Raw genomic sequence first — 114667 nt, 5'->3', positions numbered from 1 at the left:
TGTTGCGCCCCGTCTGATGTCGGGCGGGGCCCTGCTCCTTCTCCAGCACCGTCACCCGCGTGCCCGGCGCGGCGCGCGTGATCGCATAGGCCGTCGCCAGGCCGACGATCCCGCCGCCGATCACCAGCACATCGCAGTCGTAAGCGACCCGCACCTGTTCCACCTCCCGGCTTCAAGAGTGCACTGCGCCACTGACAACGCCTTCAAACCCAGGAAGTGGGCCGCGCCCCCGAAGGGGCGCGGGGAACTGCGCGCTCAGCCACCCACGGCCCGCAGTTGGCCACCGCCTTCCCGGCGGAGCGCCTACGCCGGGGTCATCAGCAGCGGCCGTGCCCGCTCCCTCAGCTCCACCACACGTGGTTCGTCGCCGTAGGGCTCCAGACGGTGCAGAAGGTCCTTCACGTACTCCGTCGTGCGCGCGGAGGAAATCCGCCCGGCGACCTCCACCGCCCGTACGCCCTGCTCGCATGCCGCGTCGAGATTGCCCGACTCGAGCTCGGCGACCGCCGACACCACCAGTCGCAGACCGTGGGAGCGTACGAACTCCTCCGTCGGCTTCGACAGTGCCTGCTCGGTGAAGCGGCGCACCTGGCGCGGCGCCTTCAGGTCGCGGTAGCACTCGGCCGCGTCGGCCGCGAAACGGTCGTACGAGTAGAAGCCGAGCCAGCTCGGGTCGTGGTCGCCGTCCCGGGCCCGCTCCAGCCAGCCCTCGGCGGCCTTCAGGGCTCCGCCGGCCGCCTGGGCGTCACCCGCGCGCGCGTGGGCGCGTGCCTCGACGAGACGGAAGAAGCTCATGGTGCGGGCGGTGGCGAGCCCCCGGTTGCGCTCCAGGGCGGCCTGGGCGAGGTCGACACCCTCGTCGCCGAAGCCGCGGTAGGTCGCCTGGAGGGACATGGAGGCCAGTACATAGCCGCCCAGAGGGACGTCGGCGGCGGCTCGGGCCAGGCGCAGGGCCTGGATGTAGTAGCGCTGGGCGGCCTCCTGCTGGCCCGTGTCGAAGGCCATCCAGCCCGCCAGGCGGGTCAGCTCGGCACTCGCCCCGAAGAGGGCTCTGCCCACTTCGTCGGAGTAGGCGCCGAGCAACAGCGGGGCCGCCTCGACCCGCAGACATTCCGGCACCATCGACGAACGCCAGTCGCCACCCCCGTACTTGGAGTCCCAGCGCCTGGCGTCCTCTGCTGCCTCGCGGAGCTTCTGCACGTCGCTGTGGCCGACTTTCAGTGGTGCCCCGGAGCCCTCGGAAGGGTTCACGTCCCGCGCCACCGAACTGTCGGCCGGGGTTATCAGCCACCGTGAGGCGGGAGTCGCGTAAGCGCTCACTGCGAAGGATCCCGCCAGGGACTGCCAGATGCCGCCGCCGCCGGCCCGGCGGCCGGCGAGGTCCAGGCGGTACAGCTCGGTGGCGGACCGCACCGCCTGCCCGACGTCACGGGGGAAGGCGAGGCCCACTTCGGGCGCGGGATCCGCGTCCGCCAGGCCGATCTCGTGGAGCGGCACCGGGCGGCCGAGCTTCTGACCGATGGCGGCCGCGATGAGATGCGGCGCCGCACCCTGCGGCACCATTCCCTTCGACACCCAGCGCGCCACCGACGTCTTGTCGTAGCGAAGAGTCAACCCGCGTTGAGCGCCAAGATCGTTGACGCGCCGCGCGAGTCCTGCATTGCTGATTCCCGCGAGGGCGAGAACGGCGCCGAGTTTTTCGTTCGGCCCGCGTTGCTCCCTGGACATGCGCCACCCCTCGACACAGACGGCTGCCGCGCTGGCATAACCATGCGGCATTCGTAAACCCAGCGTAGTTCGCCGCATCCCAAGCGTTAAGGGGCGTTGTTCCGGATGGCGGGATTGTGGTCCGTACGGAAGTACGGACGGTTGCATCGTGCTCCCGTTGTGTGGCTGTGCGCCCGTCCGTGCGCTCTTCTCCGGCCATCGGGGGAGCGCTTCCATGGATCGTGCGTGGGTCGGCCCGCTGTACTGGATCCAGTGGGCTGGGGGACACCGCCGCCTACATCCCCGCGGGCGGCGGACCGGTCCGGGAGGCGAACTCCGCCTCCCGGACTGTGCGTTGCCGGAGCGGCGCGCAGGGCCTGTACGGAGCGTGTGCACGCCTGTCCGCCCGCAGCCGATTTGGCCGAAAATCGACGGTGGCCTTTGCGGGCAAATAGCGCTCCCACCACGTCACTTGAGGGCGCATGAGGTGCTTTCGGGGAGCGTACCGGGGGCGCATTCGCGTCGCCGATCCACCCCCGCCCACTCGTCGTTCCCAGTGAATCCTTCGTGATCACCTTGCCTCGGGCGGGTGTTCGCATCTGCTTCGGATCGGCTTTGCAGTGGCCTCCCAACGGCGCGAACGTATTCGCGGGGGCGCATTCCAGGGGGCGCAAGCCGCCCCAGAGGCCCTCCCGTACGCGGTCTTCGTGGCAGCATGGAGCCGAGTTCGTACGGTGCACTGGTTGTCCACAGCCTGTGGAGGCGTCGATGCGGTGGTTGGTGGGGTGGAGCAGTACCGCCGCCCGAGCGCCCGAGATCGGCTTGGCGGGCGCCACCGGAAGCGACGGCGAGACCGTGCACCCGGTGGGCTCCCAACTCCTGTGGGGCGACCCCGATCCGCTCTGGGCGGTCGGCGACTGGCGCCCCGACGAGGTCCGCGTCATCAAGGCCGACGCGCAGAACCGGATCGCCGTCCTCGGCACCTGCGGGGCGAGCGACGAGGAACTCAAGGTCGGCCTCTTCGCCGCGCGCGGCGGGGCACTGCGCCACCTCACCGCCTGGTCCGGCAGCTACACCGCCGTCGTCCAGGTCGGCCGCCGCACCACCGTCGCGGGCGACCTCGCGGGCGCGCGGCCCGTCTTCCACACCCCCTGGGCGGGCGGTACGGCCTACGCGACCGCGGCCCTGCCGCTGGCCGACCTCATCGAGGCCAACCTCGACTTCGGGCACCTGGCGGCCCTGCTCGCCGCCCCCGACGTACCGGCCGCGGTCCACGACTCGACCCCGTACGAAGGCGTACGACGCATTCCGCCGGGGCACGCGCTGATCCTGCGCGCGGGTGCCCGCGAGGTCGCCGGCTACGAGCCCGTCGCCTCCCTCGCCGTCGCCGCGCCCACCGCGGATCCCGACCGCGCGGTGGACGGCGTCCGGGACGCCTTGGTGGAGGCCGTACGCGCGCGCCTCGCCGCTCCCCGGCACGTACCCGGGACCGACATCGACCCCGGGCCCGTACCCGGGATGGGGCCCGCGGAGCGGCGCGCGGCGCGTGGGATGCCCGTACCGGGAATCGGGGCCGACCTCTCCGGAGGGCCCGCCTCCGGGACGCTGGCCCTGCTCGCGGCGGGGCTGCCGGGGGCGCCCGGCACGGTCCTCGGGCACGGCACGGGCGCCGGTGAGCGGCTCCTCGCCGTCACCTTCAACGACCTCGCCGTGCGCGGACGGGAGGCCGAGGTGGAGCGGGCCGGGACGCTCGCCGCGAACCCCCGGCTGCACCACGTGGTCGTCGCCGGGGGCGAGGAGACGCTTCCGTACGCCGAGCTGGAGGGGCCGCTGACGGACGAGCCGGGCCCCTCGCTGGTGACGGCGGCGCGGCACCGTGCGCGGCTGTCCTCCGGCAGCGCGGACCACTTCACGGGATACGGGGCCCGGCAGGTCCTGGACGCGCACCCCGCGCGGCTGGCCGACCTGCTGATGGACCGCAAGAGACGCCATCTGGTCCGGCCCGTCGCCGCGTTGGCGAAGGCGGACGGGTCCGTCATGGTTCCCGCGCGCGTGTACGGCGCCGCGCGCAAGCTCGCCCGTACGCCGTACCGGACCGGCGTCGACGTTCTCGCCGACCGGCTGCTGCACCGGCGCTTCGACGAACCGGGAGGCGCGGTGGGTGCGTCACTCGCTGCGCTCACCTGGGCCAGGCCTGGTCCCGCGGCGCGTTGGCTGACCGGTGAGGCGCTGGCTGAAGTATCGGTTCGCCTCCAAGGAGTCGCAGGTCGGACGGGGGTGGTCGGTCCCGGGCAGCGGCCCGGTGACTTCCGCGCCCGGGCGGCGCTCGCGCGCCACGCCGCCGATCTTCGCGTCCTGGAACAGGCCGCCGGGATCCGCTTCCAGCGGCTGCACGCGCCGTTCCTGGACAACCAGGTCGTCCGCGCGTGCCGTGAGTTGCCGGAGGCGCTGCGGGTCCAGCCCGGGGCGCGCGCCGCGATCCTCCGGACCGTCCTGGAGGGCGCCGGGGTGGCCGACCTGCCGCCCGGCTGGGGCGCGCCCTCGCACGCGTCCTCGGCGGCGGCCGCGCGGACGGGGTTGCGGGTGGCCGCGGATTCCCTGATCGCCTTGTTCGACACTCCTCTGCTGGCGCAGGCGGGGCTCGTCGAGGCACGCGTCGTCCGCAAGGCCCTGCGGGCGGCCGCGGCGGGGGAGCCGCTGCCGCTGGACGGGCTGGCGGATCTGGTCTCCCTGGAACTGTGGCTGCGCCGCCTGCTGGCCCGCCGCGGCACCTGCTGGACGGGCACGCCCGCCCGCCAACGGGCCGTACCCGCGGGGATCGTGCCGCAGGGGCGGGCGTTGGGGGCGGGGGCCGGGGGGCGGGGCTAGCCGCCGGATCGTCCCTGGGTCGTCTCCGGGCCGTCGTTGGGTCGGGGCCGTGCCGGTACGTCGAGCCCGTCGCCGCCGGATCAGGCCTTGCCCTACAAGGAGCCACTTCCAGACCCGAACGTAAGCGACGGGCTTACGACGCACCGGCACGGCCCCTTCCGCACGCGGACGCCTGCGGGCCGGCTCCCCGCCCACCCGTTTCGTTTGGCTGCGGGACCGGTGGGGGTTGTTCGCGCAGTTCCCCGCGCCCCTAGGCGGGGCTTCGCCCCGCATCTTTTAGCCCGTCCGGCGTTTGAGGACGAGGCCGTTCAGGCCGATAGGGGGTCTGGGGCGCAGCCCCGGCCCCCCAGGGGCGCGGGGAACTGCGCGATCGGCCCCCACCGGCCCGCAGCCGACGAACCCACCCGGGGGTCTGGGGGCGGAGCCCCCAGTGGGGTCGAAGGGGCGGAGCCCCTGGGGATGGGACGGGTAGGGGCGGCGGGGGCGGAGAACATGGGTGTCGGCCGGAGCGGAGGCCCGCCGGGGAAAGCCTCGGCTCTGCGCACCGGGCGAGGTGAGAATAGGCGGGTGCGGTACAGAATCCTGGGGGTCGCCCAGGCGGAGGATGATCAGGGGGCCCCGGTCACGCTGGGCGGCCCCCGGGTACGCGCCCTGCTCACGGCGCTCGCCCAACGAACGGACCGCACCACGACCCCCCAGACCCTGATCGACGAGGTATGGGCGGACGACCCCCCACTGGACGCCCCGGCGGCGTTGCAGGCCCTGGTCGGCCGCCTGCGCCGAGCGATCGGCAAGGACGCGGTCGCCTCGGAGGCGGGCGGCTACCGGTTGCGGGCCACCAAGGACGACGTGGACCTGTTCGTCTTCGAGCGGCAGGTACGGGACGGCAAGGCCGCCCTCGACCGCGGCGACCCGTCCACCGCCGCTCACACCCTGCGCGCCGCCCTCGCCCTGTGGCACGGCCCGGCCCTCGCGGACCTCCCCCACCGAGACGCCGCCACCCGCTGGGACGCGCTCCGCCTGCAGGCGACGCACACCCGCATCGACGCGGACCTGCGACTGGGCCGCGCCCCCGACGTCGTACCGGAGTTGAAGGAGCTGACAACCGCCCACCCGTACGACGAGACCCTGCACGCCCTGCTCATCCGCGCCCTGCGCGACGCGGGCCGGGGAGCGGACGCGCTGGCCGCGTACGAAGGGGTGCGCCGCGCCCTCCAGGAGGGTCTGGGTGCGGATCCCGGCCGGGAACTGCAGAGGCTGCACGCGGTGTTGCTCACCCCGGCGGAAGCGGGCGGGCCCGGGCCCATACCCGTGGACGCCGACCTTCGCGTACGGCGGGAAGGGGACGCGGCGGAGGCGGCCACGGGGCGAGGGCGTCGCGTCGACGCCGGCTCCTTCGAAGAGCGACCGACTCCGCACCCGACCGAGGACGGACGCCTCCCCGGCCCCGACCCCCGCTTCGACCCCGAACGCACCGGCAACCTCCGCCCCCGCCTGAACTCCTTCGTCGGCCGGGAACCCGAACTCGACGCGATCCGTTCGGATGTGCAGAGGGCACGCCTGGTCACGCTGACCGGACCGGGCGGTTCGGGAAAGACCCGCCTCGCCGAGGAAGCCGCCGCCGGGCTCCCGCAGGCCTGGCTGGTCGAGCTGGCCCCGCTCGACCGGCCCGAGGCGGTCCCGGGCGCGGTGGTCAGCGCCCTCGGTCTGCGCGAGACCGTGTTGATGACCCACGAGATGGCGATGGTCGGCCAGGACGACCCGCTCGGCCTGCTCGTCGAGTACTGCGCCCCGCGCAGCCAGCTCCTGATCTTTGACAACTGCGAGCACGTCATCGGCGCGGCCGCCGAACTCGCCGAGACCCTGCTCACCCGCTGCCCAGAGCTCACCATCCTCGCCACCAGCCGTGAACCACTCGGCGTCCCCGGCGAGTTGGTGCGCCCGGTCGAGCCCCTGCCGCCCGACCCCGCGCGCCGACTGTTCATGGAGCGCGCGGCGGCCGTACGTCCCGACCCCGACGCCGCGCTCCACGACTCCGAGGCGGTGGACGAGATCTGCCGGCGGCTCGACGGCCTGCCCCTGGCCATCGAGTTGGCCGCCGCGCGCCTGCGGCTGCTGTCACCCCGCCAGATCGCCGACCGGCTCGACGACCGCTTCCGGCTGCTCACCTCCGGGAGCCGCACGGCGCTGCCCCGCCAGCAGACCCTGCGCGCGGTCGTCGACTGGTCCTGGGACCTGCTCGACGAACGGGAGCGGGCCGTGCTGTGCGAGGCGTCCGTCTTCGCGGGCGGCTGGGACCTCACGGCCGCCGAAGCCGTCTGCACCGGTTCCCTCACTGGTTCCCTCACTGGTTCCCGCACCGGTTCCGTCGCTGGTTCCCTCACCGGTCCGGTCGCCGGTGGCGTGGCCGATCTTGTCGGGGCGCTCGTCGACAAGTCACTGATCGTCGCGACCCCGTCCGCCCCGTCCGCCCCGTACGACGAGGACGGTGGCGGCGGCATGCGGTACCGCATGCTGGAGACGATCCACGAGTACGCCACCGAGCGCGCCGCCGAAGTCCCCGAGCTGCGCGCCGCGGCCGAGCGGCGCCACCGCGCGTGGGCGCGTGACCTCGTCGAGGAGGCCGAGCCACTGCTGCGCTCCGCCGCGCAGCTGCCCTGGATCCACCGCCTGGAGACCGAGCTCGACAACATCCGGGCGGCGCTGCACCGCGCGATCGTCGCCGGTGCGGAGGAGGACGCCGGCGCGATCGTCCTCGCCATGGGCTGGTTCTGGTGGCTGCGCAACTTCCGCAGCGAGGGCGGGGAATGGACGGAGCGCCTGCTGCGGCTGGGCGCGGCGCTCGACGCGAGGCGCGTCGTGTCCGAGGCGAACCGGGCGCACGGCGGGGAGGGCGGCGACGGTGGCGACGGCGGTGATGGCGGGGACGGGTGCGAGGGCCGCGGCGGTGGCGACCTCCTCGCCGACCTGGACCGGTTCGACCCCCTGGCCGCCTTCCTCGACGCCCCGGACCACGAGGAGTCCCATCCGCTGCACGGCATGCGGATGCGGGTGCGCATGCTGCACCTGTTCATGCTGGTGGAGACCGATCCGCTGGACGCAGGGGCGTATCCGTGGATTTCGGAGTACATCCTGCGGGTGCGGGACTTCTTCGAAAAGGGCGGTCCGGCCGCGGCGACCATGCCGGGCATCGTCTGGCCGATGACCGCCTTCTTCCTGAGCGGTTGGCACGACGTGCGTCCGTCGATGGACGCGGCGCTCGCCAACTGCCGTGTGTACGGCGGCGAGTGGGAGATCGGCGTCACCTTGATGTTCCGTACGCACATGGTCGTCGACGCCCCGGGCGGCATGCCGGGCGTGGACGACGACCTCGCGGAGCTACGGGTGCTCAGCCGGCGGGTGGGCGACCGCTGGGTGCGCGCCCAGGTGTGCAGCGCCGCGGGGGAGGCGGCCATGGCGCGCGGTTTCTACGACGAGGCCAAGGGCGAGTACGAGGAGGCACTGCGGCTGGCCTTCGAGGTCGGCGCGTACGCCGAGACGCCCTTCCTCATGGCGCGGCTGGCCGAGCTCGCCTACCGAGCGGGCGAGCGCTCGCGGGCGCTGACCGCCCTGGACGAGGCGAACGCCGCGGCCGAGCGGTACAGCGTCACGGACTCCGGCGCCTTCGTCCGTCTGCTGCGCGCCCAGCTGGCCCTGGACGACGGCGAGGTCGCCTTCGCGCGTGAACAGTGGGAGCAGGCGTGCGAGATGACCGCCCGCGCCACCCCGCCGCCGCAGTTCATGGCGGCGCTGAACTGGGTCGAGGCGCTCGTGACGGCCGCCGAGTCCGGCCCGGAGCCCGGCCTGCGCAAGATGGTCGACGCGTTGGCCGGAGCGGTGACGGGGCGGTGCGCCGATGTGGTGACGGCGAGCCTCGTCGAGAGTGCGGCGGGTCTGCTGTCCGAGCTCGGCGACCATCCCCGAGCGGCCCGTCTGCTCGCCGCCGGTACTTCCTGGCGCGGCGGTCACCCCCGTCCCACCCAGGAGCGCACCGGCGCAGAGCGCACGGAGACCGCCGCGCGTGCCGCTCTCGGTCCCGTCCGCCATGAGTCCGAGCGGACGACGGGGGCGGCCTTCAGCCAGACCGACGCCCTGCGGGAGCTCGCGGAGGCGCTTAAGGAGTACGAGTAAGGAGTACGAGTAGGGAGTACGGGGCCGCGTGAGGGAGTAGTTCACCTCACTGGCACTGGAACTTGGACTCCGCCCAGTCCGCCAGGGCCACCGCGTCGAATCTCGTGTGCGGTTCGACGGCCAGCCGAATCGTGGTGCGGCCGGTGAGGTTCACATGCACGGGGATCGCGGGTTCGCCGCCCTTGACCAGTGGCGACTGCCACAGGCGCGCTCCGTCGGCGTACACGGAGAAGCTCACCTGGCCGAGGCCCAGCGTCAGGTCGTCCACGCCGACCAGTGCGTCGTACGCCGAGCAGCTGCGGTTGAGGTCGATGGTGACCGAGGACTCGCCGTGCACGGTCACGCCGTGGGTGTACCGCTGACCCGCGATCGAGACTCCCCACCGCTGCCACACCCAACTGCTCCCGCCGAGCCGCATCTCGGGCTTGGTGTGGTCACCGGTGACGTCGTACTTCAACTCGTTCCACTGGTAGACGACCGGTGCGGGAGGCGGCGGCGGGGTGGGCGTCGGCGTGGGGGCCGGCGCGGGGGTGGGTGTGGGCTTCGGCTTCGCCCGCGTCGGGGTGGGTGTGGGTGACGGCTTGAGGGTGGGCTTCGGGGTGGGCCGGGGAGCCGGGGTCGGGCTGGACTTCCGTGCGGAGGCCACCACCGGGGCCCCTGGCGCGGGCTTCTTCGACGGAGCCGGAGTCGGGGTCGGCGTGGGCTGTGGCTGTGGCGCTTCGACCACCGGCGAGGTGGCCGACGGTTTGGCCTCGGGCTTCTCCTTGGCCGGGCTGCCGTTGCCGACGAGCGCCAGTGCCAGCGCCGCCGCGGCCACCGCGACGACTCCCGCCGCGATACCGGCCTTGACCGGCGCGCCGAGCCCCTCCGAGGCCGCCGCGCCGCCCCCGGCGCCCGCCCCGCCCGAGCCGCCGCCCGCCGCTCCAGCCGCGCCCGCCGCCCCGCCCGAGCCGCCGCCCGCCGCTCCAGCCGCGCCCGCCGCCCCGCCCGAGCCGCCGCCCGCCGCTCCAGCCGCGCCCGCCGCCCCGCCCGAGACCGCCGCCCCGCCCGAGCCGCCGCCCGCCGCCGCTGCGCCCGCCGCCCCGGCCGCGCCCGCTCCGGCGCCACCGGCGATGAGCGCGACGGCCTTCGCGTACCCGGCGGCACCGAACCAACCGATGACCGCGACCGGCACGACCGCGGGGATCCCGCTGGCGACTTCCTTGATCTGGCCCGCGGCCAGCCGGCACTTGGCGCACTCCTCCAGGTGCTTGCGCAGTCCGCGCTCGGCCCGGGTGCGCAGGCCGCCGCGGGCGTAGGCGCCGAGCCGGTCGGCGTAGCGCGCGCACTCCTCGTCCATGATGAGCGTGGCGCTGACGTGTGCCTGGAGGTAGGCCTGCTTGAGGCCCTCGCGGGCGCGGCTGGCCAGGACGCGGGTGCCGTTGGCGTCGAGCCCGAAGAGCGTGGCGACCTCGCTCGGGGACTCGTCCTCGACCTCCGTGTGCCACAGCACGGCCTGCCAGCGCTCCGGCAGCGACCGGAACGCCTGCATGGCCATCGACTGCTCGGCCTCGTGCATCGCCCGTACGTCGGCACCCAGGTCCAACGTTTCGTCGTCGGACACCTCGGAGGTGCGGGAGGACCGCGCGGCGAACACCGCGAAGTCGTCGACCAGTTGTTCCCGTTTCGCGGACTTCGTCCAGCTCGCGGCGACGCGGCGGACCGTGGTGAGCAGATACGCGCGTACGGCGTGCTCGGGGCCGTGGCCGCGGCGGACCGCCTGGAGCATGCGGGCGAACACCTCGGCGGTGAGGTCGTCCGCGGTGTGCGCGTCCCGGCAGCAGGTGCGGGCATAGCGACGGACGGCTTCGGCGTGACGGCGGTACAACTCCTCGTACGCCGTGTCGTCGCCCGCCCGCATCCGCCCGATCAGATCGGCGTCGGAGGGCGGCAGCTCGATCGGGGGTGGCAGGACGGCGTCACGCCGGTCGAACCGGTCGCGTTGCGCCGGAACGCTGGCGTCCCTCGGGGCACCCGAGGTACCTGGAGCACCCGGTGGACCCGAGGGTTCCGGGGTGATGCCCGACGGACCGCCCTGGCTCGGTACCTGCCGCGAGGGCGACCCGCCGGCCTCCGCGCCACCGTCACCGAGTGACTCGTCCCGCCCGTCAACGCTCATCGCGGAAAGCCCCCGCCTGCACACTCGGACCCGAATACCGGGACAGAGTGCCACACGCTTCAGGGACGGGACCCCACCGCACGGACCAACCACTCGTCCGTGGGGACTTGCCACACGACAGCACTAGTGGTCACCCGTTTGGGGAATAGTCAATAAACGCTCCCCACAAGGCAGTTGCGCCACGGCCGGAATGAGCGGACTCCGAACAACGTCATCTCGGACTCCGTCACCCCGGCCGCCGTCACACCGGCCGCGAGCGCAGCCCCTCCAGCAGGATGTCCAGCAGCCGGGCCGAGGCCGCGGCCTGCTGGACGGCATCCGGCAGCGAGGGCGCCGCCGTGGCTATGACCAGCAGTACGTCCGCCACGGTCACGTCCGCCCGCAGCTCGCCCGCCGCGCGCGCCCGATCCACCAGCCGACCCACCACGTCGAGCAGCGCGGCCGCACCGGCGTCGTCGGCCACCGAGGCCATGGCCTCCTCCTCGGGCGCCGACCGCTGCTCGACGAGCCGGAGCTCGGGGGCGAGCTGGGACCGCTGCTGCGGCACCCGCGCCTCGTCCGCCGAGGGCCCCTCCTCCGCGACGCCGACCCGCAGCACCTGCGGCGGCAGCAGCCGCCCGGCACCCGAGGCCACCGACGTGCGCAGGAAGCGCGAGAGCGCCGACCACGGCTCGTCCTCCTGACCGAGCGCCGCGCGCGCCTGGTCGGTCAGCCGGGAGGTCTCCTCCTCGGCTATCCGACGGACCAGGACGTCCTTGCTCGGGAAGCGCCGGTACACCGTGCCGACGCCGACCCGGGCGCGCCGCGCGACGTCCTCCATCGGCGCGCCGTACCCCAGCTCGCCGAAGACCTCGCGCGCCGCGCGCAGTACGTGCTCCAGATTGCGCTGTGCGTCCACCCGTAGCGGCGTCGTCCGCGATCCGTCCACCGGACCGCGGCCATTGCCGCCCGTTGCCGCGCCGACCGTGCCACCGGACGTGATGGCAGACGCGGAAGACCAATGAGCATCCTGAATGTGCATAAGCGTTCCCCCGGTAATGACGTCTCCCCCCGGAGACTCTCCCCGCCATTGGAAGCCGGAGCGAGCGGAACAAGCTTGATTCACGAACCCGTCGTGCGGACTCGTCGAGCGCATCCCCCTACACCCCGTCGACACACGAACATAGTTGAGTGGGGGTCAATTCAGAAGGGGCAGGTTCCGCACGGAGCGCCCCCCGATCGGAGTACGGGTCGGGTACCTCCCGATTACGCCCCCTCCGATCCCCCTGGGTACCCCCTCTGACCTGCGCACTCTTCCCGTACTCCGGCAAACAGGGCAACCCCTCGGGCCCCCGGCCGTCGGTCACACAAATTGTCGAGCCTGTGGACAAACTCAAGAGCGGGGTGCGTCATGGGATGGTGAAGGAACCTGTGCGCATTCTCATCGTCGGCGGCGGCTACGTCGGGATGTACACCGCCCTGCGCCTCCAACGAAAGTTGAAGCCGGAACTGGATCGGGGCGAGGTCGAGATCACCGTCGTCTCCCCCGACCCCTATATGACTTATCAGCCGTTCCTTCCCGAAGCCGCCGCGGGCCTGATCTCGCCGCGCCACGTGGTGGTCCCGCTGCGCAGGGTCCTCGACCGGTGCCGGATCGTGGTCGGCGAGGCCCACAGCATCGACCACGCCAAGCGCACCGCGACGCTCAGCACGCTCGCCACCGCCGAGGAGGGCGCGGGCACGGAACAGATGACGTACGACGAGCTCGTCCTCGCCCCCGGCTCGGTCTCACGCGCCCTCCCGATCCCCGGACTCGCCGACTACGCCATCGGCTTCAAGACCATCGAAGAGGCCATCGGGCTGCGCAACCACGTCATCGAGCAGATGGACATCGCCTCCTCCACCCGCGACCCCGCGATCCGCGACGCCGCCCTGACCTTCGTCTTCGTAGGAGGCGGTTACGCGGGTGTGGAGGCGCTCGGCGAACTCGAGGACATGGCCCGCTACGCCGCCCGCTACTACCACAACGTCAACGCCGACGACATGAAGTGGATCCTCGTCGAGGCCTCCAACCGCATCCTCCCCGAGGTCGGCGAGGAGATGGGCAAGTACACGGTCACCCAGCTGCGCCGCCGCAACATCGACGTACGCCTCGAAACCCGCCTCGACTCCTGCGCGGACCGGATCGCCGTCCTCAGCGACGGCGCCCGCTTCCCCACGCGCACGGTCGTGTGGACCGCCGGCGTGAAACCGCACCCGATCCTGGCCGCCACCGACCTCCCTCTCAACGGGCGCGGCCGCCTCAAGTGCACTGCGGAACTGACCGTGGACGGCGCCCCGCACGCGTGGGCGGCGGGAGACGCCGCCGCCGTCCCCGACGTCACCGCAGGGGAGCCCGGCAAGGAGACCGCGCCCAACGCCCAGCACGCGGTACGCCAGGCCAAGGTCCTCGGCGACAACATCGCCCACTCCCTGCGCGAGGAGCCCCTGGAGACGTACTCCCACAAGTACGTCGGCTCGGTCGCGTCCCTCGGGCTGCACAAGGGTGTCGCACACGTCTACGGGCGCAAGCTGAAGGGCTATCCTGCCTGGTTCATGCACCGCGTCTACCACCTGAGCAGGGTCCCGACCTTCAACCGCAAGGCCCGCGTACTCGCAGAATGGACCTTGGCGGGGCTCTTCAAAAGGGAGATCGTGTCTCTCGGATCGCTCGAACATCCTCGAGCGGAGTTCGAACTCGCGGCCGGTGGAAAGCATCCTATCGACCCGAAGCTCGACCCGAAGGGGTCGTCCTGACCGGACCCAGGAACTCCACCGATCAGGCAGGCGTCTGACGGATGGCGGACCGGTCGGCCAGACTGGTCCCGACCTTGGGCGGGCCGACGGTTCGCTCATCCGCACCCACAGGCTTCTTCCCCAGCGCCGCATTTCCCGGGTTCCGATCAGGGAGGCAGCGCTCCAGTGGCTCCGGCCGCGGGCCGGACCCCCGGCCGGATTCCGGAGCCGACCGGAGACGACAATCACGAGGCAAGGATTCGGTGAACTTCACCCGCTGGAGCGCCCGGCTCCCCGGAACGCAGCGCCGCACCGCGGCGCGGACCGAACACACGGCCTCCCCGGACCGTCGAGGCGAGGGCTCCGTGCCTGCGGCCCGCGGCGAGCAGCTGACCGACGACGCGCCGCCCGTCCCCGCAGTCGACGACCTGCCCGTGCGCGAGGTCCTCGACCGCGTCCCGGCCCTCGTCGCCCTCGTGCACGGCCACGACCACCGCGTGGCCTACGTCAACGACGCCTATGTGGCGGCCTTCGGCGCCCGACCCGTCGGCGAACCCGCACGCGAGGCGCTGCCCGAGCTCGCGGAGATCGGCCTGCTCCCGCTCCTCGACCAGGTGCTGCGCAGCGCCAAGCCGCGCACGGTCAAGTCCCGCAAAGCGCCCGGCGGCCGCTCGTACACCTTCACCTGCACGCCCGTCGACGCCACCCCGGACGGCCAGGACGGCGGCGTACTCGTCTTCGCCACCGACGTCACCGACCACGCCGAGGCCGCCGAGCGACTGCGCGCCAGCGAGCGCCGCCAGCGCGAGACCGCCGTCACCCTCCAGCGCTCCCTGCTCCCCCAGGAGCTGGAAGAACCCGACGACCTGCGCGTCGCCGCCACCTACCAGCCCGGCGGCACCGAGGCCGCGGTCGGCGGCGACTGGTACGACGTGATCACCCTCGGCGGCGGCCGCACCGCGCTCGTCATCGGCGACGTGATGGGCCGCGGAGTGCGGGCCGCGGCCGTCATGGGGCAACTGCGCACCGCCGTACGCGCGTACGCCCGCCTCGACCTGCCCCCGCACGAGGTCCTGCAACTCCTCGACGGACTCGCCACGGAGATCGACGCCAACCAGATCGCCACCTGCGCGTACGCCGTCCACGACCCCAACGAGGGGCGGCTCGTGTACGCCTCTGCGGGCCACCTCCCGATCCTCGTCCGCGACGAGAACGGCACCGTGATCCGCGCCGACGAACCCACCGGACCACCGCTCGGCACCGGCGGCTGGATGCACTCCTCGGGCTCGGTCCCGCTGGGCCCCGGCTCCACGGCCGTCCTCTACACCGACGGCCTGGTCGAGCGCCGCAACGAGGACCTCGACGAGGGGATCGCGTCCCTGGAGCGCGCCCTCGCGGGGGCGACGGGCACGCCCCAGGTCGTCTGCGACCGCCTTGTCCGCTCCGCGGGCGTCACCGCCGACCACGACGACGACGTGGCCGTCCTCGTCCTCCAGCACCCCGCCCGTACGGGCCCCGACGGAGAGCTCTTCCGCAACGCGGCCCTGGAGCTGCTGGGCGGGGTGGAAGCGGCTCCCCGCGCGCGTGCCTTCGCCTCCGGCGTGCTGACGAGCTGGCGTTTCCCGTCCGACCTCCATGATCTCGGCGTCCTCGCCACCAGCGAGCTGGTCGCCAACTCCCTCCAGCACGGCACCCCGCCGATGCGCCTTCGGCTGCGCCGTACCGACCGCCGCCTCATCATCGAGGTCACCGACGGCGACGACCATCTGCCGCGTCGGCGTCGCGCCGAGCCCGCCGACGAGGCCGGCCGTGGTATCGCGATCGTCGCGACGATCGCTTCCGGTTGGGGGTCGCGGCGTACGCCCGGCGGAGGAAAGGCGGTCTGGTGCGAGTTCGCCCTACCCCGCGCCGCCGGCTGACCCCCTGCCCCCGGGTGTGTGTTCTCTGAGAAACAGGAGACGGCTGCCGCCACGGTGAAACGTGGTGACAGCCGTCGTACGCACGTCGTACGAGCCTCCGTCAGGCGCTCGCCCGCACCGGCTCCGCGGGTGCCGCCCCGCCCTGAGCCACCACCCGGCTCGTCGCCAGCCACGGCTGGTTCTGTACGGGGCTGAGCTGCCGCCCGAGCCGCAGCGCCAGGAACGTGATGCCGAGCGAGAAGAGCAGAAACGTCACGACGTACGGACCGTGCAGCGAGGCCCCCATCGGACCGCCCACCGCCGGACCGACCGCCAGCGCGAGCTGCTTCACCAGGGCGAAGGCGGAGTTGTACTGGCCGGCCAGTCCCGTCGGCGCGAGATCCGCGACCAGCGGCGCGACCGTCGGCGACAGCATCGCCTCGCCGAGTCCGAACAGCGCGTACGTCGAGACGAACGCCGCCGTCGCCATCGTCTGGCTGCCGTGTCCCAGCCCCGCGTATCCGGCGGCCAGCCACGCCACGGCCCAGATGAGGCCCACCGCCGCGATCACCCGCGACCGCTTCCGGCGCTCGACGAACTTCAGCACCGCGAACTGCGCCACCACGATCATCGCCGTGTTCGCCGCCATCGCCGTACCGAGCGCGGAGGTCGAGATCCCCGCCGCCTCGACGCCGTACGCGGACAGCCCCGACTCGAACTGCCCGTAGCAGGCGAAGAACAGCACGAAGCCCAGCACGGACAGCTGCACCATGGCCCGGTTGCCCAGCAGTTGCTTCCAGCTGCCGCCCTCGGCCTGCGGCGCGTCCCCCTCGATCCGCGGCGCGTGCGGCACCCGTACGGTCGCCATGATCACGACCAGCACCAGGAACATCGCCGCCTCGATCGCGAACAGCAGCGTGAACGAACTCGCGCGGGTCGTGTCGACGATGTGGCCGCCGATCAGGCCACCCACGCCGAGCCCGAGGTTCTGCAGGAAGAACTGAGTCGCGAAGGCGCGCGACCGGGTGTCCGCCGTCGAGCAGTCCACGATCATCGTCGCCAGCGCCGGCTGCATGACCGCTTGTCCCGCACCGAGCGCCGCCGCCGACAGCAGTACGGCCGTGGCGTTGCTCGCGAGCCCCAGGCTCAGTGCCCCGATGGCGGCGGTGACCAGGGCGGTGAGCAGGACCGGCAGCGGGCCGCGCAGGACGATGGCCCGTCCGGCGAACGGCAGCACCACGAGAGCGGCCACGGCGAAGACGGCGAGTACGAGGCCCGCCGTCATGGAGCCGAGTCCCCGTACCTGCGCCACATAGACGTAGAGAAAGGGGACGGTAAAGCCGAGCCCGAACGCTCCGAGTGCGTTGCCCACGTGGATCCGGCGCATCGCTGCGCCCATCGCCCTGGTCACTTTCACCTGCCTTGGTCGTGATGCCTCGGCGCGCATGGATGCAGGCCTGAAGACTTCGAAGCTAAAGTTAGATGTTGAACTGTACAGCTTCAAGGACTTCAATGCCAAGCGAGCCCATGCGATACTTCGGACATGGGCGACACCCCCGGCCTCACTGCGCCGACAACCGAGCCGACACTCGACGAACAGATCGCCGCCTACCAGCGCGAGTTCCGGGACCTCGACCCCCAGGTCGAGAAGATCGTGGCGGCCCTCGGCCGCCTCAACCGCCGGATGAACGTCGCCTACGGCCGCCAGACCGCCACCCTCGGCATCAGCAACGCCGAGTGGGAGGTGCTCAAGGCCCTCGTCCTGGCCGGCGAGCCGTACCGGATGGGCCCCAGTGAGCTCGCCAAGCGGCTGGGCCTGACCCCGGCCGCGATGACCCACCGGATCGACCGGATGGTCGCGGAGGGTCTGGTCACCCGGGAGCGCGACGAGTCGAACCGTGTCCGCGTGATCGTGGAGCTCACGGACGAGGGGCGCGAGAAGTGGCTGGAGGCCATGCGTCTCGCCACGGTCTTCGAGGAGGACCTCCTCCAGGACCTGTCCGCCGACGAGCGCGGTGTACTCGGCGAGGTTCTGACGCGCCTCCTACGACGCGTGGAGCACGCCCAGCCGGACGCGGGCGGCCGGCTCAGCGACCTCGATTAAAAGATCTTGACAGAGACGGTTGACACCGCCTTGACGGATCCGTAAGGTTCTTCGAGTTGCCACGGGGCCGTAACGGTTCTGCGGTAGCACCTCCGCCGCAGAAGCGGCACCCCAACCATCAGCACGATCTCCCAAACGGGTGAATTCGGCGTGCCCGAATTCAATTCGATTGGGGCACGGCGGTCCGATTAGGAACTGCCGAGAGGATCCGCTAAAGTTTGGGACGTCGGAACGGCCCAAGGGCCTGGAAGACAAGCCCCGCTGACTGGGAATCAGGCCCGAAAGGATCTGATAGAGTCGGAACCGCCGGAAAGGGAAACGCGAAAGCGGAAACCTGGAAAGCACCGAGGAAATCGGATCGGGAAACGGTCTGATAGAGTCGGAACGCAAGAACAAAGCAAGACAGCAGGACCGAAGGGAAGCGCCCGGAGGAAAGCCCGAGAGGGTGAGTACAAAGGAAGCGTCCGTTCCTTGAGAACTCAACAGCGTGCCAAAAATCAACGCCAGATATGTTGATACCCCGTCTCCGGCCGATCGGCTGGGGCGAGGTTCCTTTGAAAAAGTCCTGCCGGGCACTGCCTGGCAGGCGCACAGCGAGGACGCTGTGAACCGGGGGGATTATTCCTCTCCTTGGTTCCGCTCTCGTGGTGTCGTCCCGATTACGGGAAAACATTCACGGAGAGTTTGATCCTGGCTCAGGACGAACGCTGGCGGCGTGCTTAACACATGCAAGTCGAACGATGAAGCCCTTCGGGGTGGATTAGTGGCGAACGGGTGAGTAACACGTGGGCAATCTGCCCTTCACTCTGGGACAAGCCCTGGAAACGGGGTCTAATACCGGATAACACCTGCCCGGGCATCTGGGTGGGTTAAAAGCTCCGGCGGTGAAGGATGAGCCCGCGGCCTATCAGCTTGTTGGTGAGGTAGTGGCTCACCAAGGCGACGACGGGTAGCCGGCCTGAGAGGGCGACCGGCCACACTGGGACTGAGACACGGCCCAGACTCCTACGGGAGGCAGCAGTGGGGAATATTGCACAATGGGCGAAAGCCTGATGCAGCGACGCCGCGTGAGGGATGACGGCCTTCGGGTTGTAAACCTCTTTCAGCAGGGAAGAAGCGAAAGTGACGGTACCTGCAGAAGAAGCGCCGGCTAACTACGTGCCAGCAGCCGCGGTAATACGTAGGGCGCAAGCGTTGTCCGGAATTATTGGGCGTAAAGAGCTCGTAGGCGGCTTGTCACGTCGGGTGTGAAAGCCCGGGGCTTAACCCCGGGTCTGCATTCGATACGGGCTAGCTAGAGTGTGGTAGGGGAGATCGGAATTCCTGGTGTAGCGGTGAAATGCGCAGATATCAGGAGGAACACCGGTGGCGAAGGCGGATCTCTGGGCCATTACTGACGCTGAGGAGCGAAAGCGTGGGGAGCGAACAGGATTAGATACCCTGGTAGTCCACGCCGTAAACGGTGGGAACTAGGTGTTGGCGACATTCCACGTCGTCGGTGCCGCAGCTAACGCATTAAGTTCCCCGCCTGGGGAGTACGGCCGCAAGGCTAAAACTCAAAGGAATTGACGGGGGCCCGCACAAGCAGCGGAGCATGTGGCTTAATTCGACGCAACGCGAAGAACCTTACCAAGGCTTGACATACACCGGAAACGGCCAGAGATGGTCGCCCCCTTGTGGTCGGTGTACAGGTGGTGCATGGCTGTCGTCAGCTCGTGTCGTGAGATGTTGGGTTAAGTCCCGCAACGAGCGCAACCCTTGTTCTGTGTTGCCAGCATGCCCTTCGGGGTGATGGGGACTCACAGGAGACTGCCGGGGTCAACTCGGAGGAAGGTGGGGACGACGTCAAGTCATCATGCCCCTTATGTCTTGGGCTGCACACGTGCTACAATGGCAGGTACAATGAGCTGCGAAGCCGTGAGGCGGAGCGAATCTCAAAAAGCCTGTCTCAGTTCGGATTGGGGTCTGCAACTCGACCCCATGAAGTCGGAGTTGCTAGTAATCGCAGATCAGCATTGCTGCGGTGAATACGTTCCCGGGCCTTGTACACACCGCCCGTCACGTCACGAAAGTCGGTAACACCCGAAGCCGGTGGCCCAACCCCTTGTGGGAGGGAGCTGTCGAAGGTGGGACTGGCGATTGGGACGAAGTCGTAACAAGGTAGCCGTACCGGAAGGTGCGGCTGGATCACCTCCTTTCTAAGGAGCATCTAGGCTGCCGGGCTTGCCCGGTGGTCCAGGGCCATTACGTCGGCACACGTTCGACGGTGGTTGCTCATGGGTGGAACGTTGATTATTCGGCATCTTCAGTCATCTCAGGCTGTGAGTACTGCTCTTCGGGGCGTGGAAAGCTGATCATGAGTGGCGGGGGTGCCGGGCACGCTGTTGGGTGTCTGAAGGTACGGCCGAATCGGCTGCCTTCAGTGCCGGCCCCAGTGCACTCCGGTTGTAACCGGGGGTGATGGGTGGTTGGTCGTTGTTTGAGAACTGCACAGTGGACGCGAGCATCTGTGGCCAAGTTTTTAAGGGCGCACGGTGGATGCCTTGGCACCAGGAACCGATGAAGGACGTGGGAGGCCACGATAGTCCCCGGGGAGTCGTCAACCAGGCTTTGATCCGGGGGTTTCCGAATGGGGAAACCCGGCAGTCGTCATGGGCTGTCACCCATACCTGAACACATAGGGTATGTGGAGGGAACGCGGGGAAGTGAAACATCTCAGTACCCGCAGGAAGAGAAAACAACCGTGATTCCGGGAGTAGTGGCGAGCGAAACTGGATGAGGCCAAACCATATGCGTGTGAGACCCGGCAGGGGTTGCGTATGTGGGGTTGTGGGATTTCTCTTTCACGGTCTGCCGGCCGTGAGACGAGTCAGAAACCGTTGATGTAGGCGAAGGACATGCGAAAGGTCCGGCGTAGAGGGTAAGACCCCCGTAGTCGAAACGTCAACGGCTCGTTTGAGAAACACCCAAGTAGCACGGGGCCCGAGAAATCCCGTGTGAATCTGGCGGGACCACCCGCTAAGCCTAAATATTCCCTGGTGACCGATAGCGGATAGTACCGTGAGGGAATGGTGAAAAGTACCGCGGGAGCGGAGTGAAATAGTACCTGAAACCGTGTGCCTACAAGCCGTGGGAGCGTCGGGCAAGCACTTGTGCTTGCCTCGTGACTGCGTGCCTTTTGAAGAATGAGCCTGCGAGTTTGCGGTGTGTTGCGAGGTTAACCCGTGTGGGGAAGCCGTAGCGAAAGCGAGTCCGAATAGGGCGATTTAGTAGCGCGCTCAAGACCCGAAGCGGAGTGATCTAGCCATGGGCAGGTTGAAGCGGCTGTAAGAGGTCGTGGAGGACCGAACCCACCAGGGTTGAAAACCTGGGGGATGACCTGTGGTTAGGGGTGAAAGGCCAATCAAACTCCGTGATAGCTGGTTCTCCCCGAAATGCATTTAGGTGCAGCGTCGTGTGTTTCTTGCCGGAGGTAGAGCACTGGATAGGCGATGGGCCCTACCGGGTTACTGACCTTAGCCAAACTCCGAATGCCGGTAAGTGAGAGCGCGGCAGTGAGACTGTGGGGGATAAGCTCCATGGTCGAGAGGGAAACAGCCCAGAGCATCGACTAAGGCCCCTAAGCGTACGCTAAGTGGGAAAGGATGTGGAGTCGCAGAGACAACCAGGAGGTTGGCTTAGAAGCAGCCACCCTTGAAAGAGTGCGTAATAGCTCACTGGTCTAGTGATTCCGCGCCGACAATGTAGCGGGGCTCAAGCGTACCGCCGAAGTCGTGTCATTGCAGCAATAGGGCCAACGCCCGCTGTGATGGGTAGGGGAGCGTCGTGTGCCGGGTGAAGCCGCGCCGGAAGGCAGTGGTGGACGGTTCACGAGTGAGAATGCAGGCATGAGTAGCGATACACACGTGAGAAACGTGTGCGCCGATTGACTAAGGGTTCCTGGGTCAAGCTGATCTGCCCAGGGTAAGTCGGGACCTAAGGCGAGGCCGACAGGCGTAGTCGATGGATAACCGGTTGATATTCCGGTACCCGCTGTGAAGCGTCAAACATTGAACCAGGCGATGCTAAGTCCGTGAAGCCGCCCCGGAGCCTTCGGGCAAAGGGGAGTGGTGGAGCCGACGGACCAGACCTGCAGTAGGTGAGTGATGGGGTGACGCAGGAAGGTAGTCCATCCCGGGCGGTGGTTGTCCCGGGGTAAGGGTGTAGGCCGTGTGATAGGTAAATCCGTCACACATTAAGGCTGAGACCTGATGCCGAGCCGATTGTGGTGAAGTGGATGATCCTATGCTGTCGAGAAAAGCCTCTAGCGAGTTTCATGGCGGCCCGTACCCTAAACCGACTCAGGTGGTCAGGTAGAGAATACCGAGGCGTTCGGGTGAACTATGGTTAAGGAACTCGGCAAAATGCCCCCGTAACTTCGGGAGAAGGGGGGCCATCACCGGTGATCGGATTTACTCCGTGAGCTGGGGGTGGCCGCAGAGACCAGCGAGAAGCGACTGTTTACTAAAAACACAGGTCCGTGCGAAGCCGTAAGGCGATGTATACGGACTGACGCCTGCCCGGTGCTGGAACGTTAAGGGGACCGGTTAGTCACTCTTCGGGGTGGCGAAGCTGAGAACTTAAGCGCCAGTAAACGGCGGTGGTAACTATAACCATCCTAAGGTAGCGAAATTCCTTGTCGGGTAAGTTCCGACCTGCACGAATGGCGTAACGACTTCTCGACTGTCTCAACCATAGGCCCGGTGAAATTGCACTACGAGTAAAGATGCTCGTTTCGCGCAGCAGGACGGAAAGACCCCGGGACCTTTACTACAGTTTGATATTGGTGTTCGGTTCGGCTTGTGTAGGATAGGTGGGAGACTTTGAACTCTGAGCGCCAGCTCAGGGGGAGTCGTCGTTGAAATACCACTCTGGTCGTGCTGGATGTCTAACCTGGGTCCGTGATCCGGATCAGGGACAGTGTCTGATGGGTAGTTTAACTGGGGCGGTTGCCTCCTAAAGAGTAACGGAGGCGCCCAAAGGTTCCCTCAGCCTGGTTGGTAATCAGGTGTTGAGTGTAAGTGCACAAGGGAGCTTGACTGTGAGACCGACGGGTCGAGCAGGGACGAAAGTCGGGACTAGTGATCCGGCGGTGGCTTGTGGAAGCGCCGTCGCTCAACGGATAAAAGGTACCCCGGGGATAACAGGCTGATCTTCCCCAAGAGTCCATATCGACGGGATGGTTTGGCACCTCGATGTCGGCTCGTCGCATCCTGGGGCTGGAGTCGGTCCCAAGGGTTGGGCTGTTCGCCCATTAAAGCGGTACGCGAGCTGGGTTTAGAACGTCGTGAGACAGTTCGGTCCCTATCCGCTGCGCGCGTAGGAATATTGAGAAGGGCTGTCCCTAGTACGAGAGGACCGGGACGGACGAACCTCTGGTGTGCCAGTTGTCCTGCCAAGGGCATGGCTGGTTGGCTACGTTCGGGAGGGATAACCGCTGAAAGCATCTAAGCGGGAAGCCTGCTTCGAGATGAGTATTCCCACCCCCTTTGAGGGGTTAAGGCTCCCAGTAGACGACTGGGTTGATAGGCCGGATCTGGAAGGCGGGTAACCGCTGGAGGTGACCGGTACTAATAGGCCGAGGGCTTGTCCTCAGTTGCTCGCGTCCACTGTGTTGGTTCTGAAACCACGAACAACCCCGTTGTCGGGCCACGGCAATGGTGCGGTAGTTACAGTTTCATAGTGTTTCGGTGGTCATAGCGTGAGGGAAACGCCCGGTTACATTCCGAACCCGGAAGCTAAGCCTCACAGCGCCGATGGTACTGCAGGGGGGACCCTGTGGGAGAGTAGGACGCCGCCGAACAAATTTTGAGAAGAGCCCCAACTTCGGGTAGGTACCCGAAGTTGGGGCTTTTTTGCGTTCACCTTGGTGCCCTGGCTGCGGAAGCGGCGCGGGGTATGCGGGGCTGAACAGCAGCCCCGCATACCCTCACGCGGTTCCTTCAGGCGACTCGGTTACTTCAGGCGGGACGACGCGACGATCGAGACGATGTGCGCGGGGACCAGCAGCCAGACGATCGCCGTCACGGCCACGGTCGCGATCTTCGTCGCCGTCAGGTCGCCGAGCGCCAGGTCGACGATCGCCGTCACGAGCAGCAGGATGGTGCACTCGATGCCGTTGACCAGGCGGTGCAGGCCGACGGCCGAGGTGAGGCGGCGGACCCGGGCGAGGCCGCTGGAGCGCGGGACGACGGACTGGTCGGTGGCCTTCTGCATGCCGCTGTCGGAGCGGGCCACCTGGACGAGGTCCGAGGACGACTTCAGGAGCAGCACGCCGATCGCGGCCGCCAGGCCAGCCACCAGGTAGAGGTTCAGGCCGAGTTCGGCGGCGCGGACGCCCATGCCGACCATGACCGCGGCGTCGGCGAGGTAGGCGCCGAGGCGGTCCAGGTAGACGCCGAGCGGGCTGAACTGGCGGCGCCAGCGGGCCACTTCGCCGTCCACGCAGTCCAGGAGCAGATACAACTGCATGAAGAGGACGGACAGTACGGCGCCGCCCAGGCCGGGAACGACCAGGGCGACTCCGGAGAGTACGCCCGCGAAGACCATGACCGTCGTGATCTGGTTCGGTGAGACGCGGGTGCCCAGCATCAGCCGGGTCACCCGCAGGGAGAGCGATCGCATGTAAAGGCGGCCGGCCCAGTGTTCCGCCCTGCTCTCCAGCTTGCCCGCGGGGTGGATGACCTCGCGGAGTTCCTCTAGTTGGACCTTGGTCATGCGGCTTTCTCCCCTGGGATCAATGTGAGTACAGGGAAGAGCATGACGGGGTCCCGGACAGCGGGGATCGGCAGGGTGGAATTCAGATGAGCGATGTCGAACGCGAAGACTACGGTGGGTTCCATGAACCATGTGATTCGTTCCATAAGGGCCGACGAGTGGCCCGCGGCCAAGGAGTTGCGGCTTGCCGCCCTGCGGGACCCCGTGGCGCATCTCGCGTTCCTGGAGACCTACGAGCAGGCGGTGGCCCGGCCCGACTCGTTCTGGCAGGAGCGGGCGGCGGGGGCCGCCGAGGGGGACGGGGCGCGGCAGTTCGTCGCGGTCGGGCCGGACGGGGTGTGGGCGGGTTCCGTGGTCATGCTGGTCGAGAAGGCCGGGCGGCGGGACTTCTTCGAGGCCGTGATCGACCAGGACCAGGGGCATTTGGTGGGTGTCTTCGTGCGGGCCGAGCACCGGGGGAGCGGTGTGACGGACGCGCTCGTCGACAGCGCTCTCGCCTGGGCCTGGGAGCGCGGGCTCGAGCGGGTACGGCTGTTCGTGCACGAGAAGAACGGGCGCGCCGAGGCCTTCTACCGCAGGGCGGGGTTCGTGCCGACCGGGGGTTCCGTGGCATCCGAGGGGAACGAGGGGACCCGGGATCTGGAGTTTGTGATCGCCAGGCCGTAGGTGTCGTCAGACCGGGAGTTCGTGCTGGGGCCAGCGGGCCCTGGCCTGTTCCTGGGAGCGGAGGAGGGCCAGGGTGGGCAGGCCCTGGTCGGCTCCGGTGGCGAGCAGCTCCGGGAGCTGGGGGAGCGGGGCCACCGCGGCGACGTCGTCCAGGACGAGCGTAAGTGGTGGGTCGAGGCGACCGGAGGATGACCGTTCGGCCATGCGCCGGCCGCGCTCGACCACGCTTGAGGCGAGGGCCGTCAGGAGCGGCATCGCGCCGGGGTTCGCCTTGGGGTCCTCGATGGGTTCACCGACCACATAGAGCGTGCCCCCTTCGTTGACGAAGGAATCCAGCGCGAGGGCGTCACTTCGGTTCGGGGTGCAGGATTCGCGGACGTTGACCGTGAAGAGGGCGGACAGGGCGCGGGCCGTCAACTCCTGTGCTATGTCGCGGCGTTCCGGGTGTGAGGTGAGGGCGGCCTCGAGTTCGCCCGCCGCGCCGGAGGCGGCCTTGGGGTTCGTGCGGAGGGTTCGTACGGCGTCCTGTACCTGGGTGCCCTGGGCCCAGCGGTGGACGTGGCGGAAGGCCTTGTCCTCCACCGCGGCGGCGTGCAGATAGCTGCGCAGGAGCGTTTCGGCGACGTCTGCCATGGCCTGGTCGACCTTGGCGGTGGGGCGTACGGGGCCGAGGAGGGCGATGGCTCTTTGCGCGGCCGTCGTCTTGTCCTCGCAGCCGGTGGAGGGGGACCAGTGGAGGCGGGCCGGGGTGTCGCAGAGGTGGGAGGGGTCGTAGAGGAGCACGGGGCCGAGTTTGGCTCTGGCGTCCTTGGTTTCCGACCAGATGGCGGGGTTGGAGGTGATCACCAGGGCGGGGCCGTCCGCGTCTCGTACGGCTTGGGTCGCGGTGGTGTGGCGGGATTCCGGTGGGGCGAGGATGAGCGCGCCTGCGGCGCGATTTCTCTCCCACCCACCGACCCGTTTGCCGTCCACTGCCAAGGGAGCCGTCGAAAACGCCGGCTGCGGCGCCTCCTTGGGCAGCTCGGCCGGCTGCGGCTCGGGTCGCGGCAGCGGGACCTCGTGATGCGGCGGGACCTGTTCGGCGGCGGGAGTCGGAGCCGGTTCGGGCACCTGTGCCGGCGCCGGCGTCGGTCTCGCGTACGCCCCCGCCTTCCGTCTCGCCCGGACCGCACGCCACCGTGCCCATGTCCCCATCACGAAGATGGTCATCACGACCAGCACCATCAGCTGGCCGATGAACAGGCCCCAGAAGAGCCCGTACCCCGAGAGCTGGTCCGCGGGGGTGTCCGGCCAGGCGCCCGTCACGTCGTGCGGGTGCCCGATCAGGTACCGCAGGGCCAGCGGCGTACGGGCGAAGGTGACCGCGTTCGGCCAGGCGCCGTGGGCGAACCAGCCGGCGAGTCCGGTGGCCGACCAGATCAGGAAGGTCATGCCGAGCAGGAAGGCGAGCACCCCGACCAGCAGGCCGTCCGGGATGCCGCCCTCGCTCTCCGCCTTGCGGCGGTCCCGCCCGTCCCGGCTCATCTCACGCCACCGTGGACTCGGACGAACCGTCGAGATCGGCGAGGTGCTGCTCCACGAAGGCCGCGGCGCGTTCCTCGGCCTCGAGTTCGGCGGCGCGCAGCGCGTCGTCGGCGAGGTGGTCGGCGGAGGACTCGGTCATGGCGCGGTCGGTGAAGACGAGGGGGCGTTCGGTCTCGGTGATGAGGTGTTTGACCACCTGGACGTTTCCGTTGACGTCCCAGACGGCGATACCGGGCGTCAGGGTCGGGATGATCTCGACGGCCCACCTGGGCAGGCCGATCACCCGGCCCGTCGCCCGTGCCTCGTCGGCCTTCTGGGCGTAGATCGTCCGGGTGGACGCCATCTTCAGGATCGCGGCGGCCTCCTTGGCCGCGGCGCCGTCCACCACGTCGGACAGATGGTGGACCACCGCCACGAAGGACAGACCCAGGCGTCGGCCGAACTTCAGCAGGCGCTGGAAGAGTTGGGCCACGAAGGGGCTGTTGATGATGTGCCACGCCTCCTCCACCAGGAAGATGCGCTTCTTGCGGTCGGGGCGGATCCAGGTGTGTTCCAGCCACACGCCGACGATCGCCATCAGGATCGGCATGGCGATGGAGTTGCGGTCGATGTGGGACAGGTCGAAGACGATGAGCGGGGCGTCGAGGTCGATGCCTACCGTCGTGGGGCCGTCGAACATGCCCCTGAGGTCACCGTCGACCAGGCGGTCGAGGACCAGGGCGACGTCCAGGCCCCACGCCCGTACGTCGTCTATGGCGACGTTCATCGCCTCGGCCGACTCCGGCTCGGGGTGGCGTAGCTGTTCGACGATGTCCATCAGTACGGGCTGGCGCTCGACGATCGTCTCGTTGACATAGGCGTGTGCGACCTTGAGGGCGAAGCCGGAGCGCTCGTCGAGGCCGTGGCCCATCGCGACCTCGATGATCGTGCGCAGCAGGGCCAGCTGGCCCGTCGTCGTGATCGCCGGGTCGAGCGGGTTGAGGCGGATGCCCATGTCCAGGGCCGCTGTCGGGTCCAGGCGGATGGGAGTTATTCCCAGCTCTTCCGCGATGAGGTTCCACTCGCCGACGCCGTCCTCGCCCTGTGCGTCGAGCACGACGACCTGGCGGTCGCGGAAGCGCAGCTGGCGCAGGACGTAGGTCTTCTCGAGCGCCGACTTGCCGTTGCCGGACTCGCCGAGCACCAGCCAGTGGGGCGCGGGGAGCTGCTGGCCGTACAGCTGGAAGGGGTCGTAGATGTAGCCCTTCCCGGAGTAGACCTCGCGTCCGATGATGACGCCCGAGTCGCCGAGGCCGGGTGCGGCGGTCGGCAGGTAGACCGCCTGGGCCTGGCCCGTGGAGGTGCGCACGGGCAGGCGGGTCGTCTCGACCTTGCCGAAGAGGAAGCCCGTGAAGGCGTCTGTCGCGGCGGACAGCGGATCCCGCATCAGAACATCAGCTCCTACCTGCGGATTCCGGTGGCGAACGGCAGTGTGTTGACGAAGGCCCGGTGATGCTCGCGGTCGCACCACTCCAGCTTCAGATACGACTTTCCGGCGGAGGCGCGGATGGTGCGCTTGTCGCGGGCGAGGGCCTCCGGGGAGCGGGAGCTGACGGTGATGTAGCCGACGAGGTTGACGCCGGCGGCACCGCTCGCGAGGTCCTCACCGCGCTGGTCCAGGCGGTTGTGGGAGGCGACGTCGCGGGGGTCGACCGTGCGGTTCATCTTCAGCTGGCGGCTGGCCTCGGCGTCGTCGTTCGTCTTCTCCGTCAGCATGCGCTCGATGGCGACCTCGGTGGGTTCGAGGTCCATCGTGACGGCGACGGTGCGGATGACGTCCGGGGTGTGGACCAGGAGCGGGGCCAGGAAGTTCACGCCGACCGGGGTCATCGGCCATTCCTTCACCCAGGCCGTGGCGTGGCACCAGGGGGCGCGGGTGGAGGACTCGCGGGTCTTCGCCTGGAGGTAGGTGGGCTCCATGGCGTCGAGCTCGGCGGGCCAGGCATTACGTTTCGTCATCGCCTGGATGTGGTCGATCGGGTGGTCGGGGTCGTACATGGAGTGCACGAGGGAGGCCAGTCGCCCCTGACCGAGCGGCTGGCGTACGCGGATGTCGGCTTCCTGGAGGCGCGAGCAGATGTCGGTCAGCTCGCGTGCCATGACGACGGCGAGCCCGGCGTCGCGGTCCAGCTTCTTGCCGCCCTGGGGACGGGCGGCGCGCGCCATGGCCTGGGCCTCGGCGGCGAGTTCACGGTTGTAGTGCATGCACGCGACGAGGTAGGCGCGGTGCTGCTCGCTGCTGGTGGACACCATGGACTGGAGCTGGTCGTAGGACTGTTGGAGCCAGGCCGGTGCCTTCTCGTCCCCGCGCTGGGCGACGTCCTTGGCGTGGGCGTCCGGGTCGGCGGGGAGGGTGCGGGCGAGCATCTGGAGGCGGGTGACGAAGCCGTCGCCGTTCGCCACGTGCTTGAGCAGCGTGCCGAAGCGGTCGACGAGGGCCTCCTGGTCCTCGCTGTCGCGCAGGCCGACGCCCGGGCCCTCGATCTCGATCGCGGCGGTGACGGTGCGGCGGTCGGCGTGCAGGAGTACGGCGATCTCGTCGGGGCCGAAGGGGGCCGCGAGCCAGGAGATCCGGCCGATGCCGGGCGGCGGCCCGATCTCGACCTCCTTGCCGTCCAGACGCGTACCGGCCTCCTGGACGCTGCTGCGGTACGCCGTGCCGCTGCGCAGGTTGCGCTTGTAACTGCGGTTGATCTCGAACCACTTGTAGAACGTGCGGCGCTTGTACGGGATGTACACCGCGGCGATGGCCACCAGCGGGAAGCCCATCAGCAGCACGATCCGCAGGGACAGGACGGGGACGAGCAAGCCGCACATCATGCCGAGGAACGCGCCCGCGATGATGAGCGCGATCTCGCCGGACTCGCGGTTCCGGCCGACGATCGCGTTCGGCCGGGCGCGGCCGATCAGATATGTACGGCGGGGCGTGACCGGATGGGACACGTGGGATTCGGTCGTCAACGCCCTTCACCTCCCGTGCGGTTGGAGCTGCTGCTGTTGCGGGTGTTGCCGCCGGTACGCGGTGGTGGTGCGGCGGAGGGGACAGATCCGCCGCCTCCGTTCGGCGTACGGGTGCTGTGGGCGGACACGCCTCCGGAGACGGGGTTCGCGGGGCGCGGCTGGCTGTTGCCGCCGCCTGCGCCGCCTCCGCCGTTGTTGTCGGCGCGGGTGCTGTGGGTCTTGATGCCCTGGGCGACCAGGGTGGCGGGGGAGCTGATCACGGCCGCGGCCTTGCCTTCGGCGCCCTGCATGATGCGGTTGTTGCGGCCGTTGGCGATCTCGTCGCCGAAGCCGGGCACGAAGCGGTAGATCATCGCGCTGGCGAAGATGGCGAGCAGGATGATCGCGAGGCCGGAGACGACGGCGGAGAAGGAGTCCGGGCCGCCGTTGGTCGACAGTGCGCCGGCGAGGCCCAGCACGATCACGATGACCGGTTTGACCAGGATGACGGCGATCATGATGCCGGCCCAGCGGCGGACGTGGCCCCACAGGTTCTTGTCGACGAGCCCGGCGTAGACGACGGTGCCGAGCAGGGCGCCGACGTACAGCAGGGCGGCGCGGATGACGAGCTCCAGCCACAGGACGCCCGCGGCCAGGATCGACACCAGGGAGACGACGATCAGCATGATCGGGCCGCCGCCGATGTTCTCGCCCTTGGCGAGGGCGCCGGAGAAGGTGCCGAAGAAGGTGTCGGTCTGGTTGCCGGTGGTCTTGGCGAGGACGTCGGTGACGCCGTCGCTGGCCGAGACGACGGTGTAGAGGATCAGCGGGGTGAACGCCGACGCCAGCACCGTGAGCCAGAGGAAGCCGATCGCCTCGGAGATCGCGGTGCCGAGGGGGACGCCTCGCACCGCCCGCTTCGCCACGGCCAGCAGCCACAGGAGGAGGGTGAGGATGGTGGACGCGGCGAAGACCACGGCGTACTGCTGGAGGAACTTCTGGTTCGTGAAGTCGACGTTCGCCGTGTCCTTGACCGCCGCGGAGAGCTTGTCGATGGTCCAGGACGCGGCCTCGGCGCAGCCCTTGGCCAGTGAGGAGAGGGGGTCGAGCGTGGAGGTGGTACCGGGGTCGGTGGTGGCGCCGCCGGTGCTGCCCTTTTCGCAGTACTTCTTGGCCTCGCCGACGATGAGCCTGCACGAGTCGGTCGAGGCGCTCGCGCTGCCACTGGGGCTGGGACTGGGGCTCGAGTTCGGCGTCGGGCTCGGTGGAGCCGCGTAGGCGTGGGATGCCAGCAGAACGACCGCGGTCTGTACGGCCGCGACGGCGCTGGTGAGCCTGAGTACACGGCGCGGGCTACCGGGCATAAGTGAACCCTCCGTACTCCTCGATGACCTTGCTGATCTCGTCGGAGGTGGCGGCCTTGTCGTCACCGGGGACCGGGGCGGGGCCGTCCTTCTGCGAGTCGGTGACGATCTTCCAGTCCCCGCCGGACCACTGGAGCTCGAAGGTCCACGTCTTCCAGGTCGAGGTGACGGGGTCGGTCGAGTTCTGCGCGGACATTCCGATGAGTCCCAGGTACCAGACCGACACCTTGGCGTCGGTGGCGCTGTACTGCTCGACCTTGCTGCCGACGGGGATCGTGCGGGAGACGAAGGTGCTGCCCCGGGGCGCGTTGCCGGCCGCGTCGAGTCCCAGCTTGTTGAGGAAGCCCGTCGAGTAGGCGTCGTCCAGCGGGCCCTGGAGGCGGCCGGCCGCGGCGGAGGTGTAGAGGGTGTCGACCAGATGGTGCCGACCGGCCTTCTGGAACATGGTCGTCGACCCCAGCGCCACCGCGTAGTTGGCCGCCGCGCTCTGTGCGCCCTGCTCGCTGTGCGCGAACCCCGTGGGGATGCCCCCGGTGTTCGTGTCCACCGGGCGTTGGCCCGAGGGGGCCGTGGGGGAGGTCTTGGTGGCGTCGCCGCCTGCGTTGCCGGTTCCGGAGGAGGAAGAGGAATCGTCTCCTCCACGGTTCGCGAAGGCGATGGCCGCGATGAGGAGGACGACGACGCCGACCACCGTCACCAGGCTCCGCGAGGAGGAGCGGCCGCGGCGGGCGCCGCCGTAGACGTCTCCGGGGCGGTCGGGGAGGCGGGTCCGGGTCTGGCCAGTCCCCCCGTATCCCCCGTCGTCGCCGCGGGAGCCGTCCCCGTATCCGGGTTCGTCACCGAGACTCATGTCGCGTACGCCCCCTCAACCTCTTCCTGAACCGCGTAGTACGACGGTAGTCGTGCTGGTTCCCGCGCGGACGCGGTGTGGTGACTCGACATCAGGGAAACGCAACCTCAGCCGGTGGGCACGACGGACGGGTGGGTCGGACAGGGAGGGAGGAGATGAGGTGAGGAGCCGGGTGCCCGGCCGAAGCTAGACGGCCATGCCGTACACGATGGTGAAGAGCGTGCCGAGGGAGCCGATGATGAAGACTCCGGTGAGGCCCGCGATGATCAGACCCTTGCCCTGTTCGGCGCTGAACGTGTCGCGGAGCGCCGTTGCTCCGATACGTTGCTTCGCCGCTCCCCAGATCGCGATCCCGAGGCAGAGCAGGATGGCGACGGCCATCACGACCTGGATCATCGTCTTGGCCTCGTTGCCCAGGCTGCCGAAGGGACCCCAGTCCGGGGCGATTCCGCCGATGATTGTGGTGATGTCGCCCTTGTCGGCTGCGAAAAGCATGTAAGTCACCGCCCCTAGTGGGTAGTTCTGCACCCCCTGCCACTGTGCGCAGAGGTCGGGCCCATTCTCGCCGACAATGCCGCTGTCGTATGTCGACTTGGCGTCATTGATTGGCGGTTTTCGTACGAATCCCTTGTCACCGGCGTACGCGGGCCCCTTTCGGGAGGCGTGCGACGGTATGCAAAGAGTCGTATGGTCACTCTGTGTATCACGGCTGGTCACGCCGGGCAATGAAGTCGAACCGGAACCTGTGGTGTGGTTCCGTCGTTAACCCCTTCTACGACGAGTGCGGGGTGGTCGCCCCGCCGCTCCTCGCACCATCCCTGCGCGCCCGCCGCGTTTCTGACGGGTTGTCGAGCCGATGTTCTTCGGGTCGCGCGTCCGCCCGATGTGGACGCACGGCCGCTGCCCCGAAGGCTATCCCCGTCGCCGTGGCGCACGGAAACGGGCCGCGGCTGGTTGCCGCGGCCCGTTCCCCGCACTGCCGGAGGATCCCCACGTCCTCCCCGGCAGTTCCCCCCGCTTTCCCGTGCTTTCGGGGGTTTTCCGTATCTCCGGCGGGTCAGCCGGTGAAGGCCGAGACTCCCTCCGGGGTGCCCCAGCCGGTCGGGCCGTCGTAGCCCGACTTCGCGGTGCACAGATAGCTGGAGCCGCAGCTGCCGTTGCTGCCGGAGGTCACGTCGTTGAGGGCCGAGGTACCGGCCGACGCGTAGGGGAAGGACGCCGGGTAGGAGCTGCTGGAGGGGGTGCCGCCGAGGGCGTACACACCGGCGATGATCGGCGAGGACGCGCTCGTGCCGCCGAAGGTGTACCAGCCGGCCGTGACCCCGTAGGAGTCGTAGACCGAGACGCCGGTGGCCGGGTCGGCGACGGCCGAGACGTCGGCGATGGTCCGCTTCGAGCAGCCCGAGTCCGTCTGCCAGGTCGGCTTCGCGTCGTACGAGGAGCAGCCGGAGCCGGTGCCCTCGGTACTGCTGGTCTCCCAGACGCTCTCGGTCCAGCCGCGGCTGTTGGAGCTGGTGGACAGGGCGGTGCCGCCCACGGAGGTCACGTACTTGGAGGCGGCCGGGTACTCGGCGCCGTAGCCGGAGTCACCCGCGGAGACGGTGATGGCGACGCCGGGGTGGTTGAAGTACGAGGTGTCGTAGGTGGTGTCGGAGGAGGACTCCGAGCCGCCGTAGCTGTTGGAGACGTACTTCGCGCCCAGGGTGACGGCCTCGTTCACCGCCTTGCCGAGGTTGGCCATGGTGGCGGAGGTGGCCTCGACGAGCAGGATGTTGCAGTTCGGGCAGATGGCGCTGGCCATGTCGACGTCGAGGGAGATCTCCTCGGACCAGCCGGCGTCACTGGAGGGCAGGGAGGTCGTCGAGCCGGTCTGGCTGACCTTCTTGAAGCAGCCGTTGGCCGTGGTGCAGGCCGACAGGCCGTAGTACGAGCGGTACTTGGCGAGGTCCGCCTCGGCGTTCGGGTCGTTGTACGCGTCGACGATCGCGATCGTCTCGCCCGAGCCGTTGGAGGCGGCGGCGGAGGTCAGGCCGTAGGCGCTCTGGAGGTTGCTCGGCCCGTACCCGGACGGGGTGGCGGCGTCGGCGGCCTTCGGGGTGACGGCGTCCGCGTGGGCGTTGGCCTTCTGGAAGGCGGTCGTGCCGCCGGTGACCCGCAGCGCCTTGCAGGCCATCTGGCCCTTCGCGGGGGTGGAACAGGCCGGGCTCCACGTCACCTTGGAGGAGGTGGAGGTGGCAGCTGAGGTGGCCTTGGCGGCCGGGGCGGCGCTCGCGGGGCCCGCGGCGCCGAAGCCGGCGAGGACGAGAGCCGCGGTGCCGACGGCTGCTGCTCCGATACGGCGCCACCCGCCGCGTACGGCGGGTCTGGCGGGCTCTTGGGGATTCGAGGTACGCAACGGACAGCCTCCTGAGAGTGTTTGACAGGGGCAGTGCGGGTGCGCCGCCGGTGCGGTGTCCCCGGCGGAGGGCCGAGCGGCCCGCCGATGACCATCCTCTTGTTGAGTACGTGACAACAAGAGGCGTCTGGAATCCTGACTTCCGTATTACTGAGCGAGGCCGCCGCGTTACTCCTCGATGGCCGCTCGATGGACTGCGGCTGAGCGCCACTTGACTCAACTCACAGGAAGGTCAAGGGATTTACCAAAGTTTCCGATCGGGTGGACGTGATGGCGAACGGGCCGCGGCAGGCTGCCGCGGCCCGTCTCGGGCGCCGCCGGTGGATCCCCACTTAATCCGTCGCCCGGCGGCTCCGTGCCGTGCGGAGGGTGATGCGATCAGCCGGTGAAGGCCGAGACTCCCTCCGGGGTGCCCCAGCCGGTCGGGCCGTCGTAGCCCGACTTGGCGGTGCAGAAGTAGCTCGTGGAGCAGGAGCCGTTGCTGCCGGACGTCACGTCGTTGAGCGCGGACGTGCCGGCCGAGCCGTACGGGAACTTCGCCGGGTACGAGCCGCTGGACGGGGTGCCGGCCAGGGCGTACACGGCCGCGATGATCGGCGAGGAGGCGCTGGTGCCGCCGTAGGTGACCCAGCCGGTGCCGTCGCCGTAGGTGTCGTAGACCGAGACGCCGGTGGCCGGGTCGGCGACGGCCGAGACGTCCGCGATCATGCGCTTCGAGCAGGAGGTGTCGGCCTGCCAGGTCGGCTTCGCGTCATAGGCGGAGCAGCCCGAGCCGGTGCCCTCGGTGCTGCTGGTGTTCCACACCTTCTCGGTCCAGCCGCGGCTGTTGGAGCTCGAGGAGAGGGCGGTGCCGCCGACGGAGGTCACGTACTTGGAGGCGGCCGGGTACTCCGCGCCGTAGCCCTCGTCGCCCGCGCTGACCGTGATGGCGACGCCCGGGTGGTTGAAGTACGAGCTGTCGTAGGAGGTGTCGGAGGAGGACTCCGAGCCGCCGTAGCTGTTGGAGACGTACTTCGCGCCGAGCTTGACCGCCTCGTTCACCGCGGTGCCGAGGTTGGCCATGGAGGAGGACTTCGCCTCGACCAGCGTGATGTTGCAGTTGGGGCAGACGGCGCTGGCCATGTCGAGGTCGAGCGAGATCTCACCGGCCCAGCCGCTGTCGGCGGAGGGCAGGGAGGTCGTGGAGCCCGTCTGACTGACCTTCTTGAAACAGCCGTTGGCGACGGTGCAGGCCGACAGGCCGTAGTACGAGCGGTACGCGGCGAGGTCGGAGGCCGCGTTCGGGTCGTCGTAGGCGTCGACGATCGCGATGGTCTCGCCCGAGCCGTTGGAGGCGGCGGCGTCGGTCAGGCCGTACGCGTCCTGGAGGTCGCTGGGGCCGTAGCCGGTGGGGGAGTCGGCGGCGGCCTTGGGGGTGACGGTGTTCGCGTGGGCGTTGGCCTGCATGAAGGCGGTCGTGCCGCCGGTCACGCGCAGCGCGTTGCAGGCCATCTCCCCCTTCTTCTTGGGCTCGGCGCAGGAACGGGTCCAAGTGACCTTCGTGGAAGCGGCCTTGGCGGCGGTGCTCTTGCTCACGACGGTCTTCGTCGCGGTCGTGCCGGCCGCCGCGCTCGCGTCGACGGCGGTGCCGAAACCGGCCACCAGGAGGGCGGCGGTGGCGACGGCCGCGGAGCCCATGCGGCGCCAGTTGGTGCGTGCGGCCGATCTGTTGCCGGGTGTGGGGGACGTGGGGGGTATGGGGGGTGTAGTACGCAACGTACAGCTCCTGAGAGAGGTTGACAGGGGCGGTGCGGGTGCTGTTGCCGTCGGTGCGATGTCCCCGGCGGCCGGGCCGTGTGACCCGCGTAGACACTCGCTTGTTGAGTACGCGACAAACAAGAGAGATCTGGAATTCTGACTTCCGCCTTACCGAACCCGGGTGATCGGGTTACCCCTCAATGGCCCCTCGATGGCTGGAAGTTGACGTCGGCTTGACTCGCTTCGCGGCTCGGCTGTGCATCGGGCGAGGCGCAGGTGGTGACGGCGGAAGCCGCCGCCCGTGGGGCCGCGGATCGCACGAACGCGGCGTACACGGGGGCGGCACCGGCCGAGAGACGACGGGGTCGCCGACTGTCTTGAGGGATCGCGTCAGCCCACGGCCGCGGCCAGGACCGAGGCCGTGGCGGCGACGAGGGGGCTGTCGGCGGCGGCGTCCTGCGCGGGTTTGGTGCTGAGGACGGCGAGGGCCACGGGGGCACCGTCCGGGGTCCAGGCGATGCCCACGTCGTTGCTGGTGCCGTAGTCGCCGGTGCCGGTCTTGTCGGCGATCGTCCAGTCCTCGGGCAGGCCCGCGTGGAAACGGTCGCCGCTGGTGGTGTTGCCGAGCAGCCACGTCGTCAGGCGGTCACGGTCGCGGTAGTGGAGCGCGTCGCCGAGGACGAGCCGGGCGTAGGTGCCGGCGATGGCACCCGGGGTGGTCGTGTCCTCCACCCGCCAGGGCTCCGCCGTGTTCAGCTCCGGTTCCCAGCGGTCCAGGCGGGTCTTCGGGTCCCCCAGCGAGCGACAGAAACGCGTGATCGCCGTGGGGCCGCCCAGTTCGCGGAGCAGCAGATTGGCCGCCGTGTTGTCGCTGTGGCGGATCGCCGCGTCGCACAGTTCCCCGACGGTCATGCCGCCCGCCAGGTGCTCCGGCTCACCCGTCTTCGGTGAGTACCCGGCCAGGTCCGCCGCCGTGTAGTGGATGCGCCGGGCGAGTGTCTCCCCGTGCTGGTCCAGATCCCGCAGCACGGCCGCCGCCGCGAGCGTCTTGAACACCGAGCAGCCGGGGAAGCGTTCCGCCGCGCGGTGGCGCACGGTGGCCTCTGTCCTCAGGTTGTACGCGAACGCGCCGATCCTCGCGCCGTGCCGCGCCTCCAGCTCGCGCAGCCGGGCGCGGGTGTCCCGCTGTCGGGGATCCTCCGCGTACGCCGGTCCCGCGCCGAGCGCGAGGGTGGCGGCGGTGGTGGTGGCCGCGGTGAGCAGGGTGCGGCGTGTTGTCGTGGTCCCTAAAATCTCTCGTCCTCCAGTCCTTCCACGAAGTGGTCGAACTCGCCCGCCTGTACACCCAGAACGAAGGCGTCCCACTTCTTCCGAGTGGTAGTGACGATGTTGGTGGGGTCGCTGGTTTCGCGGATGTGGACCAGGTCTTCGGCGTCGAAGGCGAGTTCGATCCAGGGGCCGGGGCCGGTCGCGTCGTCCGGGGCGGCGCGGACCCAGTCGAGGTCCGGGGGGACGTCAGCCACGGGGGACTTCCTTCCTTTTCACAGGTCGTGGATCAGCTTGTGGATGAAGTCTCGCGAGTCCTCGGGGGCGAGGGACACCGATTCCATCCGGTCGAGGAGGGCGCGGTACATCCGCAACTGGGCTTCGGCGTCGAGGAACACCGGCCCGTGGGACTGGTCGAGGCGCACGGTGTCGAGCGGGGGGACCGGTCCGCCGGCGTAGAAGACCGACTGGCCGGAACCAGGGAAGGATCCGGTGGCGAACGGGAGCACCCTGAGGGTGATGTGGTCCCGCTCGCTCATGTCCAGAAGGTGCCGCAACTGGGACGTGGCCACGGTGAGGCCGCCGAACCGCATGCGCAGGGCCGCCTCGTGGATGACCGCCACCAGAGCGGTCGGGGCGTCTGTGAAGAGGACGGTCTGGCGCTTGACGCGGAACGACACCCGGTGCTCGATCTCCGGTGGTGAGAGCTCGGGCACGACGTGCCGCAACAGCTCACGGGCGTGATCGGTGGTCTGGAACAGGCCCGGGATGTGCATCGTGACCGCGGTACGCAGCCGCCCGGCGTGGTGCTCCACCTCGGCGAGGTCCAGCAGAGCGGCGGGCAGGATCTCGCGGTACTCCTCCCACCAGCCGCGCGAGCGCTCGGTGGTCATGGCGCTGAGCGCGTCGACGAGGGCCTGGTCCGAGCAGCCGTAGTGGCCGGCGAGCGCGCGCACCCGTTCGGCGCTCACGCCCACGCGCCCGGCCTCCATGTTGCTGACCTGGGTCTGCTTGATGCCCAGGAGCTGACCGGCCCCGGTGGCCGTCAGGCCCGCGCGCTCCCGGAGTTTGCGCAGCTCCGCGCCGAAGCGGAGTTGGCGACCCGTCGGGTTGCTCCTCACGGACTCCTCCGTCTCCTGGCTGTCGCCGGTCGCCCGCACGAGTGGTAGTGAACTCGATCCCTGCCGGCCGGTGAACATGTTTACCGTTCGCCGTGTTCGTCCACAGGCTGTGGGCAGTTTGCGGCGTCGAGTGTGCGTGCGAGGGCCGGGGATGGGCCGTACGGTGGACCTGCCGTCGTGACTCCGTTGGCTCCCACCGGTGACTCATAGGAGATTCTCAGTGTGGTTCCAGGATTTTTCTTAATTCCGTGGGCCAGAGTGTGAACCGATGAAGCGCACCACTCGTCCCCCTGGCAACCGGCGGAACGCTTTGTTCGTCGTGGTCGTGATGCTGGCCGTCACGTCCGCGTCCGTGGCGTCCGCCGATGACGGCCCCGGGCCGTTCGGCGTGACCGTGCAGGCCGACGTGAACAAGGCGAGCGCCCGTGTGGGCGCCTTGTTCGACGCGGGTGACGGCCTGAGCGGACACTTCTGCACAGCCTCGGTCGTGCACAGCGAGGGGCGGGACCTTCTGGTGACCGCCGCACACTGTCTTGACGGGGGCGGAAAGTTGCGGTTCGTCCCGGGATATCGGGACGGCAAGGCGCCGTACGGGATCTGGGACGTCAAGAAGACCTATGTCGGTGACGTCTGGACCGGCGGTCAGGACGAGGACAGTGACGTCGCCTTCGCCGAGGTCGCCAAGCGGGGCGCGAAGGGCATCGAGGACGTCGTCGGCGGGAACGCCTTCGCCACGGGGCGGGAGACCGGGGCCACCGCCGTCACGGTCACCGGCTACCCCAGCACCCTCGACGCGCCGATCATCTGTACGAACAAACCGACCGTCCACAGCCGAACCCAACAGCGCATCGAGTGCCCCGCCTTCGCCGGCGGCACCAGCGGCAGCCCCTGGGTGAACGGCGACGGGCAGGTCGTCGGGGTCATCGGCGGCCACGAGGCGGGCGGGGACACCGACGACGTCTCGTTCAGCGTCGTCCTCGGGAAAGAGGCCGCGAAGTTGTACAAGGCGGCGCGCAAGGCGGGTTAGGGGCGCGCGGGGCGGGTGCGAAGTGTGCGGGGCGGGTTCGGGGCGTACGGGGCGGGTTCGGGGCGTGCGGGAGGGGTTCGGGGCGCACTTCGCGCCCCCGTTTCTTGTCGTGTGTGATCGTTTCCTCGCACAGGGGTCGCCTCTAGACTGACGTCCGGCGGACTCCCGGGCGGCGAGGGGCGGTTGACGGTGCGTAAGACGTGGGTCGTGGTGACCGCCGTCGCCGGGGTGGGGCTCGCCTTCATGTCGGCGCTGGTCGTCGGCGTCTACATGGTGGCCGGGAACCTGGCCAACGGAGTCGGCGGCGGATCGGTCGGGCTCGCCAAGGGTGCCGTGCCGGCCGCGTACCAGACGCTCGTACAGAAGTGGGGCAATCTGTGCGGCGCGATCAATCCGGCGCTGCTCGCCGCACAGCTGTATCAGGAGAGTGGATTCAACCCGAACGCCAAGAGTCCGGCGGCGGCGGAGGGTATAGCGCAATTCATCCCCGGCACCTGGGCCACGCACGGAATCGACGGCAATGGGGACGGCAGGCGCGACGTATGGGACCCGAATGACGCGATTCCGTCGGCCGCCTCCTACGACTGCAAGCTCGCTTCCTATGTGAAGGACGCGCCGGGGAACACCACCGAGAACATGCTCGCCGCTTACAACGCGGGGGCCTACGCGGTCATCAAGTACGGAGGCGTGCCGCCGTACAAGGAGACCCAGAATTATGTGAAGACGATCACAACTCTGGCGAAGAGCTTCGCGCGGCCGGTGAGCCGGGTGGATCCCTCGCAACAGGCCGCCGCGGCGATCTACTACGCGCAGAAGAAGCTCGGCACGCCCTACCTGTGGGGCGGCAACGGAACCGCTGACCAGGGCGGACGCTTCGACTGTTCGGGTCTGACCAAGGCGGCGTACGAAAGCGTCGGAGTCACCCTGCCGCGCGTCGCCAACGACCAGTACAACGCCGGACCGCACCCCGCGCGCGCGGAACTGCTTCCAGGCGATCTGGTGTTCTTCTCCGACGACCTCACCAACTCGCGGACCATTCGGCACGTCGGTATCTATGTGGGTGGCGGGTACATGATCGACGCACCGCGAACGGGTGCCGTCATCCGCTTCGACCCCATAGACACCCCCGACTACTTCGGCGCCACGCGCGTGACCGAAGATGGCGCGAAAGCGTTGCCGACGACGGTTTGATCCCACCCCTGAGCTGCGACGATGTATCTCTCTTCGATAACGTCTGCGTGATCATTCGGTGGAGGGTGGAACGTACTGAAGGGGAATGTGCGTTCCTGTTGACGTAGAGCCGATCTACAACCACGGGGGTGGATCGGGCGCCGCACGAAAGGCTGCGCCCGCGGAAAGACGACGAAGGGGCCGCAGCACCATGGCTGGACTCGCCGAATCCGGTTCGAACCCCGACGTGGACCTGCTGTACGACATCAACGGCCTCGCCAAGGACGCGCCGCACTGGTTCGACCGCGGCATGGAGTTCGTCGGAGAGTACGGGCTGCTGCTCGCCATGGTCCTGCTGGTGCTGTGGTGCTGGTGGACCGTGCGGCGGCGCGGCGACGAGAACGCCGCCCCGTCGGTGGCCGCGCTCGTCTGGGCGCCCCTCGCGGCCGGCGTCGCGGTGCTGGTGAACGTGCCGATACGGGGCTTCGTGGAGCGGCCCCGCCCCTTCGTGGACCACCAGGGGCTCGACGTCCTGGTCAGTGGCAAGACCGACTTCTCCTTCGTCAGCGACCACGCGACGCTCACCATGGCGATCGGCGTCGGGCTGTTCGTCGCGAACCGGAGGTTCGGGCTCGTCGGGATAGGGGTCGCGCTGCTCGAAGGCTTCTGCCGGGTCTACATGGGCGTGCACTATCCGACGGACGTCATCGGCGGCTTCGCCCTCGGCACCGCCGTCGCCCTGCTGCTGTCCCCGCTCGCCATGGCCCTGCTGACCCCGGTGACGAAGGCCGTGGAGCGCTCGCCGCGCGCCGGATGGCTGATCCGGGCGCGGAGCGTGGGGCGTGCGGGGCAGGAGGCGCTGATTCCCGGGGCGCGGGCGGAGCGCCCCGAGGAGCCGGACCTCGCCGCGTAGGCGCTCCGCCGGGTGGCGGTTGCCTACGGGGCGCTCAGAGGGACTGGGGGAAGGTGAAGAAGCGGTTCGGGTCGTACTGCTTCTTCAGGGCCGCCAGGCGGGTCGCCGCGTCGCCGTAGTACGCCTTGCGCCAGTTGGTGAGGGTCGCGTCCGTGTAGTTCTGGTAGGCGGCACCGGAGGCGTAGGGGGCCATCGCGGAGTGGGCGGAGGTCAGCCAGGACTGGACCGTGGTGCCGGAGGCGCCGGCGCCCCAGGAGGCGATGTACTGGGCGAGCATGCGGGAACGCCGGTGCACGAACGCCGTCGCGGTCGGCGAGACCCGGTTGACCGCACCGCCCAGTGCGGTGAGCGCGATGCTGCCCGCGCCGCCGCGGACCGAGGAGATCTGGTGCAGCAGCGTCTGGATGCCGGCCGCGGAGATCGAGTGGTCGAAGAAGTCCGAGCGGGCCGCGTACGTCTCACGGCCGAGGGCGCCCTGCGAGGAGCGGCCCGGCGTCGAACCCGGCAGATGGCACTGGGCCTCGGTGGGGAACGAGGAGCAGCCCGCGTACGCCTCCATCGACTCCTTGTAGGAGTGCTTCTTGAGCGAGACGCTGCGCGCGGGGCCGCCGACTTTGGTGGCCAGGCGGTCCACGGCGTTCTGGAGTTCGCCGTAGGTGCCCAGGGAGAAGGCGGCGACGGCGACGGTGGGCGTGCCGCTGCCGTTCTCCAGGTGGAGCGAGGACCAGATCTCGTCCGGCTGGCTGGGGCCCCACTCCTGCCAGGCCTTCACCACGGCGGCGGCCTTCGCCCAGGGCCACGTCATGTACGCCGACACGGCCTGCGGGGCGGCGTGGGTCTTGAAGCGCAGCTCGGTGACGACACCGAAGTTGCCGTTGCCGGCGCCGCGCAGGGCCCAGAAGAGGTCCTTGTTCTCGCTCGCGTTCGCCACGACCTGTTTGCCGTCCGCGGTGATCAGCGTCGCCTGGGTGAGGCTGTCGCAGGTCAGGCCGTACGCCCGTGACACCACGCCGTGGCCGCCGCCGAGGGTCAGACCGGAGACGCCGACGGTCGGGCAGGAACCGGCCGGGATCGTGACGCCCTTCGCGGCGAGCGCGCGGTAGACGTCGATCAGCTTGGATCCGGCGCCGACCACCGCCTCGTTCGCGGACGCCCGGATGGTGTTGAGCTTCGACACGTCCAGGATCAGCCGGCCGTTTCCGGAGGACCAGCCCGCGTAGGAGTGGCCGCCGTTGCGGATCGACAGCGGGATGTTGTGGGCGCGGGCGTAGGCCATGGTCGTACGGATGTCGTCCGCGTGGGCGACGTACGCGACGGCGGTGGGCTTCAGGGAGTCGAAGCGGGTGTTGTACAGCTGGTGGGCCGTCGACCAGCTGCGGTCGCCGGGGCGGACCAGCGAGCCGTCGAGGTCCTTGGCGAGGGCCGTCCAGTTGGCGGCGGCGTGAGCGGCCAGGCCGCTGCCCGTGCCCGTGCTGGCGGTGGCCGTGTGGATGGACGCGTCGGCCGTGTCCGTGGCCGCCGCCTTGCCCCCGCTGCCCTTGCCGTTGCACGCGGCCGTGGCCGCTGCCGCGAGTGCGGCCGCGCCGCCACCTATGAACGTACGCCGTTGCATGTGCGCCTCCCGTTGTTTCCCGTGCGTGGGACGAGACGTGTGCCGGGTTCTGGGGGTTCCGCGGCGGCCGGGCGCGGGACGGAACCGGGACATGTCCGTGATCCCGCGCGGATCTCGCCCCCATCTTGAACCTGGTCTGGGCCTTTTTGGCCGCACATGGGCGAGAGGTTGGTCACGCCGCTTTTGGGGCGCTATGTGAGCGGTGTGTTCACCAAGTGGCCCGCGGCGTCGGTGCGGGCCAGGCTGCGGGCGCGGCGGGCCGGGCCTCGCCAGCCGCAGGTGCAATGCGCCAGACAGAAGCGACCCTGCTCGATCGTCGTCGTTCGGTGTTCCTGGACGGGACGGGTCTCCTCCGGTTGCGCCACACCGACAACGTTACCCAAGGCAAGTAAAGGAATCGACGCCGCGTGACGGCCGTCCCTACCCGTCGTTAACCGGAACGACAGGAGGCCCGGGACGGACCGGCTGGGGGTCGGCGGACGATGGTGGCGCAGCAGCAGAGTCGGATGGGCACGGGTGTCGTCGCGGTCGCGATGGCGGGGCTCATGGTCTGCGTCGGCGGATGTTCCGTCGGCAGGGCCGGTGCCGAGGACGCGCGCGAGGGCATCACCTCCGTCGAGGTACTGCACCGGGCCGCCGCCACACTGGAGCGCGCAGGTAGCGCAAAGACCCGTACGTCGATGGAGATGGCCACCGGCGGGACCCGGGTCACCATCCGCGGCCAGGGTGTCTACGACTTCAAGAAGCAGCTGGGGCAGTTGAAGGTGCTGCTGCCGCAGGATCCCGCGGGCGCCGTCGAGCACCGGCCGATCACCGAACTCCTCGCCCCGGGCGCCCTGTTCATGAAGAACCGCGGCGCCGGTGTCCCCGCCGACAAATGGGTGCGCGTCGACACGGCCACCCTCTCCGACGGGAACCTCGTGACCGGCGGCGCCACCGACCCGTTCGCCGCGGCGGAGCTGTTGCGGGGGGCGCGGACGGCGACGTACATGGGGAGGACGGAGGTGGCCGGGACGCCGGTGCGGCACTATCGCGGGACCGCCGACCTGGACATCGCCGCGCGGAGCGCCTCGCGGGGGAACCGGAGGGCACTCGCGGCGGCGGCGAAAGGGTTCGCCACCGCCGAAGTCCCGTTCGACGCCTACCTCGACGACCAGGGGCGCGTCCGCAAGCTCCGGAACCGGTTCAGCTTCATCAACGGGCGGCAGAAGGGCACTGTCGCGGTCGCCTCGACGACCTTGCTGTACGACTTCGGGGTCCCGGCCCGCGTACGGCTTCCGGAACCCGAGGACATCTTCGCGGGGAAGATCGCGGAGCCGTAGACGTCCGTCCGCCGGCGTGGCTGCCGGTGCATGGATGAGGAGGAGTTGAGGGCTGGAAATGGCCCTTCCGTGCCATGCGCGGTGTGTAGGCCGCTCCCTACCCTAGGAAGTCGGTGACGGCAGGAAGAGGTGATGCACGTGGCTCCGGTCGGCGGTACGGCAGTTCAGGACCACGTGGCCCTCGCCGAGATCGAGCTGTGCGGCGACCTGATCATCGCGGCCTCGGCCGCCCATGAGGAGCGGCTCAGCCTGGAGAGCATCGACGAGGTGCTGAAGGTGGCCGAAGAGCGCACCCGGGGGAGCGGCACGGGGGAGTAGGCCCGCTTCACGTGCGCACTTCGGTATCCCCGTGCGCTCGTGTCATGTGCGCAGCAGGCGGCCGATCGCCTTCGTGGCCTCCTCGACCTTCGCGTCGATCTCCTCGCCGCCCTTGAGGGCCGCGTCGGCGACGCAGTGGCGCAGGTGTTCCTCGAGGAGCTGGAGCGCGAAGGACTGGAGGGCCTTCGTGGAGGCGGAGACCTGGGTGAGTATGTCGATGCAGTAGACGTCCTCGTCGACCATCCGCTGCAGACCGCGGATCTGGCCCTCGATGCGGCGCAGGCGCTTGAGGTGTTCGGCCTTCTGCTTGTGGTAGCCGTGGATGCCGCGGTCGTGGTCGGTCACGACGCCTCCGGTCTCGACGGCTCCGGTCTCTGCTCCCTCGCTCACGACGTCCTCGCTCCCGGCTCCGTCGCTCCCGACTTCCTCGGTGTCTGTGGGGGCCTGGATGTTCGAAATGTCCCGGACCTCCTGAACCGATTTGGTCTCGCCGGAGGGCGCCGTCGCGCCGGCCTCGGTGGTCGTCATCGCGTCCTCCTGATGGTCCGGTATATATACCCCTGGTGGGTATATGGTAACGAACTTTGCTGGGTATAGGGCCCTTGCCGGATGCCGGGACCGGACCCTGTGCTGATCACTGTGCCTGATGGGCGACACTGGGGGACGGCCGGTTAGCCGTGGCCGGATGATGCGCCTAGCATCAGCCTGACCGAACAAAAGGACTCCGAGGACCCCAAGTGCGCTTTCGTCTGACCCCCAGGGAGACGAGCTTCTACGACATGTTCTCCGCCTCCGCGGACAACATCGTCACGGGCTCGAAACTCCTGATGGAACTGCTCGGGGCGGACGCCTCCGCCCGGGCCGAGATCGCAGAGCGCATGCGGGCCGCCGAACACGCCGGTGATGACGCCACTCACGCGATCTTCCACCAGCTGAACTCCTCCTTCATCACGCCGTTCGACCGCGAGGACATCTACAACCTGGCCTCGTCCCTCGACGACATCATGGACTTCATGGAGGAGGCCGTCGACCTGGTCGTGCTGTATCAGGTCGAGGAGCTCCCCAAGGGTGTGGAACAGCAGATCGAGGTACTGGCCCGGGCCGCCGAGCTGACGGCCGAGGCCATGCCGAACCTGCGGACGATGGACAACCTCACCGAGTACTGGATCGAGGTCAACCGGCTGGAGAACCAGGCCGACCAGATTCACCGCAAGCTGCTCGCCCACCTCTTCAACGGCAAGTACGACGCCATCGAAGTCCTGAAGCTCAAGCAGATCGTGGATGTGCTGGAGGAAGCGGCCGACGCGTTCGAACATGTGGCGAACACGGTGGAGACCATCGCCGTCAAGGAGTCCTGAACTTCGTGGACACCTTTGCGCTGGTCGTGACCATTCTGGTCGCGCTCGGATTCACGTACACGAACGGCTTCCACGACTCGGCGAACGCCATCGCCACGTCGGTGTCCACGCGGGCGCTGACCCCGCGGGCCGCGCTCGCCATGGCCGCGGTGATGAACCTCGCCGGTGCGTTCCTCGGGAGCGGGGTGGCGAACACGGTCAGCAAGGGGCTGATCGCGACGCCCGAGGGGTCGAAGGGGATGGGGATCCTCTTCGCCGCGCTCGTCGGGGCGATCGTCTGGAACCTGGTCACCTGGTACTTCGGGCTTCCGTCGTCCTCCTCGCACGCGTTGTTCGGGGGACTGGTGGGGGCCGCGCTCGCGGGCGGTACGAAGGTGTTGTGGTCCGGGGTCGTGGACAAGGTCATCATCCCGATGTTCCTGTCGCCGGTCGTCGGTCTGATCGTCGGTTATCTGGTCATGTGCGCGATCATGTGGCTGTTCCGGCGGGCCAATCCGCACAAGGCCAAGCGGGGGTTCCGTATCGCGCAGACGGTGTCCGCGGCCGGGATGGCGCTCGGGCACGGTCTTCAGGACGCCCAGAAGACGATGGGTGTTGTGGTGATGGCGCTCGTCATCGGCGACGTCCAGAAGTCGGACGACCCGATTCCGGTGTGGGTGAAGATCGTCTGTGCGGTGATGCTGTCGCTGGGGACGTATGCCGGTGGGTGGCGCATCATGCGGACGCTCGGGCGCAAGATCATTGAGTTGGATCCGCCGCAGGGGTTCGCCGCGGAGACGACGGGGGCGTCGATCATGTTCGCCACGGCGTTTCTTTTCAAGGCGCCGATCTCGACCACGCATGTCATCACTTCGGCGATCATGGGTGTCGGGGCGACGAAGCGGGTGAACGCGGTTCGCTGGGGTGTCGCCAAGAACATCGTCCTGGGGTGGTTCATCACGATGCCGGCCGCGGGGTTGGTGGCTGCCGCCAGCTTCTGGGTCGTGAACCTGGCGTTCCTGTAGGACGCCGGGCGCAGCACCAACGCTTCTCGCCCCCGCCGCCCCTACCCGTCCCATCCCCAGGGGCTCCGCCCCTTCCACCCCGCCAGGGGCTCCGCCCCCGGACCCCCGATCGCCCAAAGGGCTCGTCCTCAGACGCCGGACGGGCTGAGTGATGCGGGCCGGGGTGGGTGGGGAATCGGTCTCCGGGCTCGCCCTCAGGCGCCGGACGGGCTGAAAGATGCGGGTCGGGGTGGGTGGGCGCATCGGCCTCCGGGCTCGTCCTCAGACGCCGGACAGGCTGAGTGATGCGGGTTGGGGTGGGTGGGTACATCGGCCCCCGGGCTCGTCCTCAAGCGCCGGACGGGCTGAGTGATGCGGGTCGGGGTGGGTGGGTACATCGGCCTCCGACCTCGCCCTCAAGCGCCGGACGGGCTGAAAGGTGCGGGCCCGGGGCGGGGCTTTCAGGGGCGCGGGGAACTGCGCGATCAGCCCCCACCGGCCGGCAGCCGAAGGGCTCCGGGTGGGTGGGGGATTCGGGGCGAAGCCCCGTCTCTGGGGGCGCGGGGAACTGCGCGCCAAGCCCCCACCGGGCCTGCAGCCAAACAAATCGGGTGGGTGGGGGATGTGGGGCCCCCGCTTCTGGGGGCAACTCCCGTCGGCCCGTAGCCGGAAGACTCCCTCCCCGACCCCGACCGACCCCTCGCCCTTGGTCCTCGTCCTCGTCGAAGACGAGCGGGCCCGCCCCCGGGAGCCAGGGGCGGGCCCTTCTCGTCCTCGCGGTGGCACCGCCATGCAGCACCGCGAGGGGTATGGGTGGAAACGGCTCAGCCGAAGCGGCCGGAGATGTAGTCCTCCGTGGCCTGCACCGACGGGTTGGAGAAGATGCGCTCCGTGTCGTCGATCTCGATGAGCCGTCCCGGCTGGCCCACCGCGGCCAGGTTGAAGAACGCGGTGCGGTCGGAGACACGCGCGGCCTGCTGCATGTTGTGCGTCACGATGACGATCGTGAAGCGCTCCTTCAGCTCGCCGATCAGGTCCTCGATGGCGAGGGTCGAGATCGGGTCCAGCGCCGAGCAGGGCTCGTCCATGAGGAGGACCTGCGGCTCCACCGCGATCGCCCGCGCGATGCACAGACGCTGCTGCTGACCACCGGACAGACCCGAGCCGGGCTTGTTGAGGCGGTCCTTGACCTCGTTCCAGAGGTTCGCGCCCTTGAGGGACTTCTCGACGACGTCGTTCAGCTCGGACTTCTTGTACGAGCCGTTCAGACGCAGACCCGCCGCCACGTTGTCGAAGATCGACATGGTGGGGAAGGGGTTGGGACGCTGGAAGACCATGCCGATCGTGCGCCGCACGGCGACGGGGTCGATGCCGTGGCCGTAGAGGTCCTCGTCGTCGAGGAGGACCTTGCCCTCGACCCGGCCGCCGGGGGTGACCTCGTGCATACGGTTGAGCGTGCGCAGGAACGTCGACTTGCCGCAGCCGGAGGGGCCGATGAACGCCGTCACCGAGCGCGGCTCGACCGTCATCGAGATGTCTTCGATCGCCTTGTGGGAGCCGTAGTAGGCGGTGAGACCGCTTACGTCGATTCGCTTGGCCATGTCAATCACTGCTTCTTTCGAGGGGGATGCTGCTGGTCGCTGATATGGCCGCGTCAGCGACCTGTCTTCGGTGCCTTCCAACGGGCGATGCCGCGAGCCACCATGTTGAGAATCATCACGAAGGCGATCAGGGCGAGCGCAGCCGCCCAGGCACGGTCGTACGCCGCGTTCGAACCGGCGCTGTTCGCGTACTGCTGGTAGATGTACAGCGGCAGCGAGGCCTGCGCTCCGGAGAACGGGTTGGTGTTGATGAAGTTGGTGCCCCACACCAGCAGCAGCACCGGGGCGGTCTCGCCCGTGATGCGTGCGACGGCGAGCATGACACCGGTCGTGATGCCACCGATCGAGGTCGGCAGGACCACCTTGAGGATCGTGCGCCACTTGGGCACGCCGAGCGCCAGGGAGGCCTCGCGCAGCTCGTTCGGTACGAGCTTGAGCATCTCCTCGGTGGAGCGGACCACGACGGGCATCATCAGGATGGCCAGGGCCAGCGAACCGGCGAAGCCGAAGGGCTCCAGGTCCAGGATGAGCATCAGGCTCAGGATGAACAGACCGGCGACGATCGAGGGGATGCCCGTCATCACGTCGACGAAGAACGTGATGGCCGTGGAGAGCTTGCCGCGCCCGTACTCCACCAGGTAGACCGCGGTGAGTACACCGATCGGCGCCGCGATCAGGGTGGCGAGACCGACCTGCTCCAGCGTGCCGATGATGGCGTGGTAGATGCCACCGCCGGGCTCGGAGTCCGCGACCACGCCCATCGAGTGGGTCAGGAAGTAGACATCGAAGACCTTCACACCGCGCTTGACGGTGGTCCAGATCAGCGAGGCCAGCGGGACGACCGCGATGAGGAAGCAGACCCAGACGAGGCTGGTCGCGACGCGGTCCTTGGCCTGTCGGCGGCCCTCGACGCGCGCGGCGATGCCGTACGTACCGAGGACGAAGAGGATTCCGGCGATCAGACCCCACTGGACCTTGCTGTCGAGACCGCCGACCAGGCCGATGACCACGGCGAGCACGATGGCGCCGGCGGCGATCGCCCACGGGGACCACTTCGGCAGGGTCGCGCCGCGCAGGGTGCTGGGGCGCTTGCCCATGGCGGGTGCTGAGTGGCTCATGCGTTGGCCCCCGAGTACTCCGCGCGACGGGCGATGATGACCCGGGCCGCGCCGTTGACCAGCAGGGTGATGACGAAGAGGACCAGACCGGACGCGATCAGCGCGTCACGGCCGTCCGCGGTCGCCTCGCCGAACTTGCTGGCGATGTTCTGTGCGAAGGTGCCGCCGCCCGGGTCGAGCAGGCTGGCGTTGATGTCGAAGGTCGGCGAGAGGACCGTGGCGACGGCCATTGTCTCACCGAGCGCGCGGCCGAGACCCAGCATCGACGCGGAGATGACGCCGGAGCGGCCGAAGGGCAGCACCGACATGCGGATGACCTCCCAGCGCGTGGCGCCGAGGGCCAGCGCGGCCTCCTCGTGCATCTGCGGGACCTGGCGGAAGACCTCGCGGCTCACGTTGGTGATGATCGGCAGGATCATGATCGCGAGCAGGATGCTGACGGTGAGCATCGAGCGGGGCGCGCCGCCCTGCCACTCGAAGATGCCGGTCCAGCCGAAGTACTTGTCCAGCCAGCCGAAGAGGCCGTTCATGTGCGGCACCAGGACGAGCGCGCCCCACAGGCCGTAGACGATGGACGGCACGGCGGCGAGCAGGTCGATCACGTAGGCGACCGGGCCGCTGAGCCTGCGCGGTGCGTAGTGCGTGATGAACAGCGCGATGGCGACCGCGACGGGAACCGCCAGGGCCATGGCGATGATCGAGGAGACCACCGTGCCGAAGGCCAGGACGGCGATGCCGAAGACCGGCGGGATGGTGTTGGTGTTCCACTCGAAGGTGGTGAGGAAGTTGCCGTGGTCCTTGCTGATCGCGAGCGAGGCGCGATAGGTGAGGAAGACCGCGATGGCGGCCATGATCACCAGCAGGAAGATGCCCGACCCACGGGAGAGACCGAGGAAGATCCGGTCACCGGGTCGGGTGGTGCCGCGGCTCGCACGCTTCTGCAGGGCCACGGAAGGCTGGGGGGTGGGGGGAGGAGCTGCGTCTGTGTTCTGTGTCGATATGTCCATCGGGATCTCCGGTCTGCAGAGCCGTACTTGGTGTGCGGCTCCTGGCGGCGGTGCACCGGACGGTGCGGCCCGGCCCCGAACCGGGGCCGGGCCGCACACTTTGGTTAGCTGAGGCCCGCGATGGTGGTGCGGACCTTGGCGATGATGTCGGCCGGGATCGGCGCGTAGTCGATGGAGGAGAGGACCTTCTGGCCGTCCTCGCTCGCGATGTAGGTCAGGAACGCCTTGGTGGCGGCCAGCGAGTCCGACTTGTTGCCCTTGTCGCAGACGATCTCGTACGTGACCAGGGTGATCGGGTAGGCGCCGTCGGCCTTGGTGGCGCGGTTCAGCTTGAGCGAGAGGTCCTTGCCCGTGCCGATGACCTTGGCGTCCGCGATGGCCTTGGTGGCGTTCTCGACGGTGGCGTCGACCGGGGCGCTGGCGCCCGTGTCGATGCTGGCCGCCTTGATGCTGTCCTTGGCGAACGACAGCTCCATGTAGCCGATGGCGCCGGAGGTCTGCTTCACCTGCTGGGCGACACCGGAGGACTGCGGAGCGGACTGGCCGCCCTTCGCCTGCCAGGCCTTGCCGCCGGAGTACTTCCAGTCGGCGGGGGCCGCGGCGATCAGGTACTTGGTGAAGTTGTCCGTGGTGCCGGACTCGTCCGAGCGGTGGAACGCCTGGATCTTGAGGTCGGGCAGCGTGACGCCCGGGTTCAGCTTCGCGATCGCCGAGTCGTTCCACTTGCTGATCTTGCTGTCGAAGATCTTGGCGATCGTCGAGGCGTTCAGGACGAGCTTGTCGACGCCCGGGACGTTGAAGCCGACCGCGATCGGGCCGCCGACCATCGGGAGGTCGATGCCCTGGCCACCGCTGGTGCACATCTTCTTGGAGGCGGCGAGCTCTTCGGGCTTCAGCGCGGAGTCCGAGCCGGCGAAGGCGACCTGGCCCTGGGTGAACGCGGTGACGCCGGCGCCGGAGCCGCCGCCCTTGTAGTTGATCTGCACGCCGGAGCAGGCGGCGCTGAACTGCTTGACCCAGGCGTCGATCGCGTTCTTCTGCGCGGACGAGCCGTCGGCGAGGAGCTGGCCCTTGGCGTCGTCACACTTGATCGAGCTGGCGGAGCCCGTCGTCGCGCCGCCCGTGGCGCTGCTCTTGCTGCCGGTGTCGTCGGAGCCGCACGCCGTGAGGGCCAGGGCGCCGGAGACGGCGACAGCACCGAGCGAAAGGGCGCGAAGCCGGTTCTTGCGCTGAAGCTTCACTGTTGGGGTGTTCCTTCCAGGAGCCGCCGTCTGGTTGGCGGCGTGCGAGGTGTGTGTGATGCGGAGGCCACACGCAGGAGGCGTTCCGCACCGGGTAAGGCCGAAATTAGGCAGATCAGGTGAAGGCGTCGATGGCCGTAAGTGAACGGAGGGTGAACCCCTGTGGGCGGTGCGGTGAGGTCACGGAACGCTTACGTCGAGGACACGGTGGGGTCCCGATCGTTGTTACTGCATGCGACCGGGTGTGTACGGATATGGCTGGTTGGTTCGCTTAAGTGAGGTGCAGCACACTCAGCAGGGCGTCAACCAGATCGGCGTCCCTGGGCTGGGTCAGACGGTCGCGGGCCGCGGCGGGGGAGAGCCACAGGATGCGGTCGACCTCGTCGGTCGGAGTGAAGTGGCCGTCCGTCGCCTCGGCGGCCCAGTAGCGGACCTCTTTGGGGCGGCCGGCGACGGGATAACGGAGGGTGGGCAGGGCCGTGCCGGGCACGGCGGTGTACCCCGTCTCCTCCCGGACCTCCCGCAGCGCCCCCGCGAGCGGTTCCTCGCCGCGCTTGAGCTTGCCCTTCGGATGCGACCAGTCGTCGTACTTCGGCCGGTGGACGAGACATATCTCCAGCTCACCGCCGAGTGGCGAGCGGCGCCACAGGACGCAGCCCGCCGCCCGTACGGCCTTGAAGGTGTCCTCGGTCATCAGGCCTCCCTCACGGGGTGCGCACGGTTTCCTTCTGCCAGTTCTGCTGGAACGCGAACCGTGCCGCCTCCACCTCGTGCCGCTGGTCGGCGTGGAGCACGCCGAGCGCGTACGCGGTGGCCGGGGCGATGCGCGGGGTGCGGGCCGCCGACGCGGCGGCCGCGGCCGCCTCCGCCGCGTCCCGGTGCCGGTTGAGGGCCTGACCCGCGCGGAGCAGTCGTACGTCGATGGGGGCGTCCTGCCCGTAGAGGACCTCGCACGCGTAGCGGTGCAGGCGCAGCAGCAGCCGGACCTGGTGCCAGGGCGCGTCCTGGGGATGGGGCGCGGTGTCCGCGGAGAGGCCGTGCACGAGGGCCTCGGCGTTGTACGGGTGGCCCGCGGTGACCAGCGGCAGCGCGGCGACCGCGTCGGTCAGCCGGTCCGACGCGGCGGCGGCCAGCGGGCGCAGGTCGGCCGTGGTGGCCGCCGGGGTGAGCGGCACCTCGCTGGCGAGCACGGCGACGCTGTCCGCGACGGCGTGGAAGCGGGAGGAGCCGAGCGCCTGCAGGGCGGCCGAGTGGGCCCGGGTGCGGGCCAGCGTCAGCTGGCGGTCGAGCAGCGCGCCCGCCTTCGCGGCGCCGACGGTCAGGCCGCCTTTGGCCGGCGCCCCGGTGTCCTGCGCGGCCTGTGCCGGGAAACCGGCCGCGCCCGAGAGCCGGTTCAGCGCGCCGATCAGCCGTTCCAGGCGGGCCGCGTAGGCGTGTTCACGGGCCAGGGTGCCCGAGAGCCACGCCAGTTCGGGCCGCATGCCCTCCGACCACTCCGCGTCGAGCAGCGGTCGGAAGGTGTGCAGGGTGCCGCTGATGCGGCGGGCCGAGCGGCGCAGGGCGCGCGCCGCGTCGACCGATTCCCCGGAGCCGTTGTCCCCCGCTCGTGACACGTCTCGCGACTCGGCGCGCGACTCCGTTCTCGGCTTCGCCCGGGCGGTGGTACCCGCGTCGGTGCCGTTCTCCCGGTGCTGTCGCAGGGAGCGGAGGAACTCCGTGGCCTGGGCCCTCAGGTAGCCCGCGAGGGCGTCTCCTGACATGGGCCCGGCCGGGGAGTCGGTGGGGGGTTCAAGGTGTTGCTGTGCCACGCCGGCGCCTCCGGGCGTCTATGAGCATCTCCTGGACGTTCCGCAGGGGCTGGCCGTCCGCGTCGGTCGAGTGCCGGGTCCACTCGCCGTCCGGGCCCAGGTGCCAGGAGGCGGTGGTGTCGGACATCCCGGTCTCGAACAGCCGGTTGAGGGCTGCGCGGTGTGCCGGGTCGGTGATCCTGACCAGGGCCTCGATCCGCCGGTCCAGGTTGCGGTGCATCATGTCCGCGCTGCCGATCCAGACCTCGGGCTCGCCGCCGTTGCCGAAGGCGAAGACACGGGAGTGTTCGAGGAACCGGCCGAGCACGGACCGTACCCGTATGTTTTCGGACAGGCCGGTGACGCCCGGCCGGACCGCGCAGATGCCACGCACCCACACGTCGACGGGCACTCCGGCCTGGGACGCGCGGTACAGCGCGTCGATGATCGCCTCGTCCACCATCGAGTTGCACTTGATGCGGACATAGGCGGGGCGTCCGGCGACGTGGTGCTGGACTTCCTTGTTGATCCGCGCGATCAGCCCGTCACGCAGGGACTTGGGGGCGACGAGCAGACGGCGGTAGGTCTCGCGGCGCGAGTAGCCGGAGAGCCGGTTGAAGAGGTCGGACAGGTCCGCGCCGACCTGCGGGTCGGCGGTGAGCAGGCCGAGGTCCTCGTACAGCCGTGCGGTCTTCGGGTGGTAGTTGCCGGTGCCGACGTGGGAGTAGCGCCGGAGCGTTTCCCCCTCCTGCCGGACGACCAGCGACAGCTTGCAGTGGGTCTTCAGCCCGACGAGTCCGTACACGACATGGCAGCCCGACTCCTCGAGCTTGCGGGCCCACTTGATGTTGGCCTGTTCGTCGAAGCGCGCCTTGATCTCGACGAGGACGAGGACCTGCTTGCCGGACTCGGCGGCGTCTATCAGGGCGTCGACGATCGGCGAGTCGCCCGAGGTCCGGTACAGCGTCTGCTTGATGGCCAGCACGTCCGGGTCGGCCGCCGCCTGCTCCAGGAAGGCCTGTACGGAGGTGGAGAAGGAGTCGTACGGGTGGTGCAGCAGGACGTCACGCTCGCGCAGGGCGGCGAAGATGTCGGGCGCGGACGCCGACTCGACCTCGGCCAGGTCGCGGTGCGTTCCCGCGATGAACTTCGGGTACTTCAGCTCGGGCCGGTCGAGGGCGCCGATGCCGAAGAGGCCGGTGAGGTCCAGGGGACCCGGCAGGGGGTACACCTCCGCCTCGGAGATCTTCAGTTCCCGTACGAGGAGATCGAGGACGTACCGGTCGATGGACTCCTCGACCTCCAGGCGCACCGGCGGCCCGAAGCGGCGCCGCATGAGCTCCTTCTCCAGCGCCTGGAGCAGGTTCTCGGCGTCGTCCTCCTCGACCTCCAGGTCCTCGTTCCTGGTCAGCCGGAAGGTGTGGTGCTCCAGGACCTCCATGCCCGGGAAGAGCTCCTCCAGGTGTGCCGCGATCACGTCCTCGATGGGGACGTAGCGGTTGGGGGAGGCCTCCAGGAAGCGGGAGAGCAGCGGCGGGACCTTGACGCGCGCGAAGTGCCGGTGGCCGCTGACCGGGTTCCGTACGACGACCGCGAGGTTCAGGGACAGACCCGAGATGTACGGGAAGGGGTGCGCGGGGTCGACCGCCAGCGGGGTCAGGACCGGGAAGATCTGGTGCCGGAAGAGGGTGAAGAGGCGGGCCTGCTCCTTCTCCGTCAGTTCGCTCCAGCGGACCAGATGGATGCCCTCCTCCGCGAGCGCGGGGGCGACGTCCTCCTGGTAGCAGGCCGCGTGCCGGGCCATGAGCTCGCGCGAGCGGGCCCAGATCATCTCCAGGACCTCGCGGGGCTGCAGGCCGGAGGCGGACTTGGTGGCCACGCCGGTCGCGATGCGGCGCTTCAGTCCGGCCACCCGGACCATGAAGAACTCGTCCAGGTTGCTGGCGAAGATCGCCAGGAAGTTCGCCCGTTCGAGCAGGGGCGTGCTCGGGTCCTCGGCGAGCTCCAGCACCCGCTCGTTGAACGCCAGCCAGCTGCGCTCGCGGTCGAGGAACCGGCCCTGCGGCAACATGATGCCGTCCTGCACCAGGTCCTCGTAGGCGTCGAGGTCGGCGTCGATGTCGGGCTCGAGGTCGGAGACGTTCGCCGCCACGGTGTGCGGGCGGTGCGCGGCGATGGAGCCGACGGAGGGCTGCGGGTGCTGCACCGGTGCCTGGGCGCTGGGCTGGTTCATGGACCCATTCTTCCGCGCCGGGAGCGAGACCGGCGCGTCGGAGAGCGCGAGCGGCAGCGGGGTGAGGCGGATGTTCCCGTTCCGCGACCCCGGTACCGCCTTGCTCCCCGTCGTCGGAGAGGTCTCGTGCTCCGGCGGAGGCGACGGCTCTGGCACGGCGGGCTTCATTGGCTGAGCGTCGCAAGCTCGTCTGAATCGATGGTTACGGCGACATGACGTGCGGGATATCGGGGAGCGGCTCCCGGACGTCTACATGCCAGGGAGCCGCGTACGCCCCACCCCCCGTGGGGGGCGTACGCGGCCCCGGCACGGGGGGAGCTATGCGGTGCGGCGGCGCAGCAGCCGGAAGGCGGCGGCGGTGGCCGCGGCGGTCAAGGTGAGGACGATGCCGGTTTCCACCAGCTGGAGGGGCCAGAAGTGGGAGTCGGGGTGGTAGACGAAGTACTGGCCCGTGACACCGTGCTCGGTCAGGCACCGCTTGGCTTCCGTGGCCGTGCCCTGGCAGTTCCCGTACCCGGGGTCCGGGACTCGTTTCCCGTGGACGAACACCCCCGACTCCAGATCCCAGACGGGACCGGACACCTCGTAGGCTGCGGCGCCGGTACGGGTGATCGTGGGCCACAAATCCGCGCGGTACCGGTCCAGGCACTGGCTGAGCACCAGCATCACGGCGAACGAGACGCTCAGAGCGGGCAGCGAGCGCCGTAGCGCCAGACCGGCGAGTGCGCCCACGACCAGGGCGCACAGGGCGTACGCCACCATCGCCGGGCCGCGGGCGACGAAGACGGCGGTGGCGGGCCAGTCGCCGATGACCCGGGCCGGCCTGTTCGACCAGCTCCAGCGGTACGCCGCCACGAGCACCGTGCCGCTGAGCGTGATCAGCAGTGCGGGCATGGCGAGCTTGGCGGCCAGCCAGCGCGCGGGGGACACCGACTGGGTCCAGGCGAGCCCCGCGGTGCCGGACTCCAGTTCACGGGCGATCAGTGCCGCGCCCGCCCAGGCGGCGACGCCGTAGAAGCAGTGGCTGAGAACGGTGGCGGTGTATCGGAGGATCGCGCTGTACTCGAGCGTGGCCGTGACGTCGCAGCTGTCGGAGTGCAGACAGTGGAAGGCCTCCGCCCGGGCGGGGCCGGCCGTGACCCCCATCGCCCACACCAGGAATGCGACGACGGCGACGACGAACGAGCCCCAGACGATCAGCGCGGTGCGGTGCACGCGTACGACGGTCCACGGCAGGCCGCCGACAGCACCCGGGGTGCTCACAGGGCGGCTCCCTTCGTGAGCGGGGCGCTGCCGGTGCCGCGCTTGAGCAGGCGGAAGGTGACGAGCAGGACGACTGCGGTGAGGGCGAGCACCAGGCCGGTCGCCACGAGCTGGAGGGGCCAGTAGTGGGACTGGGGGTGGGAGTCGGTGTAGAAGCTGACGGCGTCGAGCCGATGGTAGATCGCGCCGCACTCCGAGTTGTGGCTGCTGCCGCACAGCGGGTCGGGCAGCCGGGCCCCGGTCGAGGTGAGGAGACCGTCGTGGACGGTGATCCCGAGGCTGGTGGGGCGGTCGTGGGTCAGGCTGGTGACCGTCCGGACGGTCGGCCACAGGTACGGCAGGGCGAGGCCGAGGGCCGCCCGGACGCCGACCGTGCACACCACCGACATGACGAGTGCGCTCAGGGAGCCGCGCAGCGTGATGCCGGCGAGCGCGCCGACGGCAAGCCCGGACAGGGCGAGGGCGACGGTGGTCGGGCCGTTGGCGTGGAAGACGAAGGTGTCGGTCCAGCTCTTGGTGTTGTCGATCCGGCCCTGGCCGCGCACCCACATCTGCCGGTGCAGTACCACCAGCACGCTGGTCCCGACGGTGACGAGCGCGGCCGGCACGGCCAGTTTCACCGCCAGCCAGCGGGCCGGGGAGACCGACTGGGTCCACGCGAGCTGCGCGGTGCCGGTCTCCATCTCGCGGCCGATCAGCGAGGCGCCCGCCCAGGCCGCGACGAGGAACGGCAGGAAGGTCAGCGCGAGGGAGGCGTACTGGGAGTACGACTTGTACCTGAGGATCGCGTCCTGGTCGTAGGCGCAGGTGGCCTTCGTGCAGCGGTCGTACTCCCGCCACGCCGCGGCGGCCGCGTCCGTCGCCGGGCCGTACAGCCACAGCAGCAGGGCCGCGAGCGCGATGAACAGACCGGCCCAGAGGTAGAGCGCCGGGCGGTGCAGCAGCAGCACCGTGCGCACCAGGCCGCGGGTGGCGGACGGGCGGCGCGTGGGCGCCGCCGTGGTGCCGGGGGCGGTCAGTGTGGTCATGCGGCGGACTCCTGGGCGGCGGTGCGGGCGGAGGCGAGGATCAGCGCGGGGGCCTCGGGGCTGCGCAGGTGCGCGAGGACCAGTTCCTCCAGGGAGGGCGTGGTGGCGCGGGCGTCGGGTCCGCCGGAGAACGGGCCCTGAGGGCGGATCAGGGCGGTCAACTGGCGCCCCGTGGTGCGCGATTCGACCACGGTGTGCGGAGCGAGGTCACGGACCGGCCCGGTGGTCAGGGTGTGCGCGGCCAGCAGGTCGTCCAGGTCGCCGGCCAGTCGCACCTGACCGCCGCCTATCAGCAGCAGGTAGTCGCAGGAGCCCTCCAGCTCGGCGACGACGTGCGAGGACATCACGACCGTCGTGCCGTACTGGGCGGCCTCGGCCATCAGCGTGCCCATCAGCTCGTGGCGGGCGAGCGGGTCGAGGTCGGCCATCGGCTCGTCCAGGAGCAGGAGTTCGGGCCGCTTGCCGAGCGCGAGGGCGAGCGCCACGCGGGTGCGCTGACCGCCGGAGAGCGTACGGACCTTGGCCTTCGGGTCCAGCCCGCCGCTCTCGTACGTGATCCGCTCGGCGACCGAGGCGTCCCAGCGGGCGGGGTTGAGCTCGTGGCCCAGGCGCAGCGTCTGGGCCACCGTGAGCTGCGGGTACAGCGGCTTGTTCTGGGCGACGTACGCGATGCGTTCGCGGGCGGCGGCCGGGTGGCTGCCGAGCACGGTCAGGGAGCCCTCGGTGGGGGCGAGCAGTCCGGCGGCGTGGGCCAGCAGGGTCGACTTGCCCGCGCCGTTGGGTCCGACGACGGCGCAGACGCGCCCCGCGGGGAGCCGGAAGGAGCACTCGTGCAGTGCCCAGCCCCCGCGCCGCCCGAACCGCTTGCCGAGGCCGGTCGCCTCCATGGCGGTGTCGCTCATTCCTTGTCTCCCTTGCTGAACTTTTCCAGTACGGCGGTGAAGAGCGCCGCCACGTCGTCTTGATCGAGCCCGGCCTCGCGGGCCCTGGCCGCCCAGTCGTCGAGCTCGGCGCGCAGGGGCGAGTCGGCGGAGGCGGTGCCCAGCGAGCGCTTCACGAAGGTGCCGAGGCCGCGTCTGGCCTCGACCAGGCCCTCGCGCTCCAGCTCGCGGTAGGCCTTCAGGACGGTGTTCGGATTGATCGCCGTGGCCTCCACGACCTCGCGGGCCGTGGGGAGCTTGTCGCCCGGTTCCAGCAGGCCCAGGCGCAGGGCCTGTTTGGTCTGCTGGACGATCTGGACGTAGGTGGCGACACCGCTGCGCCGGTCGATGCGGTACTCGACCACTCGGACAACCACCCTTTCACTAATTGAGTAGTGAAAGGGTGGTGCAAGGGGGTGTCCGGAGTCAAGTCCGAACATCGCAGAGGCGAGCCGGGAAGCCGCGGAGGTGCGCCGGGAAGCCGCGGAGGCGAGCCCGGAAAATTCGATGCCGGATGCGTGAACCGATCGGCGGGGCTCGTCCGATGAGGGGATGTGAGGGAAACGAGAAGCGACGGGGAGCTGCTGCGGGCCATCGCGGCGGACACGGACCGTCGCGCCTTCGAGGAGCTGTACCGGCGGTATGCGCCGTGGCTGACCGCGCGGCTGCGCGGCCGGTGCGCCGATGCCGGGGTCGTCGACGACGTCGTGCAGGAGACCTTCCTCGCCATCTGGCGCGGCACCGCGCGTTACCGGGAGGAGGGTGACGCGGCGGGCTGGCTGTGGCGCATCGGCTCGCGGCGGCTGATCGACACGCTGCGCGGCGATGGCGCGCGCGGCCGGTTGCGCCAGACACTGACCCGCTTCCGCCACCGGCACGAGGCCTCCGCCGAGGAGCGCGTCCTGGCCGGGGTCGAGCACGGCGACCTCGCGGGCGCGTTGATACGGCTCTCGCCCGAGCTGCGCGCGGTCCTCCAGGCCACGGTGATCGACGGACTCACGACCCGGGAAGCGGCCGTCCTGCTCGGCATTCCACCCGGCACGGTCAAGACGCGGGCCCTGCGGGCGCGCAAGCAGCTGCGGGAGGAGCTGGCATGAGCGGCGGAGACGACGAGGCCATCGGCGGAGACCGCCGGGACATGGGTGGAGGTGGAGAGAACATGAGCGGGTTGGACGAGGACGCGGCCGCCGGTCGGAGCGCGTCCGGTGCGGCTGCGGGTGACGCCGATCGGACCGCGTCCGGCGCCGACGGTTCCCCGGACGGACGGTGGCACGCGGACGCCGAGGACCTTCGGGCCTATGCGCGGGGCGAGTTGGCGCCGCCCCGGCTCTGGTCCGTCGACACCCACCTCGTGGCGTGCGCGCCCTGCCGGGAGGCGCTCGCCACCGTGAGCGATCCGGTCGTCCTGGACGCCGGATGGGAGCGGCTCGACGCCGAGCTGGACGCGCCACGACCACGGCTGCTCGAGTCGTTGCTGGTGCGGATCGGCGTCGCCGACCACACGGCACGGCTGCTGGCGGCCACGCCCGTGCTGCGCCGCTCCTGGCTGGCCGCGGTCGCCCTCGTCCTCCTCATGGCCGTGGTGGCGACCGACGCCGGACGGGCGGCCTCGCCCACGCTGTTCCTCGCCCTCGCCCCCCTGCTCCCGCTCGCCGGGGTCGCGCTGTCCTACGGACCGGTGCTCGACCCGACGTACGAGATGGCCGTGGTGTCACCCCTCCACGGATTCCGGCTGCTGATGATCCGCACGGTGGCCGTGCTCACCACCGGCCTCGTTCTGAACGGCCTCGCGACCCTCGCGCTCCCCGCCTACGGGCTGCGCGCGCTGGCCTGGCTGCTGCCCGCCCTCGCCCTCACCGGGACGGGGCTCGCACTGACCGCCCGCTGGGGCCCGGTCCTGCCGCCCTGCCTGGTCGGCGGAGCGTGGGTCACGCTGCTGATGGTGGCCCACGCGAAGGCCGACGGCGGCACCCTCGCGCCGTTCACGGCACTCGGCCAGGGCGTCGCCGGCGCGGTCGCGGTACTGGCCGCCGGGCTGCTCTATCTCGTGCGGGACCGGTTCGACTTCTCCCCCTCGCACGCCTTCTTCGCCGACCACACCGACTTCTCCGACAGGAGCGCCGCATGACCCCCACCGTCTCCGCCTCCGGGCTCACTCTCCGGTACGGCGGGACCGTCGCCCTCGACGACGTCACCCTGCGCCTGAGCGAGGGCGTGACCGGGCTGCTCGGGCCCAACGGCGCAGGGAAGACCACCCTGTTGCGGGTGCTCGCCACCGCCGTGCCCGCCGACCGGGGAGCCTTCACGGTGCTCGGGCACGACCCCGGCACACCCTCCGGCCGCCTGGACGTGCGGCGCGCGCTGGGCTATCTGCCGCAGACCCCGGCGTTCCACCCGGACTTCTCGGCCTTCGAGTTCGTCGACTACGTGGCGATCCTGAAGGAGCTGACGGACCGCTCCGCCCGGCACCGGGAGGTGCGGCGCGTGCTGGAGGCCGTCGACCTGTCCGACATACGGGGCAAGCGCATCAAGAGGCTGTCGGGCGGTATGCGCCAGCGGGTCGGGCTGGCCGCCGCGCTGGTCGGCGACCCCGGCTTCCTCGTCCTGGACGAACCGACCGTCGGCCTGGACCCTGAACAGCGCATGCGGTTCAGGGAAATGATCGCCGAGTCGGGCGTGGGACGCACGGTCCTGCTCTCCACCCACCAGACCGAGGACGTCGCGATGCTCTGCCACCGCGTGATCGTCATGGTCCGCGGCAGCATCCGCTTCGAGGGCACCCCGGCCGAGCTGACCGCACGGGCGGCGGGACGGGTGTGGAGCAGTACGGCCCGCGACCCCGGCGCGAGAGCCGGCTGGCGTACGGGCACGGGTTCCTTCCGCAATGTCGGCGACCCGCCCAAGGGCGCCGACCTCCTCGAACCGACCCTGGAGGACGGCTACTTGCTCACTCTCGACGGCGAGCCGGCGGAGGTGGCGGCATGAGCGAGCTGGTGACCCGCACGGTCGTGGAGGAGGCGGCCCCCACGGGGGTGGAGCCGCCCGCCCAGGACCCGCACCAGAACAGGACGCGGGCCGTCGTCGCCCTCGCCCGCTTCGAGGCACGCGAACTGCTGATGCAGATCCCGGTGCTCGTCTTCCTCCTCCTGTACGTCGCCTACACCGGCTGGGGAATGTTCAACGGCCGGGAGGGCATGGACGACTATCCGGTCCTCCACGATGTCGACCGGTCCACCCAGACCGCCCCCCTGCTCCTCGCCCTCGTGCTGTTCGTCAGCATCAACCGCGCCGTGCTCCGCTCCCGCAGGCACGGCACCGACCGACACTTCGACGTGCTGGTCATGGAGCCGTGGCGGCGCTCGGTGGCCCACGCCCTGTCGGCCGTGCCGTTCGCGGTGTTCACCGCGCTGGTCGTAGGATTCGAGTTCACCTGGGCGGCCCTGAAGCCCGGCGCGGTCGGCCACGGCTCGCTCGCCGAACTGGTCGTGGGCCCGCTGTCGATACTCCTCGCCGGGGCCCTCGGCGTCCTGGTCGCACGGTCGATCCCCTTCACGTTCGCCGTCCCGCCCTTCGTCATCGGCATGTACGTCCTCACGACCCTCGTGGCCGCGAGCACCCAGGGCACGCACTGGGTGCAGTGGCTGGCACCGGTGGTCACCGAGGAAGGCGCCCACCCGTTCCCCTCCGACCTGCTGGGCCGCCCGGCCGCCTGGCACGTGCTGTATCTGGTGGGGCTCATCGTGCTGCTGCTGTGCCTCGCACTGCTGATCAACGGCGGTCGTACGCCCAGGATCAAGGCGATCACGGTCCTCGCCCTCGCCGCCATGGCCCAGGGCATCGCGGGGCAGGCCCCGGGTGACTCGGCCGCGCTGATCGCGGCCCGCGCGAAGGCGTCCGCCACCCCGGAGAAGGTGCAGACCTGCGTCGCGCACGAAAGGTCGACGTACTGCGCCTACCCCGAGTGGACCGGCCAGACCGCCGACTGGGCCGAGGTGGTCCAGCGCGTCCAGTCCCTCGCGGGAGGCCCGGCCTCGGCCGAGCGGCTGACGGTGCGCCAGCGGGTCGACGCCCGCTCCGGCCTGGAGGGCGACTCCGCGCTGGAGCCGGCCACAGCGCCGGGGGTCGTGACCGTCGGCACGCGCTGGGGCGGCAACCGGATCCCGGAGTTCGCCGTGGGGGTGGCCTCGGTTCTGGTGACGGGGGACGAGACGTCCAGCGTCGAGGTGTGCGACGCCCGCGCGGTGATCATCATGTGGCTGGCGCTGGGCTCGGAGTCCCACCCGCTGACCATGCTGCGCCATGTCCGCATCGACGACTCCATCACCGGCGGAGGGGTCGCTCTCGAACCCACGAACTCGCTCTCCATGAACGCCGCGCAGACAGAGGTGATCAAGGAGCTGCTGCGGAAGCCCCGCTACAGCGTCATCCCCAAGGTGAAGGCCCACTGGGCGGAGCTCACGTCCCCCAAGACGACGACGGCCCAGGTGGCTCAGCTGCTGGGAGTGCCGGCGCCGACCGGCCCGGGCGCGCTGAGCGTCAAGACATGCGAGGGGTGACCGTGCGCGACGACACAGGTACGGCCGGAAGTGCGGAGCGTGCCGGAGGCACCGGGGGTACGGAGAGCGCCGGAAGGGCTGGAAGCGGCGGGGCTGGAAGGGCGGGAAGCGGCGGAAGGGCGGGAACCGCGGGAGCCGTAGGAACGGTGGGAAGTGGGGTGACCGCGGGAAGTGGGGTGACCGCGGGCGGTATCCCGTCCCGGGGGCGCCCGTACACCGTGGCCCGCGCCCTCCTCCGTCCCCTCTGGAGCTCCCTCCCCCGGCGGGCGCTGGTGACCGGAGCCGTACTGGGGCTGCTGTTCGCCGGGATCCCGCGGCTGTTCTCCCTCCAGCTCGACACGTGGGCCGGCCTCAACCTCCTGCGGGCCGCCGCGCTCACCTTCGCCCTGGGCCTGGCCTTCCTGCTGGACGATCCGGCCCGGCACATCACCGCGGCGGTGCCGACCCGGCGTCCGGTGCGGGTCGGACTTCGAGTGGCGCTCGTCGCCCCGTCGGCCGTGCTCTGGTGGACGGCCGCGCTGTTCCTCATACCGGAGCAGGCCCGGCCGCCGGTGGGCGCCGTGACCTTGGAAGCCGCCGCCACGGCGTTGCTCGCGCCGGCGGCCGCGGCGGTCATGGTGCGGTTCACCAACCGGGCCGAGCCGGGAGGCGCGGTGGGCGTCGGACTACTGGTCACGGCGGTGCTGGCACACCTGTTGCTCCCCGAGCGGTGGACGCTCTTCCCCGCTCCGTCCGCCCCGCGCTGGGAAGGCGCCCACCAGACATGGGCGGTGGTCCTGGTCGCGGCGGCGCTGGCCGGGGCGTGGTCCTGCGCGGAACCCCTACGGAGGTGGCGACCCGCCGCCTTCGCTCACCGGTGACACGAAGACGCGGGCACGGACGGGCAGGGACACCGGACAGGACCGGTAAGGACACCGCGGACCGACAGGCACCGGACCGACGTACACCGGACCGGCAAGGACACCGGACCGGTGGTCAGGACTCGCTGCGGTACATCAGGTCCGTCTCGTGCGTGCGGAAGCCGAGCCGCTCGTACACGGTCATGGCCGCCTTGTTGTCGGCGTCGACATAGAGCATGGCGGTCGGCAGACCCTGCCGGGCGAGGTGGCGGAGCCCGATCGTGGTGAGGGCCTTGCCGAGACCGCCGCCCTGGGCGCCCGGGCGGACTCCGAGGACGTACACCTCACCGAGGCCCTCCTCGGCGTGGACCTTCGTCCAGTGGAAGCCGACGAGTTCGTCGCCGCGGAAGGCGAGGAAGAACCCGGACGGGTCGAACCACACCTCCGCCTTGCGGTCGTCCAGGTCGCGCTGGGTGAGGGAGCCCTGCTCAGGGTGATGGGCGAAGGCCTCGGCGTTCAGAGCGAGCCAGGCCGCGTCGTCCTGGCCGGGCACGAAGGTACGGACGTTCACGCCGTCCGCGAGCTTCGGTTCGGGCAGGTCGAGGTCGGTCAACGGCCGCCGCAGCTGGCGCAGTTCGCGGAAGAGGGTGAGGCCGAGGACCTGGGCGAGATGCCGGGCGGCGGAGTGACCGCCGTGCGCCCACACACGCAGCCGCTTGCCGGACTCGGCGAGCAGGGCCGAGCCCAGGGCCCGACCGTGGCCGTGGCCGCGGTACGTCGGGTGCACGACCAGTTCGGCGGCCGGGGCCTCCACCGGGTCGGTGTCCTCCAACTGCGCGTACCCGATCAGCTCGTCGCCGAGGGTCAGCAGCAGATGGCGCACACCCTCGCGGGCGCCGCCCTTCAGCTGGAGCCGGCCCTGCTCGGAGACCGCCTGCTGCCCGTCGGCCCGGGCGGCCTCCGCGAGCAGCCGGAGCACGTCCTCGGCCTGGGCCGGGGAGAGCGCGGTATGGGTCTCGATGGAGCGAGTGAGGGCGTGGGGCGCGGTGTCGTCGCTGGTCATGGATACGAGGGTACGGCGCGGTGTTTTGCGGACAAGGAGTTGCGCGGCGTCGATGTGGCTCGTGGCGGGGTGAGGAGGGGGTTCCGTCAGGTGGTGAGGCGATGGCAACCAGTCTGTAACCCCGAACCCCCTGTTGCGCTACGCGCGTTGATTCTAAAGTGCGCGTAAAACCACAGCCGTCCCACTGGGGGGAACCCATGCTGCCGACGCCCCGGCACAGACGTACCCATCGCATCCTCGCCGCCGCCGCTGGGCTGGCCACCGTCGGCGCCCTGGCCGCCGCGATGCCCGCGAGCGCAGGGCAGGACAGGTCGACCCCGCACCACCACCCCGGCAGCGGCCGCTACCAGGACGTACAGCTGCTGTCCTTCAACGACCTGCACGGCAACCTGGAGCCGCCGGCCGGGTCGTCCGGCCGGGTCACGGAGCTCCAGGCGGACGGCACGACGAAGTCGATCGACGCGGGCGGTGTCGAGTACCTCGCCACGCATCTGCGCGAGGCCCGCAAGGGCAACAAGTACTCCATCACGGCCGCCGCCGGAGACATGGTCGGCGCCTCTCCGCTGATCTCCGGGCTTTTCCACGACGAGCCGACGATCGACGCGCTGAACAAGCTCGACCTGGATGTGACGAGCGTCGGCAACCACGAGTTCGACGAGGGCGCCAAGGAGCTGGGCCGCCTGCAGAACGGCGGCTGCCACCCCACGGACGGCTGCTACGACAAGAAGGCGAAGTTCCAGGGCGCCGACTTCCCGTACCTTGCGGCGAACGTCACCGACGAGAAGACCGGCAAGCCGATTCTCAAGCCCTACTGGGTGTGGAAGAAGAACGGCGTCAAGGTCGGCTTCATCGGCGTGACGCTGGAAGGCACCCCGAACATCGTGTCGGCCGACGGCGTCAAGGGACTGAAGTTCGGCGACGAGGTCGAGACGATCAACAAGTACGCCAAGGTGCTCCAGCGCCAGGGCGTGAAGTCGATCGTCGCGCTGATCCACGAGGGCGGCGCGCCCGCGTCGACGGCGTACAACTACGACTGCGACAGCCCCGGCGCCGGTGACGGCATCTCCGGGCCGATCGTCGACATCGCGAAGAACGTCACGCCGGCCGTGGACGCCCTGGTCACCGGCCACACCCACCAGGCGTACGCGTGCACCATCCCGGACCCGTCGGGCAAGCCCCGCATGGTGACGTCGGCCTCGTCCTTCGGCCGCCTCTACACGGACACGACGCTGACGTACGACCGCTGGACCGGCGACATCGCGCGTACGGCGGTGAAGTCGGCGAACCACGTGGTCACCCGTGACGTGGCGAAGGCCGCCGACATGACGTCCCTGATCAGCAAGTGGAAGACGCTCTCCGCCCCGATCGCCTCGCGTCCCATCGGTTACATCGCGGGCGAGATCGGCAACGCCGGCAACGAGTCCCCGCTCGGCGACATGATCGCCGACGCGCAGCTCGCGTATGCCAAGTCCGTCGACCCCGAGGCCGACCTCGCGGTGATGAACCCGGGCGGCATCCGCGCCGGGCTCACCTACGCGGCGAGCGGCAGTGAGGGCGACGGGGTGGTGACGTACGGGGAGGCGTACACGGTCCAGCCGTTCGCCAACACCGTGAACCTGGTGAACCTCACCGGCGCTCAGGTGATCACGGCACTCCAGCAGCAGGTCAGCGGGGCCAACGAGGCCGCGCCGAAGATCCTGCAGATCTCCAAGGGCCTGACCTACACGCTGGACCTGACGAAGACGGGCGCGGCACGGGTGGTCGCCGACTCGATCAAGCTCAACGGCGCGGCGATCGACCCCGCCGCCACCTACCGCGTCGCGATGAACTCCTTCCTCGCGGGCGGCGGCGACGGCTTCGCCGAGCTCGGCAAGGGCGCAGACGTCCGGGTCGGCGGCGACGACCTGGCGGCCTTCGAGTCCTACCTGACGGCCAACTCCTCGGCCACGGCGCCGTACCCGGTGCCGACGGCGGACCGGATCACGGTCGTGCGGTAGTCCCTTACGGAACAGGCGGGGCCGGTACGCGGATGCGTACCGGCCCCGCTTTTTTTCGACCTAAATTCTGTGTGAGTAGTGGATTGGTTCCACGGTCCATCTGAAAATTTGTTTCAGCCGTAATTCATTGAGGTCTCAGTCGAATTGGCGATTTCAGGGTCCGGGGTCCCGTAGTGTTTTCCATGTCGAAAGCGAACAGCGCAAACGACAAAGGGAATTCACCCGCAGGGAACAAGGAGACACCCATGAGCTTCCACAAGATCGCCCCGGTCAAGAAGCACCACAAGCCGGCCCCGGCCCCGAAGAAGCCCGCGAAGCGCCGGCCCGCCAAGCCGGCCCCGGTGGCGCAGAAGCCCGGGCGCCGCCCTGTCGGCAACAAGTAAGCAAGATCCACCTCCGATCAACAGATCCACCCGCACCCAGCGGTTCACCACCCGCGACCAGCGGATCAGTCAAAGCCACGAGAGGGAAACCCATGAGCTTCCACAAGATCGCCCCCGTCAAGAAGCACCACAAGGCGGCCCCGGTCGCGAAGCGCCGGCCCGCCGAGCCGGCCCCGGTGGCGAAGAAGGCCGTCGCTCCGAAGAAGCGCCCGGTCAGCCGTCAGGGCCAGTAGCAGCCCGCGCGAGGCGGGGTCCCCGGGAATTAGTGGTTTCCGGTGGCCCCGCCTCGGCCATGTTCCGGACCGGAAAGGGAAGTTGATTTGATATGCGGGAAGTACGGGAGGCATTCGCACGCTTCTGGCCGCTGACGCGCGGCGACCGTAAATGGCTACTGCTGATCATCGGCTGCGTGGTCGTGGCCGCGCTCGCCGAGACGGCCTCGATCCTGCTCTTCGCCCAGCTCACGGACCACGCCCTGAAGGCCGGTTCGCTCTCCGCGTTCTGGGAGCCGGCCGGAGCCTGGCTGGGCGTCGCCGTGATCGGCGCGATCGTCGGCTACCTCGGCAACTCGCTCGCCGTGTGGACCGCGGAGAGATTCGTCCTGCGCCTGCGCGCGAGTGTCTTCCGGCACGTCCAGGACCTGCCGCCCGACTTCTTCCAGAAGCACCGCCAGGGCGACCTGGTCGAACGGCTCACCGGTGACGTCGAGGCCATCGAGCAGATGGTCGTGTCGGGCGTCGTCGGGACGGTCTCCGCCGCCTTCTCCGCCGTCTTCTACGCCACCGCCGCGCTCTGGCTGCGCTGGGACCTCGCCCTCGTCACCTTCCTCCTCGCCCCCCTCTTCCTCGTCGCCGCCCGCCGGTTCGCCGGCCGCATCAAGACCGCCTCCCGGGAGGAGCGGGCCGCCGACGGCGCGATCACCTCGGTCGTCGAGGAGTCCCTCGGCAACGTGGTCCTCACCCAGGCCTACAACCGCCACCGCGCCGAGGAGAAGCGGCTCGACCGCGAGGCGCGCGCCTGGATGCGGGCGTCGGTGCGCGGGGCACGGGCGAGCGAGATGTACGAGCAGTTCGTCGAGGTCGTCGAGACGCTGTGCGTGCTCGCGGTGATCGGCCTCGGTGCCTGGGAGATCTCCAAGGGGCGCATGTCGCTGGGCCAGTTGCTCGCCTTCGCCGCGTTCCTCGGGTACCTGTACCCGCCGATCCGCAATCTGGGGCAGCTCGGTCTCACCCTCACCGCCGCCACCGCCGGCGCGGAACGCATCCAGGAGATCCTGGACACCGAACCCGCCGTCACCGAACCCGCCGAGCCCGTCCGGGAGTGGCCCGTGCACGGCTGGGTCAGCTTCCACGGCACGTCGTTCCGCTACCCCGGCGCCGACCGCGAGTCCCTGCACGATGTGACCTTCACCGCGAGACCCGGCGAACTCGTCATCGTCACCGGCCCGAGCGGCGCCGGAAAGTCGACGCTCTCCAAACTCCTCACCCGCTTCTACGACCCCACGGCCGGCGTGGTCTGCCTGGACGGCGTCCCGCTGCCCGACATGTCCCTGGAGTTCCTGCGCGAGAACGTGGCGCTGCTGCCCCAGGAGACGCTGATCCTGCACGGCACGATCCGCGAGAACATCGAGTGCGGCAGGCCGGGCGCGTCCCAGGCGGACATCGAGCGGGCGGCGACGGACGCGGTCGCGCACGACTTCATCAGCGCGCTGCCCGACGGATACGACACCGAGATCGCGCCCGGCACGGCCACCCTGTCCGGCGGGCAGCTCCAGCGGATCGCGATCGCCCGCGCGATGCTGCGCGCCGCGCCCGTCCTGGTCCTCGACGAGCCGACCGCCGGGCTCGACTCGATCGCCGCACGCCGGGTGGTGCAGCCGCTGCGGCGGCTGATGGCGGGCCGTACGACCATCATGATCACGCACGATCTGAGCCTCGCCCCCGACGCCGACCGGATCCTGGTGGTGGACGGCGGCCGGCTGGTGGAGGCGGGCACGCACGACGAGCTGATGGCGTGGGGCGGGGCGTACGCCCGGCTCGCGACGCCTGAAATCGACTACTTGGCGGCGCGGAGCGTGTAGCCGAGCCCCCGCACGGTCTGGATGAGCCGCGGTTCGCCGCGGCTCTCCAGTTTCCGGCGCAGGTACATCACGTACACGTCCAGCGTGTTCGACGTCGGCTCGAAGTCGAAACCCCAGACCTCCTTGAGGATCTGGGCGCGGCTGAGGACCTTGGCGGGATGCCGGAGCAGATACTCCAGCAGGGCGTACTCGGTCCTGGTCAGGTCGAGCGGGCGGTCGGAGCGGGTGACGGTGCGGGTGGGCCGGTCCATGGCGAGGTCCGCGAAGGCGAGCCGGTCGTCGAGACGGGGAGCGCACTGTTTCGGCTGCGGGCTGCGGCGCAGCAAGGCCCTGACCCGGGCGAGGAGTTCCTCGGCGGCGAAGGGCTTCATGAGGTAGTCGTCGGCGCCGTTGTCGAGGGCGACGATACGGTCGCCGACCGCGTCCCGGCCGGTGATCATGAGGATGGGGACGGTGGACCCGGAGGCTCTGATCCGGCGCGTCGCGGCCAGCCCGTCGAGGCCGGGCATGGTGACGTCCATCAGCACCAGGTCGGGCCGCTCGTCCACCCCGGCCACCAGTTCGAGGGCCTCGCGGCCGTCCCCGGTGAGGACGGTCTCGTACCCCTCGAACCTGAGCAGCCGGTCGAGCCCCTCACGTACGGCCTCGTCGTCATCGGCCAGCAGAATCTTCCGCGCCATCCCCCCAACGTGTAACGGGGCGCTGTGGGAGGGCTTGGAGAGGGGTGTGGGGAGGCTGGGCGGTGTCCGCGCCCAGCCTCCCCGGCCGGGAGGACCCGGCCTTCCCCAGGAGGCGGTGGGTGTCCAGTCGCCGAGCCAGCCGGCGATCGACTGGCCCGCGGCCTGCGCGTCCGTCAGCTGCGGTCGCTCACCGCTCGCGGCGCCCGCGCCGGCGCCGGTGTTCCTGTACTCGGCGAAGCGGTCGTTCTTCCAGGAGAAGCCGCCCATGTCGGACCACGGGTTCGACCGGATCGCGGCGCTGAGCGTGGAGTCGCGGACGGTCGTCTGCGGCCTGAGGGTGGCGTCTCCGCCCGCGTGCCAGTTGCGGCCGAGGGAGAAGGAGCCCGCGGCGACATCGCCGGTCACCGTGGAGTGGGTGATCAGGAAGCCCTGCGGTTCGCCTGCGTGCTGGGCGCGGTGACGAAACCGGCGGACGAGCCGTCCCAGAGCTTCTTCAGGTTGATGACCGACTTGTTGATCACGGCGGTGGCGCGGCCGAAGACGACGTTGTGCACGCCCTGACCGAGGAAGAAGCCGCCGCCGACGATCTGCCCGGCGGTACCGGAGCCGATGAGCGTCTTGTCGCTGGCGACCTTGATCTCCTTGCCGACCGGGTCCATCGTGATCGCCGAGGCGACGACGATGACGTACGGGTCGGCCGCGGTCGCGTACTTCTCCAGGTCGGCGAGGGTTCTCACGGTGACGGTCTTGCCGTCGCGCCCGCCGTAGGTCCCGTTCTGCCCCATGGCGTGGACGGAGGCGAAACCGTCGGCGGACTCGGTGGCCCAGGCCGGGGTGTTCGTCGCGGCCGACGCCTTCGGCTGGGCGTCGTCGCCGAAGAGTCCGAACACCGTGCCGTACGCCATCGCTCCGGCGGCGGTCAGGGCCAGCGGCACACCGACGACAGTCGCCACCGGGGAAGGAAAGGTTGCCGCGGTGCGGCAACACGAACGCGCCCCCGTCCGGTGAGGGACGGGGGCGCGCGGTGCCCGGCGCTGTCGGCGGGTCTACGGAGCCTGTGGAGGCGGTGGTTCTATGGAGCCTCGGGGGGGCGGTGTGGGCGCGCCCGGCAGTCGTAGCGTCGCCACCGTTCCGCCGCCCTGTGCCGGTTGCAGGGACACCTCGCCGCCGGACTGCTGCACGGTCCTGGCCACGATCGACAGGCCCAGGCCCGAGCCCGGCAGTGCGCGGGCGGACGGGGAGCGCCAGAAGCGGTCGAAGACGTGCGGGAGTTCCTCGGAGGGGATGCCGGGGCCGTGGTCGCGGACGGTCAGTTCGCCGGCCTTGAGGATGACGTCGATGGCCTCGCCCTCGGGGCTGAACTTCACGGCGTTGTCGAGGATGTTCACGATCGCCCGCTCCAGCGCGGACGGCTCCGCCCGTACGAACCAGGGCTGGAGGTCCGCAGTGATCGTCAGCTCGGGGCCGCGCAGGCGGGCGCGATGGAGGGCCGCCTCGACCGTTTCCTGGAGGTCGACCACCTGGATGCGGTCGCCCGACTGGTCCGCGTCCGAACGCGACAGCGTCTGCAGGTCGCCGATCAGCGCCGCCAGCTCCGTCATCTGCGCCTTCACCGACGACAGCAGCGCCTTGCGGTCCGCCGGGGGGATCGGGCGGCCCGTCTCCTCGCTGCGGGTGAGGAGTTCTATGTTCGTACGCAGCGACGTGAGCGGCGTACGCAGCTCGTGGCCCGCGTCGGCGATCAGCTGCTGTTGCAGCTCGCGGGAGTTGGCGAGGGCGGACGTCATCGAGTTGAAGGAGCGGGAGAGACGGGCGACCTCGTCCTCGCTGTCGTCCTCGACGGGGATACGGATGGAGAGGTCCTCCGTGCGCGCCACGTGCTCCACGGCCTCGGTGAGCTTGTCGACCGGGCGCAGGCCCGCGCGGGCGACCGCCAGGCCGGCGGCTCCGGCGCCGACGACTCCGATGCCCGAGACGAGGAGGAGGACGAGGGCGAGGTCGTTGAGGGTGGCCTGGGTGCTCTTCAGGGGGATGGCCACGAGGAAGGATGCGTCCTGGACCAGGACCGGGCCGCTGCCCGGAACCTCGCCGGCGACGACGAGTGGCATGGTGATCACCTGGACGTCGTTGCCCTCGCTGTCGGTTCCGGTGCGGATTCTGGTGACGTCCCAGCTCGGGTTCTTGGCCTCGTCCTTGTCGCTCTCGGTGACCTTCACCGTGCCTGCGGAGCCGTCGAACGTACAGGCGGTTCCGTCTGCCTGGACCACCTGGGAGTAGTACTCGGACCGCCCGCGGGGGCCGTCGCTGCCGCTCTTCGGGTCCTTGCCGCAGTTCTTTATGGCGCGCTGGAACGATCCGTAGGCAATGGGTCCCTTCTGTGCTTTGAGGGTGTTGTCGATCTCGTCGTACAACTTGCCCCGCACTATGAACCAGCAGGTCACCGAGACCGCTGCCACCCCGAACGCCACCGCCGCCGCGACCAGCATGGCCAGCCGGGAGCGGATCGGCAGGGATTTGAACCGGCGCAGGATCCTCATCACTCGGCGCCGCCCGACCGCAGGACGTACCCCACGCCCCGGACCGTGTGCACGAGGCGCGGCTCGCCGCCCGCCTCGGTCTTGCGGCGCAGGTACATGACGTAGACGTCGAGGGAGTTGGAGGAGGGCTCGAAGTCGAAGCCCCAGACCGCCTTGAGGATCTGCTCGCGGGTGAGGACCTGGCGCGGGTGGGCCAGGAACATCTCCAGCAAGGTGAACTCGGTGCGGGTCAGTTCGACCGCCCGGCCCCCGCGCGTGACCTCGCGCGTCGCGAGGTCCATCCGCAGGTCGCCGAAGGTCAGCGCGTCGTCGTCCGGGCTGCCGACCGTCGCGGCCGCGTAGGAACTGCGTCGCAGCAGTGCCCGGACCCGGGCGAACAGCTCGTCCAGCTCGAACGGCTTGACCAGGTAGTCGTCCGCGCCCGCGTCGAGGCCGGTCACGCGGTCGCCCACGGTGTCGCGGGCCGTCAGCATGAGGATGGGGGTCGTCGTGCCCGCCCCGCGCATCCGGCGGGCGGCCGTCAGGCCGTCCATCCGGGGCATCTGGATGTCCAGGACGACCAGGTCGGGCTGGTACGCGGTCGCCTTCTCCAGCGCGTCCGCTCCGTCGACCGCGACCTGGGTGTCGTATCCCTCGAAGGCGAGGCTGCGCTGAAGTGCTTCGCGCACGGCCGGCTCGTCGTCGACGATCAGGATGCGCTGGGTTTCACGGTCGCCTTCGGCGGGGCTCATGGGCGTGGGTTCCTAGGGGTGCGGTGGGACCGGGCCGGACGCTTTCAGCCTCGCACGTTCCGGCCGGGGCAGAAAGGATCAGCGGAGATCGGCGGGGATCGGTCGGGATCAGCGGAGATCAGTGGTGATCGGTGGTGATCGCAGGGGATCGGCGGAGATCGGTCGGGAACCGCTGGGATTGGCCGGGTTCGGCCAGGGGCGGTGCGTCGGGTCGGGCTTGCGGCCTGCTCGGCCTGCTCGGCCTGCTCAGCCGCCCCTCGGCCCGCTCAGCCGCCTCGGTCTCCTCGGCCCGCTCGGCCTCCTCGACCCGCTCAGCCAACGCAGCGCGCTCGTCGGCTCAGACCCCCAGCGTGCTCAGCTGGCTCAGGCGGCTCAGGCGGCTCAGCGGGACCTTGCGGCGGTGCGGGTGATCGGCGGAGAGGTGCAGGCCCATCATCTGCGGCTGCGGGACGGTCACCTCCGGAGCCCGGGGCACCGGCCGGTGCAGTTCACGGGCGACGGAGAGGGCCAGGTCGAGACCGGCGGGGTCGGTGCCTTCGATGCTGTGGGAGACGCGAGTGATCATTTCAACCTCCGGGAAGGACTTGGCCGAGAAGGACTCAGCTGTCGGAACCGCCGACCCGCAGGCTGGCGAGGTCCGACTTGACGGTGTTGATCGGGATGGCGAAACCGAGGCCGACGCTGCCCGCGCTCGACGAGCTGGACGAGGAGTCGGCGGCCGAGTACATCGCGGAGTTGATGCCGACGATGTTGCCGTTCATGTCGATGAGGGCGCCGCCGGAGTTGCCGGGGTTCAAGGACGCGTCGGTCTGGATGGCCTTGTACGTGGTCGTCGAGGAACCGGTGTCGCCGTTGAACTGCCGGCCGCCGAAGGAGAACGGCCACTGGCCGCTGCCGCCGCCCTGCTGCTGTTGCTGGCCCTGGCTCTCGTCCGTGGAGACGGTGACGTCACGGTTGAGTGCCGAGACGATGCCGCTGGTGACGGTGCCGGTCAGTCCTTCGGGGGAGCCGATCGCGACGACATCGTCGCCGACCTGGACGCCGTCGGAGTTGCCGAGCGTGGCGACCTTCAGGCCGGAGGGCGCGTTCTCGAACTTGATGAGCGCGAGGTCCTTCTTGCTGTCGGTGCCGACCACCTTCGCGGTGTACGACTTGCCGCTGCTCAGCTGCACCTTGATCTCGGAGGCGCCCGAGATGACGTGGTTGTTGGTGACGATCTCGCCGCTGGACGAGATGATCACACCCGAGCCGGTGGACGAACCCGCGTTCGAGGTCGCGCTGACCTCGACGATACTCGGGCTGACCGCCTGGGCGACACCGGCGACGGTGCCCTTCTTGGCGGCGGGTACCACGGTGGTGCTGGTGCTGCTCGACGCGGTGTCCTTGCCGGTCAGCTCCTGTATGCCGTACGCGGTGCCGCCTCCGATGGCGGCCGCGACTATCGCCACGGCGGCGAGCAGGCCGATCGTGCCCTTCGCACGCTTCTTCGGCGCGGGGGCCGGGGCGGCCGGGACCGGCTGCGCCTGGAGCACCGCGGTGGAGGAGACGGCGTCCGGCTCGGGGTAACCGGCGTAGGCGCCGCCTGCGCCGTAACCGCCCGCACCGCCGTCGCCACCCTGACCGGAGCCCGGCCACACGGTGGTACCCGGGTCGACGGCGACCGGAGCGACCGGCTCGTACGCCGGCGGCGGAGGCCACTCGGGGTTCACGGGAGAGGAAGAGACGGGCTGCTGCTGGGGGTACGCCGCCCGCATGGGGTCGGTCGCCTGGTGGTCGTCGCCCTGGGGGTACTCGCCGCTGCGGCGGAAGCTCTCGGTCATGGAAAAAGCTTGTCCCCCGATCATGAGAGCTCCCTGAGTGGCCGCTGAGAAGCCCGACAGAACCTCGTATGCCCGATATAAAGGCGCCCGAGCCCGCTGAAATCGGGGAAACAGCGGGTTGCGTGGGGGTGATGTCACGGAAGGCGACGGACGAATACTTGTCTGTCTGCTGTGTAGTACATGTGTTCTGGGGCGGATGAGGCCTACGATCTCCGCGCCGGAGGGGGGCTCCGCGGTGTGCCTGAATCGATGCAGGCGGTTGTCGGCCATGGCCGTGACCGCTGTCATCGATCGGGCCGGTGCGTCGTATGCCCTTCTCGGGCCTCCTACGTCATGGAATCCACACGCACCCACACCAGGAGCCCTGAGTGATACGTGCCCTGCGCGACCGCTGGAGACGCCCCGCCACGGCGTTGCCCACGGCCGCTCTCGCGCTGGCGCTGACCTGCGCCGGCGCCTTCGCGGCGCAGCCCGCCACCGCGGCGGACGGACCCTCGCTGCCGAAGGCGAACCAGTCCCAGCCCGCGAAGCCGACCGTCTCCGACAAGGAGCTGCGCGGCCGGGTCGCCGCCGCCGTCAAGGACCTGGCGACCCCGGACACGACCCCCAAGAAGACACCCTTCATCATCGGCGGCACCGAGACGACGATCTCCTCCGCGCCGTGGATGGTCCAGCTCTCCTACTACGACAGCACGGCCGGCGTCGGCTACTTCTGCGGTGGCACCCTCGTCGCCCCGAACAAGGTCCTGACGGCGGCCCACTGCGTCGCGGGCCTGGACTGGGTGAAGAACGGCGCGGTGCTGGCCGGCGCCACCGGACTGCTGGACGACACCAGCGGCACGGTCGCGGGCGTCTACCGCCAGTGGAACCACTCGCACTACAACTCCACGACCGTCCAGAACGACATCGCGGTCCTCACGCTCGACCGCCCGCTGGACCAGCAGTGGCAGCGGCTGGTGGCCGCCGGTGACAGCGCCTCCTACAAGGCCGGCAACTCCGCCACCGTCTACGGCTGGGGCCTGACCTCGGGCGCCGACGACGCCGACCTGTCGGCGAACCTGCGCAAGGTGACCCTGCCGCTGGTCGCCGACTCCACCTGCAACTCCGCGATGCAGTCGGTCCTCGGCGAGGACGACTTCGTCGAGGGCGCGATGTTCTGCGCGGGCACCCCGGCCACCGGCACCGACGAGGGCACCAAGAGCCCCTGCAACGGTGACTCCGGCGGTCCCGTCATCGTCGGCGGCAAGGTCGTCGGCATCGTCTCGTGGGGCGTCGCGGGCTGCACCGCGAAGGGCGCCTACCCGGTGTTCACCAAGGTGTCCTCGTACACCTGGGCCGCCCAGCCGCGCATCGACGACGCGGACCTGACCTTCGACGGCAAGGCCGACCTGCTGGAGCGCACGCCGTCCGGCGGCCTCTTCCAGCAGGACAGCAAGGGCACCTCGCTCGCCACCCGCGCCTACCAGGGCAACGGCTGGCAGAACGCCAGCTGGGGCCTCCAGGCCGACCTGGACCGGGACTTCTACCAGGACCTGATCATCCGCGACAAGGGCGACGGCAAGCTGTACCGCAGCTACCTGAACCACACCTCGGGCGAGTACGACTGGATGCAGATCAGCACGGTGTGGGGCGGCTACAAGTCGTACGCCATCCCGGGCGACATGACGGGTGACGCCCGCCCCGACCTGGTCGCGGTGGACGCCGACGGCTCGGTCTACCTCTACCCGGGCAAGGGCAACGGCCAGTTCTACGGCAAGGTCAAGGTCGTCGACAAGGCCTGGAAGAACGTGAAGATCTTCGGCCACGGCGACCTGTCCGGCGACGGCAGGGCCGACCTGCTGGTCCGCAACAGCTCCGGCGTCCTGTACCTCTACCGGGGCACGCAGGTCGAGAAGACCCCGTTCGCGGCGCGGATCCAGGCGCGTACGGGCTTCACCTTCACCTCGTACGTCGCCAACGGCGACGTCACGGGCGACGGCATCGCGGACCTCATCACCCGCGACTCCGCCGGCAAGCTCTGGCTCTACCCCGGCACCAACAAGGCCTCCAGCAGCCTCTTCGGCTCACGGATCGGCCTGGGCAGCGGCTTCAACCAGTACAACCTGCTGTTCTGAGCGACTACAAAAACGCGCGCCGGCCCCGCAATCCGCGGGGCCGGCGCGCCCTTGTTCTTAGGGGCGCGAGGCTGTGACATATGCGGCTCCGCCGCGTGGGCGCGCCCAGCCACATCCGGCCCGCAGCTACTCACAACCGCAAGAGCGCCGGACGACCAACCGCGACGGAAACACCTTCAACCGTTCGCGCCGCGACCCCGCGACCCGCAGTCCGTCATCCAGTACGAGATCCACCGCGGCCCGCGCCATCGCCGACCGGTCGGAGGCGATCGTCGTCATCGGCGGATCCGTCAGCGCGGCTTCCTTGACGTCGTCGAAACCGGCCACGGCCAGCTGCCCCGGTACGTCGATGCGCAGCTCACGCGCGGCGCGCAGCACGCCGATCGCCTGGTCGTCCGTGGAGCAGAAGATGGCGGGCGGGCGGTCGGGACCGCCGAGCAGCTGGAGGCCGACCTGATAGGCGTCGTAGCGGTTGTACGGCGCTTCGAAGAGGCGCCCCTCGGTGGGGATCCCGGCCTCCTGCATCGCGCGCCGCCAGCCCTCGACGTGGTCGGAGACCGGGTCGCCGACGGTCGGGGTCTCCGCGAGGCCGCCGAGACAGGCCACGTATTCGTAGCCGTGTTCGAGGAGGTGGCGGGTGGCGAGCTGGGCGCCGCCGACGTCGTCCGTGACGACGGCGACGTCGTCGATGGCCTCGGGGCGCTCGTGCAGCAGCACCACACGGGCGTCCCACGCGTCGATCTCCGCGGCAGCGTTGTCATTGAGCGCGTGGCTGACGAGGATCAGCCCGGAGACCCGCATGCCGAGGAAGGCGCGCAGGTAGTGGACCTCGCGCTCGGCGATGTAGTCGGAGTTGCCGACGAGCACCATCTTCCCGCGCTCCGCGGCGGCCTGCTCGACCGCGTGCGCCATCTCCCCGAAGAAGGGCTGGCGCGCGTCCGGCACGATCAGGCCTATGAGCTCGGTCCGCCGCGACGCCATGGCCTGGGCGACCCGGTCGGGCCGGTACCCCAGTTCCTTGATCGCGGCGAGAACGCGCTCGCGCGTGGCCGGGGCAACCGGCCTCGGTCCGTTGTTGATGACATAGCTGACAACGGCGGTGGACGTACCCGCCAGTCGCGCTACATCGTCCCTCGTCACCTTGGCCACGCGCGGAGTCTACGCGGATGGACCCGCCCCTGGGCAGGGCGTACGGAGGCTTGCTGCGCCTCCGTTACCGCCTACTGCGCCTCCGCCGCCGCCTCGACCGTCTCGACGGCGTCCAGGTGCGCCGTCTCGTCCGCATCCTCCGGCTTTGGCTGGGCCGCCCTGGCCCTCGCCTCCTCCGCGGCGCGGTCCACCTTCTCAGGTGTAACGAATCGATAACCGACGTTCCGGACGGTACCGATCAGCGACTCGTGCTCGGGTCCGAGCTTCGCGCGCAGCCGCCGTACGTGGACGTCGACCGTCCGCGTACCGCCGAAGTAGTCGTAGCCCCAGACCTCCTGCAGCAACTGCGCGCGCGTGAAGACACGGCCCGGGTGCTGCGCGAGGTATTTGAGGAGCTCGAACTCCTTGAAGGTCAGGTCGAGGACCCGGCCCTTGAGCTTGGCGCTGTACGTCGCCTCGTCGACCGAGAGGTCGCCGTTGCGGATCTCCATCGGGGAGTCGTCGTTGACGATCTGCTGGCGGCCCATGGCCAGCCGCAGCCGCGCCTCGACCTCCGCCGGTCCCGCGGTGTCCAGGAGCACGTCGTCGATGCCCCAGTCGGCGGTGACGGCCGCGAGGCCGCCCTCCGTCACGACGAGGATCAGCGGACAGCCGGGCCCGGTCGAGCGCAGCAGCTGGCACAGGCTGCGCACCTGCGGGAGGTCGCGCCGACCGTCGATCAGGATGACGTCGGCACCGGGGGTGTCGACGAGAGCGGGGCCTTCCGCCGGAGCCACTCGCACGTTGTGCAGGAGCAGGCCGAGAGCGGGAAGCACCTCCGTCGACGGCTGAAGAGCATTGGTCAGGAGCAGCAGAGAACTCATCGCGCCCCACCTGCCTGGGTCGTCCTACGGTCATGCAAGGTTCGCTCGCCCATAACGTCTGGTTCCTCCTCGGTCCCTGCGAGGACGTTTGCGGCACTGCTTCCTACGGTGCGGCTCCCGCGCCCCTGGGAGTCGCCGGACGGCCCACGGGGGGTCGCCACACGTTCTATGCGTTCGCCGGCTTCGTACACCTGCGGTTTCCCGCTTCGTATACAACGCTTCAGAAAGCACAAAAGGACCCGGGGGCTACGCTGCCCGAGTCCTCTGCCCAGCAGAATAGCCCACATGAGCTCAGGTCCGGCAGGTCAAGCGACGGGATCTTCCGATCGTCCACCCCTTGAGACGCCCCCGCGCACCCCTTTGCGGAGGTTTCTGCACACGGTCGACGGGGTGACGATCGATGCGGCGTACGACCCTGGAACGCGGCCTTCTGGTGACTCGGCCACCGGCTTGAACGATGTGGCCATTGTCGTCGCGCACGGCTTCACGGGCGATCTGGACCGTCCGCACGTGCGCCACGCTGCGGCCGTTCTCGCCCGGCACGCGGCGGTGGTCACCTTCTCCTTCCGTGGTCACGGCGCCTCCGGCGGCAGCTCCACGGTCGGTGACCGCGAGGTCCACGATCTGGCCGCCGCGGTGGCCTGGGCCCGCGAACTCGGGCACACGCGCGTGGCCACCGTCGGCTTTTCGATGGGCGGTTCGGTGGTGCTGCGGCACGCGGCGCTGCACCGTGGTCCGGACGGTCGCTCGGAGGGTGGCTCGGACCGGGGCGCGGAGATGGAGCACGGGGGGCGCACCGGGGCGCGTACGGACGCCGTGGTTTCGGTGAGCGCACCCGCCCGTTGGTACTACCGGGGTACGGCCCCTATGCGGCGCCTGCACTGGCTGGTAACCCGGCCGGTGGGCCGCGCGGTCGGCCGATACGGCCTGCGCACCCGGATCCACCACCGTGACTGGGACCCGGTACCGACCTCCCCGGTCGAGTCGGTCCCGCTCATCGCGCCCACTCCGCTGCTGATCGTCCACGGCGACCAGGACGGCTACTTCCCGGTCGACCACCCGCAGATGCTCGCCGCCGCCTCCGGCGGCCACGCCGAACTGTGGATCGAGCACGGTATGGGCCACGCCGAGCACGCGGCGGACGACGAGCTGCTGGGCCGTATCGGGGCATGGGCCGTCGCGGCGGCGGGCTAGCCTGACCGTGTTCACAGAAACCACTGATGACTGATCCGTGTTCACGGAAAACACCGATTGAGGAACGAGATGGCAAAGGGCACGGTGCGTTACTGGGCCGCCGCCAAGGCCGCGGCGGGCGTCGCGGAGGAGCCGTACGACGCGGGCACGCTCGCCGAGGCGCTCGACGCGGCCCGCGTGCGACACCCCGGCGAACTCGTCCGCGTGCTGCGGCGATGCTCCTTCCTCATCGACGGTGACCCCGTGGGCACTCGCGAACATGAGACGGTACGGCTGGCCGAGGGCGGCACGGTCGAGGTGCTCCCACCGTTCGCAGGAGGGTGAGCGAGACGATGAGCGACCAGCCGTACGAGGGCCGGTACGAGGGTCAGTACGAGGGGTACGACCCGTATCCAGGGCCTCAGCAGCAACAGCGGCAGGGGCAGCCTCAGCAGCAACAGCCGCCGCAGCCCGAGTGGCAGCAGCACACCCAGCAGTGGGAGGGGCAGACCTGGGAGACCCAGGTGCAACCCTCGATGCCGGCGGCGGACACGACGTATCTGCCGCCGCAGGGCTACCAGGCGTACCCCGAGCCGCAGACGTACGGCACGGTCGGGCAGCCGCAGCCGCAGCCGCAGCCGCAGCCGCAGCCGCAGCCGCTGCCGCAGGAGGCACCGGCGCCGACACGGGCACCGGAGTGGACGCCCGCGTACCAGCCCCCCGTCCAGCAGGCGCCCGGCACCGGCAGCGCGGTCACCCCTGACACCGCCTCCGGCTACGGCCCTCCGACCGTCACCGGCAACGCCCGCGTCACCGACGCCCAGCGCGCCCGCGCCGAGGGCCGCTCCCCGATCATCGAACCCGGCATCCAGCCCGCCGCGCTCACCGCGGTGCTCGGGCTGCTGCTCTCCGGGACGGCGGCGATCGGGCAGTACGCCCTCGTCGTCCCCCTCGTCCTCCTCCAGGCCGTCACCGCGGCGGGCTGGTTCCGGCTGAACGGGATGTGGCCGGCCCGTCAGGGCATCGCGCTGGCGTTCCTCGGCGCGGTCACCGCGGACATCGCGCTCCTCGCGGCGGGCCGGGAGAACGCGCCCGCCGCGATCCTCGGCACCCTCGGCGTGTGGGTCCTGCTCACCCTCGTCCTGCAACTGCGCAGCCACGCCGACCCGGACACCCGGATGTACGGCCTGATGGCGACCGTCACCTCGGCGGCGCTCGCGATCATCGCGACGGGGCACCTCGCGGCCGAGCCGGACGCCGTCACGGTGGGCGCCGCCGCGGTCGCCGTCGCGATCCTCGCCCGCGCCCTGCCGCTGCCCACCGCGGCCTCCGTGGTGGTGGCGCTGCTGGCCGCCGCGGGCGCCGGTATCGCGGTCGGCGGGATGACGGACCTGGGCAGCAAGGGGGCCTTCCTCGGCCTCGGCGCCGGGGTCTGCGCGCTGATCGGCCACCGGGTCGCCAGTTACGACTACCCGTCCCGCTTCGTCCACTTCACCGCGGGCGTGGCCCTGCCGCTGGCCGCCGCGGCCCCCGCCGTGTACCTGCTGGGCCGCGCGCTCGGCTAGGAACCGGGCCGGTGGCCGTTCGTCACAGGTGATCTACAACTACTTCGGAGGGCCCCGTCGCGGGGCCCTTCGGGGTTAGGTTCGCGAGGGAGGGCCACTCGGTCGTCCGGATCCGTTCGAGGTGGGGGAACACCGCGCATGCGTGCACTGCGAATAATCCTGATCGTCACCGTCATCCTGGGCGGCCTGTTCGTGATCGCGGACCGGGTGGCGGTCGGTTTCGCGGAGAACAAGGCTGCGGACCGGATCAAGAGCACCGAGGGCCTGGCGAACACGCCGGACGTGTCCATCGAGGGCTTTCCCTTCCTCACCCAGGTCGTCGGTGGCGAACTCGACGACGTGAAGATCGGCATCAAGGACTACGAGGCGTCGACGAGCGGCGCGGGCAGTGCCGGCGGCACCGGCACCATCCGTATCGACGACCTGAACGCCGAGATGCACGGCGTCGCCTTCAACGGCGACTACAGCTCCGCCACCGCCAACAGCGCCACCGGCTCCGCGTCCATCGGGTACGCCGAGCTGCTCAAGACCGCCAAGTCCCAGCCCACGCAGGTCGCTCCCGGGGTCACCGCCCGGGTCGTCGGCCTCTCCGACGGCGGCAACGGCAAGATCAAGGTGGCGGTCGAGGTCAGCATCGGCGGCACCAAGGTGCCCCAGCCGGTCTCCCTGCTCAGCTCGGTCACGGTCGTCGGCGGCAACACGGTCAAGGTGCACGCGGACTCCCTCCCCAAGCTGGGCGTCGACCTCGCCGAGAACCGGGTGCGCGCGATCACCGACTTCGAGCAGAAGATCGGCGAGCTGCCGGGCGGCATCCAGCTGGACACGGTCCAGGCAGCCGCGAACGGCGTGGACGTCTCCGTGAAGGGTTCGAACGTCAAGCTGGTCGGGTAGAAGGGTCAGCGGCCGGAGGTCCGAGTACAGAGGCCGAAGTCAGAGGGCAGAGGCCAGAGGACAGAGGCCAGGGAGACTGCGGCCGGAGAGCTGTCCGAGGAGCGAGACGGGCCCGTCCGTACCGCAGATGTGCGGTCGGTGTGATGACGGATACGGCCGCCCGGAATCCCCGCGGGGGCCGCCCGGCGGTGAAGGCGTCCCACATCCCGGACGATCGCATCTCAGCATCCGACACACCGGTGACATGCCCGCCTGTCCGTCCCTACGATCGGACCCATGAAGCGACAGGCGGATCTCACGAAGCGGCGGGCAGTAGACCTGTGCCGCGTCGCCGCCATGCTCTGTCGCACCTTCTGAGCGGGACATTCGTCCGTCCGCCCTCCCCTGGCCCCTCTTCGCCAGGGTCCCCGTGCGCGCCGCGCAGCCTCGACAGGCATGACCGCGCACCCTCTGTCTAACGCACCGCCCCGCCGCAACTGCCCCGGAGGAGAAACAGCATGAGCCGCAGCGACGTCCTGGTCGACGCCGACTGGGTCCAGGACCACCTGGACGACCCGAGCGTGGCCATCGTCGAGGTCGACGAGGACACGTCCGCGTACGAGAAGAACCACATCAAGAACGCGATCCGGATCGACTGGACCAAGGACCTCCAGGACCCGGTCCGCCGTGACTTCATCGACCAGGAGGGCTTCGAGAAGCTCCTGTCGGAGAAGGGCATCGCCAACGACACGCTGGTGGTCCTCTACGGCGGCAACAACAACTGGTTCGCGTCCTACGCCTACTGGTACTTCAAGCTGTACGGCCACGAGAACGTCAAGCTCCTCGACGGTGGACGCAAGAAGTGGGAGCTCGACTCCCGCGACCTGGTCGTCGAGGTCCCGAACCGTGCCGCGACCGACTACAAGGCCAAGGCCCAGAACACCGCGATCCGCGCCTTCCGCGACGACGTCGTGGCGGCCATCGGTTCGCAGAACCTGGTCGACGTCCGCTCGCCCGACGAGTTCAGCGGCAAGCTGCTCGCCCCGGCGCACCTTCCGCAGGAGCAGTCGCAGCGTCCGGGCCACGTCCCGAGCGCCCGCAACATCCCGTGGTCGAAGAACGCCAACGACGACGGCACCTTCAAGTCGGACGACGAGCTCAAGGAGCTCTACGCCGAGGAGCAGGTCGACCTCGCCAAGGACACCATCGCGTACTGCCGTATCGGTGAGCGTTCCGCGCTCACCTGGTTCGTGCTGCACGAGCTGCTCGGCGTCGAGAACGTCAAGAACTACGACGGTTCCTGGACCGAGTACGGCTCCCTGGTCGGCGTCCCGATCGAGCTCGGCGCCAACAAGTAACCCTCAAGGCCTGAAGGACGGAATCGAAATATGTGTGGAGCGAAGGCCGGCGGCCCCGACGCCTCGACGATCAAGCCCGGTGAGACCACCATCCAGGGCCAGGTGACCCGCGACGGCGAGCCCGTCACCGGTTACGTGCGTCTGCTGGACTCGACCGGCGAGTTCACGGCGGAGGTCCCCACCTCCGCGACGGGCCAGTTCCGCTTCTACGCGGCCGAGGGCACCTGGACCGTACGCGCCCTGGTCCCCGGCGGCACCGCGGACCGCACGGTCGTCGCCCAGACGGGCGGCCTCGCCGAGGTCGCGATCGCCGTCTGACGGCACCTCTGAGTGGCCGAAGGGCCGCACCCCAGGGTTGGACGCTCGGGGTGCGGCCCTTCGGCATGTACGGGCCTACGCTTGAGGTATGTACGCACGACGGCGACACGTCTACTTCGCCATGATGGGGACGTGCATCGGTCTTTTCGTCCTGGCCTGGGGAGTCGTAAGGATCTGGTCGATTCCCGTGGCCGTGGGGATGTGTGTGGTGGCGATGGTGATTCCGCCGTTCGCCGCGATGGTCGCCAACCGGCGGGGGCCCGAGGACCGCTGGTGGGACGACCCGTCCGGGGATCAGAAGTCCGACGAGTGGTGGGACGAGCTCGACGGCAAGAAGCGCCGCCCGTAGCTCGACGGCAAGAAGCGCCGCCCGTAGGAGGGCGCGCGCAACACCTTCAGTAGACGAGCGCCTGGGTCTCGTCCGCCATCGCCTCCTGGACGAACACCTGGGCGCCAGCGATGCGTACGCCGTCGATGACGTCCTTCTCCGTGATGTCCCGGCGCGCCGCGCACTGGGTGCACAGGGTGAGCCGGCCCGCGGCCAGGACCGAGTCGATCAGATCGGGCAGCGGCGCCGCGTGCGGCAGTTCGAACTCGGCGGCCCGGCCCGGCAACGCGAACCACGCGGACTCGCCGGTCAGCCACAGGGAGACCTCGACCCCGCTGGCCACGGCCACCGCCGCGACCGTGAACGCCTGCGAGCAGCGCTCGGGGGCATCGGCCCCCGCCGTCACCTTGATCACGAGCTTCTTCGCCATGGCCGCATGGTAGTCCGGGGGGCGTTCGGGAGAGTCCGAATCGTGATCATGTCCCTTACAACCCCGTGAGATTCCCATGGGTCTCCTGTGCGCGCGGATACGGAATCCGTGCGTCGCGTTCCGTGGGGGGATGTCGTGGAAGTCGAAGAGATGGATGAGGAGATCCGCGAGGAGATCCCTGAGGGAATCCGTGAGGAGAGCCCTGAGGAGATCCAGGAGGAAACGCCTCGCGTACGTCGGCGGGGGCGTACGGCCCTGTTGATCGCCACGGCCGCCGTGCTGGGACTGGTCGGGGGCACCTGCGCCGGTTTTCTGATCCAGGCCGACCGGGAGCCGACCAAGCTGCCGTCGCTCTCGCAGCCCGTGGTCGCCCAGGCCAAGGGCGCCGGTCCCGAACCCCTGTCCGCCGCGCAGGACCGCCGGGTGAAGACCGACGGCGACCTGCGCAAGCTGCTGGTCAAGCGGCCGAAGGGGACGCGGGACGCCGAGTACGTGCCGGGCGCCAAGGGCTGGATGGGCATCGCCGACTACGCGGAGCAGTACACCAAGCCGGCCAACGCCTTCGGCGACCTGATCGGCGCCGAGTTCCGGCGTGCGGTTGCCACCGGCTGGACGGTGGGCAGCACGTACAGCGTGGAGGTCCGCCTCATCCAGTACCGGCAGGAGGAGGAACTCGGCGCCTCCGACGCGGCCGCCGAGGGCCACTACTGGGCGAACACGAAGAGCGGCACCCATGTCTGGGCCGTCCCAGGGACGGGCGACGGCATGGCCTACGTCCACACCAAGCCGGACACGAAGCCCGGTTACCTCCCGATGTACGGGGCCGAGGCGCACGCCTGGCGCGGTGACATCGCCATGGAGATCTGGATCTACGACACCAAGCCGATTCCCAAGGCCAAGATCATGGACCTGGCCGAGCGGCAGATGGAGCGGCTGTGACCGACGAGCAACCGATGAGCGAGCAGCCTGTTCAGGAACGCGTCGAGGAGCTTGTTCAGGAGCCCGCGCCCGAACCCGCCGCGCCCGAATCCATCGCCCCCGTCACGAAGCCCAAGAAATCCAGGAAACCCCTCCGCCGGGGGCGCGTCGCCGCCGTCGCCGGTTCCGTGCTCCTCGTCGCGGCCGTCCTCGGCGGCGCCGGCTACACCGTCGTGACCGTCCAGGACGCCGACCGGGACCCCGGCGCGCCCTCCTGGACCTTCCCGGTTCCCGCCCCCAACGACGCCAAGACGGCGAAGACCGCCTCGGGACTCGCCGGGATGCTCGTGCCGTACGGCACCGAGGGCTGGACCCGGGGCCCGGACATCGGCGAGTTCGGCTCCGACGCCTCGCTCAGCGGGCCCGAGGCCACCGCTCTGCGCAAGGAGGCACTGCGCGACCTGCCGCGTTCCCAGCGGCGGGAGTTGGAGAAGCGGATCGACAAGCAGCGCACCAAGGGCATCGCGATGCGCAGCTACCTCAGCACCTCCAGCGGGATCAGCTCCACGCTGTATGCCGACAGCGGCTTCACCATGAGCGTCGCGCTGGCCCAGATCGAGGACAAGGCGGCGGTGAAGGGCATGTCGACGTTCCAGAACGAGTTCTTCGACGCCCTCAAGATCTTCCGCAAGGGGCCCGAGATCAAGGGCTACAAGAACGCCAAGTGCTTCCTGCCGCCCAAGGACAAGGACGAGAAGCTCGACATGATGGTCTGCTCCGCCTACCAGGGCGACGTGCTGGTCAGCGCGACCGCCTTCGGGGCCAAGCCGTTGAACACCAAGGGTGTCGCGATGCTGCTGCGCGAGCAGCTCGACCGCATCGCCGAGCCGGGGGAGGCGGTATGACCGAGCAGACGAGCTCCGTCGAGGACGCGGCGGCGACGCCGGTCGAGGACGCGACCACGGCTCCGGTCGAGGACGGGACCACGACTCCGGTCGAGGTGCCGGTCGCGCTGCCGCCCGCGCCCGAGGAGGCGCCGGCGGCCGCCGCCCCCGAGGCCGTGCCCGCGGTCGTCGACCCGGAGGTGCCGTCCACGGCCGTCGCGCCCGAGGTGCCCCCGGCCCCGGTGCGCAAGGACCGTCGGGTGCTGCGGGCCCTGCTGCGCTGGACCGCCGCCACCGTGGTCTTCGCGGCGGTCGGCACGTCGGTCGCGTACGGCATCACCCGCATGGACCGCACCGACGTACCCGGTCTGGCGACGGAGTCGGACGGGCGCTGGGACTACCCGACGATCACCCGCCCGCCGCTGCCCTCCGGCAGCCCGCGCCCGCTCGCCGAGTCGAACAGGACCGGTACCCACTACGCCGACCTGCGGCGGCTCGTGCTGCCCGCCCCGAAGGGCGCACACGTCGACGCGGCGCTGCGCGGGACGGACGGCTGGCTGGCGACGAAGACGTTCCTGGCGGAGTACGCCACGCGGGACGACCGGGAGACGGTCGGGCAGCAGCTGACCGACCACGGTCTGCGGCACATCGCGGCGCGCGGCTGGACGACGCCGGACGGTACGCACACACGGATCTACCTGTTGCAGTTCGACTCGGTCGTCGTCGCGGACGAGGTGAACTCGCCCGGGCTGACCAGCTACAGCGCGCCGCTCTACGCGCTGCGCGGCGCCGAGCGGACGATGGCCGACGACCGGTTCCCGGACCGCGCCGCGGTCGACGACGTGATCCGCCACGCGTACGACGAGGTCAAGCCGTACGGCGCCGAGCAGGTCCGCCAGGCGTACCTCTCGGCCGGGGACACCCTCGCCCTGGTCGTGCAGTCCCGCAAGGGCGCCGCGAAGGCGGTGCCGTTCCAGCAGACGGTGGTCCTCCAGAGCCAGTTGCTCGGCTGAACACACCCGGGCGTACCTCGCAAAGAATCGCCCAGGAGTACCTCGCAGAGAGCCCCGAGCCCCGGCCCACTAAGCTGGGGCTCGGCTCTTGTACCGCCCACCCCGCTCATCCGAGGAGCACCCCGTGGAGATCTTCTTCGAAACCCTGCTGGTCCTGGTCTGCGTCGGCGTGCTCGCCTTCGCCGGGCTGACCGTGAAGAAGCTGTACCAGGGCCAGCGCTGACCCCCATCGAGGAACTGCCGAGCTCATGATCGAGATCCCGTCCGACCTGCACAAGGACCTGCTTCCCCTTGCCTTCCTGCTCGGCAGCTGGGCCGGTGCGGGCGTTCACGACTTCCCCGGCTCCGAGAAGTGCAACTTCGGGCAGGAGGTCACCTTCACCCACGACGGACGCGACTTCCTGGAGTACCACTCGCACACCTGGGTGCTCGACGCCGACGGGAACAAGGTCCGGCCGCTGGAGAGCGAGTCCGGCTTCTGGCGCATCGACTCCGACCGCAAGGTCGAGGTCGTCATGACCCGCGACGACGGTGTCGTCGAGATCTGGTACGGCGACCTGGCCGCCAAGACGCCGCAGATCGACCTGGTCACCGACGCCGTGGCACGGACGGCGGCCGCGGGTCCCTACACCGGCGGCAAGCGCCTCTACGGCTATGTGAAGAGCGACCTCATGTGGGTCGGTGAGAAGCAGACCCCCGAGGTCGAGCTGCGCCCCTACATGTCCGCGCACCTGAAGAAGGTCGTCACTCCGGAGGACGTCGAGCGCTGGGCCAAGGCCCTCCCGGACGACATGCCGGACGACGGAATCGCGTTCTTCAAGTAGTCGGACAGCAGTTCGGAAGCTGGTCAGGAAGCAGTTCGGAAGGCGTCCGGCCGGTTCGGCGGCTCTCCTCAGGTCGTCACCTCCCGGAATGGTCCTAGACTTCCTGTGTGGTGAGCACCGACTGGAAGAGCGACCTGAGGCAGCGCGGCTACCGGCTGACGCCGCAGCGCCAGCTTGTCCTCGAAGCTGTGGACACCCTGGAGCACGCGACCCCCGACGACATCCTCATCGAGGTGAGGAAGACGGCGTCGGGGGTCAACATTTCCACCGTCTACCGGACCCTGGAGCTCCTGGAGGAGCTCGGCCTGGTCAGTCACGCCCACCTCGGGCACGGCGCGCCGACCTACCATCTCGCCGACCGGCATCACCACATCCACCTGGTCTGCCGGGACTGCACGAACGTCATCGAGGCCGACATCTCGGTCGCCGCGGAGTTCACCGCGAAGCTCCGGGACACGTTCGGCTTCGAGACGGACATGAAGCACTTCGCGATCTTCGGCCGGTGCAAGGACTGTTCTCTCAAGAGTTCAACTACCAAGTCGTAGGCTAGGTGTATGAAGAGCCCTCTCCTGTCCCTGCCCGGCGCCGTCCCCGCCGAAGGCGTGGATGAACAGGTCGCAGCCCATTACGGTGACCTGTTCCGCGAGCAGCGCGCCCTCGCCGACGGCAACGGCTTCGTGGACCTCTCGCACCGCGGCGTCGTCGCGGTCACCGGCGAGGACCGGCTGAGCTGGCTGCACCTGCTGCTCACCCAGCACGTCTCGGACCTCCCGGCGGGCCGCGCCACCGAGGCGCTGATCCTCTCCGCGCACGGCCACATCGAGCACGCGCTGTACCTCGTCGACGACGGCACCACGACCTGGGCCCACGTCGAACCCGGCACCCAGGACGCGCTGCTCGCGTACCTGGAGTCCATGAAGTTCTTCTACCGCGTCGAGACCGCCGACCGCACGGACGACTTCGCGGTCGTGCACCTGCCGGCCGGTTCGATCGCCGAGGTCCCCGAGGGCGTGGTCGTACGCGAGACGCCGTACGGGCGTGATCTCTTCCTGCCGCGCACGGACCTGGAGTCGTACGCCGGGAAGGCCGGTCCGGCGGCCGGGCTGCTGGCCTACGAGGCGCTGCGCGTCGAACACCACCGCCCGCGGCTCGGTTTCGAGACCGACCACCGCACGATCCCGCACGAGCTGGGCTGGATCGACAGCGCGGTGCACCTCCAGAAGGGCTGCTACCGGGGCCAGGAGACCGTCGCCCGGGTACAGAACCTGGGCAAGCCCCCGCGTCGGCTCGTCTTCCTGCACCTGGACGGCAGCGAGGTCCATCTGCCGCCGCACGGCGCCGAACTGCGCCTCGCGGACGACGGCCCCGACGGCCGGAAGATCGGCTTCATCACCACCTCCGTACGCCACCACGAGCTCGGCCCGATCGCGCTCGGCCTGGTGAAGCGGAACGTGCCGCTGGACGCGCGGCTGCTGGCGGACACGACGGCGGCGGCGCAGGAGGTCGTGGTCGAGCCGTAGGGGCTCAGGCAGGTCGCATTTCCTGGGTCACCTTTCCTGGGTCACATTTCCAGGAGCACGGTGAACGGGCCGTCGTTCGTCAGCGAGACGCGCATCTGCGCGCCGAACCGGCCCGTCGCCACCGTGGCGCCCAGCGCGCGGAGTTGGGCCACGACCTCGTCGACGAGGGGTTCGGCGACATCGCCGGGGGCGGCCGCGTTCCAGGTGGGGCGGCGGCCCTTGCGGGCGTCGCCGTACAGGGTGAACTGGCTGATGACGAGCAGTGGCGCGTCGATGTCGGAGCACGACTTCTCGTCTGCCAGCATCCGGACGGACCAGAGTTTGCGGGCGAGTTGGGCCGCCTTCTCCTTGGTGTCGTCGTGCGTGACGCCGACGAGGACGCACAGCCCCTCGCCGTCGATCGCCCCGACCGTTTCCGGACCGCGTTCCCCGTTCACGACGACGCTCGCGCCGTCCACCCTCTGCACCACCGCACGCATGGGAACCATCATGCCGTGCGGGACGCAGCCCCCTGCACGGGGCTCAATGCCTTCGCGTCACGGGGCTCAATGCTTTCGCGCGTGATCCCCTGACCTCTTTCGAGGGGTCCTTTGGGGGTTTCTTTTTGCTCCTTACCCCCCCATCTGGGGCCGATCGGGGGCACTCGGTCACATAGCGGCCACTTGGGGTGGCACGATGCGTGTGTTGCGGTGCAACCGTGGGGTGGACCGCGCCGGTCGAGGGGACGGTAGAGGCACATGAGCACACCGAGTACCGGGCAGCAGCCGCCCGGGGCTGTGTCGTTGACCCGTACGAGTCCGCGGGCGGGAGGCGGTCGTTCGGGGGTTCATCGTCCTCCCGTGCAGCGCACCGACAGCCCGCTGCACCCGGACCTGCCCGCGCCCGATCTGCCCCTGCTGCGGCTGCCCGAGCTGCGGACCCTGCGGCGCGACGCGCAGCGCGACGAGGCCGACCTCAGCTATGTGCGGCGGCTGCTCCAGGGGCGCATCGACATCCTGCGGGCGGAGCTGGCGCGCCGCGGGGGACTGCGGGCGCCCTCCGCGACGTCGGGAGCGCCGCTCGTCTCGGGCCTGGGAACGAGTCCGGGGCTGCGCGCGGCCGGGGGGAGGGGGGCGGGTTCCGGCTCCGGCGGGGCGTCGGTCGTCGACCGGCTCGCGGAGATCCTGACGGACGCGCCCGCCCGGCACCGTTCGTCGGCCCGCCATGTGACGGTGGGCACACCGTACGGCGAGGAGTACCGGCGGCTCGCCGCGGACATGCTCGCCGAGGTGGAGCTGTCGGACCTGGAGGCACGTACGGACGACGAGCTCGGCGCGGGGATGGGACGGCTGGTGCGCTACGAGCAGCAGGTCTCCCGGCGGCGCCAGCACCTGCAGCGCACCGCCGACGATTGCAGCGCCGAGATCGCCCGCAGGTACCGTGATGGGGAAGCACAAGTAGACGACCTGCTCATGTGACGCGGTGGCCCCCGGCGATCCCGGGGGGTGCGTGCGACGGCTGTGGCGGCGCCGGCGGTCCGGGACATCCGGGGCCGGGCCCCATGGCCGCGCCCGGTTCCGCGGTCGCGGCGGCCGCGCCCGGGAACGGCCCGGGTCGCGGTCGTGGGGCTCGGCCGGGGACACGCCATCGGGGGACCTCCCGTACGGCGCCGCGGTTCGATCACCGGGCGGGTCCCTGTCATGGAAGGCCACCGCCGATGTCCGCCGCCGCTCCCGCCGTACCCGCAGACCCCTTCATACCGCCTGTTCTCGCCGAGGTCGTCCGTTCGGGATTCGTCGAGGGGCGGCATCGGGGCAGCCTGGTGCTGCTGGCCGCGGACGGGTCGGTCGAGCTGGCGCTGGGCGAGGTGACCGCGCCGGTCTTCCCGCGCTCGTCGAACAAGCCGATGCAGGCGGCGGGTGTGCTGCGGGCGGGCCTTGACCTGGCCGGTGAACGGCTGGCTCTCGCCGCCGCCAGCCACTCCGGGGAGGCCTTCCACCGCGATCTCGTCCAGAAGATGCTGGCCGAGCACGGGCTGGACGCCGGGCAGTTGCAGTGCCCGCCGGATCTGCCGCTGGACCCGGCGGAGGCGGAGACGTATCTCGCCGGGGGCGCGGTCCGTGACCGGGTCACCATGAACTGCTCCGGCAAGCACGCGGCGATGCTCGCGGTGTGCGCGCTGCGAGGCTGGCCCCTGGACTCCTACCTGGACCCCGGGCATCCGCTCCAGCAGCTCATCCACACGGTGGTCGAGGAGGCGGCGGGGGAGTCGGTGGCGGCGGTCGGTACGGACGGCTGCGGCGCGCCGCTGATGGCGATCAGCCTCACAGGCCTTGCCCGTGCCTTCCGGTCCTTCGTCCTCGCCGCCCCCGGCTCCGCCGAACGCCGTGTCGCCGACGCGATGCGTGCCCACCCCGAGTACGTCGCCGGTACGCGCCGTCCCGACACCTGGCTCATGCGGGAGATACCGGGTGCCCTCTCCAAGATGGGCGCGGAGGCCGTCCAGGCGGTGGCCCTCCCCGACGGCAGGGCCCTCGCCTTCAAGATCGACGACGGCGCCACCCGAGCACTCGGCCCCGTCCTCGCCCGCGCCCTGTCCCTCCTGGGCACGCAATCCCCCATCCTCTCCAAAATCGGCCACTCCCCCCTGACGGGCGGAGGCGTCGAGGTCGGCGAGATCCGGGCGGTGTTCTAAGCCCGCCCCTCAAACGTTCCTCGCCCCCGCCGCCCCTACCCGTCCCATCCCAGGGGCTCCGCCCCGGACCCCGTAGGCCGTCCTTTTGACTGCGGGTGGGTGGGGGCTGGTCGCGCAGTTCCCCGCGCCCCTCAAGGGCGCTGGCGCGCATCTTTCAGCCCGTCCGGCGTTTGAGGACGAGGCCGTTCAGGCCGATCGGGGGGCCGGGGGCGCAGCCCCCCGCCTCAGGGGCGCGGGGAACTGCGCGAGCAACCCCCACCGGCCCGCAGCCGACGAACCCACCCGGGGGTCTGGGGGCGGAGCCCCCAGGTGTGGATGGGACGGGTAGGGGCGGCGGGGGCGAAAACGGTGCGACAGGGGTGTGTTCGGCGTCCTAGCGTGCCCCCATGAGCCGTCGCGAAGAAATCGACGTACGAACGATCACAGAGACCGAGATCCCGGCCTGGATCCGCGCGCTGAACACGGGGTTCCTACGCTCCCCGGCCGTATCGGACGAGGAGATCACCAACCGCGGTTCGCGCATCCTCCTCGAGCGGACCCTCGGCGCATTCGACACCGACCTCCCCCACTCTCGACTTCGCTCGAGCGGGGGGACCCCCATCGTCGCCACCTTCCGATCGTTCCCGCAGCAGCTCACCACCGTCGGCGGCACCCCCGTCCCCGCCGACGCCATCACCAACGTCTCCGTCGCCCCCACCCACCGCCGACGCGGCCTCCTCACCCGCATGATGGCCACCGACCTCACCGCGGCGAAGGACCGCGGCGACGTGGTCGCCACCCTCATCGCCGCGGAGTACCCGATCTACGGGCGGTACGGCTTCGGCCAGGCCACCACCGCCACCGAGTGGACCATCGACGTCTCCAGGTCGGGCCTGGACCCCCGCTGGTCCGGGCCGACCGACGGCGCCCGTATCGACCTGGTGGACGGCGAGGACGTACGCAAGCTCGGCCCGGACCTGCACGACCGCCTCCGTCGCACCCAGCCGGGCGCGGTCAGCCGCGACGAGCACTGGTGGCAGATCAACACCGGCGTACTGAGTCTGAGCGGCGATCCCTGGAAGGAGCCCTTCTACGCCGTGTACCGCTCGGCGACCGGCGAGGTCGAGGGCCTGGTCTCGTACGAGTCGGACGACAACTGGGGCGACGTCAAGCAACCGCTGAACACGGCGGAAGTGAACTGGCTGATCACGGTGACCCCGGCGGCCGAACGCGCCCTGTGGCGGTACCTCTGCTCGATCGACTGGATCGCCCACGTCAAGACCGGCTGGCGGGCTCCCGACGACCTGCTCCCGCACTTCCTGCCCGATCCGCGCGCCGCCCGCATCACGACCCAGGCGGACTGGCTGTGGGTGCGGATCCTGGACGTCGTACGGGCCCTGGAGGCGCGTACGTACGAGGGGTCCGCGACCTTGGTCCTGGACGTCACCGACGGGGACGGACTGTCCGCCGGGCGCTACCGCTTGGAGGCCGGACCCGACGGGGCGACCTGCGCACCGACCACGATGACCGCCGATCTCACCCTGAACGTGGGTGAGTTGGCGGCCCTGTGGCTGGGCAACGAGTCGGCGGTGCGGCTCGCCGCGCTCGGGCGGGTGTGTGAAGAACGAGAGGGCGCCGCCGTCGTCGCCGACGCCCTGCTCCGCACGTCCAGGCGACCGTGGTGCCCGGACATCTTCTGATTCCGATGCTGATTCCGATTCCGATTCCGAATGGTGCGGCCTGAAAGGCTGGTGTGGTGCTCCTTCCGGTTTTGTCGGTGAGTGGTGGTGCACTGCATCCGTAGCCGTGCGGTGGTGCGGTTGTGTGGTTCTTCGATGGTGCGGTGGTGCGTGGTACGGACTGACCGAGCTCCCGGCTCCCCTCCGGAGGGGAGCCCGGTCAGCCGGACTGCCGGACGGTGGCGTCCGATCAGCCGGACTGGGCGAGCAGCATCACGAGCAGGACGGCTCCGATGCCGCTGATGGTGGTGTTCTTGGCCTTGAGGCCGACAGACAGCGCGACGAACGCGATGATGCCCAGCGGCCCGTACTTCCACTGGATGAGTTGCTCGAATCCGATGGCGAGGGCGGCGACGGCGAGGGCGATGAGCGGCATGACGTTCCCTCCTTGAGATCCTGGGGAGGACGACTCTGGCGGCCAACCCTCGGGAAGTGTGACCATGTTGCGTAAGTTGGCAACCAACTCACTCATACTTATCTCCGCGTTGGGTCGACTCATAACCACCTATCCCGCAACTGCCCAAAGATGGCGCGAAGTTGTAGTGTTTGGTCGTGGAACCGGAACACGCCTCCGTCAATGGACGGAACAGGTCACCACGGCCACAGAGGTCACACCGTGAGGTGGCCGACGAGCTGCGTAGCCGGATCAGGTCCGGCCAGCTGAGGCCGGGGCAGCGCATGCCCACGCAGGCCAAGCTGGCCGTCGAGTTCGGTGTCGAACGCGGGGCGGTCCGGCAGGCGCTGCGCATCCTGCAGTCGGAACATCTGCTCGTCAACGTGTCCAAAGGGAGCCCGGCGACCGTCGCCGACACCCTGGGACGGGCTCTGACCGGCCCGGAAGCCTCACCGCAACCCACCACGGTGGCACTCGGCGGCCGGATCACGGCCGCCTTCGAAGCGCCGCACGTGGAGATCGACGCGCTGTGCCTGACGTCGATCTCGCTCACCCTTGCCATGGGCGAACCCCTCCGGCAAATTCACGCGGGCCGAATAAAACCGGCCAGGGTGGACGTCCGCGTGCTGCTTCCCAGCAGTGACATCGACCTCGCCTTTCCCGCGCCGGTGGACGCACCGGTGGACGCCTCGACGGCCGGCCGGCTCCAGCGCAGCTGGCTGACCAACCGCAACGCCCAGGGCCAGGTGCTGCGCCACAACCTGCTCGCCCTGCGCGCCACGCACGGCATCGACGTCAACGTCACCTTCCGCGCGCTTCCCTTCACCCCGCCGGTGAAGTTGTACCTGCTCAACGGGGTCGAGGCACTCTTCGCCTACTACACGCTGACCAGGCGCGAGGAGGAAGTGGACCACGAGTACCTGGAGATGTACGACGTCCAGGGCACCCAGTCCATGCTGTTCCCCTTCGCGCAGGGGACCGGGCTGCGGGACACCACGTTCGTGGAGCAGTCCCACCTCTGGTTCAACGCGCTGTGGGAGACCATCAGCTCGAAGCTGATGCTCTCGAGCTGACCGACTCTCCTCTGCACGTCACAGGGCAGGACCCGCGACCATCAGGGCGAGGACGACCGCGCCGATGGAGCTGCAGGTGGGGCTCTTGGCCTTGATTCCGATGGTGAGGAGCAGCAGGCCGATGACGCCTGTCGTGCCGTACTGCCACTGCACGAACTGGTCGAAGCCGACGACGAAGAGGGCGGAGAGAAGGGCTATGGCGGGCATGGGCGGTTCTCCTGTTTCTACTGTGGCGTGGTGGTTCCTCTGGGGTGTGCGAGGGTGAGACCGGGTGAGTCGGTGACGGACTCGGGTGGGGGAGGCAAAACTTCCGCCAACTTGGCCAAGTTGGTGACCAACTCTGATTAAGTTGTCCCCACTTGGCTACTAGTCATAAACAACTTTCAAACAACTCCCCGTAGATGGATGAGAGTTGTAGCGTTTGGTCGTGACCCAGGAGAACGTTGCAGTGAACGGCAGCAGAAGGCTCTCGCCCCAGGAGATCGCCGACGTCCTGCGGGATCGGATCCGAGCCGGTGACCTCAAGGCGGGTGACCGCCTGCCAACTCAGGCCGAGTTGGCAGAGGAGTTCGGTGTCGAGCGGGGCACCGTCCGGCAGGCCCTGCGCGCGCTTCAGGACGACGGACTGCTGAGCAACGTCAGCAAGGGCAGCCCCCCGCGGATCGCGGAGCCGCCGGCCTCGGACCGCGGCGAGCCGCAGACGACGATGGTCGGACTGGCTCCCCGGCTGGCGGACGCGTTCTCCGCGCCGCACGTCCGGGTCGACGCGGCCTGCCTGACCGCCGAGACCCTGATGCTGGCGCTCGGCGAACCGGTCCGGCTGATCCACGAGGGCCGCATCCGTCCGGATTCGATCGACGTCCGTATCCTGCTCCCGTCCCGGGACATCAACCTCGCCTTCCCGGTCCCCGTCGACGGCCGCGGTGACGACGACCCGGTCCACGAACGCTGGCTCGCCCAGCGCAACGCCCAGGTCCACGTCCTCCAGCACAACCTGCGCGCCCTGCGCTCCTCGCACGGCATCGACGTACGCGTGGCGTTCCGGGCCCTGCCCTTCACCCCGCCCATCAAGCTGTACCTGCTCAACGGCGCCGAGGCTTTGATCGCCTACTACATGGTCACCCGGCGCGAGGAGGAGATGGCCGACGTGACGCTGGACATGTACGACGCCCTCGGCTCGGACTCCCTCCTCTTCTCCTTCGAGAAGCGGACCGGTCAGCGGGACGCCGCGTTCGTGGACCAATCCCAGAAGTGGTTCGACGCCCTCTGGGAAACCATCACCACGGACCTGACACTCTCCTAGTGACTTCTGATACGGCGCAGACTGAACCTGTGGCAGCAGAGACCGAGAACTTGCGGGAAGTGATCGAACGCGCTCGCTTTGTGCTCTTCGACTTCGACGGGCCGATCTGTCGGCTGTTCGCGGGGCACTCCGCGGAGGACGTGGCGAAGGACCTGGTGGAGTGGCTGGAGCGGCAGGGGCTGCGGGGGCTGCTCACCGAGGAGGAACAGGTCCACCCGGACCCGATGGTCGTCCTCTACGCCGTCCACCGCCGCCATCCGCACAGCGATCTGGTGAGCGAGCTGGAGGAACGTCTCACCCAGCAGGAACTCAAGGCGGTGCCGTCCGCCTGGCCCACCGCGTACGCGGACCCGCTGATCCGGACCTGGAGCGCCGTCGGCGCACGGCTGGCCATCGCGACCAACAACTCGGCCCGCACGGCCACCGGTTACCTCGCGAGCCGGGATCTCACCAACTGCTTCGCCCCCAACATCTACGGCCGGGGCCAGGACCTGCACCACCTCAAGCCGGACCCGCACTGCCTCAACCGCGCCCTGAACGGCCTGGGCGCGGCCCCCGCCGCCGCCCTGATGATCGGCGACGCCCCCTCGGACTACGAGGCCGCCCGCCGGGCCGGCGTCCCCTTCCTCGGCTACGCCCACACCGCCTACAAGGAGAAGCTCCTGCGCGAAGCGGGCGCCGAGGACGTGGTGGGCTCACTGGAGCCGGTGCTGAGGGTGCTTCGGGGGCAGGCGTGAATCGTCGGCAGCCCTGGAGACGTCAGGTCTGGATCTGAAGGGTCAGCAGGAAGAAGAGGGCCGCCGACCACCAGGCCAGGCGTGGGTGTCCCGCTCGGACCCCCACCAGAAGGAGGGTCAGCAGAACCAGACCCACCAGCCCGAGCTCCATCCGCACGAGCTGCGTCACGCTGAACTCGATTCCCACGCACACCAGTTGAAAGAAGATCACGTATCCCACCCCGTCCACTCCAGCGGATCCGTCAACTAGTCGTCCAATTGGACTGGTTACCTCGAATTGGATGTGCCCTGTCCGCTTGATCCCTTAACGGCCAGTCAACTTCCAGCCCTGCCAACCTTCCAATCCGGTCACTCACGTGCCGGGAGGCGGGTTTGCCCATGGGGCGGGCGAGGTACGGTCGCGGTGTGAGCGGAGAACGCGGCGAGGGAGGCGGTACGGAGTTCCAGCGCATCCTGGAGACGCTGCGAACCCGTATCGCCGACGGCACGTACGCGATCGACTCCCACTTGCCCGCGCAGCGTGAGCTCGCCGAGGAACTCGGGGTCTCCCGCGACACCGTGCAGCGTGTACTGCGAGAGCTGAACAACGAAGGCTGGATCAAGTCCCGTCAGGGCAGCGGATCGCGGGTCGTGAAGAGCCCGACCCACCTGGGCAACCCGAAGCAGGAAGTGCCCCGGGTGCGCGCGACTCTGGGCACCTTCGTCGCACGGGCCTTCGCCCAGCCGACCGTACGACTGGACGTGTTCACCCTCACCTCGGAGTCCCTGGACGCCCATATCCGACTCCAGGCCGAGCACATCCGGCTCAAGGAGATCGCCCCCGAGCGCATCGAGCTGCGCATACTGCTGCCCTCGGAGTCGCTGGACCTTCCCTATCCGCGTAGGAAGAAGTCGGGTGAGGACCAGCCCGCGCAGCCGGAACCCGACCAATCGGGCCGGTTGCAGGACCGGCTCCGTGCCATCACCCTGCGGCATACGATTTCGTTGTGTGCCGCTCTGCGCGATCTGCAGACGGAGGGTCTGGTGCCCTCCGTGCGGGTGGAGATCCGGCATGTACCACTGACACCGGCGTTCAAGCTGTATCTGCGCCCGGGCGTCGAGGCGCTGTTCGGTCCGTATCAGGTGGTGGAGCGGCCCATCCTGCTGGACGACGGCGTGGAGGTCGAAGCCACGGATGTCCTCGGTCTCGGGTCGACCCTGACCCGTCACGTCAACGACGAGGGCGATCCGGACTCCTCCGGGTCTGTGTTCATGGAGAGCATGCAGGCCTGGTTCGACTCCTGCTGGCATCTCCTCGCGGAGACGTCCTGAGATGACGCGGAGGAGTCGACCGGGCCTCCAGCAACTCCGTGTTTCCAGGAGGTACAACTCTTTCTCAAGTAGGCACCGATTTCCTGGAGGACTCAGCCGGACTTCTGGGCGGGCACTAGGGTGTGCTCACCCTCATCGCTATGCATGAACATCGGCGATTATGCACAGTTATTCAGGAGTGACCGTGGGTGTTCCGTCGCTGCCCGGCCTGTCCGGCCCGCCGGCTCTGGAAAGTGCGGCGGACACGGCGTACGAGGACTTCGTGCGCTACGCCAGGGCATTCGGGTCGTTCGGCCGCGGTCACCACAACCGGAACTACATGGTGCGTCCCTTCACGGAGAACGACTCCCGTCTCGTGGCGTGCGACGACCGTGCGCCGGTGACCGTGCGGGAACGTATTGCCTCGGTCGTGCCCGTGGTCATCAGAACCTGGCAGGACGAGGCGGAGATCCTCAACACGATCTGGCGCGTGCTGCCGCACGTTCCGCGGTGCCTGGTCAAGCGCGGTGACGTGACCATCCTCAGCTATGTCGAGGGCGTGCCGCTGTCGCGCATCTGCCCCAACGGCAAGCCGGTGGACTCCAGCCTGATCCTCGCGCTGGTGGATCTTCTCGCGGACATGACGCAGGTTCGCAGGCAGCATCTCCCTCCGCTGCCGGCGTCCTGGCCACGCTCCAGCAGGGACAGCAGAGGCTTTCTGCGGGCGTTGGCATCAGCGGCCGATGAACAGATCCGCCGACGCAACTGGGACGATTTCGGCGGGCTGTTCGCGATGCTGGGCATCCCCGAGGACGCGATGGTGCGGTTCGCGGAACGCGTGCCGGCGCTCATCAGCCGCCCCTTCAGCCTGCTCCACACGGACCTGCACCGGGACAACGTCATCGTGTCGTACGACGGTGACCCGCCCCTGATCTGCGTCGACTGGGAGCTGGCCAGCTACGGCGATCCGCTGCACGACCTCGCGACGCACCTCGTGCGCATGAAGTACCCCGACCACCAGTGGCCCGAGGTGGTCGAGGCATGGCGTGAGGTCATGGGCCGACGGCGGCCCAAGGCCGTACACGGTCTGGACCGGGACCTGAAGCACTACCTGGCCTTCGAGCGCGCCCAGTCCGTCTACCCGGATGTGATGAGAGCCGCCACGTCGCTTCGTGGCTCCTTCGACCAGCGGGAACTCGAAGCGGCGACGCAGGAGGTGCACCGGGCCCTGAGGCTGGCCGAGGAACCGCTGCGGCTCGCGAGCGTGCCGGATGCAGCCGAGATCGAGCGCATTCTCTTCCGGTGGAACGAGTCCCACGCGAGCCGAGATCACCCGAACGGTCCGATCTCACAGATCGTCTGGGAACCCGACGACCGGGTCCAGCCGCATCCACGGTTTCCCGCGCCCGTCGTGAGCAGGGCCCTCTTCGAGGAGGGGGCCGCATCCGCGGAACGTGTGTTCAAGGGAACGGCCCATCTCAATACGGCGGTACGGGTGCCGGGATACCCCCTTCCCGTCATGGTTCGCCGGAAGATCGGCACGGCGAACGCCCGGGAGCGCCGGTTCCTCAACGAGCATGCCGTTCTGGGCGCCATCGAGCGGTCAAACGTTTCCGTACGCGCCCCGCGCGTGCTGGCCCTGGGTACCAGCGGCCTGCGGGAGCAGTTCACCATCCAGTCCTACGAAGGTCCGGCGGACGGGTTCCGCCCACCGGACCACCCCACCGACGGGCTCCGGCCGCACGAGGCGGACGATCTCGTGGATCAGCTCGCGGCGCTGACCCTCGTCGCCTACGAGACGCTGGATCCGGAAGCGGCGCGGTTGAATTTCTACCGGGAGCTTCAAGGCGAACTGGTCCGCATGGTGACCGAGCTCCCCCCGGCGACCCGAGATCTGATGCGAGAACTGGGACTCCCCAACGGAGGCCGTCTCGGTGAGATCCTCGGTCGCCACACCCTGGTCCCGCGCCGCCCCGTGCTCCTGCACGGCGATCTCAACCCCTGGAACCTCGTGCGCCGTGAGAGTGGCGGTCTGACCCTCATCGACTGGGAGATGGCGATGGTCGGTGACCCGCTGTACGACCTGGTCCGCCACATACACCTCACCCCCACGCGTCCGGAGATCCGTGAGCGCCTCTTCTCCCGCTGGGCCCGTCTGCTGCCCGAGGACTGCACGAAGGGCTGGCGTGAGGACTGGCGTGTCTACCGGTGGATGGAAGTCGTCCGCTCGGCCTACGTGGACCTCGACCGCCTCGTGACCGGCGACAGTCTGGACGCCCCCAACGTCCGCCGTGCGGTGGACGCCTACGCGATGACCCTGGCCGGCGCCACGGCCGCGCTGGGACTCCCGGACAAATCGACCGCGAATCCCTATCTTGCCCGCGCGCTGCCACGGGGAGACCACGGGGGCCAACGAACAGCCGAGCACTTCGCGGACGCCTGATCTGTCGTCGGCTGCGGGCGGTCGGCGGCCCCGATACGACGTTCTCTCACACCTCCAATACCACCTTCCCCACCAACCCCCGCCCCTCAATGGCCGCATGGGCCTGAGCCGCCCGTTCCAGTGGGAACACCTCCCCGATCACCGGCCGCAGCCGCCGCGCCGCGGCCTCGGCGTAGGCGTCGGAGGTGAAGCGGCGCAGGTCGGTGGGGTTGAACTGGACGTCGGCGATGCCGAAGACCTTGATCCTCCGGCGGGTGGCCTCCTCCGTGTCGAGGGGAGAGAAGCCGCCCGACGCCGCCCCGTGGGCGGAGAACCGGCCGCCGTCGACCGTCAGGGGCAGGGCCGAGGCCCCCAGGCCGCCGCCCACACCGTCCAGGACGATGTCCGCCCCCTCGACGGCCCCGCCGAGCGCCTTGCGGGCGGCGGACACCCAATCGTCCCGGGTGGCGTCCACCACGTCGTCCGCCCCGAGGTCCCGTACCAGGGCGAGTTTGGCGTCCCCGCGGGCCACTGCGACCACCCGCGCCTCACGCCCGTGGGCCAGTTGGACGAGCAGCGTGCCCATGCCGCCCGAGGCGCCGAGGATCAGTACGCGGTCGCCGGGGCCCACGGCGGTCAGGTCGAGCAGGCCGCCCGCGGTGACGCCGTCGTGCACCAGGGCCGCCGCGTCGCGCAGGTCCAGGCCGTCGGGTACCACCGTCAGCGCCGACACCGCCGCCACGGCCCGCTCCGCATAGCCGCCCGTGACATAGGACGTGACCCGGCGCCCCAGCCACTCGGCGGGAACGCCCGCACCCAGGGCGCCGACGACACCGGACACGCCGCCCCCGGGGACGTACGGCGGAGCCACCTGGAACCATTCCCGCCCCCACCCCGCCCGCACCTGCGTCTCCACGAAGATCGTGTCCACGTACGCCACGTCGATCACGACCTCGCCCGGCCCCGGAACCGGATCGGGAAGCTCCACGGGGACGAGGACCTCGGGCCCGCCGAACTCCTTCGCCTGCACTGCTCGCATCGCATGCTCCTCAAAGCCGAAGAGAAGGTGTCACCGAACGCCGGACAGTCTTCGACCTGAACCTCGGTTGAGGTCAAGGCGGTGCCAGGGCGTGCGTAGGCTCGGGGCATGGGTGAGATCGGACTGCGCGAGCGCAAGAAGCAGCGGATGTACCAGGCTGTCTCCGATATCGCGATCGGACTCTTCCTGGAGAAGGGGTTCGACGCCGTGTCCGTCGCGGAGGTGGCCGCCGCCGCCGAGATCTCCAAGCCGACGCTCTTCCGGTACTTCCCGACCAAGGAGGACCTGGTCCTGCACCGGTTCGCCGATCACGAGGACGAACCCGCGCGCGTGGCCGCAGGCGGGCCGTCCCCGTTGACGGCGCTGCGCCGGCACTTCCTCGACGGGCTGGAGCGCCGCGACCCCGTCACCGGCCTCAACGACGCTCCGCAGGTCCTGGCCTATCACCGTCTCCTCTACGGGACGCCCTCCCTGGCCGCCGGGATGTTCCGCTACCTGGAGCGGTCCGAAGCCGCGCTCGCCGGGGCGCTCGGCGGCGACCTCGGCGCCCGGCTCGCCGCCGGACAGATCATCGCCGTACAGCGCGTCCTCGCCCTGGAGAACTGGCGGCGGATCGCCGACGGTGAGGCTGTCGAGCAGGTGCGGCCCGACGCGGTCGCCGCGGCCGAGGAGGCGTTCGCGCAGCTGGCGGCCGGTCTTCCGCGCTATGCGTAGCTCCATGGGATGAGCGACCGGGCAAAGAGGGCTACTAAGTAAAGAATGTTACTCGGTAACGTTATTCGCTATCCTTGGCCGAGTGACGTCAACCGACCCCGCCCTCGCCCGCTCCCTCACCCATGAACGCGCCCACCACGACGCCTGCCGGGCCGGCCTCGCCGCGATGGTCGACGGCGCCGAGGAGCAGGTCGTCACCGGCGAGGACGTCTCCGCCTCCGGTGCCGACGCCGAGGTGCTCGGCCGGCAGCTGCGCGGCCAGGCCAGGGATCTGCGCGAACTGCCCGAAGGCCCGCTGTTCTTCGGCAAGCTGGACTTCGGCCCCGGCGGTGGTGAACACGCCGGGCAGAGCTACCACATCGGCCGCCTGCGCATCACCGAACACCCCGCCGCCCCACCCCTCGTCGTCGACTGGCGCGCCCCCGTCTCACGCGCCTTCTACCAGGCGAGTGCCCACGACCCCCAGGGCGTGGCCGTGCGCCGGCGCTTCGGCTGGGCGCCGGGGAGCAAGGGGGACTCGGCGGACCTCACCGGCCTGGAGGACGAACACATCGGAGGGAGCCGACCGGATCGGGGCCATGAAGGCACCTCGGCTCCGGAGAGCCGCATTCTCACGGGGGAGATCGAACGCCCCCGTGTCGGCCCCATGAGGGACATCGCCGCGACCATCCAACCCGAGCAGGACCACCTCGTCCGCGGAGACCTCGCCACGTCCGTGTGCGTACAGGGCGCCCCCGGCACCGGCAAGACGGCCGTCGGCCTGCACCGGGCCGCGTACCTCCTCTACACCCACCCCCAGCGCATCCGCCGCGGTGGACTGCTGATCCTCGGCCCCAACCCCACCTTCCTCGCGTACATCGCCGAGGTGCTGCCCGCCCTCGGCGAGAGCGGCGTACGGCAGTCGACGCTCGGGGACGAGATCGCCCGTCACCCCGTCACGGCGCGCGACGACGAGCGCGCCGCCGCCGTCAAACACGACGCACGGATGGCGGAGGTCCTGCGCCGGGCCCTGTACGGGAACATCGGCACGTACGCCGACCCGCTCGTCGTGCCGGACGGTTCGTACCGGTGGCGGGTGTCGGCCGAGGAACTGAACCGCATCGTGGACGGCGTACGGGCGGAAGAACCCCCGTACGCCATCGGGCGTGAGCGGGTACGGACGCGGGCCGTGCGGCGTCTGCGGGAACAGGCCGAATGGCGCGCCGGACCCCAGACGAACGCCTGGGCGCGGAAGGTCTCCGGGTCCCGGCCGGTCGGCGCCTACGTCGACGCGGTCTGGCCCCGGATGCGGCCCGAGGAGGTCCTCGCCCGGCTCCTCACCGACGCCGAGGCGCTGGCCGACGCGGCGGACGGGCTGCTGGACGCCGACGAACAGAAGGCGATCCTGTGGGCGAAGCCGCCCCGCTCGTACAAGTCGGCCCGGTGGTCGGCCGCCGACCTCGTCCTTCTCGACGAGGTCGCCGGGCTGGTCGAACACCCTGAAGGCTACGGCCACGTGGTCGTCGACGAGGCGCAGGACCTGTCACCGATGGAGTGCCGGGCGATCGCGCGCCGGGCCCCCTTCGGGTCGCTCACGGTGCTCGGGGATCTCGCCCAGGGCACGACGCCCTGGGCGGCCCGGGAGTGGGGCGAGCTGCTCGGGCATCTCGGGAAGCCGGATGCGGCCGTGGTGCCGCTGACGATCGGGTTCCGGGTGCCGGAAGCCGTCGTCGGGCTCGCCAACCGGCTGCTGGCACGACTCGACGTGCGCGTACCGCCGGCTCGGTCACTGCGCCGCGACGGGGAGTTGACGGTCCGCGCGGTTCCCGACGCACGGGACGTACTGCCCGCCACCGTCGACGCGGTGCGCGGCGCGCTCGCGCACGAGGGGTCCATCGGCGTCATCGCGGCCGACCCGGACATCGGGCGGGTGCGCGAGGTGCTGCGCGCCGCCGGGGTCGAGGCCGCGGGGCCCGAGGAACTGGGCGCACGCGTCGCGGTGGTGCCCGCCACCCTCGCCAAGGGGCTCGAGTACGACCATGTGGTGGCCGTCGAACCGGCGGCCGTCGCCGAGGCGGAGGCTCGGGGCCTGCACCGGCTGTACGTGGTGCTCACCCGGGCCGTGTCGCGGCTGGAGGTCGTACACGCGCGGCCCCTGCCCTGGTGACCCGGCGGCTACCGGGGCCAGGTCCGGCCGCGGATCCGGTGGACGTGAGGGACGCGACCTCGCTGGAGACGTGGACGACCCGCGGGTGCCTCGGACGTGACGTCCAGGCGCAGCATCGCGATCACGTGGGGTGCTCCTCGGGGCGGTGACCGGACCACGGTAGGCGTACGGGGGTCCGGTCACCGCCCGCGCCACTCGGCGGAGGTCGGCCGACTTCAGGAGCGGGTCAGGGGGTGGTCACTGCCTCCAGGGCCGGGATCAGCTGTTCCTCCTCGTAGGCGAGATGGGCTTCCAGCTCCTGCGTCAGACGCACCACCTCGGGGAGTACGCGGGTCGGGTCCGCGGGCCGCTCGCCGACCACCCGGCGCAACTCCTCGATCAGCTCCGCGATCCGCTCGTGCTCGACGCGCAGCCGGTCCAGGACCGGGGTGAGGCCGGGGTTGCCGTCGGCGAGGGCACGGAAGAGACCGAGGTCCTCGCCGGTGTGGTGCCGGTGCAGGCCCCGGCAGAGGGAGAGGCAGTTGACCCGGAGCTGGGCGCCGAGGGAACTGCCCGAGGCGGCGAACTCCTCGCGGATGAGAGCCAGTTCGCGCCGGAAGGCGTCGTGGATGACCCTCAGCGCCTCGCCCGTCGAGCCCGCGTTGACCTGCGGTGGGCCGTCCCGCGGGATCTCGCGGAGCGCGACGACGGGGATCACCCGGTCCGTCTTCGCCTGGTACTCCGCCCATCCCTGGTCGGCCTCCACCGCGCGGGCGAAGAGCCGGTCGCGCTCGGCGCCCTCGAGGACGACGGCCTCGGCGTCGTAGGTGAAGACGCCGCTCTCGACCCGCGCGCGCGGATGGGCGACGAGGTTGCGGTACCAGTCCGGGTGCCGGTGCGCGCCCCCGGCGGAGGCGATGACGATGACGCGGTCGCCGTCGTCGGGGTAGTAGCCGACGGGGGTGGTGTGCGGGGTTCCGGTGCGGGCGCCGGTGGTGGTGAGCAGAAGGAGCCGGGCTCCCTCGAAATATCCGCCGACTTTCCCGTGGCGGGCGCGGAACTCTTCGATGACTTTCTGATTGAAGGGGTTGGGCATGCGTCGCTTTCTTTTGTTTTCGGGCAGGGTGAATTGCCGCGGGGCGTTTTGGGGCGCGGCGCGGTAAGGGGGTGCGGGAGAGCGCGCGGAATTCCGGAAGAAGTGGACGCGCGGTGAGGTGAAGAGGTGATGCGAAGAAGAGGGTGGTCGGGGTGGGCGGGGCTCTACCCCGCCTCGGCCTCACTCGGAGGCCGGGCAACCAACTCGCTCACGGCACAAGGCCGACCCGGCAGTCATGGGCGCAACGGTAATGCCGTACGCGCGTCGAGGCAATCCCGTATCGCGGGAAATGCAGAAGCGAGGGAGATCTGCTGAAAGCCTGGCCGCGGTCGACGGCTACGGAAAGGGGGCTGTCCAAAGGGGATGCCCGAAGGGGGGTTCTCGAAGGGGGGTAACCGAAGGGGGCTGCCCGCTCCTTTCCACTCTCAACGTATAGCGCACAGGGGGGCTTGCGGCAAGGCCCGGGGCGTGCCGCAGAATGGCCGGCCAAGGCCAGTACCTGCGGAAACGGCGGACGCCGGTGGGACCCGCGGTGCGGTCGGCCGAAATCCAATCTCGTCGGATGGGCTTTTGATGATTGACGTGATCGTGGTCGGCGGCGGACCGACCGGCTTGATGCTGGCCGGCGAGTTGCGGCTGCACGGCGTGCACGTGGTCGTACTGGACAAGTTGACCGAGCCGACCAAGGAGTCCCGCGGGCGCGGCCTGCACACGCGCAGCGTCGAGATGATGGATCAGCGCGGTCTGCTGGACCGGTTCCTCGCGGTCAGTGAGAAGTTCCAGGTCGGCGGCTTCTTCGGCGGCATCCTCAAGCCGTGGCCGGACAGGTTGGACACGGCTCACCCGTACGGTCTCTCCACCCTGCAGCCGGCCACCGAGCGGCTGCTCAACGAGCGTGCCGTCGAACTCGGCGCCGAGATCCGGCGCGGCTGCGAAGTGGTCGGGCTGAGTCAATCCGACGACGGGTCCGGGTCCGGGGCCGGGTCTGGGGCCGGGGTGACCGTCGAGCTGGCGGACGGCACGCACCTGCGCTCGCGCTACCTCGTCGGGTGCGACGGCGGCCGCAGTGTGGTGCGCAAGGAGCTCGGCGTCGCTTTCCCCGGTGAGCCCGCCAAGGTCGAGACGCTACTGGGCGACATGGAGATGACCGAGGATCAGGCGACGGTCGCCGCCGTCGTCGAGGAAGTCCGCAAGACCCACCTGCGGTTCGGCACCATCCCCAACGGGGACGGGACGTACCGCGTCATCGTGCCCGCCGAGGGCGTGTCCGAGGACCGCACGACCGCGCCGACCTTCGAGGAGTTCACACAGCGGCTGCGGGCCGTCGCGGGCACCGACTTCGGCGTGCACTCGCCGCGCCGGCTGTCCCGGTTCGGCGACGCCACCCGGCAGGCCGAGCGCTACCGGGTCGGCAGGGTGCTGCTGGCCGGCGACGCGGCGCACATCCACCCGCCGACCGGCGGGCAGGGGCTCAACCTCGGCGTGCAGGACGCGTTCAACCTCGGCTGGAAGCTGGCCGCCGAGGTCAACGGCTGGGCACCTGAGGGGCTCCTCGACAGCTACCACGCCGAACGGCACCCGGTGGGCGCCCGCGTGCTGGACAACACCCGCGCGCAGATCACGCTGCTGGGGACCGATCCGGGTGCGACCGCGCTGCGGGAGCTGTTGTCGAAGCTGATGGACTTCGAGGAGGTGAACCGGTACGTGACCGGGATGATCACCGCGGTCGGGGTCCGCTACGACTTCGGCGAGGGCCATGAACTGCTCGGCCGGCGGATGCGGGACGTGGGGCTGAAGCGGGGGCGCCTTTATGAGCTGATGCACGGCGGCCGCGGGCTGCTGCTCGACCAGACGGGCCGGCTCTCGGTGGCGGGCTGGGCGGACCGGGTCGACCACGTCGTCGACGTCAGCGAGGAACTGGACGCGCCCGCGGTGCTGCTGCGGCCGGACGGCCATGTGGCGTGGGTCGGTGAAGACCAGCGGGATCTGGTCGGCCGGCTGCCCAAGTGGTTCGGCGCCGCCGCCGGCTGAGCGCGCGGGCACCTCCTTCGTGGCGCAGCGCACGGGCACCCCTTTCGTGGCGCAGCGCACTTTTGCAAGCGGGTGCTTGCAATTGTTAGCGGAGGTGCGGCAAGGTGGAGACATGGCATCACTCAACGTCGGCAATCTCGGTGAGTACCTGCGCGAGCAGCGGCGCAACGCGCAGCTGTCGCTGCGGCAGCTCGCCGACGCCGCCGGGGTGTCCAACCCGTATCTGAGCCAGATCGAGCGCGGGCTGCGCAAGCCGAGCGCGGAGGTGTTGCAGCAGGTCGCGAAGGCGCTGCGGATCTCCGCCGAGACGCTGTACGTGCGTGCCGGCATCCTCGACGCCGAGCGGGACCGGGACGAGGTGGAGACACGTGCCGTCATCCTCGCCGATCCCACGCTGAACGAGCGGCAGAAGCAGGTGCTGCTCCAGGTCTACGAGTCCTTCCGCAAGGAGAACGGATTCGAGATCACGCCGGACCTGGCCCAGGGCATGGCCCAGAACGTGACCCAGGACATGGGGCAGGACGAGGCACAGGGCATGGCAGAGCACATATCGGGCACCCAGCAAGCGCCGGACACCGCCGTCCGGGGCCCCCGCACGGCCGACGGCAGCGATGCCGACCCGCAGCAGACCGCCAGTTGACGACGACGACGTGCAGCACCGCCGGCCCCCACGTGGGCCTGCCGGTCTCGCCGCGGAACACCAAAACCCTCAGCTGAAAGCGACCGGAGGACCATCACCATGGCCATCACCGACGACATCCGCAAGGCCGCCACGGACCCCACCCCGCTGTACTTCCTGGCCGGCACCGCCGACCTGGCCGTCCAGCAGGCGAAGAAGGTCCCCGGCCTCGTGGAGCAGATCCGCGCCGAGGCCCCGGCGCGGATCGAGACCGTGAAGAACATCGACGCGAACACCGTCCAGGAGAAGGCCGCCACCCGCGCGAAGGAAGCGCAGGAGACCATCCAGGCCAAGGTGACGGAGTTCATCAGCACCCTCGACACCGACCTGAAGAAGCTCGGTGAGTCCGCTCAGGACCTCGCCCTGCGCGGTGTCGGCGTAGCCGCCGAGTACGCCGTGAAGGCCAAGGAGACGTACGAGAAGGTCGCCGAGCACGGCGAGCAGACCGTGAAGACCTGGCGTGGCGAGGCCGCCGAGGAGATCGAGGAACTGGCCATCGCCGTCGAGCCGAAGGCCGAGCCGGTCGAGGTCAGGTCCGAGGAGAAGCCGGCCGCGACCGCCTCCGTGCCCGCTCCGGCCAAGAAGCCCGTGGCGAAGAAGGCCCCGGCCCGCAAGATCACCACCAAGAAGACGACGCCGCCCGTGAAGTAGCAGACGACGGGACTCCTGTCCCATGACGACGGGCCGGGCACTCTCAGAGTTCCCGGCCCGTTCTGCGGGTACGGTGGCCGTAGAGATGAATCGACTCGGGCGGTGGGCATAGTGCTGTTGACGGCATTCGGCGGCTTCTTGTCGCTGATCTTCCTTGCCATGCTGGTGCTCGCCGTGGTGGCACTGGTGATGGCAGCGGTGGCTCGCGAAGACGCGTACCGCGCGGCCGACAAGCAGAACAAGATGTTCTGGCTGATCATCCTGGGCATCACGGTGGCCGTGAACCTGCTGGTCCCGATCATCTTCCTGCAGATCGCGGGGCTGGTCGCCACGATCGTCTTCTTCGTGGACGTGCGCCCCGCGCTCCGGCAGGTCTCCGGCGGTGGCCGGGGCCGCGGCGGAAGCAGCAGCGACGGCCCGTACGGCCCCTACAACGGAGGCCGCTGACCACCGGCGGTCACGTTCAAGTCGACCACCGGCGGTCGGTCCTGCGGGCTACGCGGGCCGGGCCGTCGGCCAGGCCCGACCGTCACGCGCTCGTACGGCGGTCACGGCGTGACCGTCACACAGTCCTACGGCGGTCACGGCGTCCGGTCCAGCAGGAGCACCGCCACGTCGTCCGTCAGTTCTCCGCCGTTGAGGTCCCTGACCTCGTTCACCGTCGCCCGCAGCAGCTCCTCGCCCGCCAGGCCCTCGGCGAGCCGGCGGCGGACCAGGTCCACCATGCCGTCCTGGCCCAGCCGCTCCTTGCCCTCGCCGATGTGACCCTCGATCAGGCCGTCGGTGTAGAGCATCAGACTCCACTCGCCGCCCAGCTCCACCTGCCGGCGCGGCCAGCGGGCACCGGGCAGCAGGCCGAGCGCCGGGCCGCCGTTCTCGTACGGCAGTAGCTCGGCGGGCCGGCCGGGGCGGGAGATCAGCGGGGACGGATGGCCCGCCAGGCAGAGCCCGGCGCGGCGCCCGTCCGGCGCGATGTCCACGGTGCACAGCGTCGCGAAGATCTCGTCGTTCTCGCGCTCGTGCTCCAGGACCTGCTGGAGGGTGGACAGGAGTTCGTCGCCGCACAGGCCCGCGAACGTCAGCGCCCGCCAGGCGATGCGCAGCTCCACGCCGAGCGCGGCCTCGTCGGGCCCGTGCCCGCAGACGTCGCCGATCATGGCGTGCACCGTGCCGTCGGGAGTACGGACCGTGTCGTAGAAGTCGCCGCCGAGCAGGGCGCGGGAGCGCCCCGGGCGGTAGCGCGCGGCGAAGCGGAGCGAGGAGCCCTCCAGGAGAGGGGTCGGCAGCAGACCGCGCTCCAGGCGGGCGTTCTCCTGGGCGCGCAGCCTGGACTCGGTGAGTCGGCGCTCGGCCTTGTCGGAACGTTTCCGCTCCACCGCGTACCGGATCGCGCGGCTCAGCAGCCGCCCGTCCAGCTCGTCGCGGAACAGATAGTCCTGGGCGCCGACGCGCACCGCCTCCGCACCGCGCTCGGCGTCACCGGAGGCGGTGAGCGCGAGCACGGCGTGCCGGGGCGCGAGCCGCAGCACGTGCTTGAGCGTGGTCAGCTCGTCGTCGCTCTGGGTGGCCGCCCGGCCGGGGGCGGGCAGCGCGAGGTCGAGCAGGATGCAGTGGACGTCGTCGGTGAGCAGCCGCTCGGCCTCGGTGAGGTTGCGGGCGGTGCGGATGCGGATCGGCTTGCCGGCCGCGTCGAGCATCTCGGGCACGCTGAGCGAACCCGCCGGGTCGTCCTCGATGACCAGCAGGGTCAGATTGGTGGTGCTGTCGACCGGGGTCGTGGCGGCTTGGGGCGCCGGTACTGCCCCGGCCGGGCCGCCGGTCGCTTCTCCGGATGGGCCGCCGGGTGAGAACGCGCCTTGAGCCTGACCGCTCTCCGCGGCCGGGATCGCTCTCTGCCGCGGTATGGGTACGGGCATCTTGTGGGTTCCTTCCCTCCCCCCGAGGGCGTGGTGGGGCGAAGGTCCTCGACCCACCGACGGGGACCATAGCGGTAGCGGACGCCGCAACGGAATGGTGTGCGTCATGGCGTCCGGCAGGCGGCCACCGTCATATGCCGCATCCTGTACCGCACTTGGACAGGATGCGGTTGTGCCCGGAATGACGAACGTCACGTCCGCGAGATTGAGGGGTCTGTACAACCGTGGGGTGAGTCACGTGCGGTGCATCACGCGGAGCAGAGCGCTTTTTCGGGGTTGATGGCGGTTTGGCCGCCCGAGTTGCTCGGTCGGCCCGATCCGCCCCGGCTCCCTGCTCCCCGCCCCGTCACGCGTCCGGTCGTACGATCCCCAGTATCGGCATGGACCCGGCCCCCGTGATCGTCACCGTCCGGCCCGGGCGCGGCGCGTGCACGATCGCGCCGTCGCCGATGTACATCGCGACATGGCTGGCGTCGTCGAAGTAGATGATCAGGTCGCCGGGGCGCATGTCCTTGACGTCGACATGGGGAAGCTGTCTCCACTGCTCCTGCGAGGTGCGCGGAATGCCGTGGCCGGCGGCGGCCCAGGCCTGTGAGGTCAGCCCCGAGCAGTCGTACGAGCCCGGGCCCTCGGCGCCCCACTCGTACGGCTTGCCGATCTGGTCGGTGGCGAACTTCACCGCCTTCTTGCCCTGCTCGGACGCCTTGCCGCTGATCTCGGCGAGGACGCCGGAACTCAGCCAGGCCGTCTGCGCCTTGTACGCGGCCTCCTCCTCGAGCTTCGCCAGCCGCTCCTTCTCCTTCTTCTGGAGCTGGGACTCCAGCTTCTCGGCGGCGGCGATCTGCTTCTTGATCTCCTTCTGCGCCGTGGCCTTGGCCTGGCGGTTGGCCTCCAGCTTCTGCCACTGAGCGGAGGCGTCCTTCGCGTACTGCTCCAAGTCCTGCTGCGTGCGGGTCATCTCGGCGAGCAGGCCCTTGGTCGCGTGCTCGCCCTGGAGCACCCGCCCCGCGCCGTCCAGGTACTGCTGGGGGTTGTCGCTCAGCCACAGCCGCATCTCGGGCGGCAGACCGCCGCCCCGGTACTGCGCCCGGGCCGCGGCGCCCGCGCGGTCCTTCAACTCGTCCAGCTTGTCCTGGCCCTTGACGATCTCGCGGGCCAGGTCGACGATCTCGGCCGACTGCTGCTTGGCCTGCTCCTCGGCGGCGTTGTACGCGTCCGTGGCGACCGCCGCGTCGTGGTAGAGAGCGTCCAGCTTCTTGCGGATCGCCTCGAGGTCCTTGCCGGCCGGCGAGGTTGTCGGAGTCGGCGTCGGTGTGCGCGTGGGCGCTGGTGTCGGGCTCGCGTACGCCACACCCGGTGCCGAAAGCACCGCGCAGGCGCAGGCCAGAACCATGGCCGCCGTGGTCAGGCTCCGCTTGCCGGATCCCATTGCTCCGCCCCCAAACTGATTTACCGTCAGTAACTTACGGACGCCTGGGGGATCGTGCCATGTCGGCGCGCAATGCGACAGAGGTGGGCAAGAACTCCCATCCCCCCGGCCCGCCTCCGTAAAACGATCTCCCCGCCTGTGTGAC

General features: G+C 69.8%; 99 protein-coding genes and 3 rRNA genes (1 of these 102 cut by a window edge). 54 read left to right on the top strand and 48 right to left on the bottom strand.

Features of this window, described 5'->3' with window-relative positions:
- Together lhgO and OG798_RS26440 are read right to left on the bottom strand one after the other, a co-directional pair.
- Positions 1-154 carry the start of an L-2-hydroxyglutarate oxidase gene (gene lhgO, locus OG798_RS26445; protein WP_413253559.1) on the bottom strand. The gene continues 1052 nt to the left of window position 1, outside the view, so the window shows 154 of its 1206 coding nt (coding positions 1-154); it begins with the start codon at positions 152-154; its stop codon lies beyond the left edge, outside the window.
- A 149-nt stretch (positions 155-303) separates the two neighbouring features.
- On the bottom strand, positions 304-1728 hold the full coding sequence (locus OG798_RS26440) for an MFS transporter (protein ID WP_121415694.1): 1425 nt from the start codon (positions 1726-1728) through the stop codon (positions 304-306).
- A 747-nt stretch (positions 1729-2475) separates the two neighbouring features.
- Here OG798_RS26440 and OG798_RS26435 point away from each other — a divergent pair.
- The gene (locus OG798_RS26435) at positions 2476-4575 is read left to right on the top strand and encodes an asparagine synthase-related protein (protein ID WP_328757760.1); all 2100 of its coding nucleotides are present in this window, start codon (positions 2476-2478) and stop codon (positions 4573-4575) included.
- 567 nt (positions 4576-5142) lie between these two features.
- Positions 5143-8745: an AfsR/SARP family transcriptional regulator gene (locus tag OG798_RS26430; RefSeq protein WP_328757759.1), complete on the top strand. Its 3603-nt coding sequence runs from the start codon at positions 5143-5145 to the stop codon at positions 8743-8745.
- A gap of 46 nt (positions 8746-8791) precedes the next feature.
- Here OG798_RS26430 and OG798_RS26425 read toward each other — a convergent pair whose 3' ends face one another.
- Both OG798_RS26425 and OG798_RS26420 read right to left on the bottom strand, forming a co-directional pair.
- Entirely contained in the window at positions 8792-10903 is a 2112-nt protein-coding gene (locus tag OG798_RS26425; RefSeq protein WP_328757758.1) for a sigma-70 family RNA polymerase sigma factor, read from the bottom strand.
- A 241-nt stretch (positions 10904-11144) separates the two neighbouring features.
- Positions 11145-11924: a TetR/AcrR family transcriptional regulator gene (locus OG798_RS26420; protein WP_095853859.1), complete on the bottom strand. Its 780-nt coding sequence runs from the start codon at positions 11922-11924 to the stop codon at positions 11145-11147.
- A gap of 374 nt (positions 11925-12298) precedes the next feature.
- Between OG798_RS26420 and OG798_RS26415 the strand changes: the two genes are divergently transcribed.
- Positions 12299-13678, top strand: a complete 1380-nt coding sequence (locus OG798_RS26415) for an NAD(P)/FAD-dependent oxidoreductase (RefSeq protein ID WP_097225457.1) — start codon at positions 12299-12301, stop codon at positions 13676-13678.
- 242 nt (positions 13679-13920) lie between these two features.
- Positions 13921-15576, top strand: a complete 1656-nt coding sequence (locus OG798_RS26410) for an ATP-binding SpoIIE family protein phosphatase (protein ID WP_095853861.1) — start codon at positions 13921-13923, stop codon at positions 15574-15576.
- A gap of 100 nt (positions 15577-15676) precedes the next feature.
- Here OG798_RS26410 and OG798_RS26405 read toward each other — a convergent pair whose 3' ends face one another.
- Entirely contained in the window at positions 15677-16954 is a 1278-nt protein-coding gene (locus tag OG798_RS26405; protein ID WP_095853862.1) for an MFS transporter, read from the bottom strand.
- 144 nt (positions 16955-17098) lie between these two features.
- Between OG798_RS26405 and OG798_RS26400 the strand changes: the two genes are divergently transcribed.
- From OG798_RS26400 to rrf, 4 genes are all read left to right on the top strand, one after another.
- The gene (locus OG798_RS26400) at positions 17099-17659 is read left to right on the top strand and encodes a MarR family winged helix-turn-helix transcriptional regulator (RefSeq protein ID WP_121415698.1); all 561 of its coding nucleotides are present in this window, start codon (positions 17099-17101) and stop codon (positions 17657-17659) included.
- 672 nt (positions 17660-18331) lie between these two features.
- Positions 18332-19857: ribosomal RNA gene (locus OG798_RS26395) — 16S ribosomal RNA — on the top strand.
- Positions 19858-20170: 313 nt separating this feature from the next.
- Positions 20171-23292 (top strand): 23S ribosomal RNA (locus tag OG798_RS26390).
- A gap of 92 nt (positions 23293-23384) precedes the next feature.
- Positions 23385-23501 (top strand): 5S ribosomal RNA (gene rrf / locus OG798_RS26385).
- Together the 16S, 23S and 5S rRNA genes form the textbook arrangement of a ribosomal RNA operon.
- Positions 23502-23653: 152 nt before the next feature.
- On the opposite strand, the gene OG798_RS26380 is transcribed toward rrf, so the two are convergent.
- Complete coding sequence (locus OG798_RS26380; RefSeq protein WP_328757757.1) at positions 23654-24415, bottom strand: CDP-alcohol phosphatidyltransferase family protein; 762 nt, start codon at positions 24413-24415, stop codon at positions 23654-23656.
- A 123-nt stretch (positions 24416-24538) separates the two neighbouring features.
- Between OG798_RS26380 and OG798_RS26375 the strand changes: the two genes are divergently transcribed.
- Positions 24539-25081: a GNAT family N-acetyltransferase gene (locus OG798_RS26375; protein WP_328757756.1), complete on the top strand. Its 543-nt coding sequence runs from the start codon at positions 24539-24541 to the stop codon at positions 25079-25081.
- 6 nt (positions 25082-25087) lie between these two features.
- On the opposite strand, the gene OG798_RS26370 is transcribed toward OG798_RS26375, so the two are convergent.
- The 11 genes from OG798_RS26370 to OG798_RS26320 form a co-directional block, all read right to left on the bottom strand.
- The gene (locus OG798_RS26370) at positions 25088-26605 is read right to left on the bottom strand and encodes a type VI secretion protein (protein WP_328757755.1); all 1518 of its coding nucleotides are present in this window, start codon (positions 26603-26605) and stop codon (positions 25088-25090) included.
- Position 26606: 1 nt separating this feature from the next.
- Positions 26607-28031 (bottom strand): ATP-binding protein, encoded by a 1425-nt coding sequence (locus OG798_RS26365; RefSeq protein WP_067371420.1) that lies wholly within the window; start codon positions 28029-28031, stop codon positions 26607-26609.
- 14 nt (positions 28032-28045) lie between these two features.
- Entirely contained in the window at positions 28046-29605 is a 1560-nt protein-coding gene (locus tag OG798_RS26360; RefSeq protein WP_095853866.1) for an SCO6880 family protein, read from the bottom strand.
- Complete coding sequence (locus OG798_RS26355; RefSeq protein WP_267062242.1) at positions 29602-30948, bottom strand: hypothetical protein; 1347 nt, start codon at positions 30946-30948, stop codon at positions 29602-29604. Before OG798_RS26355 ends, OG798_RS26360 begins: the two co-directional genes overlap by 4 nt.
- Positions 30938-31798: a hypothetical protein gene (locus OG798_RS26350; RefSeq protein ID WP_328757754.1), complete on the bottom strand. Its 861-nt coding sequence runs from the start codon at positions 31796-31798 to the stop codon at positions 30938-30940. Before OG798_RS26350 ends, OG798_RS26355 begins: the two co-directional genes overlap by 11 nt.
- A 186-nt stretch (positions 31799-31984) precedes the next feature.
- The gene (locus OG798_RS26345) at positions 31985-32293 is read right to left on the bottom strand and encodes a hypothetical protein (RefSeq protein ID WP_054232206.1); all 309 of its coding nucleotides are present in this window, start codon (positions 32291-32293) and stop codon (positions 31985-31987) included.
- Positions 32294-32855: 562 nt separating this feature from the next.
- Positions 32856-34193: a S53 family peptidase gene (locus OG798_RS26340; protein WP_267062241.1), complete on the bottom strand. Its 1338-nt coding sequence runs from the start codon at positions 34191-34193 to the stop codon at positions 32856-32858.
- Between the two features lie 378 nt (positions 34194-34571).
- On the bottom strand, positions 34572-35948 hold the full coding sequence (locus tag OG798_RS26335; RefSeq protein ID WP_435864126.1) for a S53 family peptidase: 1377 nt from the start codon (positions 35946-35948) through the stop codon (positions 34572-34574).
- Between the two features lie 372 nt (positions 35949-36320).
- Entirely contained in the window at positions 36321-37223 is a 903-nt protein-coding gene (bla, locus tag OG798_RS26330; RefSeq protein ID WP_388306210.1) for a class A beta-lactamase, read from the bottom strand.
- On the bottom strand, positions 37217-37453 hold the full coding sequence (locus OG798_RS26325) for a DUF397 domain-containing protein (RefSeq protein WP_097225465.1): 237 nt from the start codon (positions 37451-37453) through the stop codon (positions 37217-37219). The genes bla and OG798_RS26325 overlap by 7 nt, the downstream gene beginning before the upstream one ends.
- Positions 37454-37471: 18 nt before the next feature.
- Complete coding sequence (locus OG798_RS26320; RefSeq protein WP_257016708.1) at positions 37472-38317, bottom strand: helix-turn-helix domain-containing protein; 846 nt, start codon at positions 38315-38317, stop codon at positions 37472-37474.
- Between the two features lie 268 nt (positions 38318-38585).
- On the opposite strand from OG798_RS26320, the gene OG798_RS26315 reads away from it, so the two are divergent.
- From OG798_RS26315 to OG798_RS26305, 3 genes are all read left to right on the top strand, one after another.
- Positions 38586-39344 carry a trypsin-like serine peptidase gene (locus OG798_RS26315; RefSeq protein WP_267062240.1) on the top strand — a complete coding sequence of 253 codons (759 nt, stop codon included), beginning with the start codon at positions 38586-38588 and terminating at the stop codon, positions 39342-39344.
- 189 nt (positions 39345-39533) lie between these two features.
- Positions 39534-40535 (top strand): C40 family peptidase, encoded by a 1002-nt coding sequence (locus OG798_RS26310; RefSeq protein ID WP_121418417.1) that lies wholly within the window; start codon positions 39534-39536, stop codon positions 40533-40535.
- Positions 40536-40725: 190 nt separating this feature from the next.
- A complete protein-coding gene (locus tag OG798_RS26305) occupies positions 40726-41427 on the top strand; it encodes a phosphatase PAP2 family protein (RefSeq protein WP_267062239.1) in 702 nt (233 codons plus the stop codon).
- A gap of 34 nt (positions 41428-41461) precedes the next feature.
- On the opposite strand, the gene OG798_RS26300 is transcribed toward OG798_RS26305, so the two are convergent.
- Positions 41462-43039 carry an FAD-binding oxidoreductase gene (locus OG798_RS26300; RefSeq protein WP_267062238.1) on the bottom strand — a complete coding sequence of 526 codons (1578 nt, stop codon included), beginning with the start codon at positions 43037-43039 and terminating at the stop codon, positions 41462-41464.
- A gap of 482 nt (positions 43040-43521) precedes the next feature.
- Between OG798_RS26300 and OG798_RS26295 the strand changes: the two genes are divergently transcribed.
- A complete protein-coding gene (locus OG798_RS26295; protein ID WP_095853876.1) occupies positions 43522-44361 on the top strand; it encodes a hypothetical protein in 840 nt (279 codons plus the stop codon).
- 132 nt (positions 44362-44493) lie between these two features.
- Complete coding sequence (locus tag OG798_RS26290; protein WP_067371445.1) at positions 44494-44679, top strand: hypothetical protein; 186 nt, start codon at positions 44494-44496, stop codon at positions 44677-44679.
- 42 nt (positions 44680-44721) lie between these two features.
- Here OG798_RS26290 and OG798_RS26285 read toward each other — a convergent pair whose 3' ends face one another.
- Complete coding sequence (locus OG798_RS26285; RefSeq protein ID WP_306454785.1) at positions 44722-45069, bottom strand: metal-sensitive transcriptional regulator; 348 nt, start codon at positions 45067-45069, stop codon at positions 44722-44724.
- Between the two features lie 347 nt (positions 45070-45416).
- Here OG798_RS26285 and OG798_RS26280 point away from each other — a divergent pair, with 347 nt between their 5' ends.
- Positions 45417-46037: a DUF47 domain-containing protein gene (locus tag OG798_RS26280; protein ID WP_054232360.1), complete on the top strand. Its 621-nt coding sequence runs from the start codon at positions 45417-45419 to the stop codon at positions 46035-46037.
- 5 nt (positions 46038-46042) lie between these two features.
- On the top strand, positions 46043-47041 hold the full coding sequence (locus OG798_RS26275; protein ID WP_095853878.1) for an inorganic phosphate transporter: 999 nt from the start codon (positions 46043-46045) through the stop codon (positions 47039-47041).
- Between the two features lie 803 nt (positions 47042-47844).
- Here OG798_RS26275 and pstB read toward each other — a convergent pair.
- The 11 genes from pstB to OG798_RS26220 form a co-directional block, all read right to left on the bottom strand.
- A complete protein-coding gene (gene pstB / locus OG798_RS26270; RefSeq protein WP_054232362.1) occupies positions 47845-48621 on the bottom strand; it encodes a phosphate ABC transporter ATP-binding protein PstB in 777 nt (258 codons plus the stop codon).
- A gap of 53 nt (positions 48622-48674) precedes the next feature.
- Positions 48675-49739 carry a phosphate ABC transporter permease PstA gene (gene pstA / locus OG798_RS26265; protein ID WP_095853879.1) on the bottom strand — a complete coding sequence of 355 codons (1065 nt, stop codon included), beginning with the start codon at positions 49737-49739 and terminating at the stop codon, positions 48675-48677.
- Positions 49736-50746 (bottom strand): phosphate ABC transporter permease subunit PstC, encoded by a 1011-nt coding sequence (gene pstC, locus OG798_RS26260; protein ID WP_121415706.1) that lies wholly within the window; start codon positions 50744-50746, stop codon positions 49736-49738. Before pstC ends, pstA begins: the two co-directional genes overlap by 4 nt.
- A 104-nt stretch (positions 50747-50850) precedes the next feature.
- Positions 50851-51987, bottom strand: a complete 1137-nt coding sequence (gene pstS, locus OG798_RS26255; protein ID WP_095853881.1) for a phosphate ABC transporter substrate-binding protein PstS — start codon at positions 51985-51987, stop codon at positions 50851-50853.
- A gap of 271 nt (positions 51988-52258) precedes the next feature.
- Positions 52259-52681: an NUDIX hydrolase gene (locus tag OG798_RS26250; RefSeq protein ID WP_095853882.1), complete on the bottom strand. Its 423-nt coding sequence runs from the start codon at positions 52679-52681 to the stop codon at positions 52259-52261.
- A gap of 10 nt (positions 52682-52691) precedes the next feature.
- Entirely contained in the window at positions 52692-53795 is a 1104-nt protein-coding gene (locus tag OG798_RS26245) for a CHAD domain-containing protein (protein WP_095853883.1), read from the bottom strand.
- A complete protein-coding gene (locus tag OG798_RS26240; RefSeq protein ID WP_054232368.1) occupies positions 53776-56007 on the bottom strand; it encodes an RNA degradosome polyphosphate kinase in 2232 nt (743 codons plus the stop codon). The genes OG798_RS26245 and OG798_RS26240 overlap by 20 nt, the downstream gene beginning before the upstream one ends.
- Before the next feature lie 318 nt (positions 56008-56325).
- A complete protein-coding gene (locus OG798_RS26235; protein ID WP_328757753.1) occupies positions 56326-57270 on the bottom strand; it encodes a hypothetical protein in 945 nt (314 codons plus the stop codon).
- Positions 57267-58298, bottom strand: a complete 1032-nt coding sequence (locus OG798_RS26230) for an ABC transporter permease (RefSeq protein ID WP_097225469.1) — start codon at positions 58296-58298, stop codon at positions 57267-57269. The genes OG798_RS26235 and OG798_RS26230 overlap by 4 nt, the downstream gene beginning before the upstream one ends.
- Complete coding sequence (locus OG798_RS26225) at positions 58295-59200, bottom strand: ABC transporter ATP-binding protein (RefSeq protein WP_121415709.1); 906 nt, start codon at positions 59198-59200, stop codon at positions 58295-58297. The genes OG798_RS26230 and OG798_RS26225 overlap by 4 nt, the downstream gene beginning before the upstream one ends.
- A complete protein-coding gene (locus OG798_RS26220; protein WP_097225471.1) occupies positions 59197-59583 on the bottom strand; it encodes a GntR family transcriptional regulator in 387 nt (128 codons plus the stop codon). Before OG798_RS26220 ends, OG798_RS26225 begins: the two co-directional genes overlap by 4 nt.
- Before the next feature lie 189 nt (positions 59584-59772).
- Between OG798_RS26220 and OG798_RS26215 the strand changes: the two genes are divergently transcribed.
- The 5 genes from OG798_RS26215 to OG798_RS26195 all read left to right on the top strand — a co-directional run bounded on the left by OG798_RS26215 (position 59773) and on the right by OG798_RS26195 (position 64634).
- On the top strand, positions 59773-60315 hold the full coding sequence (locus OG798_RS26215; RefSeq protein ID WP_328757751.1) for an RNA polymerase sigma factor: 543 nt from the start codon (positions 59773-59775) through the stop codon (positions 60313-60315).
- Positions 60312-61346 carry a zf-HC2 domain-containing protein gene (locus OG798_RS26210; protein WP_257016709.1) on the top strand — a complete coding sequence of 345 codons (1035 nt, stop codon included), beginning with the start codon at positions 60312-60314 and terminating at the stop codon, positions 61344-61346. The genes OG798_RS26215 and OG798_RS26210 overlap by 4 nt, the downstream gene beginning before the upstream one ends.
- Complete coding sequence (locus OG798_RS26205; protein WP_121415710.1) at positions 61343-62203, top strand: ABC transporter ATP-binding protein; 861 nt, start codon at positions 61343-61345, stop codon at positions 62201-62203. Before OG798_RS26210 ends, OG798_RS26205 begins: the two co-directional genes overlap by 4 nt.
- Complete coding sequence (locus tag OG798_RS26200; protein ID WP_121415711.1) at positions 62200-63774, top strand: ABC transporter permease; 1575 nt, start codon at positions 62200-62202, stop codon at positions 63772-63774. The genes OG798_RS26205 and OG798_RS26200 overlap by 4 nt, the downstream gene beginning before the upstream one ends.
- Positions 63775-63932: 158 nt before the next feature.
- Positions 63933-64634, top strand: a complete 702-nt coding sequence (locus tag OG798_RS26195; protein WP_267062232.1) for an ABC transporter — start codon at positions 63933-63935, stop codon at positions 64632-64634.
- A 115-nt stretch (positions 64635-64749) separates the two neighbouring features.
- Here the strand turns inward: OG798_RS26195 and mshD are convergent, their stop codons facing one another.
- Entirely contained in the window at positions 64750-65676 is a 927-nt protein-coding gene (gene mshD / locus OG798_RS26190) for a mycothiol synthase (RefSeq protein ID WP_095853890.1), read from the bottom strand.
- 197 nt (positions 65677-65873) lie between these two features.
- On the opposite strand from mshD, the gene OG798_RS26185 reads away from it, so the two are divergent.
- The 4 genes from OG798_RS26185 to OG798_RS26170 all read left to right on the top strand — a co-directional run bounded on the left by OG798_RS26185 (position 65874) and on the right by OG798_RS26170 (position 70136).
- Entirely contained in the window at positions 65874-67673 is a 1800-nt protein-coding gene (locus OG798_RS26185) for a bifunctional metallophosphatase/5'-nucleotidase (RefSeq protein ID WP_121415712.1), read from the top strand.
- 245 nt (positions 67674-67918) lie between these two features.
- On the top strand, positions 67919-68056 hold the full coding sequence (locus OG798_RS26180; protein WP_179436522.1) for a hypothetical protein: 138 nt from the start codon (positions 67919-67921) through the stop codon (positions 68054-68056).
- Between the two features lie 92 nt (positions 68057-68148).
- Entirely contained in the window at positions 68149-68289 is a 141-nt protein-coding gene (locus OG798_RS26175) for a hypothetical protein (RefSeq protein ID WP_168493071.1), read from the top strand.
- Between the two features lie 92 nt (positions 68290-68381).
- Complete coding sequence (locus OG798_RS26170) at positions 68382-70136, top strand: ABC transporter ATP-binding protein (protein WP_328757750.1); 1755 nt, start codon at positions 68382-68384, stop codon at positions 70134-70136.
- On the opposite strand, the gene OG798_RS26165 is transcribed toward OG798_RS26170, so the two are convergent.
- From OG798_RS26165 to OG798_RS26140, 6 genes are all read right to left on the bottom strand, one after another.
- Positions 70112-70816, bottom strand: a complete 705-nt coding sequence (locus tag OG798_RS26165) for a response regulator transcription factor (RefSeq protein ID WP_099942133.1) — start codon at positions 70814-70816, stop codon at positions 70112-70114. The genes OG798_RS26170 and OG798_RS26165 overlap by 25 nt on opposite strands.
- A 419-nt stretch (positions 70817-71235) precedes the next feature.
- A complete protein-coding gene (locus tag OG798_RS56595) occupies positions 71236-71769 on the bottom strand; it encodes a hypothetical protein (RefSeq protein ID WP_443053843.1) in 534 nt (177 codons plus the stop codon).
- 93 nt (positions 71770-71862) lie between these two features.
- A complete protein-coding gene (locus tag OG798_RS26155) occupies positions 71863-73353 on the bottom strand; it encodes a sensor histidine kinase (protein ID WP_438948391.1) in 1491 nt (496 codons plus the stop codon).
- Complete coding sequence (locus tag OG798_RS26150) at positions 73353-74084, bottom strand: response regulator transcription factor (protein WP_067371493.1); 732 nt, start codon at positions 74082-74084, stop codon at positions 73353-73355. The genes OG798_RS26155 and OG798_RS26150 overlap by 1 nt, the downstream gene beginning before the upstream one ends.
- 337 nt (positions 74085-74421) lie before the next feature.
- Positions 74422-74649: a hypothetical protein gene (locus OG798_RS26145; RefSeq protein WP_095853896.1), complete on the bottom strand. Its 228-nt coding sequence runs from the start codon at positions 74647-74649 to the stop codon at positions 74422-74424.
- 34 nt (positions 74650-74683) lie between these two features.
- Positions 74684-75904 carry a S1C family serine protease gene (locus OG798_RS26140; protein ID WP_328757749.1) on the bottom strand — a complete coding sequence of 407 codons (1221 nt, stop codon included), beginning with the start codon at positions 75902-75904 and terminating at the stop codon, positions 74684-74686.
- A 368-nt stretch (positions 75905-76272) separates the two neighbouring features.
- Between OG798_RS26140 and OG798_RS26135 the strand changes: the two genes are divergently transcribed.
- Entirely contained in the window at positions 76273-78018 is a 1746-nt protein-coding gene (locus tag OG798_RS26135) for a trypsin-like serine protease (RefSeq protein ID WP_267062227.1), read from the top strand.
- Between the two features lie 126 nt (positions 78019-78144).
- Here OG798_RS26135 and OG798_RS26130 read toward each other — a convergent pair whose 3' ends face one another.
- Together OG798_RS26130 and OG798_RS26125 are read right to left on the bottom strand one after the other, a co-directional pair.
- A complete protein-coding gene (locus tag OG798_RS26130; protein WP_095853899.1) occupies positions 78145-79167 on the bottom strand; it encodes a LacI family DNA-binding transcriptional regulator in 1023 nt (340 codons plus the stop codon).
- Between the two features lie 71 nt (positions 79168-79238).
- Complete coding sequence (locus OG798_RS26125; protein ID WP_095853900.1) at positions 79239-80030, bottom strand: response regulator transcription factor; 792 nt, start codon at positions 80028-80030, stop codon at positions 79239-79241.
- A 285-nt stretch (positions 80031-80315) separates the two neighbouring features.
- Between OG798_RS26125 and OG798_RS26120 the strand changes: the two genes are divergently transcribed.
- The 8 genes from OG798_RS26120 to OG798_RS26090 all read left to right on the top strand — a co-directional run bounded on the left by OG798_RS26120 (position 80316) and on the right by OG798_RS26090 (position 85663).
- On the top strand, positions 80316-81224 hold the full coding sequence (locus OG798_RS26120) for an alpha/beta hydrolase (protein ID WP_095853901.1): 909 nt from the start codon (positions 80316-80318) through the stop codon (positions 81222-81224).
- Between the two features lie 69 nt (positions 81225-81293).
- A complete protein-coding gene (locus OG798_RS26115; protein ID WP_054232388.1) occupies positions 81294-81548 on the top strand; it encodes a MoaD/ThiS family protein in 255 nt (84 codons plus the stop codon).
- An 8-nt stretch (positions 81549-81556) separates the two neighbouring features.
- Positions 81557-82768, top strand: a complete 1212-nt coding sequence (locus OG798_RS26110) for a hypothetical protein (protein WP_328757748.1) — start codon at positions 81557-81559, stop codon at positions 82766-82768.
- Positions 82769-82906: 138 nt separating this feature from the next.
- Entirely contained in the window at positions 82907-83659 is a 753-nt protein-coding gene (locus OG798_RS26105) for an LmeA family phospholipid-binding protein (protein ID WP_328757747.1), read from the top strand.
- A 276-nt stretch (positions 83660-83935) separates the two neighbouring features.
- Positions 83936-84016 (top strand): putative leader peptide, encoded by an 81-nt coding sequence (locus tag OG798_RS56590; protein ID WP_350310325.1) that lies wholly within the window; start codon positions 83936-83938, stop codon positions 84014-84016.
- 140 nt (positions 84017-84156) lie between these two features.
- The gene (locus OG798_RS26100; protein ID WP_095853903.1) at positions 84157-84996 is read left to right on the top strand and encodes a sulfurtransferase; all 840 of its coding nucleotides are present in this window, start codon (positions 84157-84159) and stop codon (positions 84994-84996) included.
- 30 nt (positions 84997-85026) lie between these two features.
- On the top strand, positions 85027-85314 hold the full coding sequence (locus OG798_RS26095; RefSeq protein WP_054232391.1) for a DUF1416 domain-containing protein: 288 nt from the start codon (positions 85027-85029) through the stop codon (positions 85312-85314).
- An 88-nt stretch (positions 85315-85402) separates the two neighbouring features.
- Positions 85403-85663, top strand: a complete 261-nt coding sequence (locus tag OG798_RS26090) for a DUF3099 domain-containing protein (RefSeq protein WP_067371511.1) — start codon at positions 85403-85405, stop codon at positions 85661-85663.
- Between the two features lie 46 nt (positions 85664-85709).
- Here OG798_RS26090 and OG798_RS26085 read toward each other — a convergent pair whose 3' ends face one another.
- The gene (locus OG798_RS26085; protein WP_054232393.1) at positions 85710-86072 is read right to left on the bottom strand and encodes a DsrE family protein; all 363 of its coding nucleotides are present in this window, start codon (positions 86070-86072) and stop codon (positions 85710-85712) included.
- Positions 86073-86207: 135 nt separating this feature from the next.
- On the opposite strand from OG798_RS26085, the gene OG798_RS26080 reads away from it, so the two are divergent.
- From OG798_RS26080 to ygfZ, 6 genes are all read left to right on the top strand, one after another.
- Entirely contained in the window at positions 86208-87011 is an 804-nt protein-coding gene (locus OG798_RS26080) for a hypothetical protein (RefSeq protein ID WP_328757746.1), read from the top strand.
- Positions 87008-87895 carry a hypothetical protein gene (locus tag OG798_RS26075; protein ID WP_267062225.1) on the top strand — a complete coding sequence of 296 codons (888 nt, stop codon included), beginning with the start codon at positions 87008-87010 and terminating at the stop codon, positions 87893-87895. Before OG798_RS26080 ends, OG798_RS26075 begins: the two co-directional genes overlap by 4 nt.
- The gene (locus OG798_RS26070) at positions 87892-88887 is read left to right on the top strand and encodes a hypothetical protein (RefSeq protein WP_267062224.1); all 996 of its coding nucleotides are present in this window, start codon (positions 87892-87894) and stop codon (positions 88885-88887) included. Before OG798_RS26075 ends, OG798_RS26070 begins: the two co-directional genes overlap by 4 nt.
- A 248-nt stretch (positions 88888-89135) precedes the next feature.
- Complete coding sequence (locus OG798_RS26065) at positions 89136-89711, top strand: FABP family protein (RefSeq protein ID WP_095853904.1); 576 nt, start codon at positions 89136-89138, stop codon at positions 89709-89711.
- 107 nt (positions 89712-89818) lie between these two features.
- A complete protein-coding gene (locus tag OG798_RS26060; RefSeq protein WP_095853905.1) occupies positions 89819-90256 on the top strand; it encodes a Fur family transcriptional regulator in 438 nt (145 codons plus the stop codon).
- Between the two features lie 9 nt (positions 90257-90265).
- Positions 90266-91231 (top strand): CAF17-like 4Fe-4S cluster assembly/insertion protein YgfZ, encoded by a 966-nt coding sequence (gene ygfZ / locus OG798_RS26055; RefSeq protein ID WP_097225476.1) that lies wholly within the window; start codon positions 90266-90268, stop codon positions 91229-91231.
- 41 nt (positions 91232-91272) lie between these two features.
- Here the strand turns inward: ygfZ and dtd are convergent, their stop codons facing one another.
- A complete protein-coding gene (gene dtd, locus OG798_RS26050) occupies positions 91273-91710 on the bottom strand; it encodes a D-aminoacyl-tRNA deacylase (protein WP_267062223.1) in 438 nt (145 codons plus the stop codon).
- A 258-nt stretch (positions 91711-91968) separates the two neighbouring features.
- Here dtd and OG798_RS26045 point away from each other — a divergent pair, with 258 nt between their 5' ends.
- The 3 genes from OG798_RS26045 (at position 91969) to OG798_RS26035 (ending at position 95584) form a co-directional block, all read left to right on the top strand.
- On the top strand, positions 91969-92688 hold the full coding sequence (locus OG798_RS26045) for an RsiG family protein (protein ID WP_095853907.1): 720 nt from the start codon (positions 91969-91971) through the stop codon (positions 92686-92688).
- Positions 92689-92927: 239 nt separating this feature from the next.
- A complete protein-coding gene (locus OG798_RS26040) occupies positions 92928-93905 on the top strand; it encodes an asparaginase (RefSeq protein ID WP_121415716.1) in 978 nt (325 codons plus the stop codon).
- 386 nt (positions 93906-94291) lie between these two features.
- A complete protein-coding gene (locus OG798_RS26035; protein ID WP_121415717.1) occupies positions 94292-95584 on the top strand; it encodes a GNAT family N-acetyltransferase in 1293 nt (430 codons plus the stop codon).
- Between the two features lie 229 nt (positions 95585-95813).
- Here the strand turns inward: OG798_RS26035 and OG798_RS26030 are convergent, their stop codons facing one another.
- On the bottom strand, positions 95814-95999 hold the full coding sequence (locus tag OG798_RS26030) for a hypothetical protein (protein WP_054232402.1): 186 nt from the start codon (positions 95997-95999) through the stop codon (positions 95814-95816).
- Between the two features lie 170 nt (positions 96000-96169).
- Between OG798_RS26030 and OG798_RS26025 the strand changes: the two genes are divergently transcribed.
- Complete coding sequence (locus OG798_RS26025; protein ID WP_095853911.1) at positions 96170-97090, top strand: FadR/GntR family transcriptional regulator; 921 nt, start codon at positions 96170-96172, stop codon at positions 97088-97090.
- Positions 97091-97108: 18 nt separating this feature from the next.
- Here the strand turns inward: OG798_RS26025 and OG798_RS26020 are convergent, their stop codons facing one another.
- Positions 97109-97297: a hypothetical protein gene (locus OG798_RS26020; RefSeq protein WP_054232404.1), complete on the bottom strand. Its 189-nt coding sequence runs from the start codon at positions 97295-97297 to the stop codon at positions 97109-97111.
- A 214-nt stretch (positions 97298-97511) separates the two neighbouring features.
- Between OG798_RS26020 and OG798_RS26015 the strand changes: the two genes are divergently transcribed.
- Both OG798_RS26015 and OG798_RS26010 read left to right on the top strand, forming a co-directional pair.
- A complete protein-coding gene (locus OG798_RS26015) occupies positions 97512-98393 on the top strand; it encodes a GntR family transcriptional regulator (RefSeq protein WP_095853912.1) in 882 nt (293 codons plus the stop codon).
- Complete coding sequence (locus OG798_RS26010) at positions 98342-99130, top strand: HAD family hydrolase (protein WP_328757745.1); 789 nt, start codon at positions 98342-98344, stop codon at positions 99128-99130. The genes OG798_RS26015 and OG798_RS26010 overlap by 52 nt, the downstream gene beginning before the upstream one ends.
- A gap of 22 nt (positions 99131-99152) precedes the next feature.
- Here OG798_RS26010 and OG798_RS26005 read toward each other — a convergent pair whose 3' ends face one another.
- Positions 99153-99341, bottom strand: a complete 189-nt coding sequence (locus OG798_RS26005) for a hypothetical protein (RefSeq protein ID WP_147474186.1) — start codon at positions 99339-99341, stop codon at positions 99153-99155.
- Positions 99342-99535: 194 nt separating this feature from the next.
- On the opposite strand from OG798_RS26005, the gene OG798_RS26000 reads away from it, so the two are divergent.
- Both OG798_RS26000 and OG798_RS25995 read left to right on the top strand, forming a co-directional pair.
- Positions 99536-100441 carry a GntR family transcriptional regulator gene (locus OG798_RS26000; RefSeq protein ID WP_257039297.1) on the top strand — a complete coding sequence of 302 codons (906 nt, stop codon included), beginning with the start codon at positions 99536-99538 and terminating at the stop codon, positions 100439-100441.
- Positions 100442-100625: 184 nt separating this feature from the next.
- Positions 100626-102863: a phosphotransferase gene (locus OG798_RS25995; RefSeq protein ID WP_413253557.1), complete on the top strand. Its 2238-nt coding sequence runs from the start codon at positions 100626-100628 to the stop codon at positions 102861-102863.
- A gap of 46 nt (positions 102864-102909) precedes the next feature.
- Here the strand turns inward: OG798_RS25995 and OG798_RS25990 are convergent, their stop codons facing one another.
- Positions 102910-103881 (bottom strand): zinc-binding dehydrogenase, encoded by a 972-nt coding sequence (locus tag OG798_RS25990; protein WP_328757744.1) that lies wholly within the window; start codon positions 103879-103881, stop codon positions 102910-102912.
- 108 nt (positions 103882-103989) lie between these two features.
- Between OG798_RS25990 and OG798_RS25985 the strand changes: the two genes are divergently transcribed.
- Positions 103990-104595 (top strand): TetR family transcriptional regulator, encoded by a 606-nt coding sequence (locus OG798_RS25985; RefSeq protein ID WP_097225482.1) that lies wholly within the window; start codon positions 103990-103992, stop codon positions 104593-104595.
- 82 nt (positions 104596-104677) lie between these two features.
- A complete protein-coding gene (locus tag OG798_RS25980) occupies positions 104678-106741 on the top strand; it encodes a HelD family protein (RefSeq protein WP_328757743.1) in 2064 nt (687 codons plus the stop codon).
- A 226-nt stretch (positions 106742-106967) separates the two neighbouring features.
- Here the strand turns inward: OG798_RS25980 and OG798_RS25975 are convergent, their stop codons facing one another.
- Positions 106968-107816 (bottom strand): nitroreductase/quinone reductase family protein, encoded by an 849-nt coding sequence (locus tag OG798_RS25975; RefSeq protein ID WP_121415722.1) that lies wholly within the window; start codon positions 107814-107816, stop codon positions 106968-106970.
- 573 nt (positions 107817-108389) lie between these two features.
- On the opposite strand from OG798_RS25975, the gene rox reads away from it, so the two are divergent.
- From rox to OG798_RS25955, 4 genes are all read left to right on the top strand, one after another.
- Positions 108390-109847 carry a rifampin monooxygenase gene (rox, locus tag OG798_RS25970; RefSeq protein WP_328757742.1) on the top strand — a complete coding sequence of 486 codons (1458 nt, stop codon included), beginning with the start codon at positions 108390-108392 and terminating at the stop codon, positions 109845-109847.
- 112 nt (positions 109848-109959) lie between these two features.
- A complete protein-coding gene (locus OG798_RS25965) occupies positions 109960-110487 on the top strand; it encodes a helix-turn-helix domain-containing protein (protein ID WP_267062210.1) in 528 nt (175 codons plus the stop codon).
- A gap of 99 nt (positions 110488-110586) precedes the next feature.
- On the top strand, positions 110587-111177 hold the full coding sequence (locus OG798_RS25960) for a hypothetical protein (protein WP_095853923.1): 591 nt from the start codon (positions 110587-110589) through the stop codon (positions 111175-111177).
- Between the two features lie 111 nt (positions 111178-111288).
- Entirely contained in the window at positions 111289-111624 is a 336-nt protein-coding gene (locus OG798_RS25955) for a DUF2516 family protein (protein WP_075026970.1), read from the top strand.
- 134 nt (positions 111625-111758) lie between these two features.
- Here the strand turns inward: OG798_RS25955 and OG798_RS25950 are convergent, their stop codons facing one another.
- The gene (locus OG798_RS25950; protein WP_097225487.1) at positions 111759-113093 is read right to left on the bottom strand and encodes a PP2C family protein-serine/threonine phosphatase; all 1335 of its coding nucleotides are present in this window, start codon (positions 113091-113093) and stop codon (positions 111759-111761) included.
- 346 nt (positions 113094-113439) lie between these two features.
- Complete coding sequence (locus OG798_RS25945) at positions 113440-114522, bottom strand: C40 family peptidase (protein ID WP_121415726.1); 1083 nt, start codon at positions 114520-114522, stop codon at positions 113440-113442.
- Positions 114523-114667 lie beyond the last annotated feature (145 nt).

Source organism: Streptomyces sp. NBC_00271 (assembly GCF_036178845.1).
Lineage (GTDB): Bacteria > Actinomycetota > Actinomycetes > Streptomycetales > Streptomycetaceae > Streptomyces.
This window is presented reverse-complemented; position numbering and strand designations above follow the sequence as displayed.

What these genes read in the sequence shown, in the direction of transcription:
- OG798_RS25975 (WP_121415722.1), bottom strand. Translation starts at nt 107,816, where the DNA reads ATGCCCAACCCCTTCAATCAGAAAGTCATCGAAGAGTTCCGCGCCCGC.
- pstA (WP_095853879.1), bottom strand. Translation starts at nt 49,739, where the DNA reads ATGAGCCACTCAGCACCCGCCATGGGCAAGCGCCCCAGCACCCTGCGC.
- OG798_RS26415 (WP_097225457.1), top strand. Translation starts at nt 12,299, where the DNA reads ATGGTGAAGGAACCTGTGCGCATTCTCATCGTCGGCGGCGGCTACGTC.
- OG798_RS26150 (WP_067371493.1), bottom strand. Translation starts at nt 74,084, where the DNA reads ATGAGCCCCGCCGAAGGCGACCGTGAAACCCAGCGCATCCTGATCGTC.
- OG798_RS26115 (WP_054232388.1), top strand. Translation starts at nt 81,294, where the DNA reads ATGGCAAAGGGCACGGTGCGTTACTGGGCCGCCGCCAAGGCCGCGGCG.
- OG798_RS26250 (WP_095853882.1), bottom strand. Translation starts at nt 52,681, where the DNA reads ATGACCGAGGACACCTTCAAGGCCGTACGGGCGGCGGGCTGCGTCCTG.
- OG798_RS26420 (WP_095853859.1), bottom strand. Translation starts at nt 11,924, where the DNA reads ATGCACATTCAGGATGCTCATTGGTCTTCCGCGTCTGCCATCACGTCC.
- OG798_RS26090 (WP_067371511.1), top strand. Translation starts at nt 85,403, where the DNA reads ATGTACGCACGACGGCGACACGTCTACTTCGCCATGATGGGGACGTGC.
- OG798_RS25965 (WP_267062210.1), top strand. Translation starts at nt 109,960, where the DNA reads ATGGCATCACTCAACGTCGGCAATCTCGGTGAGTACCTGCGCGAGCAG.
- pstC (WP_121415706.1), bottom strand. Translation starts at nt 50,746, where the DNA reads ATGGACATATCGACACAGAACACAGACGCAGCTCCTCCCCCCACCCCC.
- OG798_RS26035 (WP_121415717.1), top strand. Translation starts at nt 94,292, where the DNA reads ATGAGCCGTCGCGAAGAAATCGACGTACGAACGATCACAGAGACCGAG.
- OG798_RS26145 (WP_095853896.1), bottom strand. Translation starts at nt 74,649, where the DNA reads ATGATCACTCGCGTCTCCCACAGCATCGAAGGCACCGACCCCGCCGGT.
- OG798_RS26405 (WP_095853862.1), bottom strand. Translation starts at nt 16,954, where the DNA reads ATGGGCGCAGCGATGCGCCGGATCCACGTGGGCAACGCACTCGGAGCG.
- OG798_RS26300 (WP_267062238.1), bottom strand. Translation starts at nt 43,039, where the DNA reads ATGCAACGGCGTACGTTCATAGGTGGCGGCGCGGCCGCACTCGCGGCA.
- OG798_RS26105 (WP_328757747.1), top strand. Translation starts at nt 82,907, where the DNA reads ATGCGTGCACTGCGAATAATCCTGATCGTCACCGTCATCCTGGGCGGC.
- OG798_RS26030 (WP_054232402.1), bottom strand. Translation starts at nt 95,999, where the DNA reads ATGCCGCTCATCGCCCTCGCCGTCGCCGCCCTCGCCATCGGATTCGAG.
- OG798_RS26305 (WP_267062239.1), top strand. Translation starts at nt 40,726, where the DNA reads ATGGCTGGACTCGCCGAATCCGGTTCGAACCCCGACGTGGACCTGCTG.
- OG798_RS25990 (WP_328757744.1), bottom strand. Translation starts at nt 103,881, where the DNA reads ATGCGAGCAGTGCAGGCGAAGGAGTTCGGCGGGCCCGAGGTCCTCGTC.
- rox (WP_328757742.1), top strand. Translation starts at nt 108,390, where the DNA reads ATGATTGACGTGATCGTGGTCGGCGGCGGACCGACCGGCTTGATGCTG.
- OG798_RS26210 (WP_257016709.1), top strand. Translation starts at nt 60,312, where the DNA reads ATGAGCGGCGGAGACGACGAGGCCATCGGCGGAGACCGCCGGGACATG.
- OG798_RS25945 (WP_121415726.1), bottom strand. Translation starts at nt 114,522, where the DNA reads ATGGGATCCGGCAAGCGGAGCCTGACCACGGCGGCCATGGTTCTGGCC.
- OG798_RS26100 (WP_095853903.1), top strand. Translation starts at nt 84,157, where the DNA reads ATGAGCCGCAGCGACGTCCTGGTCGACGCCGACTGGGTCCAGGACCAC.
- ygfZ (WP_097225476.1), top strand. Translation starts at nt 90,266, where the DNA reads ATGAAGAGCCCTCTCCTGTCCCTGCCCGGCGCCGTCCCCGCCGAAGGC.
- OG798_RS26120 (WP_095853901.1), top strand. Translation starts at nt 80,316, where the DNA reads ATGAGCTCAGGTCCGGCAGGTCAAGCGACGGGATCTTCCGATCGTCCA.
- OG798_RS26155 (WP_438948391.1), bottom strand. Translation starts at nt 73,353, where the DNA reads ATGAGGATCCTGCGCCGGTTCAAATCCCTGCCGATCCGCTCCCGGCTG.
- mshD (WP_095853890.1), bottom strand. Translation starts at nt 65,676, where the DNA reads ATGACCAGCGACGACACCGCGCCCCACGCCCTCACTCGCTCCATCGAG.
- OG798_RS26435 (WP_328757760.1), top strand. Translation starts at nt 2,476, where the DNA reads ATGCGGTGGTTGGTGGGGTGGAGCAGTACCGCCGCCCGAGCGCCCGAG.
- OG798_RS26040 (WP_121415716.1), top strand. Translation starts at nt 92,928, where the DNA reads ATGTCCGCCGCCGCTCCCGCCGTACCCGCAGACCCCTTCATACCGCCT.
- OG798_RS26440 (WP_121415694.1), bottom strand. Translation starts at nt 1,728, where the DNA reads ATGTCCAGGGAGCAACGCGGGCCGAACGAAAAACTCGGCGCCGTTCTC.
- OG798_RS26425 (WP_328757758.1), bottom strand. Translation starts at nt 10,903, where the DNA reads ATGAGCGTTGACGGGCGGGACGAGTCACTCGGTGACGGTGGCGCGGAG.
- OG798_RS26140 (WP_328757749.1), bottom strand. Translation starts at nt 75,904, where the DNA reads ATGACCGAGAGCTTCCGCCGCAGCGGCGAGTACCCCCAGGGCGACGAC.
- OG798_RS26180 (WP_179436522.1), top strand. Translation starts at nt 67,919, where the DNA reads ATGAGCTTCCACAAGATCGCCCCGGTCAAGAAGCACCACAAGCCGGCC.
- OG798_RS26315 (WP_267062240.1), top strand. Translation starts at nt 38,586, where the DNA reads ATGAAGCGCACCACTCGTCCCCCTGGCAACCGGCGGAACGCTTTGTTC.
- pstB (WP_054232362.1), bottom strand. Translation starts at nt 48,621, where the DNA reads ATGGCCAAGCGAATCGACGTAAGCGGTCTCACCGCCTACTACGGCTCC.
- OG798_RS26125 (WP_095853900.1), bottom strand. Translation starts at nt 80,030, where the DNA reads ATGAGTTCTCTGCTGCTCCTGACCAATGCTCTTCAGCCGTCGACGGAG.
- OG798_RS56590 (WP_350310325.1), top strand. Translation starts at nt 83,936, where the DNA reads ATGAAGCGACAGGCGGATCTCACGAAGCGGCGGGCAGTAGACCTGTGC.
- OG798_RS26400 (WP_121415698.1), top strand. Translation starts at nt 17,099, where the DNA reads ATGGGCGACACCCCCGGCCTCACTGCGCCGACAACCGAGCCGACACTC.
- OG798_RS26370 (WP_328757755.1), bottom strand. Translation starts at nt 26,605, where the DNA reads ATGAGCCGGGACGGGCGGGACCGCCGCAAGGCGGAGAGCGAGGGCGGC.
- OG798_RS26205 (WP_121415710.1), top strand. Translation starts at nt 61,343, where the DNA reads ATGACCCCCACCGTCTCCGCCTCCGGGCTCACTCTCCGGTACGGCGGG.
- OG798_RS26230 (WP_097225469.1), bottom strand. Translation starts at nt 58,298, where the DNA reads ATGACCACACTGACCGCCCCCGGCACCACGGCGGCGCCCACGCGCCGC.
- OG798_RS26165 (WP_099942133.1), bottom strand. Translation starts at nt 70,816, where the DNA reads ATGGCGCGGAAGATTCTGCTGGCCGATGACGACGAGGCCGTACGTGAG.
- OG798_RS26175 (WP_168493071.1), top strand. Translation starts at nt 68,149, where the DNA reads ATGAGCTTCCACAAGATCGCCCCCGTCAAGAAGCACCACAAGGCGGCC.
- OG798_RS26290 (WP_067371445.1), top strand. Translation starts at nt 44,494, where the DNA reads ATGCACGTGGCTCCGGTCGGCGGTACGGCAGTTCAGGACCACGTGGCC.
- OG798_RS26350 (WP_328757754.1), bottom strand. Translation starts at nt 31,798, where the DNA reads ATGAGTCTCGGTGACGAACCCGGATACGGGGACGGCTCCCGCGGCGAC.
- OG798_RS25950 (WP_097225487.1), bottom strand. Translation starts at nt 113,093, where the DNA reads ATGCCCGTACCCATACCGCGGCAGAGAGCGATCCCGGCCGCGGAGAGC.
- OG798_RS26070 (WP_267062224.1), top strand. Translation starts at nt 87,892, where the DNA reads ATGACCGAGCAGACGAGCTCCGTCGAGGACGCGGCGGCGACGCCGGTC.
- OG798_RS26240 (WP_054232368.1), bottom strand. Translation starts at nt 56,007, where the DNA reads ATGAACCAGCCCAGCGCCCAGGCACCGGTGCAGCACCCGCAGCCCTCC.
- OG798_RS26085 (WP_054232393.1), bottom strand. Translation starts at nt 86,072, where the DNA reads ATGGCGAAGAAGCTCGTGATCAAGGTGACGGCGGGGGCCGATGCCCCC.
- OG798_RS25960 (WP_095853923.1), top strand. Translation starts at nt 110,587, where the DNA reads ATGGCCATCACCGACGACATCCGCAAGGCCGCCACGGACCCCACCCCG.
- OG798_RS26345 (WP_054232206.1), bottom strand. Translation starts at nt 32,293, where the DNA reads ATGCTTTTCGCAGCCGACAAGGGCGACATCACCACAATCATCGGCGGA.
- OG798_RS26200 (WP_121415711.1), top strand. Translation starts at nt 62,200, where the DNA reads ATGAGCGAGCTGGTGACCCGCACGGTCGTGGAGGAGGCGGCCCCCACG.
- OG798_RS26375 (WP_328757756.1), top strand. Translation starts at nt 24,539, where the DNA reads ATGAACCATGTGATTCGTTCCATAAGGGCCGACGAGTGGCCCGCGGCC.
- dtd (WP_267062223.1), bottom strand. Translation starts at nt 91,710, where the DNA reads ATGCGTGCGGTGGTGCAGAGGGTGGACGGCGCGAGCGTCGTCGTGAAC.
- OG798_RS26110 (WP_328757748.1), top strand. Translation starts at nt 81,557, where the DNA reads ATGAGCGACCAGCCGTACGAGGGCCGGTACGAGGGTCAGTACGAGGGG.
- OG798_RS26365 (WP_067371420.1), bottom strand. Translation starts at nt 28,031, where the DNA reads ATGCGGGATCCGCTGTCCGCCGCGACAGACGCCTTCACGGGCTTCCTC.
- OG798_RS26185 (WP_121415712.1), top strand. Translation starts at nt 65,874, where the DNA reads ATGCTGCCGACGCCCCGGCACAGACGTACCCATCGCATCCTCGCCGCC.
- OG798_RS26095 (WP_054232391.1), top strand. Translation starts at nt 85,027, where the DNA reads ATGTGTGGAGCGAAGGCCGGCGGCCCCGACGCCTCGACGATCAAGCCC.
- OG798_RS26020 (WP_054232404.1), bottom strand. Translation starts at nt 97,297, where the DNA reads ATGCCCGCCATAGCCCTTCTCTCCGCCCTCTTCGTCGTCGGCTTCGAC.
- OG798_RS26225 (WP_121415709.1), bottom strand. Translation starts at nt 59,200, where the DNA reads ATGAGCGACACCGCCATGGAGGCGACCGGCCTCGGCAAGCGGTTCGGG.
- OG798_RS26045 (WP_095853907.1), top strand. Translation starts at nt 91,969, where the DNA reads ATGAGCACACCGAGTACCGGGCAGCAGCCGCCCGGGGCTGTGTCGTTG.
- OG798_RS26380 (WP_328757757.1), bottom strand. Translation starts at nt 24,415, where the DNA reads ATGACCAAGGTCCAACTAGAGGAACTCCGCGAGGTCATCCACCCCGCG.
- OG798_RS26065 (WP_095853904.1), top strand. Translation starts at nt 89,136, where the DNA reads ATGATCGAGATCCCGTCCGACCTGCACAAGGACCTGCTTCCCCTTGCC.
- OG798_RS26170 (WP_328757750.1), top strand. Translation starts at nt 68,382, where the DNA reads ATGCGGGAAGTACGGGAGGCATTCGCACGCTTCTGGCCGCTGACGCGC.
- OG798_RS26355 (WP_267062242.1), bottom strand. Translation starts at nt 30,948, where the DNA reads ATGCCCGGTAGCCCGCGCCGTGTACTCAGGCTCACCAGCGCCGTCGCG.
- OG798_RS26295 (WP_095853876.1), top strand. Translation starts at nt 43,522, where the DNA reads ATGGTGGCGCAGCAGCAGAGTCGGATGGGCACGGGTGTCGTCGCGGTC.
- OG798_RS25985 (WP_097225482.1), top strand. Translation starts at nt 103,990, where the DNA reads ATGGGTGAGATCGGACTGCGCGAGCGCAAGAAGCAGCGGATGTACCAG.